Genomic DNA, 114,904 nt, shown 5'->3' with positions numbered 1-114,904 from the left:
TAAAACAAATACGAAGGGGGGATGCGTGGCTAGCGAAGCGAGCACGGCAATACCGGGAGCCGAGAGCGTCAATAAGGGTCGGCTATTCTGGCTCGGCGTATTGGCGCTATTTACCGCCGCCTCCAGCCTCGCGATCCGCGGCGCGATCGCCAGCGGCCTCAAAAGCGAATGGATCGATCCGATCAATGCGTTGCAGGCGGGCGAATTGCTTGCCGCTGCGCTGGGCGCTGCGTTTCTGAGCTTTGCGATCACCGTATTCGTCGCCAGCACCTTGCTCGACCAGATCGGCATGAAGCGCTGCCTGTTGCTGGCGGGCTGCTGCTTCGTGCTGGGGCCGCTCGCCATCGCCACCGCCGGCAATCTCGCCACCGGCATGACGGTCTACACGATCGTATGGTTCGGCATGTTGCTCAGCGGCATCGGCTGGGGCCTCACCGAAGCCGCGATCAACCCGCTCACCGCCCAGCTCTATCCCGAAGACACCACCCACCGCCTGAACGTGCTCCATGCCTGGTTCCCCGGCGGCATCATCGTCGGCGGGCTGGCGGGCTTTTTCCTGTCCGACATACTGCCCTGGCAGGGAATCATGGCGCTGGTGATCGTTCCCGCCATCGCCACCATCGTGATCGCCGCCACCACCACCTTCCCACCGCCGCTTCGCGCGCAAAGCGGCGTCGGCTTTGGCGAAATGCTGGGCGAGGTATTCCGCCGCCCAAGCTTCTTCATCTGGTTCGGCGCGATGTTCCTCACCGCCGCGTCCGAACTGGCGCCGGGCCAGTGGATCGACGTCGCGCTCACCAATCGCGTCGGGATGCGCGGCATCTTGCTGCTGGTCTATGTCAACGCGCTGATGTTCGTGTTTCGCCACTTCGCGGGGCGGCTGGCCAACACGATTTCCAATCCGGGGCTGTTGTGGGTGTCCAGCCTGCTGGCTGCGATCGGCCTGTTCATGCTGGCACAGGCACAGTCGCCGCTCGCCGCGATCATCGCCTCCACCGTCTGGGGACTTGGCGTTTGCGTGATGTGGCCGACGATGCTGGCATCGGTCGCCGAACGCTATCCGCGCGGCGGGTCCTGGGCGCTGGGGCTGGTCGGTTCGGCAGGTGCGATGGCCAGCTTTTTCGTGCTGCCGCAGCTTGGCGCGATGTTCGATCAGGCCAAGGTAGAGTTCGCCGGCGGTCCCGCCGCCTTTGCCGCGCTGACCGGCGATGCGCTGCTTGCCGTGGAGGACGCGGCCGCATCGGTATCGTTCCAGCGACTGGCGATCCTGCCGCTTATCCTGCTGGCGGTATTCGGCGTCATCTGGTTGCGCGAGCGCGGCAAATCGCGCGCGCATCTTGCGGGGGAGATCGCATGAAAGTATCGCGTCGATCGATGCTGGCGGCGGGAGCCGTCGGCGCCACCGCCATCGGCACCGCAACGCTGGCGGGCACCCCCGGCCAGAACCGCGCCACCTTCTCGCTGAAATTCGCACCGCATGAGGGCAGCTTCAAAAGCCGCGGCGACCGGCTGGAACAGATCGCCTACGCCGCCGATCAGGGCTTTACCGCCTGGGAAGACAATGAAGCCGCCGGCCGATCGGTCGCCGACCAGACCGCGATGGCAAAGGCGCTGCAACAGCGCGGCATGACGATGGGCGTCTTCGTCGCCAGCATGCCCAAATGGTCGGAGTTCCGCCCGCTGCTTGGCGGCAATGACGACGCCGATCGCGAAGGCTTTCTCGCCGACATCCGTGCCTCGGTCGAGGTCGCCAAGCGGCTGAATGCCAAGCACATGACCATCGTCACCGGCTTCATGGATCGCCGGTTGCCGGTGGAGATCCAGACCGCGCGAGTGATCGACGTGCTTCGCCGCGCCGCCGACATTTACGCGCCGCATGGACTGGTGATGGTGATGGAGCCGCTCAACACGCTGGTAAACCATCCCGGCGTCTTCATGTCGTCGATCCCGCAGGGCTTCGCGGTCGCGCGCGCGGTCGACAGCCCGGCGATGAAGGTGCTCGCCGACCTGTATCATGAACAGATTCAAGCCGGGAATTTGATCAACACGCTCGATCAATGCTGGAGCGAAATCGGCTATATCCAGTTCGGCGACAATCCCGGCCGCAAGGAGCCGGGCACCGGCGAAATCAACTATCAGAATGTCGTCCGCTGGCTCCGCGCCAAGCGCTTTGGCGGGGTGATCGGCATGGAACATGGCAATTCGGTAGAGGGCCGCGCGGGCGAGGATCGGCTGGTCGCCGCCTATCGCGCGATCGACGCGGTATGAAGGGAGTGCACATGCAGCGCATGTTGATGGCGATCGGCGCGGTGGTGTCGATCGGGGGTATCGCTATGGCACAGGACAAGCCGGGCTTTCGCGACACGCCGATGCTGCCCGACGGCAAATGGCGCGTCCATGATTCGGAACGCCCCCATCCGACGGTCGTCACCCCCGGCCCTGCCGCCGGCGCCGCGCCGTCCGACGCGATCATGCTGTTCGACGGGCGCTCGCTCGATGCCTGGACCGCGCAAGGGGCGGCTTGGCAAATCGCCGGCGGCGCCTTCACCGTTCCCCCGCGCGCCGGCGGCAAGGAAAGCGCGCTGGTCACCAAGCAGAGCTTCGGCGACGTCCAGCTCCACCTCGAATTCCGCAGCCCCAACCCGCCGACCAAAAGCTCGCAGGATCGCGGCAACAGCGGCATCTGGTTCATGCAGCGCTACGAGATCCAGATCCTCGACGGCTATCAAAACCCTACTTATGCCGACGGCACCGTCGGCGCGATCTATGCGTGGAAGCCGCCGCTGGTGAACCCATCGCGCAAGCCCGGCGAATGGCAAAGCTACGACATCGTCTTCGAACGCCCCCGCTTCGGCACCGACGGCGCGCTGCTTCGCCCAGCCTATATCACCGCCTTCCTCAACGGCGTGCTGGTGCAAAATCGTCAGCCCTGGCTCGGCACCACCGTCTGGCGGCAGGTGGCGAAATATGAACCGCATGGCGATGCCGCGCCGATCCAGCTGCAGGATCATGATTCGGCGGTGTCGTTCCGCAACATCTGGGTGCGCCCGCTGCCCGAGCCGGCGCTGAGCCATGATTTCCAAGGAGCCGTGAAATGATCGATCGCAGAAATGCACTTGCCGGCATGGCGGCGATGTTCGGCACCGCGCTGTTCGCTCCGATCGCGCGCGCGGCAGCGGGGCAGGTGGTGCCGATCAGCGATGGCGCAGCCTCGGTCGCGGTGTTCACCACCGAACAGCGCGCGCTGATGACCGCGCTCAGCGAACGGGTGATGCCCACCACCGACACCCCCGGAGCGATCGCCGCCGAAGTGCCGCAGTTCATCGAAAAATTGCTCGCCGACTGGGCGCTGCCCGAAGATCGCGTGCCGATCGTCGCTGGCCTCGATTCGATCGAGGCGCGATGCCGCGCCGATTATAAGGTCGCAGGCGCCAAGGCGAGCGCGGCGCAGCACGACGCACTGCTGACGCTGGCGATGAACGACCAGCTTCCTGGCGGCAAAGCGTTTTTCGAACGGTTCCGCCAGCTCGTCGTCACCGGCTATTTCACCTCCGAAATCGGCATCATGCAGGAACGCGAATATCTGCCGGTGCCCGGCAGCTATGACGGTGCCTTTCCCTATGCCAATGTGAACAAGGTATATTCGGCATGATGATCAATCGCCGCCAGTTGCTGGGCACCGGCGCTGCCCTCACCACGCTCGCCGCCGCCGGCCCTGCCTTCGCACAGGGGACCAGGCCGATCGGCCTGCAACTCTATACCGTGCGCGAATTGTTCACGCCCGATCCGATGGGTACGCTCGAAAAAGTGGCGCGGATCGGCTATCGCGAGGTCGAATATGGCGGTGGCGGCTACGACAAGATGGATCATGCCGCGCTCCGCCGGACGATGGACCGGCTGGGGCTGACATCGCCGTCGATCCATGTCGCCTATGAAACGCTGCTCGCCGATTTTGACGGCGTCGTGCGGATGGCCAAGACGCTGGGGGCAGACACCGTCGTGTTGCCCTACATGACCGATCCGTATCGCACCCTGCCCGCCTGGACCAAGGCAATCGCCGATTTCAGCCGGTTTGGCGAAGCCCTCAAAAAACTTGGCCTCGACTTCGCCTATCACAACCATGATTTCGAATTCACGCTGAAGCCCGAAGGGCGCAGCCTGTTCGACCGCCTGGTCACCGAAACCGATCCGGCGCTGGTGAAGATCGAACTCGACCTGTTCTGGACAGTGGTCGCGGGCGTCGATCCCAAGGCGCTGATCCGCAGCATGCCCGGTCGCATCTATGCCTATCACGTCAAGGACCGCACCACCGATGGCAAGATGACCAGCGTGGGCAAGGGCGTGATCGATTTCGCCGACATCTTCGCACTCAACGACCTTGCCGGCGTGCGGCATTTCTATGTCGAAAATGATCAGTCGCCGGCCCCCTATCTGCCCGACATCACCACCAGCTTCCAGACGCTCAGCCGCCTGCGCGCCTGACCCGCACTCGAGGACATTCACATGCAAGCGACCGACAAGTTCGACGCGATCGTCATCGGCTCCGGGGTGAGCGGCGGTTGGGCGGCCAAGGAACTGACCGAAAAGGGACTGCGCGTCCTGATGCTTGATCGCGGCGTCATGGTCGAACACGGCCAGGATTATGATTATGACGGCAAACCGGCCTTCGAAATCCCGGCACGCGATCAAATGCCGGCGGAACTGCTGAAAACCGATTATTTCATCGCCAGGCACGGCTATGTCGCGCCGAGCACCCAGAAATATTATAATAACGACCGGCTGAACCCCTATGCCTATGACGAAGGCGACAAGTTTTACTGGATTCGCCCGGCCGCGGTCGGGGGCAAATCGCTGATCTGGGGCCGCTGGTCGTTCCGCTGGGCACCCGAAGACTTCGAAGCCAATAAGCGCGAGAATGTCGCGATCGACTGGCCGATCCGCTATGAAGACGTCGCGCCGTGGTATGATTATGTCGAGAAATATATCGGCGTTTCGGGATCGCGCGAAAACCTGCCGCAATTGCCCGACAGCGTGTTCCAGCCGCCGATGCAGATGAACATCGCCGAGAAATGGCTGAAGCAACGGCTCGAGGAAACGTCGCCGGGGCGCAAGCTGATCAACACCCGCTTGTCGAACATGACCGAGGACAAAGAGGATCAGGGCCGCACCAAATGCCAATATCGCAACCAATGCGGTCGCGGCTGTTCTTTCGGTGCCTATTTCTCGACCCAGGCGGTGACGCTGCCGGCGGCCCGCGCCACCGGCAATCTCACCTTGCGCGCCAACATGCTGGTCACCAACCTGGAATATGACGCAAAGCGCAAGCGCGTCACCGGGGTTCGGGTGATCGACACCACGACCAACCAGGCCGAAATCATCCCGGCGGGCCTGGTTTTCCTGTGCGCTTCGGCGATGTCGTCGACCCAGATCATGATGAACACCCGCGCACCCGGCTCGACCAAAAGCGTGTTCGACAACAGCAATACGCTGGGTCGCTATGTCATGGACCATATCTTCCGAGTCGGCATCAGCGGCGAGATTCCGGGCATGACCGACTATATCGAATATGGCCGGCGTCCCGGCGGCGTCTATATTCCGCGCTTCCGCAATGTCGGCGGCGAAGAAGGCGTCGGCTTCAAGCGCGGCTATGGCTATCAGGGCGGCGCTCGCCGCGAGCCGATGCCCCCGGTCGGCTTTGGCGCTTCGATGAAACAGGCGATGCGCGGCTATGCCCCCTGGAGCTTCGGCATGACCGCGTTCGGCGAATGCCTGCCCTATGAAGATAATCGCGTCAGCCTGCACCCCGACAAGGTCGATCGCTTCGGCATGCCGCTGATGCGGTTCGACGTCACCTTCCGCGACAATGAACTCAAGATGATGACCGACGCGCGCGAACAGGGCGAGGAAATGCTCCGCAAGGCCGGCCTCGCCAACGTCACCAGCCGGCGCGGCGAACATGTGCCGGGTGATGCGATCCACGAAATGGGCGGCGCGCGCATGGGGGCCGATCCGCGCCAGTCGGTGGTCAACAAATGGGGACAGGCGCATGACGCGGCGAATCTGTTCGTCACCGATGGCGCGCAGATGACATCGGTCTCGTGCGTAAACCCCTCACTGACCTTCATGGCGCTCACCGCCCGCGCGGTCGATCACGCGGTGAAGCTGAAACAGGCCGGCACGATCTGATTGCTTCCCTCTCCTGCGGCGCGGGAGAGGGAAGCAACTTGTCAGCCGCGCGGCAACCTTCGCTCGACCACCAGCACCCCCACCGCCGCCGCGAACAGGCACGCGGCCAGGAACAGCATCGGTGCCAGGTCGCTCCCGGTTTCGTCGCGGATTCGCGGCACCACCGTCTGCGCGACGAACCCGCCCAGATTGCCCACCGAATTGATGATCGCCAACCCCGCCGCCGCCCCCGCCCCGCTCAGGAAGCGGGGCGGCAGCGTCCAGAACACCGGCTGGCCCGAAAAGATCGCGGGCGCGGCGATGCACAGCAATGCGAACTTCGCGACCGCGCCGGGCACCACCACGCTGCCGATCAGGCAGATGCCGCCAACGATCGCTGGCACCACGATATGCCAGCGCTGATCAGCGTAGCGCGCGGCGTGGCGCGGCACCGCCCACAGCGCCAGCCCCACCAGCACCCACGGAGTGATGTTGAGGAACCCGTTGACGGTGTTCGACACCCCGAACCCCTGGACGATCGTCGGCAGCCAATAGCTGAGGCCATAGGCCGCCAGCGGAAACCCGACATAGGCGGCGCTCAGCATCAGCACGCGGGGATCGAGCAGCGCGCGTAGCGGGTTGCCATGCGCCTCGCGCCCACCAGCGGTTCGCTCGGCCTCGAGCACTTCGGCAAGCCAGGTCTTTTGCGCCGGGGTCAGCCAGCGCGCCTCGTCCGGGCCGCTCGGCAGATAGCGCAGCACCACCGGCACCAGCAGCAAAGCGGGCGCGCCGGTCGCCAGGAACACCCATTGCCAGCCGCGCAAGCCCCCCAGCCCGTCAAGGTCGAGCAGCAACCCGCCCAGCGCCGCCCCCACCGCATTGGCGACCGCGCTCGCCAGCATGAACAACCCGATCGCACGCGCGCGATGCGCCTGCGGGAACCACAGGGTCAGCGCATAGAGCACGCCGGGAAAGAACCCCGCCTCGGCAACGCCCAGCAGGAAGCGGAGGATGTAGAACATCGTCGGGCTCTGGGTGAAGCCCAGCAGCAGCGTCACCACCCCCCAGCTCGCCATGATCCGCGCAAACCATCGCCGCGCGCCGACTCGCTCGAGGATCAGGTTGCTCGGCACTTCGAACAGGCAATAGCCGACGAAGAACAATCCCGCGCCCAAGCCATAGGCCGCCTCGCTGATGCCCAGGTCGCCGACCATTTGCAGCTTGGCATAGGACACGTTCTGCCGGTCGATATAGGCGACCATGTACAGCAGCCCGAGCAGCGGGATCAGCCGCCATGTCACCTGGTGCACCGTCGTGCGTCCCAGTTCGTCCATCGCTGCTCTCCTGCCCCCAAAGGTCATTGGTCCGGGAAAAGCCGCTCGCATGCAACCGGCGCTGATTCCTCCACCAAAATCTTTTTGGCCTGCCCATGCCACCCTATTGCTTTCGCGCGAGGCCAGCTTGGTCCATGCGTCGCGCCCGATCGATCGCGTCCGAACCACCCGCATTTCCGACGAAGCGCCGCCGGGTGGCGATTTACCCGCTTGCCCCCAAACGCTTTTAGGCACAATCTATGGTGGTAGCGAACGGGGGCGGACCCAAGCGCTGGTATCCGACGCACGATAGACCCATATCGTGGCACGGCTCGTTTCCGCTCCCCGGTGCAAAACGATCACTTTTTGTTCTCGCGCACCTCGCGGGATGGTAATTTCGGCATCTACCCGCGACTCGGGGTGCATGCCGCACGAATGAGAGACGGGGGCCAGTCATGGATTTCAGGGACGATCAGCACGTGAGCGATACCGCGACCGACACCATTATCGAGGCCGGCATCGAAGCCGCCACCAAAGCCGCAACCGAGGCTGCCGCGCCCAAGAAGCGCAACTCGCACACCGTCGATGTCCAGCTTTATGCGGTCGAGGTCGATCATTCGCGCGACGCGCTGCTGACCGATTTCGGCAAGGAAACACTCAAGGATCGGTATCTGCTGCCGGGTGAGAGCTATCAGGATCTCTTCGTCCGCGTCGCCTCGGCCTATGCCGATGACGCAACGCATGCGCAGCGGCTGTATGACTATATCTCGAAGCTGTGGTTCATGCCCGCAACGCCCATACTGTCGAACGGTGGCACCGGGCGAGGCCTGCCGATTAGCTGTTATCTCAATTCGGTTCCCGACAGCCTTGAGGGCATCGTCCAGACCTGGAACGAGAATGTCTGGCTCGCCTCGCGCGGCGGCGGCATCGGCACCTATTGGGGCAATGTCCGCGGCATCGGCGAGCCGGTCGGCCTCAACGGCAAGACCAGCGGCATCATTCCGTTCGTCCGCGTGATGGATTCGTTGACACTGGCGATCAGCCAGGGCTCGCTTCGCCGTGGTTCGGCTGCCTGCTATCTCGACGTCTCGCACCCTGAGATCGAAGAGTTCCTCGAAATCCGCAAGCCCAGCGGCGATTTCAACCGCAAGGCGCTCAACCTGCACCACGGCGTGCTGATCCCCGACGCCTTCATGGAAGCCGTCCGCGCAGGCGACGAATGGCAGCTCAAAAGCCCCAAGGACGGCAGCGTCCGCGCGACGGTCGATGCCCGCTCGCTGTTCCAGAAATTGGTCGAGACGCGGCTTGCGACCGGCGAGCCCTATATCGTCTTTAGCGATCACGTGAATTCGACGATGCCCAAGCATCATCGCGACCTGGGTCTGAAGGTTTCGACCTCGAACCTGTGCAGCGAGATCACTTTGCCCACCGGGCGCGATCACCTCGGCAACGACCGCACCGCAGTCTGCTGCCTCTCGTCGCTCAACATCGAAACCTGGGACGAGTGGAACGGCGACAAGCGCTTCATCGAGGACGTGATGCGCTTCCTCGACAATGTGCTGCAGGATTATATCGACCGCGCCGAACCCGGCATGGAGCGCGCCGCTTATTCGGCGATGCGCGAACGTTCGGTCGGCCTCGGCGTCATGGGCTTCCATTCGTTCCTGCAGGCGCGCTGCCTGCCGTTCGAGGGCGCGATGGCCAAGTCGTGGAACCTGCGAATCTTCCGCCACGTCTCGGCGCAAGTGAACGAAGCATCGATGCAACTCGCGATCGAGCGCGGCCCCTGCCCCGACGCCGCCGACATGGGCGTGATGGAGCGCTTCAGCTGCAAGATGGCGATCGCGCCCACCGCGTCGATCAGCATCATCTGCGGCGGCACCAGCGCCTGCATCGAGCCGATCCCGGGCAATATCTATACCCACAAGACGCTGTCGGGCAGCTTCGTGGTGCGTAACCCGCATCTGGAAAAGCTGCTGTCGGCCAAGTCGAAGAACTCCGACGCGATCTGGAACTCGATCCTGGAAAAGGGCGGCAGCGTCCAGCATCTCGATTTCCTGAACCAGGATGAAAAGGATGCGTTCAAGACCAGCTTCGAGATCGACCAGCGCTGGCTGCTCGAACTCGCGGGCGATCGCACCCCCTATATCGACCAGGCGCAGTCGCTGAACCTGTTCATCCCCGCCGATGTCGAGAAGTGGGATCTGCTGATGCTCCACTTCCGCGCGTGGGAATTGGGCATCAAATCGCTTTATTATCTCCGCTCGAAGTCGATGCAGCGCGCCGGTTTTGCCGGCAGCGGCGGGGTCGAGGCCGACAACACGATCGACAAGCCCACCTTCGATCTGGGCGAATCGACCGACTATGACGAGTGCCTCGCCTGCCAGTAAGCATCGCCTGACCCGTCGCTATCAACCCCGGCGTCTCACCCGAGACGCCGGGGTTTTCTGTGCCTTTCGACCCATCCCGCCTGCCCCCGATATTGACAAACCCCCACGCACGCCGCAGGAGATGCGAATTGTTTGCATTAGCGGCGCGAAAGTGAAAAGCGGTACATGAACTGGCCGATGACGATGAAGCGTAGCTAAGCCGCCATGCATCAAGCTACCACCAACCCCGTAGCCGCCACCACCAGCCCCGCACCGCCCCGCCGCAAATCGGGCCGCAAGGCATTCTGGCTGAAACAGACTTATTTGTGGCATTGGGTCAGCTCGGCGATCAGTCTGGTCGGCCTGTTGCTGTTCGCCATCACCGGCATCACGCTCAACCATGCGGGTGAGATCGAATCGACGCCGAGGGTGAACACCGCCGCCGCCGCGCTGCCCGCGCCACTGCTGGCGCAGCTATCGTCGAGCGATCAGACCGCGCGCCCGATCCCCACCCCGGTCGCGCGCTGGATCGAGGACGAGACCGGGCTTTCGCCGCGCGGCAATGCCGAATGGAGCGAGGGCGAAGTCTATGTCGCGCTGCCGCGTCCCGGCGGCGACGGCTGGGTCGCGATCGACAAGGCCAGCGGCGCGATCACCGCCGAAGTCACCGATCGCGGCTGGATTTCCTGGCTCAACGACCTGCACAAGGGCCGCAACACCGGCACCGCCTGGAAATGGTTTCTCGACATTTTTTCGGGCGCTTGTGTCATCTTCGCCCTCACCGGCTTCGTACTGCTCCAGATCCACGCCAAAAAGCGGCCAAGCACCTGGCCGCTGGTCGCGCTGGGCCTCGCCATTCCTACCATCATCACCCTTTTCTTCATCCATTGAGGACAATGACCATGCAGGTCCGCCACCAAATGCTGCTCACCGGCCTGCCGATGCTCGCGCTCGCCACGCCCGCCCTCGCCCAGACCGCGCAAATCGAACTCACGATCCCGCGCCTGAACGTCGCCGAATATAACCGGCCCTATGTCGCCATCTGGCTGGAAAAGCCCGGTGCCCCCGCGCGCACGCTTCAGGTCTGGTATGATTTCGACATGGCCAAGAACGAGGGCACCAAATGGCTGAGCGATGTGCGAAGCTGGTGGCGCGCCTCGGGCCGGACGATGCGCTTTCCCGCTGATGGCGTGACGGGTGCCACCCGCGCGCCGGGCAAGCATATGGTCCGCGTGCCGACCGGCCAGATGGCCCCCGGCCAATATGTGCTGGCGATCGAGGCAGCGCGCGAAGCAGGGGGCCGCGAGGTGATCCGCGTTCCCTTCAGCTGGCCGCCAAAGCCCGGCCAAAGCTTTACCGCATCGGGCAAATCCGAACTGGGCGCGGTCGCGCTCGCCTTCACGCGCTGATCAGGGGAATTTCGCCATGCTTCGCACCGCCACCGCCACCGCCATCGCCATCGCCGCCGTCGCCATCGCCGCAGTGCCTGCCAGCCTGCAGGCGCACCGGCTGTGGATGGCCCCCTCGACCACGATCATCTCGAGCGCCGATGGCTGGGTCACCTTCGACGCGGCGGCATCGACCGATGTATTCCACGCCGATCATCAGCCGATGCGCGTCGAGCCGAGCGCATTCGCCCCCGATGGCAGCGCCGCCAAGGTCGAGAATTTCAACACCGGGCGCTTCCGCAGCACCTTCGACCTGCATCTGACGCAGCCCGGGACCTGGAAGGTCGCGATGCAAAATGACGGCATCGGCGGCAGCTACAAGCTGAATGGCGAAGAAAAGCGCCTGCCGCGCGGCACCACTGCCGACAAATTGCCCGGCATCATCCCCGCCGGGGCGACCGACGTGGCGCTGACGCAGATGGAGAGCCGCTACGAGGTGTTCGTCACCTCGGGTGCGCCCACCGACACCGTGCTTCGTCCGACCGGCAAGGGACTCGAAATGGTGGCCGAAACCCATCCCAGCGATGTGGTGACCGGCGAAGACGCCGTGTTCGGCTTTATCGTGGATGGCAAGCCTGCAGCCGGGCTCGAGGTGCTGGTGGTGCGCGGCGGCAAACGCTATCGCGACGCGGTCGATGAACAGACGCTCAAGACCGATGCGGCGGGCAAGGTCCGCGTGTCGTTCAGCGAAGCGGGCATGTATTGGCTGAATGCCAGTGCAACTGGCAAGAGCGCGACCATCCCCGGAGCCGCGCGCCGCATGAGCTACACGACCACGCTGGAAGTGCTTGGCGCCTGACACGGCGATGCACGTCGCGATCCCGGCAATCGTCGCGCCCGAAGCGTTCGCCAGGCGCGACGCAGCGGCGCCGATTGCCCGGATCGGCGGCGACACGATGGGCACCAGCTGGTCGGCACTGGTAGTCGCGCCGCCGCCAGGGCTTGAGACCGCGCTTTGGCAAGCGATCGATTCGGTCATCATGTCGATGAGCCAATGGCGGCCCGATTCGGCGCTATCACGGTTCAATCGCTCGCCGATCGGCGAATGGCATGATTTGCCCGCCGATCTGGCCAAGGTGCTGGCCGCCGCGCTTGCGGTGAGCAGCACCAGTGACGGGGCCTTTGATCCTGCCTGCGGCGCGCTTGCCGATCTCTGGGGTTTCGGCCCACCGGGCGCGCGCGGCGATCTGCCCCGGCTACGCGAAGTCGCCGGTGCCCTTGCACGCAGCGGCGCGCATCAATTGGAACTATTTGGCCATCGCGCCCGCCGCCATGCCGGGGTCACGCTCGACCTGTCGGGCATTGCCAAGGGCTATGCGGTCGATCGGCTGGCCGCGACTTGTCGCGCGGCGGGGGTGCATGATTTTCTGGTCGAGATCGGCGGGGAGTTCGTCGGGGCCGGCATTCGCCCCGATGGCGAGCCCTGGTGGGTCGAGGTCGAAGCGCCGCCGGGCCTCCCTGCGTCGCTGCGAATCGCGCTGCACGATCTGGCGGTGGCAACGTCGGGCGATTATCGCCGCTTCATCGCCCGCAATGGCCGCCGCCTGGGCCACAGCATCGATCCGCGCACCGGCTGGCCGATCGAAAACGGCATCGTTTCGGCCACTGTCATCGCTGCCGATTGCATGACCGCCGATGCCTGGGCGACCGCGCTGACCGTGCTTGGCCCCGATGCGGCGATGGCGGCGGCGCAGCGCCATACCCTTGCCGCGCAGCTTCGCGCCGGCGATGGCCGCGAATGGATCACCCCCGCACTGGCGGCGATGCTCGCCTGACGCTTCCCCGTTCATGCCGAGCCTGCCCCGGCACGAACGGGGCAGAGATCACCCGACGAACGCCCGCTCGATCACAAAGTCCGCAGGGCGCGCATTCGAACCTTCTTCGAACCCGGCATCTTCGAGCAGCTTGGCGAAATCGGCGATCATCGCGGTGCTGCCGCACATCATCACCCGATCGGTTTCGCGATCGAACGCCGCCGGCCCTTCGATCGGCGCGGCAAACAACGTGCCGTCCTCGATCAAGCCCTGGATACGCTTGCTGGTATGGAACGGCTCGCGCGTCACGGTTGGGATATAGTGCAACTGGGTCTGCGCCTGCTCGCCCACCAGCGGATCATCGGCCAGCTTGCCCGACAATTCCTCATGGAACGCCAGGTCGCTCACGCGGCGCACCGAATGCACCAGCACGATCTGTTCAAACCGCTCATAGGTGTCGGGATCGCGAAGCAGGCTAAGGAACGGCGCAAGGCCGGTGCCGGTCGACAGCAGGAACAGGCGCTTGCCCGGCGTCAGCGCGTCGGTCACCAGCGTGCCGGTGGGCTTGCGCCCCATATACAGCTCATCGCCCGCGACGACGTTCTGCAACCGCGACGTCAGCGGGCCGTCCTCGACCTTGATCGACAGAAACTCGATCTCGTCATGATAGGCCGCGCTCGAAATCGAATAGGCGCGCATCAGCGGCTTATCGTCGCCCTGCAACCCCAGCATCACGAACTCGCCCGAACGGAAGCGAAAGCTTGGCGGGCGATCGACCGCCAGGCTGAACAGATGCTCATTCCAATGGCGCACCCATTTCACCTCGACAGTGTCAAAGGCGGCGTGCGGCGGCTGGGTAAGCTTCGTGCGGGGGGCGTGCAAAGGACAGTCTCCGGTAACGCAAAAGGCGCGGCTTGTCGGCGGTCGATACCGACCTGTGGCGAAACGATCAACGCCGACGCGCATTAGGGATGATGCAGCCGCCCTATCGTGGATCGCGGCCCGCGTCGTGCCAGCTATTCTATACCGCCTCCAAGCAGCCGTTGAAGCCAGCACCGCCGACGGCCTTGGTCTATCGATCGTTAAGCGTTACCCGCTACACCACGCGGCGATGGCCGGCCTGTACCTTACCCGCAACGCGAACCGCGCAGTGGCCGATACGCGGCTGGGCATGGCTCGCGCGCAATATGCCCGCCACGGCTTTGGCCCGCCCAGCGAACATGCGGTGGCCGGCTGGCATATCCTCCACTTCGACTATGTCCTGGGCGGCCCCGCCACGCTGCATGTCGAGGGGGCGGATTTCGTGGCGGTGGCGGGCACACTCACCTTCGATTCGGCGATCGGCGCACCCGCGCTTGCGACCTTGCTGGCCAGCTTCGATACCGCGCCCGATTGGCAGCGTATCGGTGGCCAATTCACCGCGCTGATCCACAAAAACGGGCGCAGCTTTGTCTTCACCGACTGGTTTGCCGCGCACCAGGTGCATCACGACAGCGATCGCAGCTTCTTTTCGACCTCGCTGCTTGCCGCCGCCCGCTCGATGCCGGTGCTTCGGTTCGACCGCCAGGGCGTGTATGAATTCGCGTTCAACGTCGTGCCGATCGGCGAAGATAGCGTGTTCGCCGGGCTAAAGACGCTCGGCCCGCGCGCCATGATCGAACTGACCCGCGATGGCACGATCACCCATCCGCTCGAAAAACGCCTGCCCGATACGGTCAGCGATATGGCGCTGCCCGACCGGATCGGGCGGCACCGCCAGCGGCTGGCGCAAGTGGTCGCGGCGCATGCGGGGTCGTTTGGCGACCGCATCTTTTGCCCGCTGTCGGGCGGGCTCGATTCGCGGCTGCTGCTGGCGGCGCTGCGCGAGGCGGGCCACGCCCCGCATGTCTATGTCTATGGCGACCGCGACGAGGATGATGTCGTTTTTGCCCAAGCGATCGGCGACGCGATGGGGTTCGCGGTCGAATGGGTCGACAAGGACGGCGCGCTATCGATCACCCCCGATGGCTTTGCCGAGCAGGTGGCGCGCAACTTTGACCAGTTCGACGCGCTGCCGACCTTCGGCAATATCTTCGACAATGGCGGCGCGGCCTGGGCGCGCGACAAGCGCCATGCCGGCGGCGCGCTGGCGGCATCGGGCGGCTGCGGCGAGATCTGGCGCGATTTCTTCTTCCTCGCCGATCGCCCCGCCTCGGCCCGCACCGTCGCCCGCACCTTCTTCGCCCGCTTCGACGCCCGCGACGCGACCGCGTTGTTCGATCCGCGCGCCTTCATCGGCGCGATCGAGCGCAAGATCGCTGACGCGCTGGGCGTTGGCAGCCCCACCGCGCTGCTGTCGCGCCAATGGATTGAGCAAGCCTATCCGCACGTGCGCTGCCGGTCGCTGTTCGGGCGCGAGATCAGCCTCGAATCGCGTTACGGCGCATACCTGATGCCGTTCCTCGATCACCGGCTGGTGGCCGAGGCGATGGCGCTGCCGATGGCGCTCAAACAAGCTGGCCGGTTCGAGGCGCAGTTGCTCGCCGCGATCGACCCCGCGCTGGCCGCCCAACCCTCGGCCTATGGCCACCGCTTCACCGAGCCGCCCGGGCGCCGCCACCGCTTCAGCGAATGGTCCTCGCGGATCCGCCCCACCTGGGTGCGCCAGCACAGCTATGCGCTGCAACGCCGGCTGCGGCCGATGGGCGACGAACATGGCGGGCTGCTGACCCCCGATTACATGGCACGGGTGATCGACCTCGCCTTCCCCGCGATGCGCGCCTTCTTCAACATCGACCGGGTGACCGACACCGCGCTATGGCGCAGGATCGCGGCGCTGGAATATCTGGCGGCAGCACTCGGGGTGGCGACCGACGCTGCCTAGTGGATTGATTTTGACATTCGCATCCCGCCTGCGGCACGCTCTCGCTGCGAATGTCAAAATCATAAAATCCACTAGAATCACATAATTGCTAGTGGTCCTGGAGATTCTGACATTTGCTCCTGACTGAGCCGAAGGGGGTAGCAAATGTCAGAATCGGACCACTAGCCGCCAGCCGGTCGCGCATGCGTGGCCAGAAAGCGAGTCACCGCCGCCCGCGCCGCAGGATCGCCCAGCGCTCTGCCATGCCCGCCGGGTACGCTGACAAAGGTCACATCGACCTTTTTTGCGCGCAGGTCTGTGGCAAAATCGCGCATGATCGGGGCGGCGACGATCCTGTCATCGGCGGACGAGACCAGCAGGATCGGCGCGCCACTTGCGATCGCATACTCGGCATATTCAAACCGGGCGAGGACGGGATCGACGCGCAGCAGCACAAAGGGCCGGACAAGTGCAGGCACGAAACCGCGACCGATGCGCGGAATGTCGGCTGCGCTCCCTTCGATGATCAGCCCGTCAAAGCCGCCATTGCGGACCATCGCCGCCGCCTGCGATCCGCCAAAGGACAGGCCATAGGCGAACAGCCCCGCACGCCCGATCCAGCCGCGTGCGCGCAGCGCCTCGAGCAACGCCGGACCGTTCGCCAGCGAAGCGTCGATCGTCGGCGGCACGGTGGTGCCGCCACGGCCGGGATAGTCATACAGGATGATGTCGGTCTTGGCCGCGTCGGCCAGCGCCGCCGCCATCTGGCTCTGCCCGGCCACGAAACTGCCATTGCCGCCGCTATAGATCAGCGTCGCCTCGCTCGCCGGGTTGTCCAGCCGGACGACATGCACCGCCCCCACCGATGGCAGGACGATCAACGCTTCTTCCATCGTATAGCCCGGCGGCGCGGTGAGCGCGGCAGCGGGGGCTGGCATGGTTTGCGGGAAGAAACTGTCCTGGTTGATCGCCACGGTACAGCCGCCCAGCGCGAACGACAGGGCAAACAGCGTTGGCGTGCGACCCCTCACTCGATTGCCCCCTTATTGCCGCGCATATTCGGTCATCCGACCGCTCAGCATATTACCGCGCAACACCAGCTTATCACTCGACCAGTTCCGCACCAGCACGGTATCGTTCCTGAATCCCGGCACCGTCGATGCGCGGTTATTCTCCACCACCAGACCCGCCGATACGTTCTCGGCCCCCTCGGGCGCGACGGTGATCATCGTCGTCCAATTGTCCTTGCCGTTCCCCTGGACGAAGCTGTTGTCGGCGATCCGCCCCACCGCGCCGTTCGACAGGTCGATCATATAATTGGTCGCCTGTCCCTTGCTGTCGTCGAAGCTGTTGTCGACGATCTCGACCCGCGGGGCGCGGTTCTTGACATAATGACCGCCGGTGCCCTGCTCGAAGCGCGATCGCGTCACCTTCAGCGCGCCATAGTCGCCGATATACAGCGCGTGCGCGCCCGATCCGTCGGGATGCTTGCCCAGCCGCGCGAAGGTCGATTTGTCGACGCTGATCGTCGATTGCGGATCGCTCGCCGACAGGATGCCGCACTGGCCATCGACGAACATCGAATTGACGACCTCGAGGTCACCCTTCTCGATCCGGATGCCAGCGCCATTGCCGTCGTTTACGAAGGTGCGGGTGAAGACGATCCCGTCCACCTTGCTGCCCCGCCCGCGCAGCACGAACGTCGCCTTGTCCTCGCAGATCGCCGAATCGAACACCACGCTGCCCGGCGTCGTCGCGACGAAGCTGATCCGCCCCGCCTCTTGCACCGCGCAGTCGCGATAGCGCCCCGGCGCGATCCGGATCGTCCCCGTGCCGTCGCCGATCGCCTGCACCGCATCATATAGATTGCCGAAGCTCCGGCCCTGTTCGACGACGGTGAACGGCCCCTCGCCCTGGGGAAAAGCAGGCGCGGCGAGCAGGCTGGTGGCGGCTAGGCATGCGAAAATGCGCATCATCGGCTCTTTCGTGAAATCGGATGCTCCGACCTGCCACGCGCGGAAAGCCGCCGCCATGCCTTACCTTGTCGGCGCTACGACCCAGATCGGGATTCGGCTCCCCGGCGCGGGGTGGTCCCCCGTCATGCCTCAGGCCGCCGCGCGAACCAGATGACGTGGCGCGCGCCCTTGCCGTTGCTGCGCGCGCGCACGACGACTTCGTCGACCGTCAGGTCACCCTCACGCAGCCGCCGCGCGAACGGGGCATCGGGCGCGGCTGACCACACCGCCAGCACCCCGCCGGGCTTCAGCGCCCGCCGCACCGCCGCCACCCCCCTCGACGAATAGAGCCGGTCATTGCCCAGCCGGGTCAGCCCGTCAGGGCCGTTGTCGACATCGAGCAGGATCGCGTCATATTCGCCCTTGGCCTTGTCGATCGAGGCCGCGACATCCTCGAACACCACCGAAACACGCGCGTCGTCCAGGCATCCGGCGGTCAGCGCCGCCATCGGTCCCTTCGCCCATGCGACGATCTCGGGCACCAGTTCGGCGACCACCAGTTCGGCATCGCCCGGCAGCACCGCAAGCGCCGCTCGCAGCGTGAACCCCATGCCATAGCCGCCGATCAGGATACGCAGCGCCTTGCGCTGCGCCAGCCGCTCGCAGGTCATCGTCGCCAGCGCTTCCTCAGACCCGCTCATTCGACTGTTCATCAGCTCGTTGCGTTGCAGGACGATCATGAAATCGTCGCCGCGCCGAAACAGCTTGAGTTCTTCGCCGTCGGGCACCTGCGCGGTGCCGATCAATTCGCGGGGGATCAAATCGGGGTCGCTTCCACTATTCGGGCTGGATCGCTTGGAGGCGCATAAGCCAAAAGCGCGTGGGGCGACAAGCCGAGCGTCACGGCTTGGGCAATGGTCGCCATTTCCCCTTGGTCCGGCTGGTCAGATGAAAAAGGTCACACCGATCGCAGCGATAGGGCAGCAACGGCAACCCGATCGCCACCGCATGATCGGCGGCCTCGCCCGCCGAACCGAACCGCCTTTTGCGCGCGCAGACGCTGGCTTTAGTTCGCATCGGCTATCGCTCGCTGGCGGGCGTTGGATAGGATCCTGAACAAGCGCGGAGAACCCGCTTTAGGCGCGGGGCAACAAAGCGTTTTGCTCACGACTGTAGTGCCACGCGGTGGCCTGCCCGTCTTCGCCAATTTTAACGAGCCTTCCGCTGTACGGCTGGGCATCGCCAGACGCGATGTTGCGCTCAATGGCTAGGATCGCTTGATCGACATCGGTGAAATCGGCCCCCTTGATCGCGGACAAGCCATAGTTCCACCATTGCAGCCCAAGTAGCGCGTCTATTACCTTCTGCTCGAATCGGAACCGGATGACCTTAGCGGGAGAACCGCCAACAATCGCATATGGCGCGACATCTTTGGTGACGACCGAACGCGCGGCAATTACCGCGCCATCGCCGATTTTAACGCCGCGTCGAATAAATGCGCCTTCGCCGATCCAGACATCATTGCCGATGCTGATCTTTTCAATCCGGTTCGACATCGAATTGCCGATCGCGGCGACTGCCTTGTCAACCATTAGACGGTTGTCACCATAAAACTGGCTTAAATCGCCGAACTCGTCGAAGCCGGTCAAAACCGGTGATGCGGACAGAAAGTCGGTCGGATGTTCGACTTGACCCGAAACGATGTTGCTTGCGATCGAACAAAATCGACCAATCGTCGAAACGTGACGAATGAACGTCTCGCGCCCACCTAGGTAGCTATAGGCACCGACGAAATCGACGTCGTAGATACCTTTGCGGATGCTCACCGGCGCTTCGAGCAGCGTTTCCTTGGGCTCCGGAAAACCGAAAACAACTTCAGCAGCGATCCGCACTTGGTGCGCTTGGCTAACGGCTTGAGCGGAGGGAGAGATTTGCGACACCATCTCCGCGCTGTACGCCACGACCTATCGCGCGCCTAGCGCCAGCTTTCCATTTATCGCCACCGGCTATCCTGTAGCCGGAGCCTTATAACCCAGCCTCAACCGCCACGCGCACCATTTCAGCGGTGCGGTGAATACCCAGTCGCTCCATCACGATCGCGCGGTGCATCTTCACCGTCTTTTCCGACAGCCCCAAAATGCCTGCAATCTGCTTGTTCAGCAGGCCCTTGGCGACCATTTCGAGCACCTGGCGCTGGCGTTCGGACAAAGCCTTCACCGTTTCGGCGGCCTTGATCCGGCGGCTGTTCGAAGGTCCGGTCGCTCCTTCGGGAATCTCAACTTGCGAGCCCAAGAAATACAACAGTTCGTCGGTTTCGTCATAGATCGGCGCGACCAGCACCGCGTTACGGAACGGTGTGCCGTCGGCTTTGTAGTTCAGGATCTCGACCAGCGTCGGGCGGTGTTCTCGAACGCCCGCACGAATTTCCTCGGTCAGCCAGGGTTCGGTGCCCGGCCCCGAGAGGAAGCGGCAATTGCGCCCGACCACTTGGTCGCGCGGATAGCCGGTAAGATGGCAAAACGCTTCGTTGCAAGCAACGATAGGGTTGTCTTGCAATCGCGGATTACTGATCACCGACGCGATCGGACTATTTTCGATCAAGCCTTCGAAAGTAGCTTCGAGCCGGGGAGCATTCGGAGAGATCGTAGCCATTACCAGCAATATAGTGCGTGGGATGGGCGTTATCCAGTCCAGCCGGCGTACCCGGTCCTCATTTTTGACATTGTTCCGATACCGCGCCGCAGCGTGTCGTTTGCATCACACTGGTTATGGGCTAGCAGGCAGCCATGTCCTTGATTGATCGCTTCCTGTCGCGTGCCATTCGTCGCGGCGAACTCACCGTAACCTTCCCCGGCGGCCGCACCGCCACCTACGGCACCGCCGATCCGGCGATGAAGCCGGTGGCGATCCGCTTCGCCGACAGCCGCGCGCTTCGGCAATTGCTTGCCGATCCGTCGCTGGGCTCGGCCGAGGCATTCATGGACGGGCGGTTGCTGATCGAACACGGCGACATTCGGGATTTCCTTGCGATCGCTACCGCCAATAATCGCTGGGAGGAGGGGCGCGGGACACTAGACGCCAGCGCGTTCCGCCGTCATTTCGACAATGTCCGCTTCCGGATCGATCGGGTGAACATGGCGCGGCGATCGAAGCGCAACGTCGCGCATCACTATGACCTCAGCGATCGTCTGTACGACCTGTTCCTCGATGCCGACCGGCAATATAGCTGCGCTTATTATACCGATCCCTCGAATACGCTCGAACAGGCGCAGGACGACAAAAAGGCGCATATCGCCGCCAAGCTCGCGATCGAACCCGGCATGCGCGTGCTCGACATCGGCTGCGGCTGGGGCGGCATGGCGCTGTATCTCAACGCCAAGACCGGGGCCGATGTGCTTGGCGTCACCCTGTCGGAGGAGCAGCTAAAGGTCGCGCGCCGCCGCGCCGAGGAAGCGGGCGTTTCGGCGCAGGTGAAGTTCGAGCTGATCGACTATCGCGACGTCACCGGCCAATTCGACCGGATCGTCTCGGTGGGCATGTTCGAACATGTCGGCCCGGCGCATTACGGTGCCTTCATGCGCAAGGTCCGCGAGCTGCTCACGCCGACCGGGGTGATGCTGCTCCACACCATCGGCCGCGCGGGCGGCCCCGGCGTCACCGATGCCTTCACCGCCAAATATATCTTCCCCGGCGGCTATATCCCTGCCTTGTCCGAAATCATCCGCGCCAATGAAGGGCTGCGGATGTTCGTCACCGATGTCGAGGTGCTGCGCCGCCATTATGGCTACACGCTGGCGCAATGGTATGATCGCGTCGTCGCCGCCAAGGATGCGATCGTCGCGCTCTATGACGAGCGGTTTTACCGGATGTGGACCTATTATCTTGCCGGCAGCCAGGTGAGTTTCGATCATGGCGGCCTGGTCAACTATCAGGTTCAGTTCGCGCGCGACCGCGATGCGCTGCCGCTTACCCGCGATTACATCAACGAGCGCGAACAGGCGCTGCGTTCCGGCGGCTGAGCGCGTCCGAAAGAAGCACCTGTGCGGATTGCCCTGCCCCGCCGCCGCCGCTAGGACATCGCGCTCCTAACGGCTTGGGAGCGAGCATGACACGGGCACCGTTGGTCGGCATTATCATGGGCAGCACCTCCGATTGGGAGACGATGCGCGCCGCCGCAGACATGCTCGATACGCTGGATGTCCCCTATGAAACGCGCGTCGTGTCGGCGCACCGCACGCCCCAGCGGCTGCACGATTATGCCGAAAGCGCCGCCACGCGCGGCCTGAAGATCGTCGTCGCGGGTGCTGGCGGCGCAGCGCATCTGCCTGGCATGGTCGCGGCGATGACTCATCTGCCGGTGCTCGGCGTACCGGTGCAGTCAAAGGCGCTGAGCGGCATGGATAGCCTGCTCTCGATCGTCCAGATGCCCGCCGGCGTTCCCGTCGGCACGCTCGCGATCGGTGCCGCCGGCGCGACCAATGCCGGCCTGATGGCCGCATCGATCCTCGCGCTGGAGGACGCCGAATTGCGCGACCGCCTCATCGACTGGCGCACCCAGCAAACGAACCGCGTTCCCGAGGTACCAGCATGAACGATACCCCCGCCGCCCTGGCTCCCGGCTCGACGATCGGCATCCTTGGCAGCGGCCAGCTCGGCCGAATGCTGGCGATCGCGGCGGCGCAGCTTGGCTATCGCTGCCACATCTATGCCCCGGTCACCGGCCCCGCCAACGACGTCGCCGCCGCCTTCACCCGCGGTGCCTATGACGATGCCGCCGCGCTGGGTGCATTCGCCAGCGTCGTCGATGTCGTCACCTATGAGTTCGAGAATGTCGCCGCCGAAGCGCTTGCCGACATGGCCGATCGCGTCGCGGTGCGTCCTTCGATCGCGGCGCTGGTGACCGCGCAGGACCGCGTCGCCGAAAAGCGCTTCGTCGAGCAGCTCGGCGGACGCGCCGCACCCTGGGTGCCGGTTGCCGACCGCGCAGCACTCGATGCCGCGATCGCGCAAATCGGCACACCAGCGGTGCTGAAAACCACGCGCTTTGGCTATGACGGCAAGGGGCAGGCCCGGATCGCCTCCCCCGAAGATGCCGACGCCGCCTGGGCAACGATCGGCGGCGGCCCGGCGGTGCTCGAAGCGTTCGTCGATTTCACCCATGAATTCTCGATCCTGCTGGTGCGCGGCCTGGACGGTGACACCACCAGCTATGCCCCGCCACACAATGTCCATCGTGACGGCATCCTCGCGACCTCGACGCTCCCCGCCCCGCCCGAAGTCGCCGCGCAATGGACCGAAGCCGCCGCGCTTGCCGGTCGCGTGGCCGAAGCGCTCGATCATGTCGGAGTGCTGGCGATCGAATTCTTCGTCGGTGCCGAGGGTCCGATCTTCAACGAAATGGCCCCGCGCGTCCACAATAGCGGCCATTGGACGATCGAAGGTGCCGAAACCTCGCAATTCGAAAACCATATCCGCGCCATCTGCGGGTCGCCCTTGGGGCCGACCAGCCTGACGGGCACCAGCGTCGAAATGCTCAACCTGATCGGCGACGACGCAGCAGGAGCCGCGCGATTCCTGTCGGTCCCCGGCGCGCATGTGCACCTCTATGGCAAGCATGAGAGCCGCCCCGGTCGCAAGATGGGGCATGTCACGCGAGTGATTCGCTAGATCAGCAGCCAGTCGCTCGCATCGCGGCGGCCCACCGACCCGCCTTCGCTTCGCCGCGCCAGTTCGGTCTCGGCGGTGAAGCGGACATCCTCGTCGCGGTCGCCCAGGAACTTCTGGAGCGATTCATCCTCGATCTCGGACCATTCCTTGCCGCGATCGGGGCCATAGCGCACGCGCGGCAACAATCCGGGCACGCGCGACCATTCGAGCAATTGCGCCAGCGACGACTCATTGAGCATGTCGCGCAGGTGGAACGCGGTGACATAAGCGTCTGGAAAGGCGCGGTGGATCGGCAGCCCGCGCGCATGATCGATCCCCTCGGGCCTGCGCCAATAGCGCAGCACCTGGTTCGAAAAGCTCGGCGAATCGGGCCATAGCCGCATCGCGCATTTCCAGGTGCAGATCCAATCGGCCGATCGGGTGAGCGGCGGGGTGCAATATTGCTCCTCGAAGCTCGCGCGATGCGCCGCCAGCGCCAGCCGGCGCGGCCACGGATCGAGCGCCTGGCGCGCGACGTCGTGCCAATAGGGCGCATCGGCGACCTGTTCGTCGAGGATGTGGTGGATCGCCTGCGTAATCGGCGGGATCGGTCGCCCTGGGTTCACCAGCGTCGATCCGCCCTCGCCATATAATTCCCAGCGGCCATCTTCGCCCAGCGCGACGTCCTGCCAGCCGATCTCGCACACCGCATGGGCGGGCGGGGCGTTGCCGGTGGTTTCTAGGTCGATAACTCGGATGATCTGGGGCTTGGGGGCGCGCATCGGCGATATGTGGGGGCAAGCCGGCGCGAAGGCCAGCCCCTTCGCACCCTGATGGCCTAGCCGCTGTTGCGCAGCGCCGTAGCGATCGCGTTGATCGACAGCAAAATGCCCTCGCCGATCCGGGGATCGTCCTCGCCGGCGCGATAGCGTTTGAGCAATTCGATCTGCAACAGGTTCAGCGGCTCGATATAGGGGGTCCGCAACCGGATCGAGGTTTCGAGCGCCGGATGCTTTTCGAGCAATCGCGTCTGGCGGGTGATCGTCAGCAACCCGTCATGCGTCGCCTGCCAGCCATCGCGGATCTGGCCGAAGATGCGATCGGCCATCGTCCGATCCTCGACCAAGGCAGCATAGCGCGCAGCGACCCCCATGTCGGACTTGGCCAGCACCATCTCCATATTCGCCAGCGTCGCGGCAAAGAACGGCCATCCCGCCGCCATTTCGCGCAGCAGCCCCTTGTCGGGGAACGCCTGCAACGCCGCGCCGACGCCATACCAGCCCGGCAGCATCACCCGCGCCTGCGACCAGCTAAACACCCAGGGGATCGCACGCAGATCCTCGATCGCGTCGGATTTCTTGCGCGACGCCGGGCGCGACCCGATTTTAAGGCCCGAGATTTCGGCGATCGGCGTCATCTGGCGGAAAAAGGTGCGAAACCCGTCGGTCTCGTACACCAGTCCGCGATACGCCTTGAACGCGGTCGCCGACAATTCGTCCATCGCGGCGCAAAACCGCTCCGAATCAGCCGCCGCCAGCCGCACCGGTTCGAGGCTGGCGCGCAAAGTCGCGGCAGTCATCGCTTCCAGGTTCACCATCGCGCTTGCCCGCGTGCCGTATTTCGCCGCGATCACCTCGCCCTGTTCGGTGATTCGGATACGCCCCTGCACCGTCCCCGGCGGCTGCGCCTGGATCGCCGCGAACGCAGACCCACCGCCCCGCCCCACCGCGCCGCCGCGCCCATGGAACAGCTGGATCGCGACCCCGGCCTTTTCAAACACCGGCGCCAGCGCGGTCGATCCGCGCGACAATTGCCAGGTCGAGGTGAGGTAACCCCCATCCTTGTTCGAATCCGAATAGCCGATCATCACTTCCTGATGCCCGCGCGCCCGCGCCACGGCAGCGACCTCGGGCAAGGCGAACCAATCAGCCATGATCGCGGGCGCCGCCTCGAGATCGGCGACGGTTTCGAACAGCGGCACCACCATGATATGCGCCTGCGGCTGCTCACCCGGCACGTAAAGCCCGGCTTCCTTGAGCATCAAATGGACTTCGAGCAGGTCCGACACCGACTGCGCCATCGAAATCACGTAGTTGCGGATGCACTCGCGGCCATAAGTCGCATGCGCGCTCGCCGCCGCATGCAGGATCGCCAGCTCGCCCGCAGTCTCTTCCGAATAATCGGCATAGGGGCTGGTGAGCGGGCGCGGGCTTTCAAGTTCGCGGCGAAGCAGCGCCACCCGCGCATCCTCGTCGAGCGACAGATAATCGGCCTCGACGCCCGCGCCTTTGAGCAATTCAGCGACCACGCGCTCATGCACCGCCGAATTTTGCCGCAGGTCGAGCGTCGCCAGGTGAAAGCCGAACACCTCGACCGCACGGATCAACCGCCCCAGTGCCCCGCCCGATGCCAGCGCCCCCGATCCATTGGCCGCCAGCGCACGCGCGATCGACGCCAGATCGTCGCGCAGCGCCTGCGGGGTATCATAAGCCTCGCCGGTCAGCGGGCCGGGTAAGGGCGGGCGCTTGCCCACCAATTTCTGGTGCGTCGCCGCCAGCCGCGCGTAAATCCCCGACAGCGCCCGGCGATACGGCTCGTCGGCGCGGCTCAGCGCATGATCGCCGCTCGACTCGGCCAGCCGCCCGACCTCGCCATTGACGTGCGAAATCTCGGTCGAGATCGACAGCTCGGCCCCCAGCGCGTTCACCGCATCAAGATAATGGCCGATCGCAGTCTCAGCCGCCCGGCGCAGCGCATGGCCGAGCGATTCGGCGGTGACGTAAGGATTGCCGTCGCGATCGCCGCCGATCCAGCTGCCGGGTTTCAGGAAACTCGGGCAACGCTCGCCCAGCGCCCGGTCCCAGCGCGCATACAAGGCAGGCAGCGTCGGCAGAAACACGTCGCGCAGATAGGCAAGCGCGGTCTCGACCTCGTCGGTGACGTAGAGCCGCTCGCGCCGCAGCACCCGCGTCTGCCACAGCAACGCGATCTGGCGCAGGATGGCTTCGTCGACCTGGTCGCCGTCCTCGGTCTCGTCAATCCCGCGATCCTTCAGCGCCATCAGCTCGGCGATCCGGTTGCGGTGATCGATCATCGATTTGCGCCGCACTTCGGTCGGGTGCGCGGTCAGTACGGGCGCGATCAGCGCGTTCTGCATCAGCGCCATCACTTGCGCGCGGTCGATGCCGTCCTCGGCCAGCCGGGTCAGCGTGTGCGCGACATCGGCACCCTCGTCGATCGTAATCCCCTGCCGATCCTCGGCCAGATTCGCCAGCATCGAAAACAGCATGAACCCGCGCACGAAATCGAGCGTTTCGTCCAGGCTCAACCGGTCGAGCCCCTGGTCGATCGCGTCGGCCCCCGCGACGCCGCGATGCCGGTCGACCGAAGTCGATCGGATATATTCGGTGCGCTTGAACAATTCCTCGCCGCCATAGGCACGAATGACGTCGCCGAGCAGGCGGCCCAGAAAGCGGATGTCGGGATTGTTGGTGATCGAAGGGAGACTGGCCATGGGTTCTTGCTGCATTGCGACAGCGGCCAGGTCAACCGTTGTTAAATTGCGCCGTCACAAGTCCAAACGCCACATTCGTACATTCCGGGCGCGTTACAATCCCAGCGCGCGCGCGCTCCAATAGGTGATCCCCGCCGCGACATAGGCAAGCGCAAACAGATAGCCGAGCATGAACATCGGCCATTTCCAGCCATTAGTCTCACGCCTGGTCACCGCGATCGTCGAAATACATTGCGGCGCGAACACGAACCAGGCGAGGAAAGCCAGCGCCGTCGGCAGGCTCCAGCGCGCCTGTAACTGCTCGCGGATCGTCGCCTGCCCGCTTTCGCCTTCCGAATCCTCGACGGCATAGACGGTGCCGATCGCCGCCACCGCGACTTCGCGTGCCGCCATCGCCGGGATCAGCGCCAAGGCGATGTCATGATTGAAGCCGATCGGCGCGACCACGACCTCGATCCCGCTCGCGATCCTGCCTGCTATCGAATATTCGACCTGGCTCTGCCCGGTGGGAGCCTGCGGAAAGGTCAGCAGCGCCCACAGCGCCACCGTGGTGAGCAGAATGATCGACCCTGCACGCTTCAGAAACGCCTCGGCGCGTTGCCATAACCCGATCGCGAAATCGCGCAGTTGCGGCATCTGGTAGCGCGGCATTTCGAGCATGAAGCCCGACGACGCACCCTTGGCCACCGTCCGGCGCAGCACCAGCGCGACCACGAACGCACCGACGATCCCCAGGATATAGAGCGCGAACAGCACCAGTCCCTGCAGCCCGATTCCCGGCCCCACCGCGCGATCGGGAATGAACGCGCCGATGATGATGGTGTACACCGGCAACCGCGCCGAACAGGTCATCAGCGGCGCGATCAGGATCGTGGTTAGCCGGTCCTTTTCATCATCGATCGTCCGAGTCGCCATGATGCCGGGAATCGCGCAGGCAAAGCTCGACAACAGCGGGATGAACGCGCGCCCCGACAGCCCGACGCTGGCCATCAGCCGGTCCATCAGGAACGCCGCGCGCACCATATAGCCCGATGCTTCGAGCAGCAGGATGAAGGCGAACAGGATCAAAATCTGCGGCAGGAACACGATCACCGCGCCGACACCGGCGATGATGCCATCGACGATCAGCGATTGGACGAAACCATCGGGCAGCACCGCCGCCACCGCGCCGCCCAGTGCCGCCATCCCGTCCTCGATCCAGCCGATCGGTGCTTCGGACCAGGCGAACACCGCCTGAAACATCGTGAACAACAATGCCAGCAGGATCGCGGTGCCCCAGATCGGATGCAGCACGATATGATCGATCCGATGGGTCCAGCGACGCACGCTGGTTTCGCTTACCGTCGCGATCCGCGCCAGCTCGCGCGCCTCGCGCTGCAAGGTATGCAGCTCGGGCACCGCACCCGCCACCGTCGCTGCCGGCGCACCGGCCAGCAACAGCGCCGACAACGCCTCGCGCAACTCAGGCAACCCGCGCCGCCGCACCGCGACGGTCGCGATCACCGGCAGGTCGATCGCCTTGGCCAGCGCCTGCGGATCGAGCACCAGCCCATCGCGCTCGGCCAGGTCGACCATGTTGAGCGCAAGCACGATCGGCAGCCCGAGCGTCTTGAGCTGCAAGACAAAACGCAGATGATTATCGAGATTGCTGGCATCGACCACCACCACCAGCGCGTCCGGCCGGCGTTCGCCCGCCAACGCCCCGGTCACCACATCGCGAGTCACCCGCTCGTCGGGGCTTTCGGGGTCGAGGCTGTAGGTGCCGGGCAAGTCGAGCAGCTCGACCGGCCGTCCATCGCCAAGCGCCATCCGCCCCGAATGCCGCTCGACGGTAACGCCGGGATAATTGCCCACTTTTTGCCGCGCACCGGTGAGCGCGTTGAACAGCGCGCTTTTGCCGGCATTGGGATTGCCGACCAGCGCGACCATAGGAGGTTGATTCATGACCGGGGCAATGCCTTGTTCAGGCTGCCTCAACCTGCGGGAACGACATGGATCGTCTGCGCGACATGGCGGCGAAGCGCCACGGTCATCCGCCCGATCCGGCACGCCAGCGGGCCGCCGCCGATCGTCGCGCGATGCACCATCTCGACCGACACGCCCTCGTCCAGGCCCAATTCGCGCAGCCGCTTGGCTTCAGGCGCGGAGAGCCGCGACCAATCGACCGATTCGACCACGGCACGAAAAGCGTGCGGCAGTTGGGCGAGACTCATGACCGGCGAAAGCATTGCGAGCGATTATCAATAACTCACAGTAAACGCCAGCGATTTCTGTTGTCTTTTGCGCCCGCGTCAAACCACCGGATAGCGAAGCCGACCGATAAAGCGCGTCAGGCTCAGCCGGTGCGTCTTTGGGGTCAGCAACTTGGCCTTGGCCTTTTCGAAACGCATGATCCCCTCGATCCGCCGCGCCAGGAAGTCGCGCGTTTCGACATGGCCTTCGCTTTCGTCGTTCAGGAACACGCTGATCGTCGCGGCATAGACGCTGCCCAGGATCGCGCGCTTGGTATAGTGATTATAATCGGTCGCGGTATCGCCCGCGAGCCGCCACATCAGGTCGGCCGATCGCCAGCCCAGCCGCGCCGCGCGCGCCAGATGCTGCGGCATCGCCAGGATCGCCACCGCGCGGCGAAGCGCCTCGCGATCAGGGGCCAGCGCATCGAGCCGCGCCTCGACCAACGCTGCGATCTTCTCGCGGATTTTCATTGCCGCCAGCCGCTCTGCCGGCACCGCCTCGATCATCACGCGGTCGATCTGTGCGAACCAGGCGTCGATCATGTCGACCTGGCCGTTGCGAAACGCCAGCCGGGCGATGTCGGGGTCGACACCGATCTGCGCCGCCGTCGCATCGACCGCTGCCTGCGTCCAGCCGTCGAAGGCGGCATTGGGGGCGATTCGCGCGGCAAGCGCTGCACGGATTTCCTCAAGCGTCGCATCTTCGGGCAGGTCGGCCACGGGCATTCTCCAATCCATTATGATCTAGGGTCCGCCGCCGCCACCGGCAACGGCTCTTTCGTCACCTCCCCCTCGGGCGATGCTTTGGGTGCCCCCCGCCGCACCAGCACCAATGCTGCCCCGACCAGCAGCGCGCCGACCAAGTCGAGCGTCCCCAGCCGCTCGCCATACATCGCCCAGCCGATCGTTCCCGCCACCACCGGCTGCAACAACAGCGCCAGCCCCACCACCAACGGCGAGAGATGCCCCAGCGCATAGATCATCAGCCCCTGGCCGATCACCTGGCTGATCAGCGCGAGCAGGATAAGCGGTGTCCATTGGCTCGGCATGATCTGTTCGCCCAGCAACACCGTGAAAAGCAGCAGCGGCACGATCGACGCGACCGACGACAGCGCCAATGCCGACACCGGCAGCATCCTCGTCCGCGCCCGCGCCATCAGGATGAAATAAAGGGCATAGAGCACGCCCGCGAGCAGACAGAACATATCGCCCGCCAGGTTGCGCGGCGACAATTCGGCCGATCGCCCGAGCAACAGCACCGCGCCCAGCCCTGCCAGCAGCAACGCCACCGCCTGCATCCGCGTCGGCCACATCCGCGCGATCAGAAAGCCATAGATCGGATAGATGAACGTCGCCGAATTGCCGAACAGCGTCGAATTGGCGAGCGTCGTGCGCATGATCCCGAAATGCCAGCTCGCCAGATCTGCGGCAAAGGCGACGCCGGAGAACAGCAGCAACCCCCACAACCCCCGCGCCGAAGCGATCGGCCGCTCCTTCAGCGCAAAGGCAGCGATCAGCAGCACCGGCACCGCCAGCGCGATTCGCCAAAAGGCAGCCGCGACCGGCCCGGTATCGGCCATCCGCACGAACAATGGGCCAAAGGCGAGCGCGATATTGGCGGCGATCACCGCAAGGATCGGGCCGATCCCCGGAGCCGGGCTTGGGTCGACCGTAGTTTTGGTTGTGGACTTGGTGGGGTGCATAGCGCCCCCTAGCGCCCCATTTGCGTTTCGTCCTGAAACTTTCAAAGGAGCCCCTTATGGCTGGTTTGTTCGATCCGATTACCCTTGGCGCAGTGCAAGCGCCCAACCGAGTGCTGATGGCCCCGCTGACCCGCGGTCGCGCGACGCAAGACAGCGTGCCAACGGCGATCATGGGCGACTATTACGCGCAGCGCGCCTCTGCAGGCCTAATCATCAGCGAAGCCACCGGCATCAGCCGCGAAGGGCTTGGCTGGGCCTATGCCCCGGGCCTGTGGACCGACGAACAAGTCGAAGGTTGGAAGCCGGTGCTCGAACAGGTTCACAAGGCCGGCGGCCGGATCGTCGCCCAGCTTTGGCACATGGGCCGGCTGGTCCACCCCGATTTCCTCGGCGGCGACGCGCCCCTGTCGTCCTCGGCGACGCAGGCACCCGGCTCGGTCCGCACCTATTTATCGAGCGGCGAAAAGCGCGGCTATGGCATGGCGCGCGCAGCGACGCTCGACGACATCCAGCGCGTGCTCGACGATTACGCCCGCGCGACGCAAAACGCGCTCGATGCCGGCTTTGACGGGGTGCAGCTGCATGCAGCCAATGGCTATCTGATCGACCAGTTCCTGCGCGACAACACTAACCTGCGCGAAGACGAATATGGCGGCAGCCCCGAAAATCGCGCGCGCCTGCTGCGCGAGGCGATCGACCGGATCGTCGATGTCGCCGGCGGCGATCGCACCTCGGTACGCTTCTCGCCCAATGGCGACACCCAGGGGGTGATCGACAGCAATCCCGAGGCGTTGTTCCTGCCGATCGCGCACTATCTGTCGGGCAAGAAGCTGGCCTTTGTCGAACTGCGCGAACCCGGCCCCGACGGCACGTTCGGCTCGACCACCCAGCCGCCGATCTCGCCCGCCTTCCGCAAGGCCTATGACGGCGTGCTCGTGCTCAACCAGGATTTCGACGGCACACGCGCCCGCGACGTCGTCGAATCGGGTGCTGCGGACGCGGTCGCTTTCGGTCGCCCGTTCCTCGCCAATCCCGACCTGCCGGCGCGGCTGGAACAGGACGCGCCATTGACCAAGGATGACGTCCCCACTTGGTATTCGCGTGGCCCCGAGGGCTATACCGATTATCCGACGCTGGAAACCGAAGCGGCATAAGCCGCCAACGCCTCCCGCCGTTCCGCCAGCAAGCGGGCGGCGGGGGAGCGACGAAGCGTTATTTGCCCTCCCCGCTGCTTCGGCTAAAGCCGGGCCATGCACCGCCCCGCGCTTTCGATCGTCATTCCCTGTTTCAACGAGGCTGCTTGCCTCGACACGCTGCATGCGCGGGTGTCGGCTGCGGCGATCGATGCGGTCGGCAACGACCATGAGATCGTCCTGGTCAATGACGGATCGCGCGACGAAAGCTGGCCGGTGATGCAGCGGCTTGCCGCCGCCGACCCCCGGCTGGTGGCGATCAATCTGTCGCGCAACCACGGCCACCAATTGGCGCTCACCGCCGGCCTCGATCTATGCTCGGGCGAGCAGATCCTGATCCTCGACGCCGATCTACAGGATCCGCCCGAATTGCTGCCGCAGATGCGCGCGGTGATGGCCGCCGAATCGGCTGACGTCGTCTATGCCGTGCGCCGCCGACGCGAAGGCGAAACTTTTTTCAAAAAGCTGACCGCCGCTGTGTTTTACCGCGTGCTCGATCGCGTCACCGACACGCCGATCCCGCTCGACACCGGCGACTTCCGCCTGATGAGCCGCCGCGCGCTCGATGCCTTGCTGTCGATGCCCGAACAGGCGCGTTTCATTCGCGGGATGGTGGCGTGGGTCGGGTTCCGCCAAGTGCCCTTCGCCTATGACCGTGCCGAGCGTCATGCCGGCGAGACCAAATATCCGCTGTCGAAAATGCTCAGCTTCGCCTTCGACGCGGTCACCGGCTTCTCGACCGCGCCGCTTCGCTTCGCCAGCCATATCGGCATGTGGCTGTTCGCGCTGTCGTTCCTGCTGCTGATCTATATCGGCATCGGCTTCTTCACCGGCAGCGCGGTGCAGGGGTGGACGTCGATGATGCTGGTGACGGTGTTCCTGGGCGCGGTGCAAATGTTCGTGCTGGGGATGATCGGCGAATATCTGGGGCGGCTATACGTCGAATCGAAACGCCGCCCGCTCTATCTGGTCGCCGATGTCGCCGGGCCGGTGCAGGGGGTGGCGACGCTTGGCTATCGCGCCGGCGACGGGCAGATGGGCGAGGCGGTCACCCCGGCTCCTCCTTCGTCACCCCGGACTTGATCCGGGGTCCAGCTGCACGATCCACCACAAGCGATAAGCTGGTGGCAAACTCCGTCCTGGATGCCGGGTCTAGCCCGGCAAGACGATCTAGCCTTTCCGCGCGATCGTGATGATCGACAGCCCCGGCGGCAACGGCACCCGCCCGATCAAATGCCGCTCGAACCCGAACACCGTCTCGAACAGCGCATTGACCGGCCCCGGCGGCGGTGAATCGTCGCTGTCGTCCTTGCCGGTCAGCTTCCCGAACGCACGCGCGCCCACCGCCAGCGGAAACAGCAGCGAGTTGAAATAGCGAAGGCCATTATGCGTCAGCCCTGCCTCCGTCAGCGCTGCGCCCAGCGTCGCCTTGGAATAGCGGCGGTGATGATGGTTCACCACATCATGCGCCGACCACATCCAGGGGTGCGCGGGCACGGTAATGAGAACACAGCCGCCGGGCTTGAGCGTATCGGCGATCCCGCGCAGCGCGCCGACATCGTCCTCGATATGCTCGACCACATCCAGCACCGCGACCATGTCATAACTGCCGCGCGCCACCCCGGTGAGCTGCGGCAGCGGCGCGGTGCCGACCGGCTTGCCCAGCCGTGCGCTGGCGAATTCGGCAGCGGCTGGATCAATCTCGATCGCATCGACCTCGCCGAAGCGCGCCAGCATCGGCAGATTATGCCCGGTGCCGCAGCCAATCTCGAGGATCCGCGCATCGGCGGGCAATCCACCCTCGCGCGCGACATAATCCGCCAGAATGTCGCGCCGCGCGCGATACCACCAATGGGTAGTGTCGTGCGCCGCCATCCGGTCATAGACGATACGATCCATCAGCTATGTCCCATCAGCGAAAAACCCATTGGCGGTTGAGGAAGAAAGTGACGATCGGCACCAGGATGACGCCGGGGATCAATGGCACCCAGGGAGGCTGGTTGAGCAAATCGGTCGCGACCCAGGTGATCGCAGCGTGCATCGCCAGGCCGCTTGCCTGAACCCCGACGAACTTGGCCTGCTGCCCCGCGCCGGTGCGCTCACCATGCCCGCGAAAACTCCAGCGGCTGTGCAGCCAAAAGCCTGCGGTGACCGCGACCAGAAAGGCGGGCGGCACCGCGAACACCGCCTGGTCGCGCGCGAACACCCAGGTGGCGAGCGGCAGATAGACCGCGGTGTACAACGCGGTGGTGATGCCGCCTGCGAACAGGAAGCGCACCAGCTGGCCGACCATAGGATGCCCGCGCATTGCCCGTATCTGTCGAATCACCGCCGCCACGCCATCCTTGCCCTTTGCGCCCGCTGAGATAGGGAGTGCCCGTCTCCCCTCGTGCCGACCCTGTCGAAACGCTGTCCCTTACCCCAAAGCAAAGGACGGCGCTTCGACAAGCGCAGGACGATCGGGAAGGGATGTGCCCTAGTCTTGTCGCTACGTTGAGGGAAGCCGATTTGATCATGCCAAAGGGCTTCGACCTTGCCCGCGACCTCGACCGCCACTGGCTGCGCTGGACGCTGCTGGCATGGGTCGCGGTGGTTGTCTTCTTTATCCAGCAACGCTGGGGTCCGATCCATTGGCTGGCGCTGGCCGACACCGACGATAATCTGCGGCTGGCGCAAGTGCGCGCATGGATGGACGGCCAGGGCTGGTATGATCTGCGCCAATATCGGATGGACCCGCCGCGCGGCATCGACATCCACTGGTCGCGGATCGTCGACTTGCCGATCGCTGCACTAATCTGGTTCTTCGGCTGGTTCACCACCCCCGCCTGGGCCGAGCGGCTGGCGGTGGGCTTTGCGCCGTTGCTGCCGCTGTCGATCACGATGGCTGGGATCGCGCTGGTGGCACGGCGGCTGATCGCGCCGCTCGCCTGGCCGCTGGCGATCGTGTTCCTGCTGGGCTGCGGGGTGACCATGCGCATGTTCTGGCCGCTGCGGATCGATCATCATGGCTGGCAATTGGCGGCTTTGGCGGTGACAGTGGCCGGCCTCGCCGATCCGCGCCGCGCGCGCGGCGGCGCGGTGGTGGGCCTTGCGAGTGCGTTTTCGCTCAGCATCGGGCTCGAGATGCTGCCCTATTGCGCCAGCGCGGGCGCGGTAATCGCGCTGCGATGGGTGTGGGATCGGGGCGAAGCCCGGCGGATGGCGGCCTATGCCGTAACGCTGGGCGGCGGCTGCGCGATCGGCTTTGCCGCCTTTGCCTCGACCGCCAACTACGCGATGCGATGTGATGCGCTGACGCCGGTGTGGCTGTCGGTGATGGTCGTGGCGGGTGCGCTGCTGCTCGCGCTGGCGGCGGCGAACCCTGTGAACCGCGCCGCGCGGCTGATCGCGTCGGTGGTCGCAGGCGGGGTAATCGTCGGCGGCTTCGCGCTGTTGTTCCCGCAATGCCTGGGCCGCCCGGAGGGGGTTTCGGAGGAACTCGCCCGCACCTGGCTGAGCAATGTGCGCGAGGCCAAGCCGATCTACCGCCACCCGTTCGACACCGCCTTTCCGATCGCGGTGATGCCGGTCATCGGCCTGATCGGCGCGATCATCGCCAGCTGGCGCGCGCGCGGCAGCGAACGCTTCGTCGGCTGGGTGGCGGTGGCGCTGTTCACCGCCTTTGCCGGGGCGATGCTGTTGTGGCAGGTCCGCGCGGCCCCGGCGGCGCAGTTGCTGGCGGTGCCCGGCGCGACCGCCTTGGGCTGGCTGCTCTTCCCCTGGCTGTTGTCGCGCCGATCGGTGCTGGTGCGCGTGCTCGGCACCGCTGCCGCCTTCCTGCTGGTATCGGGTCTGTTTTCAGGGCTGGTCGTGCGCTGGATGCCGGTCGATCGGCCCGATGCACGGGCCAAGATGATCAACCGCGCCGGCGCTCGCTGCACCAGCCTGCCGGCGCTGGCCACGCTCAACCGGGTGCCGCCGGCAACCTTCTTCACCCATGTCGATCTCGCCCCGCGCCTGATCGTCGGCACGCGGCACAGCGGCATCACCGGGCCATATCATCGCAATGGCGACGCGATCCTCGATGTCCACCACGCCTTTCAGGGATCGGCGGCGCAGTTCCGGCAGATCGCCCGATCGCATGGCGCGACCTATCTGCTGATCTGTCCCAACATGGCCGAAACGACCAATTATCGCGCGCGGTCGCCGAAGGGCTTCTATGCCCAGATCGTGCGCGGCCAGGTGCCGGCATTCCTCGAGAGCGTGCCGCTGCCGCGCAATTCGCCCTATCGCCTGTGGCGGATACGATAGCCTGAACCGCTGCCGTTCGTTTCGAGCGAAGTCGAAAAACGAACGGTTCGCTACAATACCGTCGCCGCCAGCCCATCGAGCACGAACTGCGTCGCCAGCGCGGCCAGCAGCACGCCCAGCAACCGCGTGATCACCGCTTCGATCTTCACCCCCATCACCCGCATCATCGGCCCGGCGGCGATCAGCGCCAGCATCGTCACGACCAGTACCAGCAACAGCGCCCCCAGCACCGTCAGCGCCGCCGGCAGCCCGCTATTCTGGCTCATCATCAGCATCACCGAAGCGATCGATCCAGGGCCGGCGATCATCGGCATCGCCATCGGGAAGGCGGCGACGTCGTCGACCTCGGGGGTATCCATGATCTGTTGCGCGCGGTCCTCGCGGCGCTGAGTGCGCTTTTCGAACACCATTTCGAGCGCGATCAGGAACAGCATGATGCCGCCCGCGATCTTGAACGCATCAAGGCTGATATGCAGCACCCGCAGCAAATCTTCGCCGAACAGCGCAAAGCCGAACAGGATGCCGCCTGCGATCATCGTCGCGCGCACCGCCATCGAACGCCGCTGTGCCGGCGACGCGCCCGAAGTGAGCCCGGCATAGATCGGCGCGCAGCCCGGCGGATCGATGATCACGAAAAAGGTAATGAACGAGGAAACGAACAGCTCGAGCACGTCAGATCGCCTCGGCGTCGAGCACGATCCCTGCGCGACGATGCGCCGCGACCAGCGTGTTGCGAAGCAGGCAGGCGATCGTCATCGGCCCGACGCCGCCGGGCACCGGGGTGATCGCGCTGGCGACCGAAGCCGCCCCCTCGAAATCGACATCGCCGACCAGACCGTCTTCGGTGCGGTTGATGCCGACATCGATCACCGTCGCCCCCGGCTTGATCCATTCACCCTTCACGAATTTCGCGCGTCCGACCGCGGCCACGACAATATCGGCATGCGCCAGATGTCCAGCCAGATTGCGGGTCCGCGAATGGGCGATCGTCACCGTGCAATCGGCGGCGGTCAGCAACGCCGCCATCGGCTTGCCGACGATATTCGACCGACCGATCACCACCGCGTTCAGCCCCGACAAATTCCCCAGTTGCTCGCGCAGCAGCAACAGGCAGCCATAGGGCGTGCAGGGGACAAAGCCGTTCAGCCCGGTTGCCAGCCGCCCGGCATTGACCGGGTGGAAGCCGTCGACATCCTTGTCGGGGTCGATCCGGGTCAGCACCGCCTGCGAATCGAGATGATCGGGCAAGGGCAATTGCACCAGGATGCCATCCACCTTGTCGTCATGGTTCAGCGAATCGACCAGCGCGATCAGCGCCGCCTGCGACGTGTCGGCGGGCAGGCGATGCTCATAGCTTTCCATGCCGGCGCCGATCGTCGCCTTGCCCTTGTTGCGGACATAGACCGAGGAGGCGGGATCCTCCCCCACCAGCACCACCGCCAGCCCGGGCTTTCGCCCCGCATCGGCGGCAAAGGCTTCGGCGAGGACGCCGATACGGGCGCGAAGGGCGGCGGCGGCGGCTTTGCCGTCAATGATCATAGCGGTCATGGATCGGCGGCATACAGCCAAGCCGCGCGCACCGCCAGCGCCAGCGAACCGGCCCTGTAACGATTACAGTGGCGCGGCTCCGCCGGTGGCGATGTTGAGCGCAAGCCGGTTGACGATAATGTCGATGATCGAGAGCCCGATCAGCACCACCATCGGCGACAGGTCGAGCGATCCGAAATCGGGCAATACCCGCCGGATCGGTCGATACACCGGCTCGGTCAGCCCATCGAGCCCGTTCCAGACCGACCGGACGAAATCGCTGCCGGTGTTGACGACGTTGAACGCGATAAGCAGCGACAGCACGATGTGGATGATGATGATCCACCGCGCGATGGTCAGCAGCATCTGGATGATTTCGAGCAGGATCAACAAGCTTGGCTCTCCGCAGTGCAACGTAGGTCGTCATATCGGGTTTCGACGGCGCGGGGCAAGGTGTCGCTGAAATCCGCCCCCCGGCAACAGCGCTGGCCGCTAACGCCGCACCAACGTGCCCGCGCCACCGCGCGTGAAGATTTCGAGCAGCATCGCATGCGGCACGCGCCCGTCGAGGATCACCGCCGCATCGACGCCCGCCGCCACCGCATTCACGCAGGTTTCGACCTTGGGAATCATGCCGCCCGAAATCGTCCCGTCGGCGGTCAGATCGGCGATCTGCTGCGGGTTGAGGTCGGTCAGCAGGTTACGATCCTTGTCGAGCACCCCGGCAACATCGGTCAGCAGGAAAAACCGCTTGGCCCCCATCGCGCCCGCGATCGCGCCCGCCATCGTGTCGGCGTTGATATTATAGGTCTCGCCATCGGCACCCAATGCCACCGGCGCGATCACCGGGATCACATTCTGCGCCGCCAGCATCTGCAGGATCGAAGGATCGACCGCGACCGGTTCACCGACGAAACCCAGGTCGACATGCCGCTCGATCCCCGAATTGCGATCGGGTTCGGTGCGCTTGACCTTTTCGGCGATCACCAGCCCGGCGTCCTTGCCCGAAATGCCGACCGCGCGTCCCCCGGCGGCGGCGATCCAGCCGACGATTTCCTTGTTGATGCTGCCCGCCAGCACCATTTCGGCGATCTCGGCGGTTGCCTTGTCGGTGACGCGCAGGCCGTTGACGAAGCGCGATTCGACCCCCAACCGCTTGAGCATCGCGCCGATCTGCGGCCCGCCGCCATGCACGACGATCGGGTTGATCCCCACCGCCTTGAGCAGCACCACATCCTCGGCGAAATCGCGCGCCAGTTCGGGGTCACCCATCGCGTGCCCGCCATATTTCACGACAAAAGTCGCGCCGGCATAGCGCTGGAGATAGGGCAAGGCTTCGGTGAGCGTTTCGGCCTTGGCGAGCATTGCTGGGTCTGGAGCGTGGTCGGTCATGCGATGCGCCTTAATCCGACACGCGCTTTTCCCCAACCCCGTTCGTCAGCACCAAGCGATCAGGCGGTGGCTGCCGCCCGCGTCGCATCCAGCCGCCGCCCCAGCCCGACAAACAGATAGATCAGCGGCGGCACCATCACGATCGACAGCACCACCTTGGTCAGCAATTGCCCCACCAGCAATTCGCCGATCGGGAACAGGCCATAAAAGGCGACCGAGATGAAGATCAGCGTATCGACGATCTGCGACAGCACGCTCGCTGCCGCTGCGCGAAGCCACAACAATCCACCCCAGCCCGCTGTTTTCGGCCCGCGCCGCATCGCATCGAACAAGGTGACGTTCAGCGTCTGCGACACGCCATAAGCAATGATCCCGGCGATCCAGATCCGCCAGGTCGCGCGCATCATCAGCTCGAACGCCGCCAGCCGCTCGGGCTCCATGCTCGCCGAGGCGGGCACCTGCAGCACCAGCAGCACCAGCAAGATCGAAAAGATCAGCGGGATAAACCCGAACCACACCAAATGCTTGGCGATCGTCGCGCCGTGCAGCTCGGCGATCGCGCTCGATACGACGACCAGCAGCAGAAACGCGAAAATCCCCGCCTCGACCGCCAGCGGCCCCAGCGCCACCTGTTTGTTGCCCAGTACGCCCGCGATGCAGACCATGCCGCCGTAAAAGATCGAAAACAGGAACAGCGAACGCGGGATCGCGGGTTGGGTCGGGTGCATCACCGCGACGTAGAGGAAAAGGCGGGGCAAGCAAATCCTCTCCCGGCGCGCGGCCGGGCGATCCTCACATCGCGCTTCCATCCCCCGGCGTCCTGTGCCACCTGCGACCTTTCACCTTCGCCGCTTCGCGCGGCGCGCTTGGGGAAGCGACAGGGTTTTGTTCACACGGTTTCTGATCGGCCTGGCCGGTATCGCGGTCATTCTGGGGCTCGCCGTCCTGCTGTCGACCAATCGCCGCGCGATCCGGCTTCGCGTGGTGGGGGCGGCGTTTGCGTTGCAGGCGGGGATCGCCTTTCTCGTGCTCTATGTCCCCGCCGGGCGCGCGATGATCGGTACGATGGCGGCGGGCGTCACCGCCTTGCTCGGCTATGCCCAGGCGGGCACCGATTTCATCTTCGGCCCGCTGGCGCGCCCCGACATGGGCGGCGCGAGCTTTGCGATCTCGGCGCTGCCGGTGATCATCTTCTTCGCCAGCCTCGTCTCGGTGCTGTATCACCTGCGCATCATGCAGTTCGTGATCCGCTATGTCGGCGGCGCGATCGAGAAGGTGACCGGCGTGTCGAAGGTCGAATCGCTATGTTCGGCGGCGAACATCTTCGTCGGCCAGAGCGAATCGCCGCTGGTCATCAAGCCCTATCTGGCCGCGCTCACCCCCAGCCAGTTGTTCGCGGTGATGTCGGTCGGCATGGCGGGCGTCGCGGGGACGATCCTTGCCGCCTATGCCTCGTTCCTCGGGCCGGCGGCATTGCCCTATCTGCTCGCCGCCAGCTTCATGGCAGCGCCTGGCGGCCTGCTGATGGCCAAGATCATCATGCCCGACGATCCGGTCGAGCCCGAATTGCCGCTGGCGGGTGAGCCCGACGACGCGGTGGTCGCGGTCGGCGAAAAGGTCGAGGAGGACGAACGCGCCGCCAATGTCATCATGGCAGCGGCGATGGGGGCGCAGATCGGCGTCAAGATCGCGGTCGCGGTCGGCGCGATGGTGCTGGCGTTCGTCGCGCTGGTGGCGATGGCCAATGGCTTGCTCGGTGCGGTCGGCGGCTGGTTCGGCTATCCCGCGCTCAGCTTCCAGGCGGTGATCGGCAGCTTCTTCAAACCGATCATGTTCCTGCTCAACATCCCCTGGGACGAAGCGGGCCGCGCGGGCGGGTTGTTCGGCACCAAGCTGGTGCTCAACGAATTCGTCGCGTTCATCGATCTCGGCCGGATGGGCGGCGAATTGAGTACGCGCACCACCGCGATCGTCACCTTCGCGCTATGCGGCTTCGCCAATTTCAGCTCGATCGCGATTCAGATGGCAGCGACGGGCAGCCTTGCCCCCAACCAGCGCCCGGTGATCGCACGGCTAGGCATCCGCGCACTGCTCGCGGGCAGTTTGGCGAACCTGATGTCGGCGGCGCTGGCAGGGCTGATCCTACCATAAATCCCCCTCCCGCAAGCGGGAGGGGAGCAGAAGGAACACCCATGCCCTTCGCACGCACCATCATCGCTACTATCGGAGCCCTGACCATGACCGCCACCCCCGCCGCCGCGCAAGACAATCCCGGCTGGACCCTGGTCATCCATGGCGGCGCTGGCGTGATCGAACGGGCGCGGATGACCCCCGATCGCGAAGCCGCCGCGCGCGCCGGGCTGAACGCCGCGCTCGATGCCGGGACCAAGGTGCTGGCGGCGGGCGGCAGCGCGCTCGACGCGGTCGAGGCGGCGGTGCGCGTGCTCGAGGATGATCCCAGCTTCAACGCCGGGCGCGGCGCGGTGTTCACCTATGAAGGCACCAACGAACTCGACGCCGCGATCATGGAGGGCACCACGCGCAAGGCGGGTGCGGTCGCCGGGATCAACGCGACCAAGAACCCGATCGGCCTCGCCCGCGCGGTAATGGAAAACAGCCCGCACGTGATGCTCGCGGGCGAAGGCGCGAACCGCTTTTCGCGCGAGCAGAACCTCGAACAGGCCGGCCCCGAATGGTTCGCCACCGACGAGCGCCGCCGCCAGCTCGACGAGCTCAAGTCACAGGGTGCCAGCGCCTACGACATCGACATGAAATACGGGACGGTCGGCGCGGTCGCGCGCGATGCCAAGGGGCATGTCGCCGCCGCCACCTCGACCGGCGGCGTCACCGGCAAGCGCTGGGGCCGGATCGGCGATTCACCGCTGATCGGGGCTGGCACTTATGCCGACGATCGCGCCTGCGCGATCTCCGCCACCGGCGCGGGCGAATTCTTCATCCGAGAAGGCGTGGCGCATGAAATCTGCGCGCGGGTGCGCTTCAAGGGCGAGACGCTGAAGGCCGCCGCCGACGTGGTGATGGCCGAAACGCTGGCGCTGGGCGGCACCGGCGGGGTGATCGTCACCGGGCCGAGCGGTGAAATGGCATATAGCTTCAACACCCCGGGCATGTATCGCGGCATGGCAAGCGCGGCGGGCAAGCGCAGCGTCGCGATTTACGGCGACGAATAAGGCTGCCCTCGCGCGCGCAACCGCACGAGGCGGGTATTCCCTTCGTCACATTCGGCAGCTAGCGCAGGGGCATGCTCCGCACCCTCGCCCTGATCGCCGCGCTGTTCGCGCTTGGCTTCCACACGCCGGCGCAGGCCTATGGCCGCTACGCGCACGGCGCGGTCGCGCGGATTGCGCTTGCCAACGCGACCCCCGCGACCCGCGCCCGAGTAGCGGCGATGCTACGGCAAACCGCGCTGTTGCAGACCCCCAGCTGCCGCGCCGCGACTCCCGAGGATGCCAGCGTCTGGCCCGATTGCATCCGCGCGATGGGCGATCGGTTCAGCTACACCGGCCCCTGGCACTATCAGAATGTCGATATCTGCAAGCCCTTCGACCTGGGCAGCGCCTGCGCCAACGGCAATTGCGTGTCGGCGCAAATCGATCGCCAGGTGAAGCTGCTGCAGAACACGACGATCCCAGCCAGCGAGAAAGTGGCCGCGCTCGCCTATCTCATCCACTTCGTCGGCGATTTGCATATGCCGCTGCACGCCGGCGACCGCGCCGATCGCGGCGGCAACGACGTCAAATCGAGCTATGGCGACTATGTCAGCGAACGGCTCAACCTGCATTCGGTGTGGGACGGCGAACTCGCCGAGCGCGCGTTGACGACGCCCCCCTCGCTCGAGCGGGTCTATTCGGCGCAGGAACGCGCAAGCATCGCCGGTGGCACGACCGAGGATTGGAGCCGCGAAGCCTGGGGCGTCAGCCGTGACGTCGCCTATGCGCTGGCGCTGGGCGGCGATCCTTGCGGCCCCAAGCCGCAGGGGCGGGTGACGCTGACCAACGCCGCGATCGAACAGGCGATCGCCCCCGCGCGGTTGCAGGTCGAGCGCGCCGGGCTGCGACTGGCGCGGCTGCTCGACGAAGCGCTCGATCCGGCAAAGGCGTTCACGCCCGAGCGGCGGCGATAGGGCATGATGACGGGATTCTGATGCATTTTCTTCGTCATTCCCGCGAAGGCGGGAATCCATACGCCAGTGCGGTGGTTATGGATTGCCGCCTTCGCGGGAATGACGAAGGGAAGGTAGAACAGCCCCCTCCCGCCAGCGGGAGGGGGACTGCACTCAGCTCACCACCACGGTGACCGCGCGACGATCGAGCGCCCAGGCGTCTTCGCCCGAACCGCCCAGCGGGCGTTCCTTGCCATAGCTGATCGTCGTGATCCGATCGGCCGAAATACCGCGCGCGACCAGATAGTTCTTGGCCGAATTGGCGCGCCGATCGCCCAGCGCAAGGTTATATTCGCGCGTGCCGCGCTCGTCGCAATGCCCTTCGATCGTGATCCGGGCATTGGGATATTGCGCCAGCCACGTCGACTGCCCATCCAGAATCGAACGCGCGCGCGGATCGATGTCATAGCTGTCGAGGTCGAAATTGACCGTATCGCTCTGAACCGAGCGGCGGAAATCTTCGGCCGATCCGGGCACTGTGCCGGTGCCGACATTGCCGTCGTTCATGCCGGTGCCCGGCGTCACCGGCGCAACGGTCTCGCCCGGGGCAGGCGGCAGCACTTCAGGACGCTTCTTGGCGCAACCGGCTGTCGCCAACAGCGCCGCACCCAGGATGAGAACGCTCGTCTTATTCGTCGCCATGTCATCGTCTCCTCTTAAAAGTTCAAATCGTTACGGGGCCGTATGGTTCCGGCGTCAAGGCCGGACCGGCCCCCAGCTGGGGTCCGATCCGTCGAGCGGGGTGGGGATACGGCGTGCGTTGACGCCGGTCAGGTCGACCGACCACACTTGCGCCCCCGATCCCCGGCCCGAGCGCAGATAGGTGATGACGCGGCCATTGGGTGCCCAGCTCGGCCCTTCGTCGCCCCAGGCATCGGTGAGGATTTTCTCGCCGCCGCCCGATGGGTTCATGATGCCGATCTTGAACCCGCCCGCGATCCGCGTGAACGCGATCAGGTCACCGCGCGGGCTCCAGGCGGGGGTGCCATAGCGCCCGTTGCCGAAGCTGATCCGCCGCTGATTCGATCCATCGGCATCCATCACATAGAGCTGCTGGGTGCCGCCGCGATCGCTTTCGAAGACGATGCGGCTCCCGTCGGGGGAATAGCTGCCGCCGGTGTCGATGCCCGGCGAATTGGTCAGCCGCTGCGGCGTGCCGCCCGATGCCGACACGCGATACAGATCGGTATTGCCGTTCTGCGCCATCGAAAACAGGATGTTGCGGCCATCGGGCGAAAAGCGCGGCGCAAAGGCCAGGCTGGCCCCCGAAACCACGCGCCGCTGACGACCACTGCCCAGATCATAGACATAGATGGTCGGCTTATCGTCGGCATAACTCATATACACGATCGACTGCTGGTTGGGCGCAAAGCGCGGCGTCAGCACGATCGACTGGCCGTTGGTGAGGAAGCGGTGGTTCGCGCCATCCTGGTCCATGATCGCCAGCCGCTTGATCCGGCGGTTCTTGGGGCCGGTTTCGGAGACATAGACCACGCGGGTATCGAAATACGGCCCCTCGCCGGTCAGCCGCGTATAGACGGTGTCGGCACATTTATGCGCCGCGCGCCGCCAATCAGCCGGCGGCACGACAAAACCCTGCCGCGACAGCTCGGCGCGGCTGAGCGCGTCGTACAGATAGCAGCCCACCGTCAGCGTCCCATCATTATTGGCACGGATAAACCCCTGCACCAGCGCCTGCGCGCCGGTGCCGTTCCAATAATCATAGGCGGGCGCGGTGACTTCGGGAAACGCGACGGTGCGAAGCTGCGCGGGCGCGACCGGCGTGAACAGGCCCGAATTGCGAAGATCGGTGGCGATGATCTCAGCCAATTGCCGCCCGAGCGAATCGGTCGATCCCGCAGCGGTGCTGGTGACTGCCGGCGTCGGAAAAAACGGGATCGCGATCGGCATCGGCGCGGAGATACCGCCGGTCACGTCGACGACGAGTTCCTCGCCTTGCTGCGCAGCGGCGGGCGGCGGGGCGATCTCCTGCGCCGCGGCGGGGAGTGCGATGGTCAGCGCGATCGCCCCCATCACCGTTCGTGCTGATTCCAAACGCATAACTTTTCTCCTCAACCGGGCAGCTTGTAGCGCAGCTTGAAATCGCGCCAGCCGCCGGGTGCAGCATAAAGATCGGCGGGCAAGCCGCGAAGCGGCGCGCACCCGACAAAGGTGGCAATCGCCAGATCGTCGACCCGGTCGACATAACGGCGGTTACCATCGTCCACGCCGTCACGATCGGTGACGGTAGGGCGTGCGCGAAGCGACCCGTCCTGGGCAAGCTGAAGCCGGATCGTGACCCGAATTCGCTCGGCTCCCGGCCCCGGCGTCACCTGGCGGTTCGCGCAGGGCTGAACCTGACGCAGGATCGCCGAGGCGATGTTGGCGACCTGCGCCGCGCCGATGCGCTGTGCCGGCGCTGCGTTGCTCGCCTTGCGCGGCGTATCATCGGCGCTCAGCCCTTTGAGGAAATCATCCCCCAGCCGTGACCCACGCGGACGCGCCGTCTTGGCCGCAGCATCGCTGCCGCTTCCCTTGGCCGCAGCCTTGGGTGCAGGCTTTGCCGCAGCGGTTTTGGGCGCAGCCTTGGGCGTTGCCTTGGCCGCCGGTTGCGGCGCTGGCTTGGCCTTGGTCGGCCGCACTTGCGCTGGCGTGGGCGGCTTGGGCGCAGCTTTGGGAGCAGGCTTGGCGGCAGGCTTGGGGCGCGGTGCAGCGGCGGGTTCAGGGGGTGCCGGTTGTGGCGCGGGCGCCGGTTCAGGCTCGGCCTCGGCGGGCGCGGGCGGTGCCGCGTCCTCGGGTGGCCCCTCCTCGGGCGCGACCGAAGGCGACGGCGCTTCGATCGTCGGCGATTCGGCGACCAGCCCCACCTCGTCGACCAGGCTCACCTCAACCGGGGTCGACACCAGGCTTTCGGGATTGGGGGTCGCCAGGAAGCCGACCGACAACAGCCCGAACAGCACGACATGGCCGACAGCGGCAACGCCCAGCCCGGCTTTTTCAGCACGATCCATCAGGCGCGGCCCCGGCTCAACGTGCCTCTGACCCCACGGTCACCAGTGCAACGCGGTTGAGCCCGGCGCGGTTGAGTTCGCCCATCACCCGCATGACTTCGCCGTAATCGAGCGCGCGATCGGCGCGCAGAAACACCTGGCGCGGATTCTCAGCCTCGCCCGCCGCCGCGATCTCGGCCAGCACGTCGGGCAGGATCGATTCGCTGACCTCATTGTCGTTGACGAAGATCTTGCCCTCGCCATCGAGCGAGATCTGCACCGGCTCCTGTTCCTGATCGAGTGCCTTGGCGCGGCTATCGGGCAGGTTCACCGGCACCCCGGTGGTGAGCAGCGGCGCGGTGACCATGAAGATGATCAGCAGCACCAGCATCACGTCAACCAGCGGCGTGACGTTGATGTCGGCCATCGGCGCGCGCCGACCCTTGCCGCGCGACGAAGGGAGATTCATCGCCATTACTTCTTCCCCCCTCCCGCTTGCGGGAGGGGGCGGGGGAGGGCTTGTCCAGGACAGGGCGACAGCCCCTCCCGCGAGCGGGAGGAGGACAGAAAGTCGCCGCTCACGCCCCAAGCTCCAACTGCCGGCTCAGCGTTGCGTGGAAGCCATCCGCGAAACGGTTCAGCCGCGCCTCGATCTTGTTGATGCCGTGGCTGAAGCGATTGTACGCGATCACCGCGGGGATCGCCGCGAACAGGCCGATCGCGGTCGCGAACAATGCCTCAGCGATGCCCGGCGCGACCACCGCCAGCGACGAATTCTGCGCCTGCGCGATCGCGGTGAAGCTTCGCATGATCCCCCACACGGTGCCGAACAGCCCGACGAACGGCGCGACCGATCCGATCGTCGCCAGCACGTTCAGCCTGTCGGACATGCGGTCGATCTCGCTCGCCACCGCAGCGCCCATCGCGGTTCCCAGTCGCTCACGCGTCCCCTCGCGGTCAATCGCCTTGCCGGCGGTCGATCGCCGCCATTCGGCGACCCCGGCGGAAAATACGCGCGCGATCGCCATGTCGCTTTCGGCATGGCTGCGATGAAACGCATCGACATCCTCGGCGCGGCGATAATCACCTTCAAACTGGTCGATCGCCTTGCGCGCGCGGCCGATCTTACGGCGGAAGCTGATGATGATCGCCCAGGTCCAGATGCTGGCCAGCAACAGCCCAAGCATCACGCCCTTCACCACCCAGTCGGCGGTAAGGAACAGCGCCAGCGGGGACAGGGTCGCAGCGTCGGCGTTCACGATTGCTTCCATCTAGCTCGGCTTTCCCTTTTGCAACACGGTGTCGAACGCCTCTAGCCACTTCGCCGGCTGGCGTCTCGCACGCCCTGATGGCGCGACGAATGCCGCCTCTACCTGCGCATCGGCCAACAGCAGCCCATCGCGCATGACTCGTTGATGAATATCGACCGATGCGGCGCGAATTCGTTCGATCGTGGTGATCACCAACAACGCATCGTCGAGCCGCGCGGGCGCAACATAGCGAATCCGCAGGTCACGCACCGCATACGCCCCTTCGCTGGCTTCATGCGCCGCGCGCTGGTCGATCCCAGCGACGCGCAGCATGTCCGATCGCGCGCGTTCCATATAGCGCAGATAATTGGCGTGATAGACGACCCCCGACAGGTCGGTATCCTCGAAATACACCCGCACCGCAAAGCGATGCTCACCGCTCACGAAGCGGCCCGATTGCGGGGTATCCGGCATCATATGCGCGCATTAACCAAGGCTTGAGGACGGGTCAAAGCTTGTGCGGCGCATGGGGCGGCAAGGGAAGCCGCAATGTGCGAGCGGCCATGGCCTCGTCGCGTTAGCGCAACCACTGGTCGCGAGCGCTCCCCCTGGCGCGCGCGGCTAGTCGAACAGGCTAGAAACTGATGCTTCCTCGGCGATCCGCTTGACCGCTTCGGCCAGTAGCGGCGCAATGGTCAGATGGCGGATTCGGCGGGCGTCCTGGATCACTTCGTGGTTGCCGATCGAATCGGTGATGACCAGTTCCTCGAGCGCCGAATTCTCGACCCGCGCCACCGCGCCGCCCGACAATACGCCATGGGTGCAATAGGCAACGACGCCCTCGGCCCCTGCCGCCTTCAGCGCAGCCGCCGCGTTGCACAAGGTACCCGCCGAATCGACGATATCGTCGATCAGGATGCAAAAGCGCCCCTCGACATCGCCAATGATGTTCATCACTTCGGATTCGCCGGGGCGCTCGCGGCGCTTGTCGACGATCGACAGCGGCGCATTGTCCAGCCGCTTGGCGAGCGCCCGCGCGCGCACCACGCCGCCGACATCGGGCGATACCACCATCAGGTTGCGGTCGCCGAAGCGAGTCTTGATGTCGGCCGACATCACCGGCGCGCCATAAAGATTGTCGGTGGGAATATCGAAAAAACCCTGGATCTGCCCGGCATGAAGATCGACCGACAGCACGCGATCGGCGCCCGCTTTGGTGATGAGATTGGCGACCAATTTGGCCGAGATCGGCGTGCGCGGGCCGGGCTTCCGGTCCTGGCGGGCATAGCCGAAATAGGGGACGACGGCGGTGATCCGCTTGGCCGATGCGCGCTTGAGCGCATCGATCATGATCAACATTTCCATCAGATTGTCGTTGACCGGGAACGACGTCGACTGGAGCACGAACACGTCCTCGCCGCGCACATTCTCCATGATCTCGACAAAGATTTCCTCGTCGGCAAAGCGCCGCACCATCGCCTCGGTCAGCGGGGTTTCGAGATAGGCGGCGATCGCCTTTGCCAAGGGAAGGTTCGAATTTCCCGCCAGTAACTTCACCAGATCGTCTCCCTTGCGCTCGGTGGCCGTCCTAGTCGCAAGCATCACAGGTGAAAAGGGGCGCGCGGCGCCGGGCTTCATTCGGCCCGCCGATCGGACTAGGACGGCACGCATGAGCGCACCCATCCCCGCATCGGCCATCACCGTCACCCGCTTTGCCCCCAGCCCGACCGGCAATCTGCATGTCGGCAATCTGCGTACCGCGATCCTGTGCTGGCTGTGGGCGCGGCGGCAAGGGGGGCGCTTCCTGCTGCGGATCGACGACACCGATCCCGCGCGATCGGAGGAGCGCTTTGTCGAGGCGATTCGCGCCGATCTTAGCTGGCTGGGGCTGGCGCCCGATGGTGAAGCACGGCAATCGGCGCATTTGGCAGCGTATGAGGCGCGGTTCGAGGCGCTGCGTGCCAGCGGACGGGTATATGCCTGCTACGAAACCCCCGCCGAACTCGATCTGCGGCGCAAGGTGCTGCTGGGGCGCGGCCTGCCCCCGGTATATGACCGCGCCGCGCTGAAGCTGACACAGGCCGATCACGACCGTTTTGCCGAGCAGGGCGTCGCCCCGCACTGGCGCTTCCGCCTCGATCACGGCGCGGCGATCGAATGGGACGACCGGATTCGCGGACACCAGCGCTTCGATCCGGCGACGATGAGCGATCCGGTGGTGCGCCGCGCCGATGGCAGTTGGCTATATCTGCTGCCCAGCGTCATCGACGACATCGACATGGGCGTCACCGATGTGGTGCGCGGTGAGGATCATGTGTCGAACACTGCGGTCCAGGTGCAGATGTTCGAGGCGCTGGGCGCAGCGCCGCCCACCTTCGCCCATGCCGCGCTGCTCACCGGGGCAGAGGGCAAATTGTCGAAGCGGCTCGGATCGCTTGGCGTCGAGCATTTCCGGGAAGCGGGGATCGAGCCGCAGACGATCGTCGCGCTGCTCGCGCGGATCGGCACCAGCGATCCGGTCGAGCCTTTCGTCGATCCCGCGCCGCTGGTCGAGGCGTTCGACTTCAGCCGCTTCGGGCGCGCGCCGGCGCGATTCGACGAAGAGGAACTGGCGGGGCTCAACGCCAAGATCGTCCACCAGCTCGATTATGAAGCAGTGCGCGAACGCCTGCCCCAGGGCATGGCACAGCCTGCGTGGCAGGCGGTTCGGCCCAATCTGACCAAAGTGACCCACGCCGCCGATTGGTGGCAGGTGATCGAGGGGCCGATCGCGGCGGCTTCGATTGCGGATGAGGATCGCGGCTATCTGCGCGAGGCGGCAACGCTGGCGGCGGGCATCGATTGGACCAGCGATCCCTGGCACGCGCTGACCGGCGCGCTGAAGGATGCCACCGCGCGCAAGGGCCGCGCCCTGTTCCTCCCGCTTCGGCTCGCGCTGACCGGCCAGCCACACGGCCCCGACATGGCAACGCTGTTGCCGCTGATCGCCCGCGACGAGGCGATTCGACGGCTAGAGGCTGCCGGTGGGTAGCAGAATGAAATGATTCGATCACGCGCGAAAGATATGATGTAACATCTTATACCGGCCATTGCGGCGGGTAGGAGAAAGCCATGTACGCACAACGCTATGACAGCGGCGGCAAGGGAAAATCGGTCGGCTTGGGCGCGGCGGTCGCGGTCAATGCCGGGCTGCTTGCGCTGTTAATGACCACCGGCGTGGTTCCGACGACCATTCGGCCCGACGGCCCTTTGACGATCATACACATCCCGCTCGATCCGCCACCGCCCCCCGAACCGATCGAGCAGCCGCGCGTCGATCGGGTGCAGCCCGCACCGGCACCGCTGCCGTTCAAACCGACGCCGATCGTCAATTTGCCGGTGCCTAACTCTAACTTCGGGTCGACGACGATCCTGCAGCCGATACAGCCGCTAGCGCTGCCACCGGGCGGGGCAGTTACGGGCAGCGGCAGCGGATCGGTGCCAGCTGAACCCGCGCCCCCCGCACTGATCGGGGCCGAGATCGACCCGCGCTTCGCCAACGCCTTCCAGCCCGAATATCCCGCCGCCGAACGCCGCGCCGAGCGCGAAGGCCGCGTGGTGGTGCGCGTGCTGATCGGCATCGACGGGCGAGTCCAGGCGGTCGAACAGGTCAGCGCGGTCTCACCGGGGCTGTTCGATGCAACCCGGCGGCACGCATTGGCGCGCTGGCGGTTCAAACCGGCGACACGCGGCGGGGTGCCGGTGGAAAGCTGGAAGACGATGAGCCTGCGTTTCGAGCTGTCAGGCGGCTGAGCGCCAAGAGCCGATTGCCGGGCCGATTGCCGGGGTGGTCTGGCGCGCCGGACCACCCTATGTTGCGTTGCGTGAACTATCTCCGCCGCTTTTCGCCATTTCGGGCGCTGCGTGACCTGCGCCTGTTTCTGTCGCACCGGCAGCCCTATGAATTATGGTTCCTGCTGCTGTCGATCATGATCACGACCACGCTGATGCTGGTCTTCATGAAGGATTCGAAGTTCGACCGACCGATCAAGCGCGAGATCATCTATTTCGAGAGTTGGGCGCAGTCGCGCACCGACGCCGAAATCATCGCACAGCAACAGATCGACCAGGTGATCCGCGACAAGAAGCGCGCCGATTACCAAGCGCGCGTCGAAAAGCGCCGCGCCGAATTCAAGAAGGTCGATGACGCGATGGAGCGCTGGGGCCTCTGACCGACGATTCACGCTGGATGGCGGCAGCTTTGGTGCTCGCCGGGCGCGGGCGCGGGCTCAGCGCCCCCAACCCCAATGTCGGCTGCGTGATCGTGCGCGACGGACGGGTGGTCGGGCGCGGCTGGACCCAGCCCGGCGGCCGCCCGCATGCCGAGGCGATGGCGCTGGAACAGGCGGGCGCGGCGGCGGGGGGGGCGACGCTGTACACCACGCTCGAGCCCTGCGCGCATGTGTCGGCGCGCGGGCCTGCGTGCAGCGATCTGGTGGTCGCGGCGGGCATCGCCCGCGTGGTGACCGCGCTGCGCGATCCCGATCCGCGCACCGATGGCGCCGGCCATGCCCGGCTTGCCGCCGCCGGAATCGCGGTGACCGATGACGTCATGCCGCACGAGGCGCGGCGCGCGATGGCGGGCTTCCTCACCCGGCGGGCGCTCGGTCGGCCACAAGTGACGCTCAAGCTGGCGATGTCGCTCGACGGCTGCATCGCGCTGCATTCGGGGGCCAGCAAATGGATCACCGGGCCGGCAGCGCGCGCGCACGGTCATATCGAACGCACCCGGCACGAAGCGATCCTGGTCGGGCGCGCCACCTACGATGCCGATCAACCTCGCCTCGACGTGCGGCTGGCGGGGCTTGAGGGCCGCAGCCCGCGCCGGCTGCTGATGACGCGGATGGACGCCCCCAAGGGCTGGGAAGCGGTGCGCGGCCCGGCGGCGATCCGCGAGATCGAGGGCGTCGATCACCTGCTGGTCGAGGGCGGCGCGCAGACCGCGGCGGCGTTCCTGCGCGACGATCTGGTCGATCGGCTGCTTTTGTATCGCGCGCCGATCCTGCTTGGCGGCAGGCAGGCGGTGGGCGACCTGTTTTTGAACATCGTCGATCCGGCGCATCGCCGCTGGCGACTGCTGGACCAACGGCCGCTTGGCAGCGACCGGCTCGAAGTCTACGAGCGCGCGAGGAGCTGATATGTTCACCGGAATTATTACCGACGTCGGGCGGATCGAAGAAGTGGCCGATCGCGGCGACCGGCGCGTTCGCGTCGCCACCACTTATGACACCGCCGCGATCGACATGGGCGCGTCGGTTGCCTGTTCGGGCGTTTGCCTCACGGTCGTCGACAAGGGGGTTCACGAATCGGGCAGCGGCTGGCTGGCGTTCGACGTGTCGGGCGAGACGGTATCGCGCACCGCCGCCGCGATGTGGCAGGCGGGCCGCCGGCTGAACCTCGAACGCGCGCTGCGGCTTGGCGATGAACTGGGCGGGCATATCGTCACCGGCCATGTCGATGGGCTGGGCGAAGTCGTGTCGGTGGTGCCCGAGGGCGGATCGCACCGCGTGACGATCCACGCCGGCACCGAAATCGCGCCCTATGTCGCGGCCAAGGGATCGATCACCGTCGACGGCGTGTCGCTCACGGTCAATTCGGTCGAGGATGTCGCAGGCGGCGTCCGCTTCGGCCTCAACATCATTCCGCATACCTGGGGCGTCACCACCTTCGCCGATCTGGCGCAGGGACAGTCGGTCAATCTCGAGATCGACGTGCTCGCCCGTTATCTGCAACGCATGGAGCAAGTACGTGGCAAGGCCTGAACTGGCGCAACTGCGCCACGCATTCCTCTCGACCCCCGAAGAGATCATCGACGAAGCGCGCAACGGCCGGATGTTCATCCTGGTCGATGACGAGGATCGCGAAAATGAGGGCGATCTGGTGATCCCCGCGCAGATGGCGACCCCCGACGCGATCAACTTCATGGCGCGCTATGGTCGCGGGCTGATCTGCCTGGCGATGACCAAGGAGCGGACCCAGCAATTGGGCCTCGACCTGATGGCGCGCAACAACGGCACGCGCCATGAAACCGCCTTCACCGTGTCTATCGAGGCGCGCGACGGCGTGACCACCGGCATTTCGGCGGCCGATCGCGCGCGAACGATCGCGGTCGCGGTCGATGCGTCAAAGGGGCGCGACGAGATCGTGACGCCGGGGCATGTCTTCCCGCTGGTCGCGCGCGACGGCGGCGTGCTGGTGCGCGCAGGGCATACCGAAGCGGCGGTCGATGTCGCGCGGCTGGCCGGGCTCAATCCATCGGGCGTGATCTGCGAGATCATGAAGGACGATGGCGAAATGGCGCGGATGGACGACCTCGTCACCTTCGCGCAGTTCCACAACCTCAAGATCGGCACGATCCGCGACCTGATCGCCTATCGCCGCCGTTATGACCATCTGGTCGAAAAGCGTGCCGAGGCGCGCTTCGCCAGCGCATGGGGCGGCGACTGGACGGTCATGACCTTCTGGAACAAGGCGGCGGGCACCGAACAGGTCGCACTGGTGAAGGGCGAGATCGACCCGGCCAAGCCGGTGCTGGTGCGGATGCACGCGCTCACCCCGTTCGGCGACATTTTCGGCGAGGCGGGGCCGCGCGGCAAATTGCTGCAGCGGTCGATGGAAATCATCGGCGAAGAGGGCGCTGGCGTCGTCGTGGTGATCAATCCCACCCGGCTCGACGCCTATACGATGGCGCTGCAGGCGCGCACCGGCACGCTCGCGCCCAAGGACATGGACGAACTGCGCGATTATGGCGTCGGCGCGACGATCCTCACTGAATTGGGAGTGCGCGACATGGTGCTGCTCACCAACACTCACCACACCTTGGTCGGACTCGACGGCTATGGCCTGTCGATCGTCGGCGAACGCGCAATCGACGTGAACGGAGAAATTTGATGGCCAAGGTTTTGATCGTCGAGGCGCGATTTTACGCGCAGTTGAACGACATGCTGCTCAAGGGCGCACGCGCCGCGATCGAGGCGGCGGGTCACACCCACGAAACCGTCACCGTCCCCGGCGCGCTCGAAATTCCCGGCGCGCTGGCACTGGCCGACCAGAGCAATTTATACGATGCCTTCGTTGCCCTGGGCGTCGTGATCCGCGGTGAAACCTATCATTTCGAGATCGTCGCTGGCGAAAGCGCGCGCGGGCTGATGGCGCTGGCAATGGATGGCCTCGCGATCGGCAATGGCATCCTGACCGTCGAGAACGAAGCGCAGGCGCTGGTCCGCGCCGATCCTAAGCAAAAGGACCAGGGCGGCGAAGCGGCAAAGGCGGCGCTGGCGATGCTGGCGCTGAAGGAACGCTTCGGCTGAGCCGGCGCGCGGTTTCTCTGGGCGGCGATCGCTGCGGGTATCGATCCGGTGGCAGCATCGCGCCGTGATCCGGTCGCTCTATTTCGCTGCGGGCATCCTTTCGCTGGTGCTGGGTTTTATCGGTGCATTTCTGCCGATCCTGCCGACGGTGCCGTTCGTGATCCTGGCCGCCTTTTGTTTTTCGCGCGGCAGTCCGCGATTTGAAACATGGCTGCTCGATCATCCCCAGCTCGGGCCGCCGATCCATGCCTGGCGCCGAAGCGGTGCGATCCCGCGCAAGGGCAAATGGGCGGCGGCGATCGGGCTGACGGGCAGCGGCATCCTGGGGCTGGCCTTCCTGCCCTGGCCCTGGAATATCGTGCCGATGTCGATCGCGGTGGTCAGCGGTGCCTGGATATGGAGTCGGCCCGACGGCTGAGCATTGCCAGCCGCCGGGCGATTCCCTGGATCAATCGGCGAACAGCAACACCGGCGTTTCGAGCAGCTTCTTCACCGCCTGGACATAGCTTGCCGCGTCGAAGCCATCGACGACGCGATGATCGCAACTGATCGACAGGTTCATCAGCTTGGCGCGAACGATGTCATCGCCCCGGAACATCGGCCGCTCGACGATCTTGTTCGGCCCGATGATCGCCACTTCGGGGCGATTGATCACCGGCGTCGTCGCGATCCCGCCCAGCGGCCCGAGCGAGGTGATGGTCAGCGTCGATCCCGACAATTCCTCGGACTTCGCCTTGCCGGTGCGCGCGGCGTCGGCCAGCCGGCCGATCTCGCTCGCTAATTGCCAGACATTCTTGTCCTGCGCGTCGCGGATCACCGGCACCATCAGCCCGGCATCGGTCTGCGTCGCCATCCCCAGATGCACGCTGCCATGCCGAGTCACGACGCCAGCCTCATCGTCATAACGCGCGTTGAGCATCGGGAAATCGGGGATCGAGCGACAAATCGCGACGATCAACAGCGGGAGCATCGTCAGCTTGGGCCGCCCGCCGCGATTGGCGTTGAGATCGGCGCGCATCTCTTCGAGCGCGGTGACGTCGATCTCGTCGACATAGGTGAAATGCGGGATCGCACGCTTCGATGCAGCCATATTCTCGGCGATCCGCCGCCGCATCCCGATCACCTTGACCGGCACGTCAGCGCGCGCGCGGCTGGCCCCCGGCGCATGATAACCCTCGCCACCGCCATAGCGCAGATACGCATCGAGATCGGCGTGGCGGACGTGATTGCCGTCGGACTTCACCGAAGCGAGGTCGACGCCAAGCGCCTTGGCGCGAGCACGCACCGCCGGCGAAGCCAGCACCTGCTGCTGCGGATCCTCCCCGGCACGGGGAGGGGGACCATCCGCAGGATGGTGGAGGGGGGCTTCCGCTAGCGGCACCGCCTGCGGCGATCCCCCTCCACCACCGGCTTCGCCGGCGGTCCCCCTCCCCGTTTCGGGGAGGATCGGCGCAAGCCCCGCGTCCTTCGCCTCAGCACGAATCCGCGCATCCTCCTCGGGCGTGGGGTACACCGCTTGCGCATCGACGGCCTCCTCGACCCCAGGGTTCTCCGCGACCATCGTGTCGCTCTCGGTCACCGCATCGGTTTCGATCACCACCAGCGTCGCGCCGATCGCGACCTGGTCGCCGACCTCGCCCGCCAGTTCGACGACGATCCCCGACACCGGCGATTCCATCTCGACCGTCGCCTTGTCGGTCATCATGTCGGCGATCTGCTGGTCTTCCTCGACCCGGTCGCCGACCGCGATATGCCATTGGACGATCTCGGCCTCGGCAATGCCTTCGCCGATATCGGGCAGGCGGAAAGAGAAGCGCGCCATCGTCAGTCCTTCATGATTTTCTTGAGCGCCTGTCCGATGCGGACCGGCCCCGGGAAATACGCCCATTCCAGGCTGTGCGGATACGGCGTGTCGAACCCCGTCACCCGCTCGACCGGCGCTTCGAGGTGGTAGAAGCAGCGCTCCTGCACCAATGCCGCCAACTCGGCACCGAAGCCGCCAGTGCGCGTCGCCTCGTGCACCACCATGCAGCGCCCGGTCTTCTTCACCGATGCCTCGATCGTCTCGATGTCGAGCGGCACCAGCGTGCGAAGGTCGATCACCTCGGCATCGACGCCGGCTTCCTCGACCGTTGCGATCGCGACATGCACCATCGTGCCATAGGCCAGGATCGTCAGGTCGTTGCCCGCCCTAGCGATTGCCGCCTTGCCCAGCGGAATCTTGTAATAGCCCGTTGGCACTTCGCCCGCAGGATGCGCCGACCAGTTTTTGGCGGGGCGGTCCCAATAGCCGTCGAACGGGCCGTTATAGATGCGCTTGGGCTCGAAAAAGAGCACCGGGTCGTTATCCTCGATCGCCGAGATCAGCAGCCCCTTGGCATCATAGGGGGTTGCCGGAATGACGGTTTTGATCCCCGAGACATGGGTGAAGATGCCCTCGGGCGACTGCGAATGCGTCTGCCCGCCGAAGATGCCGCCGCCGAAGGGCGAGCGCACCGTGATCGGCGAAATGAATTCGCCCGCCGAACGATAGCGCAACCGCGCGGCTTCGGAGACCAACTGGTCGAGCGCGGGATAGATATAATCGGCGAATTGGATTTCGGGCACCGGGCGCAGGCCATAGGCACCCATTCCCACCGCGACGCCGATGATGCCGCATTCGGTGATCGGCGTGTCGAACACCCGGGTCTTGCCATATTTCGCCTGCAATCCGGCGGTCGCGCGGAAGACGCCGCCGAAATAGCCGACATCCTCGCCCATCACGATGACATCGGGATCGCGCGCCATCACGACGTCCATCGCCGAGTTGATCGCCTGGATCATGTTCATGCGGGTGGTAGGTTCGTTCATCGTCTCGCTCATATTCCCTCTCCCGCTGGCGGGAGAGGGTTGCGCAGACTTGGTCGCGCTTCTTCAGCGCGGCCTAGTCGGAGCTGGGTGAGGGTGGTGCGGTCGCACTTGCGACCGCGCGAAGCTCCGCTTCGCTCGCCCCCTCTCCAACCTTCGCTAGGCCGCTTCGCGACCAAGCTGCGGTATCCTCTCCCCTGTCCAGGGGAGAGGGGAGAAGGAAGAGGGGCGGCGCTGCTCATCATTTCAGTGCCCATGGCCGCCCGCTCGCTTCTTCCTCGGCGAGCATCTGCGCGCGCTGTTCCTTCAGATGCCAGGGCATTTCCTCGAACACCCCTTCGAACAGCGTGTCGAGCGGCTGGTGCAGGCCATGCCCCAATATGCCATTGGCCTCGGCCTCTTTCTGACAACGCTTCACCAGTTCGGCCAGCTCAAGGTCTTGCGCCGCGTGCCGCGCATCGTCCCATTCGCCCAAAGCCACCAAATGATCCTTCAGCCGCGCGATCGGATCGCCCAGCGGCCAATCGCTGGCTTCATTGGCCGATCGGTATTGCGAGGGATCGTCCGACGTCGAATGCCCCTCGGCGCGATAGGTGAAATGCTCGATCAGCGTCGGTCCCTGGTTGGTCCGCGCGCGCTCGGCTGCCCATTCGGTCGCGGCATAGACCGCCAGCGCGTCGTTGCCGTCGATGCGCAGGCCGGCAATGCCATAGCCCAGCGCACGCGCGGCAAAGGTCGTCGCCTCGGCGCCCGCAAACCCCGAAAAGCTCGAAATCGCCCATTGGTTGTTGACGACGTTCAGGATCACCGGCGCGCGATAGACACTGGCGAAGGTGCAGGCCGAATGGAAATCGCCCTCGGCGGTCGATCCCTCGCCGCACCAGGTGGCGGCGATCCGCGTATCGCCCTTGGCCGCGCTCGCCATCGCCCAGCCCACCGCCTGCGGATATTGCGTCGCCAGATTGCCGGAGATCGAGAAGAATGCCCCCTCGCGCGTCGAATACATGATCGGCAATTGCTTGCCCTGCAGCCGGTCGCCCTTGTTCGAATAAATCTGGTTCATCATGTCGACCAGCGACCAATCGCGCGCGATCAGGATGCCCTGCTGGCGATAGCTGGGAAAGGTCATGTCGTCGCGCTGCAACGCCATCGTCGCGGCGACGGCGACCGCCTCTTCGCCGGTACATTTCATGTAGAAGCTGGTCTTGCCCTGCCGCTGCGCGCGGAACATGCGTTCATCGAACGCGCGCACCAGCGCCATGTAGCGCAGCATCCGCCGCAGCGTGTCGGGGGTCAGCCGCGGTGCCCACGGTCCCACCGCATTGCCCTCATCGTCGAGCACACGCACCAGCCCATAGGCCAGCTCGTGAAACTGCGCCGCCGGCTCGGCGGGGTCGGGGCGACGTCCGCTGCCCGCCGGCGGCACGATGACGTCGCTGAACTCGGCCTTGTCGCCCGGTCGAAACTTGGGTTCGGGCACATGCAGCGACAGCGGGGGCAGGTTGGCGCGGGGTTCGCCGGTCAAGTCACTCTCCAGATACATCCGCCCGGCGCCCGATGACGCTTCGAAGCCGGATCGGCTGCCCTGTTATAAAGTTTCAAAAGACATTACCAGCCCGTCCGATGGCCCAGCATGTTTTGAAGCTGAATCTGCCCGCTCAAAGCGCGCGGGTCATCCAGCGTGCTTCGGGTCCATAGCCCGCGACCTTCGCCGCCAACGCCGCCGAAACCGCGCTTTCGCAAAAGCCGAGCGCCCGCCAATAGCCCGCCGCTCCCGCCACCGCGATCAGCTCGGCCGCCGCCAAGCCGTCCTCCGCCGCCAACGCCAGCGCCTGCACGACCAGCTTTCGCCCGATGCCGGTGCCGCGCCCGGCCTTGGCGACCGCCAGGTCGTGGAGGAACAGCACCTCGCTCGCGCCATCGGTCAGCACCGCACCGATCGCGGCTGGCGATTCGCGCGGCCAGCCATGCGCGAGCAGATAGGCGATCACCACCCCGTCGCGCGCCGCCACCAGGCAATAGGAGGCAGCCAGCATCAATCGGCTGGCAAAAGCATCAGCCGGCTCGACCAGAAACGCAGGATACGCCGCCGATTGGATTGCCAGCGCCGTGCCCAGGTCGTCCGGCGCGAACCGGCGAAGGGCGATGGCCGGCGGCGATTCCATCGCCGCGGTTCAGGCGGCGACCACCGTCTGTTCGATCGTGCCGAAAATCGCGTGATGGCGATCATCCTCGGCCCAGATGCGCACCGTGTCGCCAGCTTTGAGGAACGGCGTCACCGGCTTGCCGCCCTCGATCGTCTCGATCATCCGCACTTCGGCGATGCACGAATAGCCGACGCCCCCCGCCGCCACCGGCTTACCCGGGCCGCCATCGGCATCGCGATTCGAAACCGTGCCCGACCCGATGATCGTCCCCGCCCCCAGCGCGCGTGTCTTGGCGGCATGCGCGATCAGCGTGCCGAAATCGAAGGTCATGTCCTCGCCCGCCTGCGCCCGGCCAAAGGGCTGGCCGTTCAGGTCGACGTTCAGCGCGCGATGCAATTTGCCGTCCTGCCACATCTCGCCCAGCGAATCGGGGGTGACGAACACCGGCGAAAACGCGCTGGCGGGCTTCGACTGGAAAAAGCCGAATCCCTTGGCCAGTTCGCCGGGGATCAGGTTGCGCAAGCTGACGTCGTTGGTCAGCCCCACCAGCCGCACCGCCGCCAGTGCTTCATCGCGGCTGGCACCCATCGGCAGGTCGCCGGTCACCACCACCACTTCGGCCTCCAGGTCACAGCCCCAGACTTCATCGGCCAGCGGAATGGCATCGCGCGGCCCCAGAAACCCGTCCGATCCGCCCTGATACATCAGCGGATCGTGCCAGAAGCTGTCGGGCAGCTCGGCCCCGCGCGCCTGCCGTACCAGCGCGACATGATTCACATAGGCCGACCCATCGGCCCATTGATACGCGCGCGGCAACGGTGCCGCCGCCTGCCGCTCGTGAAAGCGCATCATCGGGATCGCTTCGTGGTTCAGGTCGGTCGCCAGGTTGCGAAGCGCCGCTTCCACCCGGTCCCAGTCATCGAGCGCAGCCTGCAGCGTCGGCGCGATATGCCCGGCATCGGCGCACCAGGCCAGGTCGTCCGACACCACCACCAACCGTCCGTCACGGCCCTGTTTCAGGCTTGCCAGTTTCATCACGCTCTCCGATGTTTTTTGTGACGGTTTTTCGCGCTCCTGCATAACCGCTGGTGCGGCGAAGTCGAGCGGTTCGCGGCGGTTGACACACCCCCTTGCGTTCCGCATCGCAGGTGGATGCAGCGCGGCTTGGGCTTCCTCGATCACTCCGGCGAGATGGCCGACCGAATCCGCGCCATGGATTGGTCGCGGCATCCGTTTGGGCCGCCTGAAACCTGGCCACAGGCGCTTCGCTTCATCCTCGATCTGATCCTGTCGTCCAGCTTCCCGATGGCGATCTATTGGGGGCGCGACTATCATCTGCTGTATAACGATGCCTGGTCGGCAATCGCCGCCGATCGCCACCCCTGGGCACTCGGTCGCCCCGGCGCAGAGGTGTGGTCCGACATCTGGGGCGTGGTCGGCCCCGATTTCGATCGGGTGCGCGATCAGGGCGTTGCGTTCGCAAGCTACGACCAGTTGCTGATGATGGAACGCGGCGGCGTGCCGCATGAAACCTACTGGAATTACAGCGGCACCCCGATCCGCGATGAACACGGCAAGGTTGCCGGCGTCCTCAACCAGGGCAATGAAACCACCCGGTTCGTGCTGGCCGAGCGCGCCCGCCATGCCGAAGTGCTGCGGCTGCACGAATTGTTTCAGCAGTCGCCCGGCGCAGTGGCATTGCTGCACGGCCCCGATTTCCGCTTCGATCTGGCCAACGACGCCTATCAGGAACTGGTCGGTCGCCGCGAATTGCTGGGCAAACGCCTGGTCGATGCAATACCCGAAGTCGCCGATCAGGGCTTTGTCGCCTTGCTCGACAATGTCTTCACCACCGGCAAGACGTATCGCGCCTGGGGCACGCCGTTGCGGCTGGCGCGCTCGACCGATGGCACGCTCGATGAACGGATCGTCGATTTCGTCTATCAGCCGATCCGCGACGCCGGCGGCACGGTTACTGACATCTTCGTGCAGGCGACCGACGTCACCGATCGCGCACTTGCCGAGGCGGCGCTGCGCGAAAGCCAGGCGCGGTTGCAACTGGCGCTCAATGTTTCGCATGGGGTCGGTACCTGGGACTGGGACGTCGTCAACGATCGCGTGACCGCCGATCCCGGCTTTGCCCGGATGTACGGCGTCGAGACCGAAACCGCGAACCTTGGTGCGCCGCTGGTCGATTTCTTTTCGGCGATCCATCCCGACGATGCCGAGCGTGTCCGTGCCTCGGTCGATTCGACCCTGCTCACCGGGGCGGCGTTTGCCGAGGAATATCGCCTGATCCAGCCCGGCGGCGAAGTCCGCTGGGTCGCCGCACAGGGCCGCGCATTGCGCAGCGACGGCGGCGAAATGGTGCGCTTCCCCGGCATCACCTTCGACATCACCTCGCGCAAGGCCGCCGAGGAATCGGCGCGCTCGACCGCCGAAGAACTTCGCGTCGCGACCGAGGGGCAGGCATTTCTCTATTCGATGGCCGAACGCCAGCGCGCGCTCGAAACGCCGCAAGCGATCATGCGCTTCACCGCCGCCGCGCTCGGCCGCCGACTGAAGCTCAACCGGGCGGGGTTTTACCGGGTCAGCGATAACGGCCTGATCGATTTCGGCCCCTGCTGGACCGACGGATCGATGCCGGTGCTGCGCGGTACATTATCCGCCGACGAGCTGGGTACCGTTCAGCGCAGCCAATATGAATCGGGCCGCACGATCGTCGCCGCCGATGCGCCCAGCGATCAGGCCTTTCAGGGGTCGGCGATCAGCCGGTTGACGGTCGCGGCGATCGGCGTGCCGTTGCTTCGGCATGGCCGCTGGGTCGCCAGCATGTACGGCAATTGCGCCGCCCCGCGCGACTGGTCGGCAGAAGACGTCGCGTTCATCGAAGCCGTCGCCGAAATCACCTGGGACGCGGTCGAGCGCGTGGGGGCTGTCGCCGCGCTCAAGGAAAGCGAGGGCAAGTTTCGCGCGATCGCCAACTCGATCGATCACATGGTCTGGTCGTCGCTGCCCGATGGCCGCACCGATTATTTCAACGACCGCTGGTATGAATTTACCGGCACCGGCGATCGCTGGGTCGATGGCTCGCATTGGGCCGCAATGGTGCATCCCGATGACCGCGAAGCCGCGCTCGAACGCTGGCGGCAGTCGCTTGCCAGCGGCCAGCCCTTTCATCTCGAGACGCGGCTTCGCCATGCCGCGTCGGATAGCTGGCGCTGGGTGCTCGCCCGCGCCAGCGCGGTGCGCGACGACAGCGGCGTGATCACCCGCTGGTTCGGCACCTGCACCGATGTACAGGACATCATGGACGCGCGCGAAGTGCTGTCGCGCTCACGCGAAGAGCTCGAGCTTGCGGTGAACGAGCGCACGCGCCAGTTGATCAGCGCCGAAGACCAGCTGCGCCAGGCGCAGAAGATGGAGGCGGTGGGCCAGCTAACCGGCGGCATCGCGCATGATTTCAATAACATGCTGGCCGTGGTGATCGGCGCACTCGATTTGCTCGAGCGGCGCCTGGCGCAAGGATCGACCGATGTGTCGCGCTATGTGATGGCGGCGCGTGACGGGGCCACCCGCGCGGCAGGGCTTACCCAGCGACTGCTCGCCTTTGCCCGCCAGACGCCGCTGGCGGCGCGGCCGATCGACGTCAACCAGATGGTGCGCGGCATGCTCGAATTGCTGATCCGCACGATCGGCGACGATGTGCAGGTCGAAACCCGGCTCGCTGATCTCGATGGCAATGCGATCGCCGATCCCAACCAGCTCGAAAACGTCATCCTCAACCTGGCGGTCAACGCCCGCGACGCGATGCCGCGCGGCGGCACGCTGACGATCCAGACCGGACAAACTCGAATCGGCGAGGGCGATGCGCGAAGCTACAGCGTCGCCCCCGGCGATTTCATCACCATCGCGGTGGCGGATACCGGCACCGGCATGACGCCCGAGACGGCGGCACGCGCATTCGAGCCGTTTTTCACCACCAAGGGAGTGGGCAAGGGTACCGGGCTCGGCCTCAGCCAAGTGTTCGGCTTTGTCCGCCAATCGGCGGGGCATGTGCGGATCGAGAGCGAACCGGGGCGCGGCACCACCGTTCGTGTCTATCTTCCCGCCACCGATTCGCCGCCGGTCGCCGATCGACCGGCATCGGCCGCCGCGCTGCCGCAGGGCAGCGAATCGGTGCTGGTGGTCGAGGATGAAGAGCGAGTCCGCAATCATTCGGTCGAGGCGCTGCTCGAACTTGGCTATGACGTCACCCACGCCACCGGCGGGGCCGAGGCGCTGGCGCTGCTCGATGCCGGTCGTCGCCCCGTCCTGCTCTTTACCGACGTGGTGATGCCCAACATGACCGGCCCCGAACTTGCCAGGGCGGCCCGTGATCGGCTGCCCGGCCTGCGCGTGCTCTACACCAGCGGCTATACCGGCGATGCGGCGGGCGACGAAGGGCTCGATGCCCCGATCCTGCCCAAACCGTTCGACCTTGCCCAGCTCGCGCAAAGCGTGCGCCAGGTGCTCGACGCCTGACGGCGCGCCTGCGGGCTGGGAACGGGTTCCAATGAACCTTGGTATGACTCGTGCGGGCGGTGGACGCCGCCGCCGCCGCGCGATAGGGCTGCCTGGTTTCCCGACCATCTACGAAGGACGAAAGCGCTTTGGCGAACGTGGCAGTAATCGGCGCGCAATGGGGCGACGAGGGCAAGGGCAAGATCGTCGACTGGCTGGCCGAGCGGGCCGATGTCGTCGTCCGATTCCAGGGCGGGCATAATGCCGGCCATACCCTGGTCGTCGGCGACAAGGTATATAAGCTCTCGCTGCTGCCATCGGGCATCGTGCGCGGCACCCCCAGCGTGATCGGCAACGGCGTCGTGCTCGACCCCTGGGCGCTGCGCGACGAGGTTGGGCGGCTGCGTGGCCAGGGGGTCACCGTCTCGCCCGACACGCTGATGATCGCCGACACCTGCGCGCTGATCCTCCCCTTCCACCGCGACCTTGACGGGCTGCGCGAGGACGCATCGGGCGCGGGCAAGATCGGCACCACCCGGCGCGGCATCGGCCCCGCTTATGAAGACAAGGTCGGCCGCCGGGCGCTTCGCGTCTGCGATCTGGCGCATCTCGACGATCTCGATGCCCAGCTCGATCGCGTCGCCGCGCATCACGACGCCCTTCGCGCTGGCTTTGGCGAACCGCCGATCGATCGCGCTGCGCTGATCGAGCAGTTGCGCGAGATCGCCGATTTCGTGCTGCAATATGCCCAGCCGGTCTGGCGCTCGCTGAACGAAGCGCGCTCGCGCGGTCGCCGCATCCTGTTCGAAGGCGCGCAGGGCGTGCTGCTCGACATTGATCACGGCACCTATCCGTTCGTCACCTCATCGAACACGATCGCTGGCACGGCGGCGGGTGGCTCGGGGCTTGGGCCGGCAGCGGTCGGCTTCGTGCTCGGCATCGCCAAGGCCTATACCACGCGCGTCGGGTCCGGCCCCTTCCCCACCGAGCTAGAGGACGAGACCGGCGAACGGCTGGGCGTGCGCGGCCATGAATTCGGCACGGTCACTGGGCGCAAGCGCCGCTGCGGCTGGTTCGACGCAGTGCTGGTGCGCCAATCGGCGGCAGTGTCAGGGATAACCGGCATCGCACTGACCAAGCTCGACGTGCTCGACGGGTTCGAAACGATCAACATCTGCACCGGCTATCGGCTGGGCGATGCCACGCTCGACCATTTCCCCGCGCATGCCGCCGATCAGGCGCGCGTGGTGCCGATCTATGAAACGATGGAAGGTTGGTCCGAAACCACCGCCGGCGCGCGAAGCTGGGCCGAACTGCCCGCACAGGCGATCAAATATATCCGCCGGATCGAGGAGCTGATCCGCTGCCCTGTGGCATTGGTGTCGACCAGCCCCGAGCGCGAGGACACGATCCTCGTCCGCGATCCCTTTTCGGACTGACGCCCGACCATAACCGGGACGGGGGCCGCCGATGCCAGGCGCGCGGCCCCCTCCCGCTGCGCCATCAGAATTGCTAGGGGCGGGGATCGCAACAAAGGATCCCCCATGCACCTTCGCCGCATCGACGACAGCATTTCGGTCTCGCCGCAAATCGCACCCCAGGATATGGCTGCGCTGGCGGCGCAGGGCTTTGTCGCGGTGATCAACAATCGCCCCGACGACGAAGAGCCCGGCCAGCCCGGCAGCGCCGAGATGCACGCCGCCGCCACCGCCGCCGGGCTTGGCTATACCGCCATCCCGATCACCCATGCCGGCTTCAGCCATCCGCAGATCGACGCGATGGCACAGGCGCTTGCCGCCGCCGACGGGCCGGTGCTGGCCTATTGCCGCTCGGGCACGCGATCGTGCAATTTATGGGCGCTGGCGGCGGCCAAGGGCGGCGGCGATCCAGCCGAGCTTACCGCCAAGGGAGAGGCTGCAGGCTATGACCTGTCGGGCCTTCGCCCCCTGCTCGACGCGCTGTCGGGTCGCGGCTGAACCAAGGGTGCCGGGGTCTGGCGCAACCCCGCCGGTCGCGGACAAAAAAAGGCCGGTACGTTACCGCACCGGCCAAGTCGTCCGCAGGAGGAACCTAGTGGCGGGATCGGCGAAATAAGGTGCCGATCCCGAAGCTCATGAAAACTCAGTAATTATAAGCGCGCTCGCCATGCTCGTTGATGTCGAGACCCTCGACTTCGACTTCGGCGGAAGGGCGCAAGCCCATGGTGAATTTCAGCCCGAGGAACAGCACCGCCGAAACGACGCCCGTCCAAAGCACGGTGGTGCCCACCGCCCAAAGCTGCGTTATCACCTGCGCGCTCATGACATATTCGCCGGCCTTGGCGACGGGCGCGGTATAGTCGATCCAGCCCTGGCCCCCCAGCGCAGGGTCGGCGACGATGCCGGTGCCGATCGCGCCGATGATGCCACCGACACAATGGATGCCGAACACGTCGAGCGTGTCGTCATAGTTGAGCGCGTTCTTCACCTTGGTAACGAACAGGAAGCACACCCCCGACGCGACCGCACCCAGGATGATCGCGGTGCCCGGATGGGCGAAGCCCGCCGCCGGGGTGATCGCCACAAGCCCGGCGACGACACCCGATGCCGCACCCAGCAACGATGGCTTCTTGTGCACGATCTGGTCGATCACTGCCCAGGTCACGCCCGCCGCCGCCGTCGCGGTGAAGGTGTTGATGAACGCCAGCGCGCCGAACGCATTGGCTTCCAGCCCCGATCCAGCGTTGAACCCGAACCAACCGATCCACAGCAGCGACGCACCGATCATGGTCATCACCAGGCTGTGCGGCGGCATCGGCTCGCTCTTGAAGCCGATCCGCGGCCCCATCACCAGACAACCGACCAGACCGGCGATGCCTGCATTGATGTGCACCACGGTGCCACCGGCAAAGTCGAGCGCCCCCCAGCCCCAAAGCAGCCCCGAATCATCGGGTGCGGCGTGCAGGAAGTCTGGGCCGGCGAAGTACCAGACCATGTGCGCGATCGGGAAATAGGCGAGCGTCAGCCACAACACCGTGAAGATGATCAGCGGGGTGAACTTCACCCGTTCGGCAAAAGCGCCGACGATCAGCGCCGGGGTGATGCAAGCGAACGTCATCTGGAAGATCACGAACACATATTCGGGCAAATAGACGCCGTTGGAAAAGGTAGCGGCGAAGGTCGAGGGCGACACGCCCGCCAGAAACGCCTTGTCCAACCCGCCAAACAGCTTGGGAAAGGGCGTGCCGGTCGAGGTGAAGGCGATCGAATAGCCCCAGCAAAACCATACGAGCGCCGCGACGCAGACGATCGTCAGCACCTGCATCAGCACCGACAGCATGTTCTTGGTGCGCACCAGGCCGCCATAGAACAGCGCAAGCGCGGGCACCGACATCATCAGCACCAGCGCCGAGGAGATCAGCATCCAGGCGACGTCGCCCTTGTTGACCATGTCGGCGGTCGGCACGAACGCGGCGGGTGCCGCCTCGGCTGCGTCCTGCGCCCATACGGGCATCGCTGCAAACATGCTTGCCCCGGCAGCCGCCAGCGGCATCATCAATCGCTTCATCCTATCCCCCATCACAGCCCCCTCACAGTGCAGTCACATCGGTTTCGCCGGTGCGGATCCGCACCGCCTGGCCGACATCGAGCACGAAGATCTTGCCGTCGCCGATCGCGCCGGTGTTCGCTGCGGCCTGCACCGCCTCGACCACGCGCGGGGCCAGCCCCGAGTCGCACACGACCTCGATCTTGATCTTGGGCACCATGTTCGTGCTGTATTCGGCTCCGCGATAGATTTCGGTCTGGCCCTTTTGCCGCCCGAAACCCTTGACCTCGCTGACCGTCATTCCCGTGACACCGACTTCGGTCAGCGCTTCGCGGACCTCGTCGAGCTTGAACGGTTTAATGATGGCGATGATTAGCTTCATGTCGCCCCCTCGGCTGTTTCCCGAGGGTGGCGTTGCAAAGGCTGTGCCAATCTCGGAACGCCGCCAAAGCGCGCGGTTCCTTGGCCGCAATCGTTACGGACAGGTAAATATTTGTGCAGTTGCGAACGACTGCTGCTTTTTAAGGCAGATCAGCGCCGTTTGGGCGATCCTTCCAGCGCGCAGCGCGCCCAGACCATGATCGGGCGGTCGACAACACCGCCGGGACTGCCGCCATATGCGACATCTTTGGCAAGGATCGCGGCAAATGCGGCGAGCGTGTCGCGATCGGGCACGGTCGCATCGCGGACGCACGCGACCAGGATCGGATGAACGATGGTACGCATTTTCTTTTATACTCCGGGGGCCTCTCCACCCGGCGGTATAAACGCGCAACATGAAGCTCATGTTGCATGCGCCCCGTCGCAAAGCCGATTCAGTCGTAGCTCGCCTGCGCCGCCGCGACGATCGCGCGCGCCTCGGCCAGATCACCCTCATCGACCATCACCCGCACCGGGATCAGCAATGCGCTTCCCTCGCCCAGGCTCATTTCACCATCGAAGCTGATCGCAGCGATACCCTCCGATTCGAGCCGCCCGATCAAGATATGCGCTTCGATCCGATTGAACCGGCCGACTTCGGCAAGTGCCATGGTGATTTCCTAAGATTGACCACGACAAGAGATGCACATACTTTATGCGCATGGCAACGAACATGCGCACCGACCGCCCCCGCCGGGCGACTAATGTCTCGCTACCCGCAGACGCTGTGGCGGAAGCCAAGACGCTCGGCCTTAACGTTTCGCAGGCTTGCGAGGAGGGGCTACTCAATCGACTCAAGCATGCCCGCAAGGAGCAATGGACGAAGGACAACTGGGAGGCGATCCAGGCCAACAATGCCTGGGTAGAAGAACACGGTCTGCCGCTCGCCAAATACCGGATGTTCTGATGGCGCGTTTCGACCTCTATCGCTCGCGCGACGGGACGATGCTGCTCGATTGCCAGAACGACCTTTTATCGTATCTCAACACCCGGATCGTCGTACCGCTCGCATCGCCCGATGACGCCATTCAGGTCGAGGCCCGATTGAACCCGCTGCTCGATATCGACGGCGACGAGATGGTTATGCTTACCCATTTCGCGGCTGCAGTGCCGATCAGCATGCTGGGCAAGCGGACCGGCTCGGCAATCGCCAATGAGCGAGCGATCGCAGGCGCGCTCGATCTGCTGCTGTCAGGCTATTAAGCGCCTAAATCAGAAGCCGCTTCAAACCGCAGTTCCGCCCACCGTCAGCGCGTCGATCAGCAGCGACGGCTGCCCTACGCCCGCCGGCACGCTCTGCCCGCCCTTGCCGCACATGCCGACGCCCTCGTCGAGCGCGAAGTCATTGCCGATCCCGCTCACCCGCGTCAGCACGCTCGGGCCATCGCCGATCAGCGTCGCGCCCTTGATCGGCGCGCCCAGCTTGCCGTCCTCGATCATATACGCCTCGGTGCAGCTGAACACGAACTTGCCCGACACGATGTCGACCTGCCCGCCGCCGAAGCTCTTGGCATAGATACCGCGCTTCACCCGCGTCATCATCTCGGCAGGATCATCGCGCCCGCCGCGCATGAAAGTGTTGGTCATTCGCGGCATCGGCGCGTGCGCGAAGCTTTCGCGGCGGCCATTGCCCGTCGGCGCGACCCCCATCAGCCGCGCGTTCAGCCGGTCGTGGATATAGCCCTTCAGGATGCCGTCCTCGATCAGGATATTCTCCTGCGTCGGCGTGCCCTCGTCGTCGATCGACAGCGAACCGCGCCGCTCGCCCAGCGATCCGTCGTCGGCCACGGTTACGCCGGGTGCCGCGACTCGCTCGCCGATCCGCCCCGAAAACGCCGAGGTGCCCTTGCGGTTGAAATCGCCCTCCAGCCCGTGGCCGATCGCTTCGTGCAGCAGGATGCCGCACCAGCCCGGCCCCAGCAGCACCGGCATCTCGCCCGCCGGCGCCGCGATCGATTCGAGGTTCACCAGCGCCTGTGCCAGCGCGCTGTCGATCGCGCGGTTCCAGGTGTCGGGGTGCATCACCCGGTCGTACAGCTCGCGCCCGCCGATGCCGAAGCTGCCGGTCTCACGCCGCCCGTTCTTCTCGACCACCACCGATACGTTCAGCCGCACCAGCGGCCGCACATCGGTCGCGACAAAGCCGTCGGGGCGAACGATCTCGACCACGCTCCACGATCCCAACAGGCTGACCGATGCCTGGACGATCCGCGGATCACGCGCGCGCGCCGCAGCGTCGATCGCCTGGCACAGCGCTACCTTGTCGGCAAAGGGCACCGCGTCGAGCGGATCGGCGGCGGTATAGAGGTGGCGGTTGTTGCCACGCGGCGGCGGTGCCTTGGCCTGGGTGGCCGGATCGATCAGCGCCATCGTCTGCGCGGCGCGGCGGATCGCATCGACCGACAGGCTGTTGCCTTGCGCGAACGCCGTCGCCTCACCCGCCACCGCGCGCAACCCGAAGCCACCATCGGTGCTGTAAGACGCGGTCTTCAGCCGCCCGTCATCGAAACCGAACGCCTCGTTCTTGCGATATTGCAGGTACAGCTCGCCATCCTCGGCGGCGGACAGCGCCTCGCGCGTCAGGGTGAGCGCCATGTCGGGGTCGAGCGCATCGCCATACAGGAACGCGCGGGGATCGGTCATATCGGTCATGAGACCGAATATAGGTGCCTCAGCGGCCCGCACCATCCCCATGGTCGCGAAGCTGGCTCTGGTCGGCGCCATCGGCTGGCCCGCCGGTCAGCACGAAACGGCGGTCGCAATAACCGCAATCGACATAGCCGGTGTCGTCGATCTGCAACCACACACGCGGGTGGCCAAGCGCTGGCGCAATCTCGCCCGCACCATCGCAGGCGACGCGCGGGGTGGAGACGCGGATGATTTCGGACGGCGGGATCATGGCTGCGCGGTTAGCAGGGGGCGAGAACGACTGCAATCGGCCAGATACGCTCGAAACGAACGGTTCACCTTGCCGCACCCCCGGCACCCGCCTATCCCCCCTGCATGACCGAAGCCGCCATCGCGATCGAGCACCTCTCCAAAACCTATGCCGGGGGCAAGCAGGCGCTAGACGACGTCTCGTTCGTCGTGCCGCGCGGCCAGATTTTCGGGCTGCTCGGCCCCAATGGCGCGGGCAAGTCTACGTTGATCAACATCCTGGCTGGCCTGGTCAACAAGACCGCTGGCACCGCCTCGATCTGGGGCTTCGACATCGACGCGCACCCGCGCAATGCAAAGGCGTCGATCGGCATCGTCAATCAGGAGATCACTTTCGATCCCTTTTTCAGCCCCGCCGAAACGCTCGACATCGCCGCCGGCCTCTATGGCGTGAAGAAGGCCGATCGCCGGACGATGGAATTGCTGCGCGCGATGGCGCTAGAGGACAAGGCGAATGCCTATGCCCGCACGCTCTCGGGCGGCATGAAGCGGCGGCTGATGGTGGCCAAGGCGATGGTGCATTCGCCCCCCGTGCTGGTGCTCGACGAACCCACCGCCGGCGTGGACATCGAACTTCGTCAGCAGCTCTGGGCCTATGTCCGCCACCTCAACGACCAGGGCGTCACCGTGGTGCTGACGACGCATTATCTCGAGGAAGCCGAACAGCTTTGCGATCGGATCGCGATCATCAATCACGGCCGGCTGATCGCCAATGAACCCACCCGCGCGCTGGTGGGCATGGCGCAGGAGAAACAGGTGATCGTGACGGTCGATCGCGACGTCGCCGCCGCGCCGAGCGCCGCTTGTTTCCAGAAGATCGAACTGATCGGCGACCGGGTGCTGGCGATCACCTATCGCAAGGATCAGGTGAACGCCGGCGAAGTGCTCGCCGCGATCGCCAGCGACGGGCTGGGCGTGGTCGACGTCTCGACCAAGGAAGCCGATCTTGAAGACGTATTCCTCAACCTCACCCGCGCCGCCAACGCCTGATCGCTGGCACCGCGAGGCATCGGTACCGCCTGTGTGCCCCCTGTCCCACCGCCCCTCTTTTGTGCCAGACGATCGGGCATGACCCTTTGCCCACCCGCCACCGCTGCGATTACGTCCCGCAACCGTAACGACATGGCATGGCAAAACGCCGCACCTGTCTACTTCAGAGCGTATTGATGACCAGCCATACCACCGACGTCCTCGTCATCGGCTCGGGTGCCGCCGGCCTCACCGCCGCGCTCAACCTGGCGGATCGTTTCCGCGTCACCGTGCTGGCCAAGGGCGCGCTCGATGAAGGATCGACCGCCTGGGCACAGGGCGGCATCGCCGCCGTGCTCGAACCCGGCGACACGTTCGAAAACCATGTCGAGGACACGATGGTCGCAGGCGCAGGCCTGAACGACCGCGCCACCGTCGAGTTCGTCGTCGAAGGCGCGCCAGCCGCCATCACCCGGCTCGCGGAATTGGGCGTACCGTTCAACGTCGCATCCGACGGGGCCGATGGCTGGCACCTGACTCGCGAGGGCGGGCATAGCCACCGCCGGATCGTCCATGTCGACGACGCCACCGGCTGGGCGGTGCAAGAGGCGCTGATCCGCGCCGCTCGCGCAAACCAAAACATCACCCTGCTGCCCGACATGGTCGCGGTCGACCTGGCGACAAGCCGGCATGAGGAGCGCTATTCGGGCGCGGGCAATGTCTGGGGCGTTTATGCGATGAACCGGCATTCGGGCCGGGTCGAGCCTTACACCGCACGCGCAACCGTCCTCGCCACCGGCGGCGCTGGCCGCACCTATCAATTCTCGACCGCGCCGCGCGGCGCGACCGGCGACGGCATCGCGATGGCGTGGCGCGCGGGCTGCCGCGTGTCGAACATGGAGTTCATGCAGTTCCACCCGACCTGCCTGTTCCACCTCGACGTCAAGAATTTCCTGATCACCGAAGCGGTGCGCGGCGAAGGCGGGCATTTGATCAACCCCACCACCGGCAAGCGCTTCATGCCCTATTATGATGCTGAACGGCTGGAGTTGGCCCCGCGCGACATCGTCGCCCGCGCGATCGACGCCGAGATCAAGCGCTTCGGCCTTGATTTCGTCCATCTCGACATCAGCCATCGCGGGCCTGATTTCGTGCGCGCGCATTTCCCGACCATCTACGCCAAGCTGCTGACGCTGGGCATCGACATGACCAAGGGGCCGATCCCGGTGGTGCCGGCGCAGCATTACACCTGCGGCGGGGTGATCGTCGATCGCGATGGCCGCACCGACCTGCCCAATCTTTATGCGGCGGGCGAAGTCACCCAGTCGGGGCTGCATGGTGCCAACCGGCTCGCGTCGAATTCGCTGCTCGAATGCTTCGTCTATGGCGAGGCGGCGGCGCGCCATATCGCCGCGCATTGGAACGAGCTCGCGCCGCCGCCCGCGATCCGCCCCTGGGACGAAAGCCGGGTCACCGACAGCGACGAAGAAGTCATCATCAAGCAGAACTGGACCGAAATCCGCCGCTTCATGTGGAATTATGTCGGTATCGTCCGCACCACCAAGCGGCTCGAACGCGCGCAGCACCGAATCCGCATGCTGTCGGAGGAAGTGAACGACTATTATGGCCATTTTCGCGTCACGCCCGACCTGATCGAGCTGCGAAACCTGCTCCAGTCGGCCGAGCTGATCGTCCGCAGCGCGCTCTCTCGCAAAGAAAGCCGCGGCCTGCATTATACCCTCGATCACCCCGATATGGACGACACGCCCCGCGATACCATCCTGTTGCCTTGACGGCGGCTACCCTGAAGTTCCCCCGATTATCGGCAAGATAAGCCGATACGGACCATTCGTCGCTAAGATGATAGTATTCACCGCAGGCGGGGCACCACCGGGTTGCCGGTCCACCTGCGCGCGCCGCATGGTCCGGGTTACAACAGGGCACAATAGAACGATGCAAATCGAACGATTTTCCATGACAGAGCGCGCATTGACGCTTTGCGGGCTGGCGCCACTGGCGCTGATAGGCTGTGTCGGGGCAGCCTCCGCCGAACGCACCGCCAGCTTGCCCGCCCCCACCTATCGGGTCGTGGCACCAGTGCCGCCACTGCCCCCACGGCCACCGGCCCGCACCTTTGCCCCTACCCCGCTGGTCACCGCGATTGATACCATGGTCGAGAATTTTGGCGGCAAGGTCGGCGTCGCGGTCAAGAGCATCGACGACGACTGGATGATCTCGAAAAACGGCGACGTGCCGATGCCGCAGCAAAGCGTCAGCAAATTGTGGGTCGCGATGACCGCGCTCGACTTGGTCGACCAGGGCAAATTGCGCCTCGACGAACAACTCACCATCACCCGCGCCGACCTTACCTTGTTCCATCAGCCGATCGCCGGGCTGCTCAAGAATGGCAGCTACACCGCCACCGCGGGCGAATTGATGCGCCGCGCGATGACGATGAGCGACAATACCGCCAACGACCGGCTGTTGCGCCGCGTCGGTGGCCCCGATGCGGTCAACGCCTTCATCAAGCGCAAGTCTTTGGGCGCGATCAAGTTCGGCCCCGGTGAGCGCCTGCTGCAAAGCCGTACCGCCGGCCTCAACTGGAAACAGGACATGGCGATGGGCCGCGCCTTTCAGGCCGCGCGCGCCAAGCTGCCCCAGGGGGTGCGCCGCGCGGCGTTCAACAATTATGTCGCCGATCCGATCGACGGTGCCGCCGCCGCTGCGATCGCCAATGCGCTGGCGCGGCTGAAACAGGGCGATTTGTTCTCTCGCGCCTCCACAGCGCATCTGGTGACGCTGATGGAAAGCTCGCGCACCGGTGCCGCCCGGCTGCGCGCAAAGGTTCCCCCCGGCTGGCGGCTCGGCCACAAAACCGGCACCGGCCAGGATTTTTCAGGCCGCACCGCCGGCTTCAACGATGTCGGCTTCCTCACCGCCCCCAATGGCCGCAGCTACACGATCGCGATCCTGATCGGTGACACCTCGCGCCCGGTGCCCGAACGTCAGCAACTGATGCAGAAGGTGGTCGAAAGCGTGGTGGCGAACCATAGGGGGTAATCCCTCTTTGCGTGCACCGAGATAAGCAGTCTCGCCCCGGCCCGCGCACGCTGCTATCCCGCCCCGATGCCTCATCTCTATCTCGTCGACGGCTCCGGCTATATCTTCCGCGCCTATCACCGGCTGCCGCCGCTCACCAATGTGCATGGCGAGCCGGTCGGGGCGGTCTATGGCTATACCACGATGCTGTGGAAGCTGGCCGACGAGCTGCACAAGGCCGACGGCCCCACCCACATGGCGGTGATCCTCGACAAATCGTCGAAGACCTTCCGCAACGACCTGTACGACCAGTATAAGGCACAGCGCCCACCGCCGCCTGAGGATCTGGTCCCGCAATTCCCGATGATCCGCGACGCCACCCGCGCCTTTTCGCTGCCCTGCATCGAGGAGGAAGGCTGGGAGGCCGATGACCTGATCGCAAGCTATGCCAAGGCAGCGCTAGCCCAGGGCTGGGAAGTCACGGTCGTCAGCTCGGACAAGGATCTAATGCAGTTGATCGAGCCAGGACTCGACCTGTACGATACGATGAACAATCGCCGCCTGTCCGACGAGCATGTCGTCGAGAAATTCGGCGTGCCGCCCAAGCTGCTTGGCGACGTGCTGGCGCTGATGGGCGACAGCGTCGACAATGTCCCCGGCGTCCCCGGCGTCGGCCTCAAGACCGCCGCCAAGCTGATCCACGAACATGGCTCGCTCGAAGCCGTGCTCGCCGCCGCACCCGAGATGAAAAAGGGCAAGCTGCGCGACAATCTGATCGAGCACGCGCCGATGGCGCGGCTGTCGCGCGAACTGGTGCAGCTTGCCTGCGACGTGCCGCTGCCCGACCCGCTCGATTCGCTCGAACTTCAGGGCATCCCCGACGCCCCGCTGCGCGCGTTCCTCGAGCATCACGGCTTCCGCTCGCTGCTCAACAAGCTGTCGGCGGTCGCCGATGCGCCCGTCGCCGAAGCCGCCGCTCCCGTCGCCGCGCAGGACGATCCGCCCTGTAACCATGACGGCTATGAAACCGTCGTCACCGAAGATGCGCTCGAACGCTGGATGGTCGCCGCGCGCCACCAGGGCTGGGTCGCGGTGGATACCGAAACGACCGGGCTCGATGCGATGCAGGCCGATCTGGTCGGGGTCAGCCTGGCGCTGCACCCCAATCTCGCCTGCTACATTCCGATCGCGCATGGCGGCAGCGACATGTTCGCCGAAAAGCCGATCCAGCTCGATCGCGCGCTGGTGATCGCGCAGCTCAAGGCGCTGCTTGAAGACCCCAGCGTCCTCAAGATCGGTCATAACCTCAAATACGACATGATCATGCTCCAGCGCGCGGGCATCACGCTTGCGCCCTATGACGATACGATCGTGATGTCGTTCGATCTCGACGCCGGGCTGCACGGTCATGGCATGGACGAGCTTGCCACGGCGCATCTGTCGCATCGCTGCATCGCCTATAAGGACGTCGTCGGCACCGGCAAGAAGCAGCTCAGCTTCGCCGAAATCGACCTCAAGGCCGCGACCCGCTACGCCGCCGAAGACGCCGACGTCACGCTTCGCCTGTGGCGGCGGCTGAAGCCGCGGCTTGCCTATGAAGGCGCGACGCGGGTGTATGAGATGGTCGATCGCGCGCTGGTGCGAGTCATCGCCGACATGGAGATTGCCGGGGTCAAGGTCGACGCCGCGCGCCTTGCGCAACTGTCGGAGGAGTTTTCGGGGCGAATCGCCGCGCTCGAAACCGAGATCCACGGCCTGGTCGGCACCAAATTCACGATCGGCAGCCCCAAGCAACTGGGCGACATCCTGTTCGAGCAATTGAAGATCAAGGGCGGGCGCAAGGGCAAGTCGGGGGTTTATTCGACCGACGTCAACGAGCTTGAGCGGATCGCCGCCGACAAGGATTCACCAGGAGCCGCGATCGCCGCCAAGGTGCTAGACTGGCGCCAGCTCTCGAAGCTCAAATCAACCTATACCGACGCGCTGCAGGCACAGATCAATCCCGCAACGGGCCGCGTTCACACCAGCTATTCGCTCACCGGCGCGCAGACGGGGCGGCTGTCGTCGACCGATCCCAACCTCCAGAACATCCCGATCCGCACCGAAGTGGGCCGCCAGATCCGCGACGCCTTTGTCGCCGAGCCGGGCAATGTCATCCTCGCCGCCGATTATTCGCAGATCGAGCTGCGGCTGGCGGCGCACATTGCCGAGGTGCCGCAGCTTCGCGAGGCGTTCGAGCGCGGCGACGACATCCATTCGATGACCGCCAATGAATTGTTCGGCGAGGTCAATCGCGACACGCGCGGGCGGGCCAAAACGATCAACTTCGCGATCCTCTACGGCATCTCGCGCTGGGGGCTGGCGGGCCGGCTCGACGTCACCGCCGACGAAGCACAGGCGATGATCGACCGCTATTTCGAACGCTTCCCCGGCATCAACCGCTACATCGCCGAAACCACGCAAAGCGTGCGGGACAAGGGCTTCACGACGACGCTGTTCGGCCGCAAAACCCACTTCCCGCGAATCCGCAGCAAGGTGCAGCACGAGCGCCAGGGGGCCGAGCGCGCAGCGATCAACGCGCCGATCCAGGGCACCAGCGCCGACATCATCAAGCGCGCGATGGCACGGATGGGACCGGCGCTCGCCGAGGCGGGGCTGCCGAACGTGCGGATGCTGATGCAGGTCCATGACGAACTCGTCTTCGAACTGCCCGAAGGCGATGTCGAAGCCGCACGCCCGGTGATCGAGCGCGTGATGGCAACCGCCGCCGAACCGGCGGTGACGCTCAGTGTACCCTTGGGGGTAGAGATCGGCGTCGGCAAAAGCTGGGGCGCTGCGCATTGATCGATCGACGCACGGCGACCGCCTTGGTGGTGGGACGCACATGATCACCACGTCGTCCTCGGACAATGAAGACATCGCGGCGCTGGCGAAGGGGGGACGTACCAACATCCTCGGCTTCGTCCTGCGCCTTGCCGCGCGGCTGCCGTTCCTGTTCATCGCTGGCCGTGTCTATGGGCCGGAGATTGTCGGCCGCTTCGCGATCGCGGTGCTGGTGGTCGAACTGGCGGCCTTGCTGGCCACGCTCGGACTGAAGCGCGGGCTGGCGCAGGCATTGTCGTCGACCGATCGACCGCATGTGCATGTCGTGTGGGACGCGCTGGTGGTGGCGCTGATCGCGTCGATGATCGGATCGGCAGTGCTGATCGCCTTCCCGCAGGTGATGTATCCCAACAGCACGGTCATCGGTTTCGAACGGCTGCTGCCCTTTGTCGTCGTCGCGATCGCCTGGTCCGACGTGATGCTGGCGGCACTCGCCTATCGCCACAACATAAAGGCATCGGTAACGGCGCGCGCAGTGGTCGAGCCGTGGACGATCAGTATCGCCGCCTGGGTGCTGTCCTATGTGTCGTCGCGTGACGGATTGATCCTCGCCTATGTCCTGTCGATGGCAGCGGCGCTGGCAGCATCGATGGTGCCCTTTCTCAAAAGCTATGGCCTGCCCGAAGGGTGGCAGCCGCGTCTGCGCCCGATGTTCGCGCTGGCGCGCCGCAATGCGCCGCTCGCCGGTGCCGACGCGATCGAATGGGGATCGCGCAATGTCGATCGCTTCATCCTGGGGCTGCTATTCGCCCCCAGCGTCGTCGGCATCTATTATATGGCGCAGCAAGTCGCGTCGCTGCCGCAAAAGCTAAAGACCAGCTTCGATCCCATTCTCGGCCCGGTCATCACCCATTCGCTCGCGATCGGCGACAAGGAAGCGGTGGCGCGCCAGATTCGCCAGGTCGGCTTCTGGATCATGGCGGCGCAGGCGGCACTGGCGCTGGTCGGCGGCATTCCCGCCGCAGGGGTGATGGGAGTCGTCGGCCCGCAATTCGTCGCCGGCGCGGGGGCCTTGTGCTTCCTGCTCGTCGCCGAAGTGCTCGCGGCCAATGGATCGGTGTCCGAAGCGGGCCTGGTCTATATCGCCCGTCACCGCAATTTGATGATTTCGGGCGCTTTGCTGGGGTTCCAGGTGGCGCTCAGCTTCGCGCTGATTTTCGTGGCGCGCGACCTTGGCCTTGCTGAAATCTACCAGGCCGCCTGCCCCGCCCTTGCGCTGGCGCTGGCGCTTGGGCTTGGGTCGATCGTCAAGTCGCGGTTGCTCGGGCGGCTGCTCGACGCGAAGGTATCCGCGTGGCGCTGGCCGTTCATCTGGGCGGTGCTGGCGACCGCGCTGGTGGGATGGGCATTCCTCCAGCTCCCCGACCGGCTCGAATGGGCCGAACTGCTGATCGGCATCCCGGCGATGCTGCTGGTCTATTGCTTCGTTATCTGGCGCTGGGCGTTCGGCCCCGAAGACCGCCGCCTGTTCCAGAAAGCACCGCCGCCGGCAGCGCCCCTCTAGTGGATTGATTTTGACATTCGCATCCCGCCTGCGGCACGCTCTCGCTGCGAATGTCAAAATCATAAAATCCACTAGAACCACATAATTGCTAGTGGTCCTGGAGATCCTGACATTTGCTCCTGACTGAGCCGAAGGGGGTAGCAAATGTCAGAATCGGACCACTAGCTCCCACCGGTTCGTCCTGAGTAGCCACGCAGCCGCGTATTGCGGCGGGTGTTCGATACGCGCTCTCGCTAGGGCTTCGCCGCTACTCGGCACGAACGGACGGGGAAGGCACCACTCAGTGCCGAAAATGCCGCATCCCGGTGAACACCATTGCCAGCCCGGCTTCGTCGGCGGCAGCGATCACCTCGTCGTCGCGGATCGAACCACCCGGCTGAATCACCGCAGTAGCGCCTGCCTCGACCGCCGCCAGCAAGCCATCGGCGAACGGGAAGAACGCATCCGACGCCACCGCCGAGCCGATCGTCCGCGCCTGTGCCCAGCCCGCCTTCTCGGCGGCGTCGCGTGCCTTCCACGCCGCGATCCGCGCGCTTTCCAGCCGGTTCATCTGCCCGGCACCGATCCCGGCGGTCGCGCCGCCACTGGCGTAGACGATCGCGTTCGACTTCACATGCTTGGCCACTGTCCAGGCAAAGCGGCAATCGATCAACTCCTGCGCCGTCGGCTGGCGCTTGGTCACCACCTGCAATTCGCCCAACCTGCCGCCGTCGCGCGACTGCACCAGCAGCCCGCCCGCGATCGATTTGATCGCCAGCCCGGCCCGCGCCGGATCGGGCAGCTCGCCGGTCAGCAACAGCCGCAAATTCTTCTTGGCGGCAAAGATCGCGCGCGCTTCGTCATCGGCATCGGGCGCGGCGACGACTTCGGTGAAGATGCCCGCAATCGCGCGCGCGGTCGCGCCGTCGAGCGGGCGGTTGACCGCAACGATGCCGCCGAACGCCGACACCGTGTCGCAGGCAAACGCCGCTTCATAGGCTTCGAGCAGCGTATCGGCGCTCGCGACGCCGCACGGATTGGCGTGCTTGACGATCACTACCGTCGGCGGGCCATCGCGAAATTCGCTGACCAGTTCGAGCGCGGCATCGGCGTCGTTATAGTTGTTGTAGCTCAGCGCCTTGCCCTGCAACTGGCTCGCCTGAGCGATGCCGCGCGCGCCAGGCCCCTTGGGCAGATACAACGCCGCCAACTGATGCGGATTCTCGCCGTAGCGAAGTTCGTCGGCGAGCGTGAAAGCGAGCGGCAGCGTGGCCGGAAACGTCTCACCCTGATCGGCAAAGGCAAACCATTGCGCGATCGCCGAATCATAGGCGGCGGTCGCGGCGAACGCCTTGGCCGCCAGCATCCGCCGCTGGTCGAGCGTCGTGCTGCCCTGGGCAAGCAGCGCGTAATCGGCGGGATCGGTGACGATCGCGACATGCGCGTGGTTCTTGGCTGCCGACCGCACCATGCTCGGGCCGCCAATGTCGATATTCTCGATCACCTCGTCGCGCTCGGCCCCCCGCGCGACCGTCGCCTCGAACGGATAAAGATTGACCACCACCAGGTCGATCGCGCCGATGCCATGCTCGGTCATCGCCGCGACATGCTCAGGGTCGTCGCGCACCGCGAGCAGCCCGCCATGCACCATCGGGTGCAGCGTCTTGACGCGGCCGTCCATCATCTCGGGAAAGCCGGTCAGTTCGGACACGTCGCGCACCGCAAGGCCCGCATCGCGCAATGCCTTGGCGGTGCCGCCGGTCGAAACCAGTTCGACCCCGCGTTCTGCCAGCGTGCGGGCGAGATCGACGATGCCAGTCTTGTCGGATACCGACAAAAGGGCGCGGGTAATGGCGATGCTGTTCATGCGCGCGGCTATTTCAGCAGAATGGCCGCCCGCGCAACCTCATTCTCCCGCATTGTTCAGAGCAGAGCGACTAGTGGTCGGCTTCTGACATTTGCTACCCCCTTCGGCTCAGTCAGGAGCAAATGTCAGAATCTCCAGGACCACTAGCAATTATGTGATTCTAGTGGATTTTATGATTTTGACATTCGCAGCGAGAGCGTGTCGCAGGCGGGATGCGAATGTCAAAATCAATCCACTAGCGCGCCTTGTGCAGCAGCCAGCTCACCGTTGCGCCACCGGGCGCTGCCTCGCCCGACAGCACGATCTGTTCGGTCGATACCGGGCGGCCATGCGGGTTGACCCAGACGCTGTCCTCGATGCTCAAGGCTGCGCCGCGCGCGCGAAACTGCCACATCGCGCCGCCGGGCAAGCGCAGGATCGCCGCCTGCCCATCGCTGGTCGCGGCGATCTCGACATCGGGGGCAAGGTGGAAGCGCACCGCGAACGGCGTCGCATCGCGCTGGCGGCGCTTGCCCGCAGGCAGCAGCATGTCTTCGCCGCGCAGATCGCGACCGTCGTTCGACAGCGCCAGCAACCGGCGATGCAGAAAGCCGAAGCGCCGGGCATAGCCGTCATGGCTCGCCTCGATCCGGCTGGCATTATCGGCCTCCTGCCGGGTCAGTTCGACCTCGGTCACCCCCTTGCCCAACGTTCCGTCGGCCAGGATCGCGGTCGAATTGCTGTCGCCCACCACCAGCGTCGAATGCGCAGCAGTAGTGCGAAGCCCCTCGGCCAGCGCGGTGGGCACTGCGGCCATCGACGCGCGCGCGCCGCCGCAATTGACGATGATCCGGTTCGGCCCGTCGGACATTTCGAACGCCAATGTCGAAGCGCAGCCCCCTTCAGCGATCCGCGCGATCGGCGGCGGTGCGGCATCGACGATCAGCACCGATGCTTGCGCGCTCATCCGCTGATAGCCCCATTCGCGCGCCTGGCGCAGCGGGCGGGTGCGAACCCCCGTCGCCTCGATCACTTGCGCCATCACATCGGGATGCACCGGGGCCCCGCCCTGCCAGCTCGACAGCGCGCGATCGCCATGGCTGACACCCAGCAGCGCGCTCACCATGCGCGGCAGCGCGGCGGTCGCCGCCTCGGGCATTTCCATCCGCCGCGCGGCATAGGTCGAACGCAACATCGTCAGCAGCATGATCGCATCGAGCAGCCCCAGCGGCGAGCGCCCCACGGTGCCGCCATCACTGAACACCGATTGCTCGATCGCGCGCGCCAGCCCCGCCTCGCCGAACACCCGGCGTGGATCGCCCCCCGGGATCATCAGCCCAGCCGCCAGCACGCCGCACCAGGCAGCGATCCGCGGCACGCCCAAAGGCACCTTGTCGGCAGTGCGATCGAGGTGCCGTGCGCCCCGCGCCAGTGCGTGGAGCACGTTCGATCGATACACCAGATCGCCGCTCGACAGGATCAGCGGCGCATGCGCGACCCAGAACAACAGCCGCCGGCCCCACATATCGGCGCGCCACGCGGGATCGGAGACGACATCGCCATGCGCGGCGATCCATTCACGCATCAGCGCTTCGGCGATCGGCGCACCTCGCGTGCGCGTCGTCACCGTCGACAAGTCGCGCAGCCAGGCGAAGCTGTGCAGATATTCGCCGAAGGGTTTGGAAAAGGTCGGCCGCGACAGCGCGAGCTCGTGCAGGTTTCTGGTTTCGCCGCGGAATGCCAGCATCCCGTCGAGCAATGCCTGCCCGCGATCGGGGTCGCCCAGAAACGGATCATCGGCGACGGTGAGCAGCTTCAGTGGATGTCGGCCTTTTAGCCGCATGGTGTGGAGTGGGGTGCGCCAGGTCAGCCGGGTCAATTGGTCGGCGATGCGTTCGGACAGCGACAATCCCTTGTCGCCGCCCTGGCGGATTAGCCTTTTGCCCTGCTCGATCCCGTCGGCACCGGGATCGTTCGGTTGAAGATCGTTCACCCGCCCCTCAATGCACGGATATTGTCGGCATAAGCGCTAGGCCCGCCCTTGAAGGTCGCAGTACCCGCGACCAGCGCGTCGGCACCGGCGGCGATCACCTCGCGGCAGTTCGACTGGTCTACGCCGCCATCGACTTGCAGGTCGATCGGCTTGCCCAATTTGTCGATCGAATTGCGGATCGCGGCGATCTTGCGAAGCTGGCTGGGGATGAAGCTCTGGCCGCCAAAGCCGGGGTTCACGCTCATCACCAGCACCAGATCGACGTCCTCGAGCACATAATCGAGCATCTTGGCAGGCGTCGCGGGATTAAGCACCACACCCGCGCGCAGCCCCAGTCCCTTGATCCGCTGGATCGTGCGATGCAGATGCGGCCCGCCTTCGGGATGCACGGTGATCGTATCGGCCCCCGCCTCGGCAAAGGCGTCGAGATAGGCGTCGATCGGCGAGATCATCAGATGCACGTCGAATGGCTTGGCGGTGTGCGGGCGAAGCGCCTTCACCACTGCCGGGCCGATCGTGATGTTGGGCACGAAATGCCCGTCCATCACATCGACATGGATCCAATCGGCCCCCGCCGCATCGATCGCGCGTACCTCCTCGCCCAGCCGGGCAAAGTCGGCGGAAAGGATCGATGGCGCGATACGGACGGGCTGCTGCATGGCAACCATGTAGCAGCAACAACCCCCTCGGCAAGCCGCCAAAAGTCAAGCCGTTCGGATCATCCGGGCAATGAAGAAGCCATCCAGCCCGCCCTGTTCGGCGAGCATCCCCGGCAGCGTGCGGACGGTGCCGTCGGGGTTGGGCGCGACGCCGGCGGGGAGTTCGTCCTGGGTGACCGGGTCGATCGCGAAATGGCGATGCCGCTTCAGGAAATCGGCGATCTGCTCCTCCCCCTCGGGCCGTTCGAGCGAACACACCGCATAGACCAGCCGCCCGCCGACGCGCACCCATTCGGCGGCACGACCCAGCAATTCGCGCTGCAATCCGGCGGTTTCGGCGATCAGGCTGGGGCGCACCCGGTGCAGCACATCGGGATGGCGACGAAAAATGCCGGTCGCGCTGCATGGCGCATCGAGCAGGACCGCATCGGCAAGCGCGGCTGGCTTCCATTCGCGCAGATCGGCGCAGACAATTTCGGCCTCCAGCCGCGTCCGCCCCAGATTATCGCGAAGTCGCGCCAGACGACTTTCGCTCATATCGACCGCAATGGTGCGCCAGCCGCTGCTGGCGAGCTGCAACATCTTGCCGCCGGGCGCGGCGCACAGATCGAGCGCGGTGCCCTCGCCCTGCCCCAAAAGTCGTGCCGGCAGCGATGCCGCCAGATCCTGCACCCACCATGCCCCCGCATCGAATCCGGGCAATGCGGTGATCTGCTTGCCCGCCGGCAGCCGGACATGGCCGGGAAACAGGCTGACACCTTCCAGCTTGGCGACCCATTCGTCGGTCGCCGCCGGATCGGCTAGCGTCAGGTCGGTCGCCGGCGGCTGCGCGATCGCCGCCATCGCCGCTTCGACCATCGCGGTGCCGTGCTGCGCTTCCCAGCGAAGCGCCGCCGCATCGGGCAGCGCGGGCGTATCGGGCAAGCTTACCCCCTGCCGCATCAGCGCGCCGAACACGCCATGCACCAGCTTGCGCGGACCGCCATCGACCAACGGCAACACCGTCGAGATCGCGGCATGCGGCGGAGTGCCCAGCCGAAGCACCTGCGCCAGCGCGATCCGCAGCGCGAACCGCGCCTTGGCATCGTCAGGGATACGGTTGCGCGTCGCCGAATCGATCAGCGAGTCGAGATCAGAGAGGAAGCGCAGCACTTCGGCGGCGATCGCATGTGCAAGGCCGCGATCATTGGCGGGCAGGTTCGCCGCCGCGCGATCGAGCGCGGCCTCGAGCGCCTTGCCCTGCCGCAACACCGCGTCGAGCAGCTTGAGCGCGGCGCGGCGTGCGGGAACGCCGGGGGCATCGGCGGGAAGTTCGAGTTGGGGACGCGCCATGTATTTCCAGTCGGATGGGGATGCGAACGCCTATAGGAAAGAACCCCGTTTCGACAAGCGCACCCCGCCTTACCGCCCGCGCTACCGCCCGTCCTACCGTTTGTTGTGCGGGTTCAGCGCACTTGCCCGCGATCGCGCGCGGGTCGGCGGCACCGACGCCGCGCGGCGCGCCGCCGGCACTTGAAAAGCCGGCGGCGGACCGAACTCGTCCGCCATCGCCTGCAACGCGGCGATCCGCTTGCCGGTGTCGGGATGGGTCGAGAACATCTCGCGCGCGATCGGGGGGACGATATAGAGCTGCGCCGCCGCCGGGTTCTGCTCGCTCACCCGGTTGCGCGTGCGCGCCGCGCCGCCCGCCAGCTTCGCCAGCGCCGAGGCAAGCGCCTGCGGATTGCCCGAAATCTCCGCCCCGCCGCGATCGGCACCATATTCGCGCGTCCGGCTGATCGCCATCTGGACGATCATTGCAGCAAACGGCGCGACGATGACCGCCGCAATCGTCGCAATGAACGACGATCGCTGGTCGCCCGATCGGAAGAACAGCCCGAAATTGGCGAGCATCGAAATCGCACCCGCAATCGTCGCGACCATCGTCATGATCAGCGTGTCGCGATTCTTCACATGCGCCAGTTCGTGCGCCATCACCCCGGCAATCTCGTCGCGGCTGAGCAGCGACAACAGCCCGCTGGTGGCGGCAACGGCGGCATTGTCGGGATTCCGCCCGGTGGCAAAGGCATTGGGGTGCGCGTCATCGACGATATAGACGCGCGGCATCGGCAGCTTGGCCCGCACCGCCAATTCGCGAACCAGCCCGACAAATTCGGGCGCGCTGCGATCATCGACTTCGCGCGCATTGTGCATCCGCAACACGATCTTGTCGGCATTCCAATAGGTGAAAAAATTCATGCCCGCCGTCACCAGCAGCGCGATCATCGCGCCGCCGCGCCCGCCCAGGATGAACCCCAGCGCCATGAACAGGGCGGTCATCGCCGCCAGCAACATACCCGTCTTCACATGGTTCACTTGAACCGTCTCCTTCGGGATACGATGTGGGGATGGAACCTGATTCCTTCAATTATCGGAGAGCCGCGATGGGCACCCGCCCCGCACATGTGAAGCCGCCAGCCTATCTGTCGAAGAGTCCGCCGGTGCCACAGCCCGAAACCGTCGCGCCGCCGCAGGACGACCCGATGGGAAAGAACCCGGTGCGCTATGGCGACTGGGAGCTCAAAGGCATCGCGATCGACTTTTAGGGCGAATAGGGCGAAGAACTGGATCTGATCCCGGCCCTCCCCTGGCCGGAGGCCTTGCCGCCTCAGGCCCGAATGGGCCTCACGCCTCGACCTTCAACGGCCGCGCGAGCAATTGCTCGACGATCGCCGCCACATGCGCGCCTTCCAGCAACGCGCACACCGCCTCGGTCACCGGCATGTCGACGCCAGCCGCCGTCGCTGCGGCGCGAAGCACCGGCGCGGTGAAGGCACCCTCGGCCACCGTCCGCCGGTCGGCGAGCAGATCGGCGGCGCTTCGCCCCGATCCGATCCCGACGCCGAGCGAAAAGTTGCGCGAATTGGTCGACGAGCAGGTCAGCACCAGATCGCCCAGCCCCGACAGCCCAGCCAGTGTCTCGGCCCGCCCGCCGCGCGCCAGCCCGAAGCGGGTCATTTCGGCAAAGCCGCGCGCGATCAGCGCCGCGCGCGCGTTCAGCCCAAGCCCCGCGCCTTCGACCACGCCGCACGCGATCGCCAGCACATTCTTCACCGCGCCGCCGATCTCGGCCCCGATCACGTCATCCGACAGATAAGGCCGAAGCGCCGGCCCCGACAGCCGATCGGCCAGCGCCTCGCGCAACGCCTTGTCGCCGCACGCCAGCGTCACCGCCGTGGGCTTTCCCGCCGCCACTTCGTGCGCGAAGGTGGGGCCGGACAGCACTGCGATCGGCGAATCGGGGCAGGTATCGGCGGCGATCTCGCTCACCAGCCGCTGCGTCCCCGCCTCGATCCCCTTGGCGCACAGTACCAAAGGTCGCCCGGCGACGTCGATCTGCGCCAGCACCCCGGCAACATGCTGAGTCGGCACGACCACGAGCAATGCCTCGCATGCCCCCAGGTCGCTTAAGTTCCCGGTCGCCCGAATCGCCTCCGACAGCCGCACCCGATCGAGGAACATCGCGTTCACGCGGTCAGCATTGATGCTGTCCACCACCTGTGGCTCGCGCGCCCATAGCAGCACCGGCGCGCCGCCCTGCGCCGCCACCTGGGCCAGCGCGGTGCCCCATGCACCCGCTCCGATAACGCCGATCTTCATGCCTTTACCCCTGCGCCGCGTACCGGTTCAGCCATCGGATCCAGCGGCCAGCGCGGGCGCGCCGCCACGTCGAGCGGATCGGTCAGCCCCGCGGCAAAGCGTTCCGCCCCTGCCCAGGCGATCATCGCCGCATTGTCGGTACACAGCCACAAGGGCGGCGCGACGAACCGCATGCCATGCTCCCCCGCCAATTGCTCGAGCGCGGCGCGCACCCCGCGATTCGCCGCGACCCCGCCCGCGACCACCAAAGCGGTCGCATCGTCGGCCAGCGCCAGTGCGCGTCGGGTGCGGTCGATCAGGCAATCGATCACTGCCTGGCTGAACGATGCGGCGATGTCCTCGACCTGATACTGCCCCGAATCCGCCGCGCGCGCGACCGCGCTTTTCAGGCCGGCGAACGAAAAATGCGGCTCGGCCGATCCCAGCAGCGGGCGCGGCAACGGCACCGCGCGTGCATCGCCCAGCGCCGCCGCGCGCTCCACCGCCGGCCCACCGGGAAAGCCCAGCCCCAGCAGCTTGGCAGTCTTGTCAAACGCTTCGCCCGCCGCGTCGTCGATCGTCGTCGCCAGTCGCGCGTAGCTGCCGACCCCCTTGACCAGCAGCAACTGGCAATGCCCGCCCGACACCAGCAACAGCAGATAGGGAAAGGCCAGATCGGCATCGATCAGCCGGGGGCTCAGCGCATGCCCTTCGAGATGATTCACCGCGATCAGCGGCTTGCCCGCCGCCAGCGCCAGCGCCTTGCCGGTCACCAGCCCGACCATCACCCCGCCGATCAGCCCCGGCCCCGCAGTCGCGGCGATCGCGTCGACATCGCGCAAGCCCACCCCCGCCTGCGCCAGCGCCGCCTCGATCAGCGGCGGCAGCACATCGGCGTGCGCGCGCGCGGCGATTTCGGGAACGACGCCGCCATAGGGGGCATGCGCCGCCTCCTGGCCCGCCAATTGATGCGAGAGGATCGTGCGGTCGCTCGAAACCAGCGCAACCGCAGTCTCGTCGCAACTCGATTCGATGCCGAGGATGAGCGCCATGCTCTTTCCTCTAGTCGCGCGGGCGGCTAGCACAAGCGACATGAAGACGCCCTTTCGCATCGGTACGCGCGGTTCGCCGCTGGCACTCACCCAGGCAAACATGGTTCGCGCGCTGCTCGCCGCCGCGCATGACCGTGATCCATTGGACTTCGAGATCGTCCCGATCCGCACCACCGGCGACCGGGTGCAGGACCGCCCGCTCGCCGAAATCGGCGGCAAGGCGCTGTGGACCAAGGAATTGGATCGCGCACTGCTGGGTGGCGACATCGACTGCGCGGTGCATTCGCTCAAGGATGTCGAGACGATCCGCCCCGATGCGATCGCGCTTCGGGCCATCCTGCCGCGCGCCGATGTCCGCGACCGGCTGGTGGGGGCGGCCTCGATCGACGATCTGCCCCGTGGCGCGCGGATCGGCACCAGCAGCCCGCGCCGCGCGGCACAGATGCGGAAACTGCGCCCCGACCTGCTGATCGTGCCGTTTCGCGGCAATGTCGACACCCGCATCGGCAAGCTTGCCGCCGACGAAGCCGATGCGACGCTGCTTGCGGCCGCCGGGCTTGAACGGCTGGGCCGCGACGATGTCGGCGTAGCGATCCCGCTCGATCAGATGCTGCCTGCCCCGAGCCAGGGCGCAATCGGCATCGAAGTTCGCGCCGCCGATGACGCCGCGATCGCGACCGTCGCGGCGATCGACGATGCCGAAACCCATGCCTGCGTCATGGTCGAACGCGCGCTGCTGGCGGCGCTTCAGGCCGATTGCCACTCGCCGGTCGCCGCGCTCGCCCGGATCGAGGGCGGGCGGATCACCCTGTCGGCGGAGCTATTGTCGGAGGATGGCGGCGCGCATGTCGCCGGGCGGATCGAGGGCACCGGCCCCGACATGGCCGCCGATCTTGCGCGCGACCTGCTGGCGCGCGCGCCCGATGCGGTCCGCCAGCGGTTCGGCGGATAGGGATCACACCGGCGGTGCGGATCGTCGTGCTGCGTCCCGAACCCGGCAATAGCGCGACCTGCGCGCGGATTGCCCAAGGCGGCGGCACGGCGATAGCGATGCCGCTGTTCGAGGTTGCGCCGCTATACTGGGACACGCCCGATCCAGCACGATTCGATTCGCTGTTGCTGACCAGCGCCAATGCGGTTCGCCATGCAGGGGCCAGGTTGCAGTCGATCGCGGCGCTGCCGACGGTTGTCGTCGGGCAAGCAACCGCAGCGGCGGCAAGCGCAGCGGGGCTCCCCATCGTGGGCATAGGCGATTCAGACGCCGATGCCGCCGTCGCCGCGCTCGATCGGCTGGGCTTTGCCCGCGCGCTGCACCTGTGCGGGCGCGATCATCTGCTCAGGCCCGGCGGCCCGATCGCGGCGGTCATCGCGGTCTATGCCAGCATTGAAAGCGCCTTGTGCCCCGCGCTGTTGCCCGGCGACACCGTGCTGGTGCATTCGCCGCGCGCCGCGCGTCGGCTGGCCGCGCTGACCACCGATCGCGCCGCCATCGCTATCTGCGCCATCAGCGCGCGCGCGGCCGAAGCGGCGGGCACCGGCTGGCGGCGCATATCGGTCGCCCCTGTCCCTGAGGATTCGGCGCTGATCGCCACCGCCCTCACGGCGCATTGACCCTGACAGCGGCGCACGGGATAAGACGCGCTATGAACCATGACGAAGTGTCGTTCGATATTCCGCCCCGCGGGCGTAATCGCCTGCAATGGGGGGTGCTGATCGGGTTGCTGGCGTTCGTCGCCGGGATCGCGGCAACCTATTGGTACGTCGCACCGATGCTCCATCGGCTCGGCTATTCATCGGGCGCTGCCACACCGCAGCCCATCGTCGTCCAGCCGCAGGTGGTGGCGCCGCAGCCCACCCCGCCGGGCACCGACCTTGCCTCGCTATATGCGCGCGAAATCATGCTGGCTGGCCGTATCCAGGGGCTAGAGGCGCGGCTGGCCAATATCGATAATGATTCGCGCGTCGCATCCTCCTTCGCCACCCGCGCCGAGGCATTGTTGGCGGCATTCGCCTCGCGCCGCGCGCTCGATCGCGGGCTGCCGCTCGGCTATCTTGAGGGGCAGTTGCGTCAGCGTTTCAGCGCCAGCGAACCGCGCGCGACCAATTACGTGATCGAAGCCGCACGCGCCCCCGTCACCCTCGAAGATCTGCGGCTAGCGCTCGATACGCTTGCCCCTGAACTGGTCTCGGGCAGCGATGGCGCAAGCTGGTGGCAAGGCGTTCGCCGTGAATTCAGCGGACTGGTGGTGCTGCGCGAAGACGGTACGCCAAGCGCGCGGCCCAATGACCGGTTGATCCGCGCCCGGCGGATGCTCGATGCCGGCCATGTCGAAGGCGCGGTGGCCGAAATCGCCCGGATGCCCGGCGCAGCGCAGGCCAGCAGTTGGATCGAAGCCGCGCGTCGCTATATCACTGCCAGGCGTGCGCTCGACATTATCGAAGCGGCGGCGCTCGAAGGGGTAGAACCCCCTGCCCCGCCACTCGGCGCGATCCCGGCACCTACCCCGCCGCCGATGGTCGTACCCGATGGCTCGGCAGTGACAACGATGTAGGAAGGATGACGCGATGGCCGAAATGGGCAGGTTCGATTGGCAGGACCCCTTCCAGCTCGAAGCACAGTTGACCGACGACGAACGCATGGTGCGCGACACCGCGCATGAATATTCGCGCGAAAAGCTGTTGCCCCGCGTCACCCGCGCCTTTCTCGACGAACATTTCCACCGCGAGATCATGGACGAGATGGGCCAATTGGGCCTGCTCGGGCCGACCATCCCCGAAACCTATGGCGGCGCTGGCCTGGGCTATGTCTCCTACGGCCTGGTCGCGCGCGAGGTCGAGGCGATCGACAGCGGCTATCGCTCGGCGATGAGCGTCCAGTCGAGCCTGGTGATGCACCCGATCAACGCCTACGGCTCTGAAGCGCAGAAGCGCAAATATCTGCCCAAGCTGGCAAGCGGCGAATGGATCGGCTGTTTCGGCCTGACCGAACCCGATGCCGGGTCTGACCCATCGGGCATGCGCACCCGCGCCGAGGCAATCGACGGCGGCGGCTATCGCCTGACGGGCTCGAAGATGTGGATCACCAATTCGCCGATCGCCGACGTCTTCGTCGTCTGGGCGAAATCGGACGCGCATGGCGGCGCGATTCGCGGCTTCGTGCTCGAAAAGGGGATGAAGGGGCTGACCGCACCCAAGATCGAGGGCAAGTTGAGCCTGCGCGCGTCGATCACCGGCGAAATCGTGATGGAGGGGGTCGAAGTCGGCGAAGACGCGCTGCTGCCCGACGTCCAGGGGCTGAAGGGGCCATTCGGCTGCCTCAACCGCGCGCGCTACGGCATCGCCTGGGGCACGATGGGTGCCGCCGAATTCTGCCTCGACGCCGCACGGCAATATACGCTCGACCGCCAGCAATTCGGCCGCCCGCTCGCCGCGACGCAATTGGTGCAGATCAAGCTCGCTGACATGCTGACAGAGATTTCGCTGGGGCTCAACGCCTGCCTTCGCGCAGGCCGGATGTTCGACGCGCACGAGCTTGCCCCCGATGCGATCTCGATCCTCAAGCGCAACAATTGCGGCAAGGCACTCGCCATCGCCCGCGTTGCGCGCGACATGCACGGTGGCAATGGCATCTCGGCCGATTTCCATGTGATGCGCCACGCGATCAACCTCGAAACGGTCAACACCTATGAGGGCACGCACGACGTCCACGGGCTGATCCTGGGCCGCGCAATCACCGGGATCGCGGCGTTCTGATGACGGGACGCGGCGGTACTGCCAGACCAGCCTGACATGACGCCGGATCGGCAGCCGACGCTTGAAGGCGAGCGCGTCGTTATTCGCCCGCTACGCGCGGACGATTGGGAGGCGGTGTACGCGGTCGCATCCGACCCGCTGATCTGGGAACTGCACCCGGTGCCCGACCGCTGGCGCGAAACGGTGTTCCACACTTTTTTCGACGAGGCGCTGGCCTGCGGCGGCGGGCTTGTGATCATCGACAAGGCGACAGGCATGATCATCGGCTCGAGCCGCTACGACGCATATGATCAAGCCAATGACGAGCTCGAGATCGGCTGGACCTTCATCGCGCGCAGGCATTGGGGCGGCAGCTATAATCGCGAGATCAAGCGGCTGATGCTCGACCACATCCATTATTATGTCGGCCGCGTCGTCTTCCTGGTCGGACAGCACAACCTGCGCTCGCGCCGGGCGATGGAGAAGATCGGCGGGACGCTGATCCCCGGTCGCCACCATCGCGGTAACGGCGATATGTTTCCCGACCATGTCGTCTATGCGATCGACCGCGCATGAAGCCGCTCGAAGGCGTCCGCGTCATCGAGCTGGCGCGAATCCTGGCCGGCCCCTGGTGCGGCCAGTTGCTCGCCGATCTGGGTGCCGACGTCATCAAGATCGAGCGCCCCGGCGCGGGTGACGACACCCGCCATTGGGGGCCGCCCTTCCTCCACGCGCCCGACGGCACCAATCTCGACGCCGCCTATTTCCACTCGACCAATCGCGGCAAGACGTCTCGCGCGATCGACATCGCCACGCCTAAGGGTCAGGCCGAGGTCCGCGCGCTGATCGCCGATGCCGATGTCGTGATCGAGAATTACAAGGTCGGCGGGCTGGTCAAATACGGCCTCGACCACGCCAGCTTGAGCGCGCTCAACCCGCGCCTCATCACCTGTTCGATCACCGGCTTCGGCCAGACCGGGCCGTATGCGCCGCGCGCGGGCTATGACTTCATCATCCAGGCGATGGGCGGGCTGATGTCGCTCACCGGCGAGCCCGACGGCCCGCCGCAAAAGGCAGGGATTGCCTATGCGGACATCTTCACCGGCGTCTATTCGGCGGTCGCGATCCTCGCCGCGCTACGCCAGCGCGATATGACCGGGCCAGAGGGGGGGCGGGGCGCGCATATCGACATGGCGCTGCTCGACACCCAGATCGCGGTGCTCGCGAACCAGGCGCTCAACTGGATGGCATCGGGCAAGGTGCCGCACCGGATGGGCAATGGCCACGCCAACCTGGCACCCTATCAGGCGTTTGAGACGCAGGACGACCCGCTGGTGATCGCGGTCGGCAATGACGGCCAGTTCGCCAGGCTCTGCGCGGTCTTGGGCCTCGACATCGCCGCCGACCCACGCTTTGTGACCAACCCCGCCCGCGTCGCGAACCGCGCCGCGCTGATCCCCCTGATCGAAGCCGCCACCCGCACCCGGCCACGCGACCAGCTCGCCGCCGCGCTCGAAGCCGCCGGTGTCCCGGCCGGCCCGATCAACACCGTCGACCAGGTCTTCGCTGACCCGCAGGTGATGGCGCGCGGCATGCGGATCGCACCCGGCGGGCTGCCGGGCGTGGCGAGTCCGATCGTGATCGACGGCAAACGCATGGTGTCGGCGACCCCCAGCCCGAGGCGCGCGGCCAACGACGCCTGATCCATAGCGATCCGCCCCCGCAAACTGACGTTCGGCCAGCGATCTGCCACCCCCTACACACAGGGCGGCCCGAACACCGACCATCCCGTCCGATGTGCCAGCATCTCGAGCGCGCGCACGCCGAGCATCGAATTGCCATGCTGATCGAGGTTGGGCGACCATATCGCGACCGAGGCAATCTCGGGCACCACCGCCAGTATCCCGCCGCCGACCCCGCTCTTGGCGGGCAGGCCCACGCGCAGCGCGAAGTCGCCCGATCCGTCATAATGGCCGCACGTCATCATCAGCGCGAGCACTTTGCGCATCCGCTGCGCCTTGGCATCGGCCTTTTCGTCGTCGCGCGAGCGGCGGGTGTGCGCCAGGAACCGCCCCGCGCGCGCCAGCCCCGCGCAATCGATCATGAACGCGCATTGCTTCACATAGGCTTCCATCACCTCGTCGATCGGCGAGTGGAAATTGCCGTGATGCCGCATGAAGCTCATGATCGCGCGGTTGAGGTCGCCGCCCTCATGCTCCGATGCCATCACCTCGTCATTGAGTTCGACGCTATCGAGCCCCGCCTGGCGACGCACGAATTCGACGACGGCGTCGGACTGTTTCTCCGCCGTAAGCTCCTCGACCAGAATATCGACCACCGCCAGCGCGCCGGCGTTGACGAACGGATTGCGCGGCAGCCCCGAGGTTTTTTCGAGATCGATGATCGAGTTGAACGGATCGCCCGAAGGTTCGCGCCCGACGCGCTCGAACACCTTGTCGCCCAGCGCGCACAGCGCCAGTTCGAGCGCGAACACCTTAGAGATGCTCTGCAACGGGAACTGAGTCGCGGCCTCGCCCGCCAATACGACCTCGCCCTCGATCGTCGCCACCGCGATGCCGAACCCACCGGGGGCCTCACCCTCGACCTTGGCATCGGCCGCGCTTTCGATCTCGGCGGCCTTGTCGGCGATTTCCTCGGCTATTTCGGCGACAATCTGTTGCAGCATAGCGATCGCATGTCTCCTGCTATTCGGAGCCGTAACAACCGCCGATGCCGCCAAAGGGTCCGGCTGCCTATCCGTTCAGCCGATCCAGCAACGCCATCGCCGCGGCAGGCGCGCGCTCCTTGGCACCGTTGATCATGAAGACGAAGGTGTCGCGCGGTTGCTTCGGCGCCACCACATCGCCGGCATAAGGCAACCCATCGGGCTGCGCGCCCGCCGCCCATTCGCGCGCCACCTTGGCCCAGCGATCGAGCGCACTTGGCGCATAGCCAGCCACGAACTGCGCCTCGGCATTTTCGAGCCGCGCATAGACGAAATCGCCGGTCACATCGGCGATCGCCGGATACTCCGCCGAATCGGCATAGACGATCGCCACCCCCGCCGCGCGCGCCATCGCGACGAATTCGGGGACGTGGAAGCTCTCATGCCGCACCTGCACCGCATGGCGCAGCGCCACCCCGTCCTGCGCGGCAGGCAGCAGCTTGAGGAACGCACCGAAATCATCGGCATCGAACTTCTTGGTCGCCATGAATTGCCACAGGATCGGCCCCAGCCGATCGCCAAGCTCGGTCAGCCCCTGCCCCAGGAACTTGGCGATCGATTCGCCCGCCTCGGCCAGCACCTTGCGATTGGTGGTGTAGCGCGACGCCTTCACCGCAAAGACGAAGCCGTCGGGCACCGCCTTGGCCCAGCCCGCGAACGAGGCGGGCTTGAAGCTCGAATAATAGGTGCCGTTGATCTCGATCGCGGTCAGCTTCGACGCGGCATATTCGAGCTCGCGTTTCTGGACGAGCCCCTCGGGATAGAACACCCCGCCGCGCCAGGGTTCATAGGTCCAGCCGCCGATGCCGGCGCGAATCAGGGCGTTGGTCATGGCGCAGCGTTAGCATGACCCAGGAGCCGAACGACCCGAAGATTGCGCCCGAAGCTCAGGCCGCGATCGACTTGAGCGGCACCCCGGCATCGGCCAGCTGCTCGCGCGGCGGGCGCATCTGCTCGACCACCAATTTGCGCCCCTGGACATAATCGCGCACCGCATTGACGCAATCGAGCGCGATCACCCGCCCTTCGCGCAGATACACCACCGAAAAGCTGCGGCTCGCGGGATCGCCGCGCAGGATCGCTTCGTCATGCCCCGCCGAAAGCCCGACCGTCTGTAATTTCAGGTCATATTGGTTCGACCAGAACCACGGCACCGAATCATAGGCGGCGGGCACCCCCAGGATCGTCCGCGCGACCACCGTCGCCTGATCATTGGCGTTCTGTACCGATTCGATCCGGACATCGCCGCCAGCAAAGCCATTATGATGCAGCGCGCAATCGCCCAGCGCGAAAATGTCGGGCAGCGAGGCCCGCCCCTGCGCATCGACCGCCACTCCATTCCCGCCCGCCGCACCGGCGGCCAGCAGCGGCTCGACCGCAGGTACGATGCCGATGCCCACCACGACCATATCGGCGGGCAGCACATCGCCATCGGCCAGCCGCACCCCGGTGACGCGGTCATCGCCGATGATACAATCGACCGCGCTGCTCAGCCGGATGTCGACGCCATGCGCGCGATGCTCGGCCTCGAAGAAGCGCGACAACGGCTCGCCCGCCACCCGCGCCAGCACGCGGTCCAGCGCCTCGACCAGCACCACCTGCTTGCCCGCCTTGGCGAGCACCGCGGCGGCCTCGAGCCCGATATAGCCGCCACCGACGACGACCGCGCGCGTCACCTGCGGCAATTCGGTCATCATCCGATCGGCATCGGCGCGCGTGCGTACCGTGTGGACGCCGCCCAGATCGCCGCCCACACAGCTCAGCCGGCGCGGCGTGCCGCCGGTCGCCCAGATCAAATGCCGATAGCCGATCGTCTCGCCCGCCTGCGTCCGCAAGCAATGCGCCCCGGCATCGACCGAGACAACTCGCGACGACAACCGAAAGCCGACGCCGCGTTCCTCCCAAAAGGCCGCCGGGCGTATCAGCAACCGCTCGAACGCGCGCTCGCCGCTCAGATAATCCTTCGACAAGGGCGGGCGCTCGTAGGGAAGCTCGGGCTCGTCGCCCACCATCAGGATCGACCCCGCAAAGCCCCCCTGTCGCAACGCGATCGCACAAGCCGCACCACCATGGCCGGTGCCCACAATCACCACGTCCGCCGTTTCGCCTTCGAGTCGCATCGGTCCTCCTTAAGAGGGAGGACGTCTAAAGCGCTTGGCGGTGAAGCGATAGAGCACAGCATGCAAAGCTTCGTTGCCGGCTATTCACTTGGTCATGATAGTTGAGAAACCGGCCTATCCCGGCGGCGATCGTCTCCCGACGGTCGGCAGCGACTTTAATCGATGCCCCGATAAAGTCGCTGGGGCCGACGGCCATTGGCGTGAGCGACAACATGATGTTTCCTGTCCATGCTACCCCTTAGACACGCTCAGGACATGCCTTGGGGTAGCCGCTCCGCCGACCAAAATTTCCTTACAACGCCCTCATCAATGAGTCTCAGCCCTTGCCGCCATGCTCTGGATTTGTCGGGAACGCCATCGGGCGCTAGATCGCCCAGCATGATCGACATCAACAGCATCCGCGACGCCGCTCTCGTTTCCAAGGCCTGGCCCTATGAAGAGGCGCGCAAGCTTCTGAAGCGCTATCCCGATGGCAAGCCCGGCGGCGCGCCGGTGCTGTTCGAAACCGGCTATGGCCCGTCGGGCCTGCCGCATATCGGCACCTTCAACGAAGTGCTGCGAACGACGATGGTGCGGCGCGCCTTTGCCGAACTCAGCGACCAGCCGACGCGGCTGCTGGCGTTCAGCGACGATATGGACGGGCTTCGCAAGGTGCCCGACAATGTACCCAACCGCGCGATGCTGACCGAGCATCTGGGCAAGCCGCTGACGCAGGTGCCCGACCCGTTCGAGAAGTTCGAAAGCTTCGCGCACCACAACAATGCGATGCTGCGCTCGTTCCTCGACGGCTTCGGCTTCGAATATGAATTCGCCTCGTCGACAGACTATTATCGCGGCGGGCAGTTTGACGACGCGCTGCGCGGGGTGCTGCGCCATTATGCCGCGATCATGGACGTGATGCTGCCGACGCTGGGGGCCGAGCGGCGCGCGACCTATTCGCCGATCCTGCCGATCAGCCCGACCAGCGGCGTGGTGCTGCAGGTGCCGGTCGAGGTGGTCGATGCCGAGGCGGGAATCGTCGCGTTCGAGGATGAAGGCCAGCGGATCGAGCAATCGGTGCTGGGCGGCGGGGCCAAGCTGCAGTGGAAGGTCGATTGGGCGATGCGCTGGGTCGCGCTGGGCGTCGATTACGAAATGTCGGGCAAGGATCTGATCGATTCGGTGGTGCAAAGCTCGAAGATCGCGCGGGTGCTGGGCGCGCGGCCGCCCGAGGGGTTTAATTACGAGATGTTCCTCGACGAACTGGGGCAGAAGATTTCGAAGTCGAAGGGCAATGGCCTGAGCCTCGATCAATGGCTGAGCTATGGCCCGCCCGAGAGCCTGGCCTTCTATGCCTATCGCGAGCCGAAAAAGGCCAAGCAGTTGCACCTTGGCGTCATCCCGCGTGCGATCGACGAATATTGGCAATTCCGCGCCGCTTATGCCGACCAGCCGGTCGAGCAGCGGCTGGGCAATCCGGTGCACCACATCCATGGCGGCCCGCCGCCTGCCGAGACGCTGCCGGTCACTTTCGGCCTGCTGCTCAACCTGGTTGGGGTGATGGGGGAGACGACCAAGGACCAAGTGTGGGGCTATCTCGCCAATTATGTCCCCGATGCATCGGCTGCGCGCTATCCCGCGCTCGACCGGCTGATCGACCATGCGATCGCGTATACGCGCGACGTGGCCGAGAAGCCGGTGCGGCGCGCGCCCGAGGGCGTCGAGGTCGCGGCGCTCGAGCGGCTCGATGCCGAACTGGCGGCGTTGCCCGCCGGAGCTTCGGCCGAGGACATTCAGAACATCGTCTATGAGATCGGCAAGACAGGCGGCTTCGACAATCTGCGCGACTGGTTCAAGGCGCTGTACGAGACGCTGCTGGGGACCAGTCAGGGGCCGCGCATGGGGAGCTTCGTTGCGTTGTACGGGGTTGCGAATACGCGGGGGTTGATTGCGGAGGCGTTGGGGCGTTCGGGGTAGATGGGGAACGTGTAAACGACCGGTCCCGGGACCTCGGAAAGCTACAAAAGCTACACTACGTCCCCCCTGGATTCGCCTCTTCCGCGGCACGAGACGCGATGCGGGCGGAGGGGGAGAGGAGCGTGTTCATGCGGCGTGCGTATCAAAGCGGGGGCTTGTAGGACAGCGGTTCGGTTGGCGGTGTCGGGGCCGCGCCGGTGTGGTGGACGGGATTGCGGGGATTGGGCGACTGGCGTCTTTCGCGATAGCGATAGCCGTGAGCTGCCATTCCGAGTCCGCCGGTCTTTCCCCAAAGGGATCGAGTTTCGGGAATGGCGGGGCCTGGTGGATTGCTGCCGTTAGCTGAGCCGACCGCGGAACTTCCCATCAGGCTTTTTCGGTTGGTCTGGTACGTCGCTCCAGCGAAGCCGTGAGGCATCAACAGCGTCCCCGCCCATATGCTCAATGAACGCGGTGCGAATTGCCGCCTTCTGCCGGCTCCATCGTTCCGGGTCTGTGTTCGGGTTCATGTCGTCTGCGAGGAAGACCCACTCGACGAATTGATCTGCTCTGACCAACCCTTCGGATGGTATAAGCTGATCCACGTGCAGCTGCTGCTTGTGCTTTATGCAACCGCAAAAACCCCACTCGACGCACACTACATGCATGAGCTGGTCGTATCCATGCTTCGACATATCACATTTATGCCGCAGCCGAGTGACGACCGCAATTGGGCGTTTTCGGTAGATCCCTGTCTCGATCGGGATCAAGTTTTGAGAAAGCGAAGCCTGCGATGCGTATGCTGGCGAGGTGTCCGCCGTTAGACTATAAAGCGGCTTGGGCACTATGGGGGCGGCGGTGAGCTACACACTGGTCATTGGCAACAAAAATTACTCATCATGGTCGATGCGGGCTTGGTTGTTGATGCGTTTGGCCGAGGTGGACTTCGCCGAAACAGTTGTGCCGTTGTACGAGAGCGGATCACGGAAGGCCGTTGAAGATTTGGGAGGAGAGACCGGACTCGTTCCCGTCCTGATCGATGATGGCATTCCCATCTGGGATACGCTGGCGATCACGGAAACGCTGCAAGAGGCAAACCCGGTCATCTGGCCTTGCGACCCCGATCGACGTGCGAGAGCGCGCAGCTACGCCGGAGAGGTCCATTCCAGCTTGAACCCGCTGAGAAATGCGATGCCGGTCAATACGCGAGGCCGCAACCGCCTGCCAGCGATCGATGATGATGTACGGGCTGACATTGCCCGCGTCTGCGCGATCTGGGCGACGGCAGGAAGTTATGCCGATGGGCCGTGGCTATTCGGGCAATTCTGCGCTGCCGACATCATGTTCGCTCCGGTAGCGGCTCGTTTCCAGACATATGCGATCGAGCCTACGCCCGAGGCATCCTCCTATTACCAGATGCTTCTGGCCCATCCGTGGGTGGTGGAATGGTTCGCAGCCGGCCAAGCCGAAGAAAGTGTGATCCCGATTTTCGAGCTGCCCGAACGGGGCTGACGACAGCGATAAGCTGTCAGCCGGCGTTCCCGAAAACGAACGTCTGGTGACCAAAACCGGCCGCTCGCGCGCAAAAGCAGCGAAGCCCATAAAACGACCATGCCCGTTTTCTCAAAACCCGTTCCCAATTGTGCTTTCCCAAAACAGGCGGTTAGAGATGGAGTTATGGAATGCCGAGGTAGCGCTCGGACGGCCGGCTTCGGGACGACGACGGGGGCGACGGAACGACCGAGATTGGGGCGGAAGCCGACAGGCCGCTTGCTGCGGTTGACGACCTAGCTTCGTCACCCCGGCGAAGGTTGGGGTCTGTTGCGATCGCGAGGCCACCGTTTGCTGCACTGGACCCCAGCTTTTGCTGGGGTGACGGTGGTAGGGTAGGGTGACGGCTTTAGGATGGCCAAGGGATTTCGGTTGAGCGTGCCGCGCCGCGTGGCATAGTGGGATAATGCACCTGGCTCCCGTTACGCTGACCCCGCTCGAACCTGGCCAGCGCCGGGTGATGCACCTGCATGCGATCGTGCCTGGATTGGCGCTGCTGATTGCCAGCGGCGGCATCGGCACCGCGCTGTTCGTGCAACTGGACTGGCCCGGCTGGGTGTTGCCGCTGGTCGCCTTGCCGCTGGTCGCCTGGATCGTCGCGATTGCGCCGGCGCGGCGATTTGCTGCCTGGGGGTGGGCGCTGGCGGAGGACGAGTTGCACGTCGCCTGGGGCGTGTGGACGCAAATGCATACGATCGTGCCGCTCAGCCGCGTCCAGCATCTCGACGTCGCGCAGGGGCCAATCGAGCGCGCCTGCGGGGTCGCGCGGCTGATCGTGCATACCGCGGGTACCGCGCACGCCACGGTCGAATTGCCGGGCATCACCCGCGCCACCGCCGAGCAACTGCGCGACACGATTCGCGAGCATATTCGCGCCGAACCCTGGTGAGCGGGGTGCTGACCCCAGACGCGCCGCGGCGGCTGCATCCCGGGACGGTGTTGCTGGGCATGTTGCGCCAGGCACCGTCGACCTTGCTCGGTCTGCCAGCGATCCTGGCGGTGACGTCGGAATTTCCCTGGGGTTATGTCGTCGGCATGGCGCTGGCCGCGACGTTGGTCACCGGCCTGTTCAAATGGCTGGCGTGGCGGCGTTTCACCTACACGCTGACCGGCGATTCGGTGGTGATCGAAAGCGGGCTGCTCAGCCGCAATCGGCGCACCATTCCGTTCGAGCGCGTGCTTGACGTCGATATTGAGCGCAACTTGCTGGCGCGGGTGTTCGGGCTGGCCAAGGTGAAGCTCGAAACCGGCGGATCGGGCGAGGACGAAGGCGAGCTCGACAGCGTGTCGCTGGGCGAGGCGCATCGGTTGCGCGAAGTGATCCGGCGGCGCGGGGTGGCGGTCGATCCGACGCCGGTCGTGAGCGCCGAGGCTTCGCCGATCGTCTTCGCGATGGGGGTGCCGCGCGTCTTGCTGTGGGGGTTGTTCAACTTCTCGCTGGTGTGGCTGGGCGTGATGTTCGGCGCGTTGCAATATTTCGACGATTGGCTGGGGTTCGATTACACCAAGGGATCATTTTGGCGGCAGATGTTCTCGCGCGCGGGAATGACTGCTGGATGGACCCCAAGCGCCTGGATTGCGGCGGCGGGCGTGATCCTGCCGCTTGGGGTGATCGCCGGGCTGATACGCACGGGGCTGCGCGATTTCGGCTTTACCGTGCGTGACGAGGATGGGCGCTATCGCCGATCGCGCGGGCTGCTGACGCATAGCGAAGTCGTGATCGCGCTTCGCCGGGTGCAATTGGCGGTGATCGACACCGGCTGGGTGCGGCGGCGGCTGGGCTGGTCGCGGCTGAAATTGCAGACGATGGGGGGCGAGGGCGAGGCGGGTACGCCCGAAGTCGCGCCGTTTGCCCGCGATGCCGAGGTCGATCGGCTGCTTGAACCGCTGGGCATGGTGCGCGCCGATCCCGCCGAATTGACGCGAGTGTCGCGCGGGCATGTGTGGCGCGCGGCGCTTCGCCATGTCGGGCTGCCGGCGGTGGCGATCGGCATCGGCGGGTTCGTTGCTTTGCCGGTGCTGGCGGCGATGCCGCTGTTGGTGCCGGTGCTGGCGGTAGCATTGCTGCGCCGCCGCTATCATCGCTATGGCCTGTCGGGCGACACGCTGTTCGTGCAGCGCGGGGTGCTGGCGCGCAAGCAATGGATCGTGCCGGTGCATAACGTGCAGGTCGTGACGATCAGCCGTAGCTGGCTGCAACGGCGGCTGGGGGTGGCGACGCTGAATCCCGATAGCGCGGGCGGCGCGATTCTCGACGGGCCATCGGTGCGCGATATTCGGGTGGCGGATGCATGGGCGCTGGCGGCGGCTTTGCGTGAGCGGCGGGGTTCTGCTCCTGCCCTCCCTGGTTAAGCGCTCGTTTCAGCGCGGGCGAGTCCATAGCGCCGGATCGCGCGGGGTTTCGGGACAGGCGTGGCGGCTGCGCGCCTGCTGGAAACTGCGGGCGATCCAGCCGAGCTTTTCGCGGCCCGAAGTCGTGACCCGGTTGTCCCATGCCTGTTCGCCGCGCTGCGCCACGCGGCGCGCAATGTCGCCATAGATGCCAGCCGCCGCCAGCACCGCCCAGGCCGAGCGGAAGGACAGCGCCTTGGTGCCGACCCGCGCGCTTGCCTCATGGAGTTCAGCGCGTTCGGCCAGGCGGCGCGACAGCACTGCCAGCCGCTGGCGAAAATGCGGCTTCATGTGCTGGCCCGGCGGGATGTCCATTTCGACCAGCCATTCGACCGGCAGATAGCAGCGGCCGACGCGGTCATCCTCCTCGATATCGCGGGCGATGTTGGCCAGTTGGAACGCCAGGCCGAGGTCGCAGGCGCGGTCGAGCGTGGCGTCGTCGGCGGGATCGACCCCCATCACCACCGCCATCATGCAGCCGACGACGCCGGCGACATGGTAACAATAGCGATAGAGATCGGCTTCGCTGCGCGGACGCCAGTCATCGGCATCGAGCTGGAAACCCGCCACGACGTCATCGGCGAAGCGTTTGGGCATGCCGGTTTCGCCAGCGACGATTCGCAGCGCGTCGAAGGCTGGGTCGCCCACCCATTGCCCGGCAAAGGCGGCATCGGTCTTGGCGCGGATTTCGGCGAGTCGCGCCTGCGGGTCGGCGACGATCTGCATGCCGTGGCCGTGATCCTGCCCGTCGGCCAGGTCGTCGCACGCGCGGCACCAGGCATAGAGCAGCCAGGCGCGCTCGCGGGTGGGGCGATCGAATAATCGCGACGCGGCGGCGAAGCTTTTCGATCCGCGCGCGATCGATTGCTGCGCGGTGGCGACGATCGCGGCGCGCGCGGGCAGGGGGTGGGTCACTGGCCTAAATTCCGTTCGCACTGAGCTTGTCGAAGTGCCGGAATAAAGAAGAACGGTGCTTCGACAAGCTCAGCACGAACGGATCGGGGTCAAAGCTGTTCGCGCGACATCCGGAAGATCGGGGTATGCGGCGCATAGGCCGCCATCTTGTCGAGCAGCCGCGAGAGGTCGTCCTCGACGATCAGGATGTCGCGGTGCTGCGGGCGCAGGAATCCGGTGGCTGCCATCTGATCGACGAACGCGATCAGATGGTCGTAATAGCCCGCCGCGTTGAGCAGCCCGACCGGGTCCGAATGATAGCCAAGCTGCGACCAGCTCATCGCTTCCCATAATTCGTCCATTGTGCCGGTGCCGCCGGGGATGGTGACGAAGCCGTCGGCCAATTCGGTGAAGCGCGCCTTTCGCTCGTGCATCGTCGTCACGGTTTCGAGCGCGGTGAGGCCGCGATGCGCGACCTCGGCATTGACCAATGCCTCGGGGATTACCCCGATCACTTCGCCGCCGGCTTCGAGCGCGGCATCGGCGACCGCACCCATCAGCCCCAGGCGACCGCCGCCATAGACCACGCCGATGCCGCGTTCGGCGAGGGTGTGGCCGACATGTCGCGCGCATTCGATATAGACCGGGTCGGCCGGGGTGGCCGACCCGCAATAAATGGCAAGTCGTTTCACCCGCGATCGTCCAGCATCAGCTTGGCCGTTGCCTTGGCGCTGCCGATCACGCCGGGGATGCCCGCGCCCGGATGCGTGCCTGCCCCGACGAAATACATGTTGGGAATGTTGTCGTCGCGATTATGCGCGCGGAAATAGGCGCTTTGGGTCAGCAGCGGTTCGAGCGAGAAGGCGCTGCCCAGGTGCGCGTTCAGATCGTCGCTGAAATCCTTTGGCGTGTAGCTGAACTTGGTGACGATCCGCTCATGGATGTCGGGAATCAGCCGCCGACCGATTTCATCGAGAATCCGCTTTTCGAGGATCGGCGCGATCTCGTCCCAATCGGCGGGGAATTTGCCGCGATGCGGGACCGGGGCGAGCGCGTAGAAGGTCGAATGCCCCTCGGGTGCCATCGACGGATCGGTGACGGTCGGGTGGTGCAGATAGAGCGAGAAATCCTCCGACAGCACGCCATGATCGTAAATGTCGGCGAGCAGTTCCTTATAGCGCGGCCCGAACAGGATCATGTGGTGCGGAATGCCCGGCCACGTGCCCTTGATGCCGAAATGCACCACGAACAGCGAGGGCGAGTATTTCTTTTTCTCCAGCTTCTGCGCGGTGCGCTGCGCGCTGCGCGAACCTTTCAGTAATTCGCGATAGCTGTGAATGATGTCGCCGTTCGACGCACAGGCATCGACGTCGAGGTGATAGCCCTTTTGCGTCGTCACGCCGGTGACCCTGTCGCCCAGCGTGTCGATGCTCGCCACCGGATCGTCGAGCCGCACTTCGCCGCCGAGCCGCTCGAAATGGCGGACCATGCCCCCGATCAGCTTGTTGGTGCCGCCCATCGCGAACCAGACGCCGCCGTCGCGCTCGAGCTTGTGGATCAGCGCATAGATGCTCGATGTCTTGGTGGGGTCGCCGCCGACCAGCAGCGTGTGGAACGACAGCGCCTGGCGCAGCTTCTCGTTCTTCACAAAGCCCGAAACGATCGAATAGACCGAGCGCCAGGCCTGATATTTGGCAAGCGCGGGCGCAGCCTTCAGCATCGAGGCGAAATCGAGGAACGCGGTCGAGCCGAGCTTCACATAGCCCTCTTCATACACGCCCGCCGAATATTCGAGGAACTTGGCGTAGCCCGCGATGTCGGCGGGATCGAGCTTGGCGATCTCTGCCTTCAGCACCGCATCGTCATTGGTGTAATCGAAATTGGTGCCATCGACCCAGTTGAGCCGATAAAAGGGCAGCACCGGCGCCAGCGTGACGTCATCGGCCATGTTGTGGCCCGACAGCGCCCACAGCTCCTGCAACGCTTCAGGCGCGGTGATGACGGTTGGGCCGCCGTCGAAGACGAAGCCGTCCTTTTCCCAATAATAGGCACGGCCGCCGGGCTTGTCGCGGCCTTCGAAAATGGTCGTCTGGACGCCGGCCGCCTGGAGGCGGATGGCGAGAGCGAGGCCACCAAAGCCTGCGCCGATCACCGCTGCGGTCTTCACTAATTCGTCTCCCGGATGGCGGCGATCGCGCGGCCGATGGGCACCGGCGGCTTGCCGGTTAATACCCTCAGCTTGTCGAATGCCGTGGAATGGCCCGCGTAGAAGCGGCTGACCAGCCGCGCGTCGAGGCGGTAAAAGCGTTCGAGGACGCGATAGCGTTCCTCGGGTTCGGCGGCCTTGAACAGCATCGCCGACAACATGCGGTAAAAGCGGCGGCTGCCCCAGGTCGAGGCGGCGATGCCGTGCAGCGCTTCGTGCAGCGCGATGCCCGAATAATCGGTCAGCCGCGCGACGGCGGCGGCGGTACGGACCGCATCGGGCAGCGAATAGCCGGTGAGCGGGTGGAACTGGCCCGCGCGCATTCCCGCCTTGGCCACTTTCTTGCCGCCCGAATTCCAATAGCCTTCGAAATCGCCACCGAACGCCACCGGCAATGCGCCGCTTTCCTGGCGAACGATCCGATCGACTTGCCAGCCGCGCGTGGCGGCATAATCGGCGATTCGCGATGTATTGTCGGTGACGGCGATTTCGGGGGTGTCGCTGTAATAAGTGTCCTCGACGAACATCCGGTCGGGGCCGAAGGGCAGGCAATAGACGAATCGATAGCCATCGACCTGCTCGACGGTGGCGTCCATCACCATCGGGCGCGGCGATTCGTGCGGGGCTGCAAGCTGGAGTTCCTCGCCGACGAATTTCTGCCAGCCCATGTCGAGGTGCGACAGATCGCCGGCGCCGCGACAATCAATGACGCCATCGGCCTCGATCCGGTCACCATCGGCAAGCACGACGGCGGTGGGACTGACCGCCAGCACCTTGCGGCGAAGCATCAGCGCCTGGGGTGGCAGCTTTTGCCGCACCAGCTTGTCGAGCCGTTCGGATTCGATGCTGAAATAAGGTTCGTTGATCGTGCGGCCATGCGCTGGAAACGCAATGTCGTAGCGATCCCAACTATAGGTGATCAGCGGCGCGACGATCCAGCGATGTTCGGGTGCGACATCGGAGGCGAAGAACGACCAGACATGGTTGCCGCCGATCACGCCCGCCGCATCGATCAGCCGGACATCGCAATCAGGGCGCAGCTCGCGCAGTGCCAGCGCGATCAGGCCGCCAGCTAATCCTGCCCCGACAATGGCGACGTTGCAGCGGATGATCGACGACATGACACTGAACTAGCCGGGATCGCGGCGGGGCGAAAGGGGACGAAAGGTGGTGGGGGGTGAGGCGGCTGCCCTTACCTGTTCCCGTCCCTCCTTCTGCTCCCCTCCCTGATCAAGGGAGGGGCTGGGGGTGGGTCGGCCTGTTAGGGATCGGTGCGCCAGGCAACTGGCCTACCCGCCCCCAACCCCTCCCTTCCAGGGAGGGGAGCAGGTCGCTTCTTCGGGGAGCTAGGTTACCCGCGCGGCGGGCGACCGCCGCCGCCGCTGCCGCGATGCGGGGTTGCCTTGTGGCGCGTTACCGGGCGCGCGCTCAGGCGGTTGCGCGGCGGGCCGCCGCGTTCGCGGCCGCCGGGCGAAGGCGGGCCGTCGATCGCCTGGATGCCGATGCCGCTCGAATCCTCGGCCTCGCTGCGCTGGACCGCGACGTTGAACTTCTGCGCGATCGCACGCGGGATTTCGAACAAGGTTTCGTTATCGGCGATGCGGATCGCGCCGACTTCGTTCTTGGTGATGTGACCCCGGCGGCACAGCAGCGGCAACAGCCAGCGCGGATCGGCGTTCTGGCGGCGGCCAATGTCCATGCGATACCAGACGGTATCCTCGAATCCGGCGCGGGGACCGCGATCGCGCTCCTGGCGGTCGTTCGATCCGCCCTGGCTCTGGTCGAGCATTTCCTCAGGCCGCGGCATCGTCGCGCGATGCGCGCGGACCAGCCGTGCGGCGATATCCTCGGGCGTCGATTGTTCGAGCAGCCGTGCGCCCAGCGCGCGATCCTCTTCATCGATCTCGATCGGGCCGGTCAGCGCGATCAGCAGGCGTTCGCGGTCCTGCTTTTGAATGTCCTCGAGCGTCGGCGCTTCGATCCATTCGGCGTTGATCTTGGCACCGCGCAGCACGCCTTCGACTCGCTTGCGGCGCGGATAGGGGACGATCAGGATCGCGGTGCCCTTGCGCCCGGCGCGACCGGTGCGGCCCGAGCGATGCTGCAGCGTTTCGGCGTCGCGCGGCAGCTCGACATGAACGACCAGGCTGAGCGTGGGCAGATCGATGCCGCGCGCGGCGACGTCGGTGGCGACGCAGACGCGGGCGCGCTGGTCACGCAGCGCCTGGAGCGCATGGTTGCGCTCGTTCTGGCTATGCTCGCCCGACAGCGCGACCGCAGCAAAACCGCGCTCGACCAGGCTGGCGTGCAGCCGGCGCACCGCATCGCGGGTGGCGCAAAACAGCATCGCGGTTTCGGCTTCGTGCAGGCGAAGCAGGTTCACCACCACCGCTTCGATATCGGCAGGCGCGACCGCGACCGCCTGATAGACGATGTCGCCATGACCGCGATCTTCGCCGACGGTCGAGATACGCAGCGCGTCGCGCTGATAGCGCTTGGCCAGCGCGACGATCGGCTTGGGCATCGTCGCCGAGAACAGCAACGTGCGGCGCTCATTGGGAGTCGCGTCGAGAATTTCCTCGAGATCTTCGCGAAAGCCCATGTCGAGCATCTCATCGGCTTCGTCGAGCACCGCGACTCGCAGCGCCGACAGGTCGAGCGCGCCGCGTTCGAGATGGTCGCGCAACCGGCCCGGCGTGCCGACGACGATATGCGTGCCGTGGCTTAGCATGCGGCGCTCTTTCGATGCGTCCATGCCGCCGACGCAGGTGGCGATCCGCGCATGGGCGCCCGCGAACAGCCATTCGAGCTCGCGGCTGACCTGCAACGCCAATTCGCGCGTCGGGGCGATGATCAGCGCGAGCGGCGCGCGCGGCTGGGGCAATTGGCCCTCTTCCATCAGTTGGTCGGCCATCGCCAGGCCAAAGGCGACGGTCTTGCCCGATCCGGTCTGCGCCGAGACGACCATGTCGCGGCCAAGCGCTTCGGGCTCGATCACCGAAGCCTGGACGGGGGTGAGCGCGGTATAGCCACGCGCTGCGAGCGCTTCACCAAGAAGCGGCGGAATGTTCTGGAAAGTCATGCAATGTCCGAATGTTGGGGCGCATCATGCACCCATCAAGCCATGGTTTGGGGGCTCAGAGGGATTGGCCCGCAGCAACGCCGCTGGCCCATGCCCACTGAAAATTATAGCCGCCCAGCCACCCGGTGACGTCCACGGCCTCACCGACCCCATACAGACCTTGGACCCGTTTGGCTTGCATTGTTTGCGATGAAAGCTCGGCGGTGGCGATTCCGCCCGCGGTAACCTCGGCCTTGGCATAGCCTTCGGTGCCGTTCGGGGTGAAGGACCAGGCCGAAAGCGCGCGTTCGGCTTCGTCGAGGCGGCGGTCGGTCAGCGCCGAAAGTTCGGCCGCATGGCCCAGCCGTTCGGCGAGTGTCACCGCCAGGCGTTCGGGCAATGCCTCGGCAAGTTGCCGCCGCAGGGTCGATCGCGGTTGCGCGCGCTTGGCCTCGCGCAACCAGCCCTGCGCGCGACCGGGCAGGAAATCGATGCCGACGGGGGTGCCGTGCTGCCAATAGGACGAGATCTGCAGGATCGCGGGGCCGGAGAGGCCGCGATGGGTGAACAGCGCCGCCTCGCGAAACGCGGTCTTGCCGGTGCGCGCAACGACATCGGCGGCAACGCCCGACAGTTCGCGAAACAACACGTCATCGCCGCCGAGTGTAAGCGGCACCAGCGCCGGGCGCGGCTCGACCACCTTGAGGCCGAAGCGGCGGGCAAGGTCATAGGCGAAGCCGGTCGCGCCCATTTTGGGGATCGAAGGGCCGCCGGTGGCGATCACCAAAGCGGGCGCGTCGTGGACTATGCCATTGAGCGTGACGCGGAATCGGCCATCGGCATGATCGACCGCGCTCGCCGCATGGCCCAGGTGCAGTTCGACGCCGCCGCGCTCGCATTCGCCGAGCAGCATCTCGACAATCGCCTTGGCCGAGCCATCGCAAAAGAGTTGGCCGAGCGTCTTTTCATGCCAGCCGATGCCGTGGCGCTCGACCAGCCCAAGAAAATCCTGCGGGCTGTAGCGCGCGAGCGCCGATTTGGCGAAATGCGGGTTGGCCGACAGGAAACGATCGGGCGCGGTGTGCAAATTGGTGAAATTGCAGCGCCCACCGCCCGAAATCAGGATTTTCTTGCCCGGACGATCGGCGTGATCGACCAGCAACACGCGCTTACCGCGCTGGCCGGCAACGGCGGCGCACATGAGGCCGGCGGCACCGGCACCGAGGATGATCGCGTCATGGGAGGGCATGGGGGCGTTACGCTAATTCGAGGGGGCTGCACTTACTTAACCCCTCCCGCAAGCGGGAGGGGGGAAGAAAGGCTATTTTGGTGCGATCACCCGCGCTTCGTCGACCAGCATTACCGGCACGCCGTCACGAATCGGGTATGCAAGCCCCGCCGCCTCCGACACCAGCTCGCCCGCCTCCTCGTCATAGCGCAGCGGCGCGCGCGTGGCCGGGCAGACCAGCACCGACAGCAGCCAAGGGTCCAAACTCACTGACCAAGCCTCACTGGCCCAGCCTCACTGGCCAAACTCACTGTAACGTGCCCGCGCCATCATCGCCCGCGCGACCGAAAAACTGCATCAACTGCACGATCAGCTCGGCGCGATCGTCGAGCCGGTCGCTCTCTAGCAATGCCTGTTTCGACGCGACGTCGAACGGCGCGATCTGGGCAATGCCGTTGACCAGGCTTTCATCGTCGAGGCGGCTGACGGCTTCCCAATCGACTGCATAGCCCTGGACCTCGGCGAAGCGGCGTGCTTCCATCTCGATCGATGCCCGGCTGCCCAGCGACAAGGTTTCGCCGGTGACGGCGGTTTCGATCTCTGCCTCGACCTGGCGAAACATGGTGGTGACGTCGAGTTCGCGGATGATCCGGAACCGCGCCACCCCTTCGAGCACCACGTCGTAGCGGCCATCTTCGAGCGCTTCGACATCGATGATCCGCCCGACACAGCCGACTTCGAACAAGGGCGGGCGCTCGCCGGGGCCGCGCGGCTGGACCATGCCGATCCGCCGGTCACGCGCCAGCGAATCGCTGATCATCGCGCGATACCGCGGCTCGAAGATATGCAGCGGCAAATGCATGCGCGGGAACAGCAACGCGCCGCCGAGCGGAAAGACAGACAGGCGGCTGCTCATCCGAATAATATCGCCGACAGGCGGCGGCGCTGCGACGATACCCAGGGGTCTTCGAGCCCGACGACTTCGAATAACTTGAGCAATCGCTGGCGCGCCGCGCCCTCGTTCCATTCGCGATCGACAGCGACGATATGGAGCAGGTGATCGGCAGCGGCATCGCGCTCGCCCGCCGCCATCTGCCCGCCTGCCAGCTCGTAGCGAAGCGCGTGATCATCGGGATTGGCCGCGACTTGCGCCTCCAGCCCCGAAAGATCGTCGACCGGGGTTGCTTCACGCGCCAGCGCGAGTGCCGCCTTGGCGCGTTCGATCGCCGGAGCCTTGGCGGCTTCCTCGGGCAGCGCGGCGATCGCCGCTTCAGCCTCGTCATGGCGGCCCGCCGCTACCAGCGCGCGGACCTGGCCCGATGCCACGGCGGGATGATCGGGCACCATCTGCGCCAATTGTTCGAAGATCGACAGCGCGCGATCGGTGTCGCCGGCGGCCAGCGCTTCCTCACCCATCGCGATCAGCGGCTCGAGCTCGGCTTGGGCATCGGCGGCTTCGGCCTGAATCGGCAATTGCGCGAGCAACTGATCGAGCATCGCCTTCAGTTGCGATTCGGTGCGCGCCGGGGTCAGGTCGGCGATCGGCTGGCCCTGGAACATCGCATAGACCGTCGGCACCGAGCGCACCTGGAACTGGGCGGCGATGAATTTATTGTCGTCGACGTCGAGCTTGGCGAGCGCCACGCCCTTGTCGGCATAGGCCGCCGATACCTTGTCGATCACCGGCCCCAGCGCCTTGCACGGGCCGCACCATGACGCGGTGAAATACACGATCACCAGCGCGGTCATCGAGGGTTCGACGACGTCGCGGCGAAAGGTTTCGACGGCTTCCTTGTCGGCGGCGGTCATTCCAAGCGTGGCCAAGTCGGGGCTTCCTTGCGGATGTTTCGGGTCTGCCTCCCATGTGGGCTTTTTGCAGCGATAGGCCAACCCCCGTCGAAAAGCCGCAGGCGGGGGGTTGCCGCCTTTGAAATGTGATGCTAGTGGCCGCCGCCTTGACCAGGCACGTGGCACCGCCGCTGTCAGGTCGAAACGCCAGAGCGGGCGTAGCTCAGGGGTAGAGCACAACCTTGCCAAGGTTGGGGTCGAGGGTTCGAATCCCTTCGCCCGCTCCAGTTTCTTTAGGGAACTCAACAGCTTAGCCTGATCGCGACGGGCGAGTTCACGATCCTGCAGGCGCTGCGGGTCCACGACGGGTCCACCACACATCTCGTTCAGGCGTAGCTGATCGTAGTGGATCGTATCGTGTCATTTCAAATTGCGGGAAGCTCCGCCCAAGTGCGACGACGTGCGAAGGACGATGGCGTCGCTCAGCCGCGATGATTCGATTACTTCCGGCTGGCGAGCGCGTCGGCCATGCGCTCCTGCTCCGACGTCAAATCAAGCTCTCGGCCTGTGCGGTCACGGGCTTGCGCTTGACCCAGAGGTCGTCGGTTCGGTTCATCTCGATCAAATCATCGGGAAAACAGCGGTTCTGGAATGCCACCGCATCGTCGAAGCTTCCACGAAGCCAGCGATCATAGTCGTCGACATGGAGCAGCACGGGCATTCGGTCATGTACAGGCCGGATTGCCTCGTTGCAGTCGGTCATCACGCCCGAATAGACCGGTCCCCATTCATCACTGACGCGCCAGAGACCCGCCCATGCGAAGACGGGCTGATCCTTCACGTTGAACCAGGTTCGCGTCTTCGCGCCTTTCGGTCCTTCCGCCTCGGCAAATGCGGTCACGGGGATGAGGCACCGCCACTGCGGCTTGGCGGCGAGGCCCTTCCACATCGGCTTGTTGAGGTCGGCGATATTGTTGACCGGCTTCGGCTTAGCGGTAGGGGACATGCCCTTCAGCCGGAGGGGAAAGCCCCAGGCCATCGAGTGCATGATGCGCGTCCCAGCCTCTTCCCGCACGACCATGCCGGGCGTTCCGGGATAGACTTCGTCCGGGGCGTTGGACTGGGTGGGATCGCTCACGCCAAAGTGAGCCGCGACCTCGGCTGCGCTCTTCCGCACGGTGTAGAGATTGCACATGACGTTACTTTATCAGCAAATCGCGCCGGCGCATCCGTTCAGAGTAGCGCCAGCTGCGGTTGCATGCTCGCGGGAAGCTTGCCGCTGCGCCAGAGATCGTCGGTGTGCAGAACCTTCGTTCGCTCGGCTGCCAGCGGTGCGCGAAACTGGAACCCGATCACGTCCTGAATCGGCCCGTGCAGCCAGCGGTCATACTCGTGCGGATCGAGCAGGACCGGCATGCGGTCGTTATAGGGTTCGACCACCGCGTTCGCCGTCATCGTCATGCCGGCGTACACCGGACCATAGTCGGGAACATTGCGGCAGAACCCGGCCCAGGCAACCAGCGGCTGCCTGTCGACCGAAAACCACGTCCGTGTCTTCTCCCCGGGGTCGCCATTGGGATTAGCGAAATGACTGAGCGGGATCAGGCAGCGATACCGTGGATCGACCACTAGCTGGTCCCAGAGCGGATTGGTCAGGTCGGCGACGAGACCGATCCGGCCGGGCGGGGCGCCCCGCTCGCGCATCTCGCGCGTCAGGCGGGGAAATCCCCAGTCCATGAGGCGCAGATGGCGTTGGCCATTTCTCACGAACACGACAAGTCCGGGAAGCGCCTCGACTGTTTCGGAAGGAATCTTGATATCCGCGGGTGCTTCCGCCGCGAAGCTGCCCGATCGCACACCCCTGAAACTGACGATCTCCGTTCTGCCGGAACTGCATCAGGCGCTCGCCGATTACGCCGCGCTCTATGCCGAAACCTATGGGCAGAAAGAAGCGATCGCCGAGCTGATTCCGGCAATGCTCTCGGGATTTCTGGAGAGCGATCGTGCGTTCCAGAAGAGGGGAGTGCGCAAAGGTGCCTGATCACCGCGATCTGCCTCACCTGCCACCAAGAACGTCACCATTTCTGTCGAACGAGGAAGCAGCATCGTTCTTGAACCTGTCACCACGAACGCTCGAAAAAATGCGTGTCGTTGGAGGCGGGCCACCATTCTGTAAATTCGGCCGCCGGGTCGCCTACGCTGCTAGAGATCTAGCAGGCTGCTGAAAAATCCCACGGT

Annotated in this window: 111 protein-coding genes and 1 tRNA gene; 52 read left to right on the top strand and 60 right to left on the bottom strand. The window is 65.5% G+C overall.

The window, feature by feature from the left end; translation table 11 throughout:
- Window positions 1-25 precede the first annotated feature (25 nt).
- From QU44_RS00550 to QU44_RS00525, 6 genes are read left to right on the top strand one after another with little or no spacing between them, the layout of a single operon-like run.
- Window positions 26-1,357 (top strand): MFS transporter, encoded by a 1,332-nt coding sequence (locus QU44_RS00550; protein WP_231621555.1) that lies wholly within the window; start codon window positions 26-28, stop codon window positions 1,355-1,357.
- Entirely contained in the window at window positions 1,354-2,268 is a 915-nt protein-coding gene (locus QU44_RS00545) for a hydroxypyruvate isomerase family protein (RefSeq protein ID WP_033919426.1), read from the top strand. The genes QU44_RS00550 and QU44_RS00545 overlap by 4 nt, the downstream gene beginning before the upstream one ends.
- Before the next feature lie 11 nt (window positions 2,269-2,279).
- On the top strand, window positions 2,280-3,098 hold the full coding sequence (locus QU44_RS00540) for a 3-keto-disaccharide hydrolase (RefSeq protein WP_231621554.1): 819 nt from the start codon (window positions 2,280-2,282) through the stop codon (window positions 3,096-3,098).
- Entirely contained in the window at window positions 3,095-3,652 is a 558-nt protein-coding gene (locus tag QU44_RS00535; protein WP_033919424.1) for a gluconate 2-dehydrogenase subunit 3 family protein, read from the top strand. Before QU44_RS00540 ends, QU44_RS00535 begins: the two co-directional genes overlap by 4 nt.
- Window positions 3,649-4,482, top strand: coding sequence for a sugar phosphate isomerase/epimerase family protein (locus tag QU44_RS00530; RefSeq protein WP_033919423.1), 834 nt, complete (start codon window positions 3,649-3,651; stop codon window positions 4,480-4,482). Before QU44_RS00535 ends, QU44_RS00530 begins: the two co-directional genes overlap by 4 nt.
- 21 nt (window positions 4,483-4,503) lie before the next feature.
- On the top strand, window positions 4,504-6,186 hold the full coding sequence (locus QU44_RS00525; RefSeq protein ID WP_033919421.1) for a GMC family oxidoreductase: 1,683 nt from the start codon (window positions 4,504-4,506) through the stop codon (window positions 6,184-6,186).
- Between the two features lie 41 nt (window positions 6,187-6,227).
- On the opposite strand, the gene QU44_RS00520 is transcribed toward QU44_RS00525, so the two are convergent.
- The gene (locus tag QU44_RS00520) at window positions 6,228-7,499 is read right to left on the bottom strand and encodes an MFS transporter (RefSeq protein ID WP_052134184.1); all 1,272 of its coding nucleotides are present in this window, start codon (window positions 7,497-7,499) and stop codon (window positions 6,228-6,230) included.
- A 434-nt stretch (window positions 7,500-7,933) separates the two neighbouring features.
- On the opposite strand from QU44_RS00520, the gene QU44_RS00515 reads away from it, so the two are divergent.
- The 5 genes from QU44_RS00515 (at window position 7,934) to QU44_RS00495 (ending at window position 13,070) form a co-directional block, all read left to right on the top strand.
- Window positions 7,934-9,868: a ribonucleoside-diphosphate reductase subunit alpha gene (locus tag QU44_RS00515; RefSeq protein ID WP_033919420.1), complete on the top strand. Its 1,935-nt coding sequence runs from the start codon at window positions 7,934-7,936 to the stop codon at window positions 9,866-9,868.
- Between the two features lie 204 nt (window positions 9,869-10,072).
- On the top strand, window positions 10,073-10,738 hold the full coding sequence (locus QU44_RS00510) for a PepSY-associated TM helix domain-containing protein (protein WP_052134183.1): 666 nt from the start codon (window positions 10,073-10,075) through the stop codon (window positions 10,736-10,738).
- Between the two features lie 11 nt (window positions 10,739-10,749).
- Window positions 10,750-11,256 (top strand): DUF2271 domain-containing protein, encoded by a 507-nt coding sequence (locus tag QU44_RS00505; RefSeq protein WP_033919574.1) that lies wholly within the window; start codon window positions 10,750-10,752, stop codon window positions 11,254-11,256.
- Between the two features lie 16 nt (window positions 11,257-11,272).
- Window positions 11,273-12,094: a DUF4198 domain-containing protein gene (locus QU44_RS00500; protein ID WP_052134182.1), complete on the top strand. Its 822-nt coding sequence runs from the start codon at window positions 11,273-11,275 to the stop codon at window positions 12,092-12,094.
- Window positions 12,084-13,070: an FAD:protein FMN transferase gene (locus QU44_RS00495; RefSeq protein WP_231621553.1), complete on the top strand. Its 987-nt coding sequence runs from the start codon at window positions 12,084-12,086 to the stop codon at window positions 13,068-13,070. The genes QU44_RS00500 and QU44_RS00495 overlap by 11 nt, the downstream gene beginning before the upstream one ends.
- 48 nt (window positions 13,071-13,118) lie before the next feature.
- Here QU44_RS00495 and QU44_RS00490 read toward each other — a convergent pair whose 3' ends face one another.
- The gene (locus QU44_RS00490; protein ID WP_033919418.1) at window positions 13,119-13,931 is read right to left on the bottom strand and encodes a ferredoxin--NADP reductase; all 813 of its coding nucleotides are present in this window, start codon (window positions 13,929-13,931) and stop codon (window positions 13,119-13,121) included.
- Window positions 13,932-14,160: 229 nt separating this feature from the next.
- Between QU44_RS00490 and QU44_RS00485 the strand changes: the two genes are divergently transcribed.
- On the top strand, window positions 14,161-15,912 hold the full coding sequence (locus QU44_RS00485) for a hypothetical protein (protein ID WP_033919417.1): 1,752 nt from the start codon (window positions 14,161-14,163) through the stop codon (window positions 15,910-15,912).
- A 161-nt stretch (window positions 15,913-16,073) separates the two neighbouring features.
- Here QU44_RS00485 and QU44_RS00480 read toward each other — a convergent pair whose 3' ends face one another.
- The 6 genes from QU44_RS00480 to QU44_RS00460 form a co-directional block, all read right to left on the bottom strand.
- On the bottom strand, window positions 16,074-16,922 hold the full coding sequence (locus QU44_RS00480) for an alpha/beta hydrolase family protein (protein ID WP_156140837.1): 849 nt from the start codon (window positions 16,920-16,922) through the stop codon (window positions 16,074-16,076).
- 12 nt (window positions 16,923-16,934) lie between these two features.
- Complete coding sequence (locus tag QU44_RS00475) at window positions 16,935-17,864, bottom strand: hypothetical protein (RefSeq protein ID WP_033919571.1); 930 nt, start codon at window positions 17,862-17,864, stop codon at window positions 16,935-16,937.
- A gap of 125 nt (window positions 17,865-17,989) precedes the next feature.
- Window positions 17,990-18,667, bottom strand: a complete 678-nt coding sequence (locus QU44_RS00470; RefSeq protein WP_033919413.1) for a spermidine synthase — start codon at window positions 18,665-18,667, stop codon at window positions 17,990-17,992.
- 79 nt (window positions 18,668-18,746) lie between these two features.
- Window positions 18,747-18,923: a hypothetical protein gene (locus QU44_RS18435; RefSeq protein WP_197054198.1), complete on the bottom strand. Its 177-nt coding sequence runs from the start codon at window positions 18,921-18,923 to the stop codon at window positions 18,747-18,749.
- Window positions 18,924-18,982: 59 nt separating this feature from the next.
- Entirely contained in the window at window positions 18,983-19,807 is an 825-nt protein-coding gene (locus QU44_RS18825; protein WP_269429151.1) for a CatB-related O-acetyltransferase, read from the bottom strand.
- A gap of 64 nt (window positions 19,808-19,871) precedes the next feature.
- On the bottom strand, window positions 19,872-20,498 hold the full coding sequence (locus QU44_RS00460) for a LuxR C-terminal-related transcriptional regulator (protein ID WP_081987768.1): 627 nt from the start codon (window positions 20,496-20,498) through the stop codon (window positions 19,872-19,874).
- Window positions 20,499-20,632: 134 nt separating this feature from the next.
- On the opposite strand from QU44_RS00460, the gene QU44_RS00455 reads away from it, so the two are divergent.
- The 3 genes from QU44_RS00455 (at window position 20,633) to QU44_RS00445 (ending at window position 23,513) form a co-directional block, all read left to right on the top strand.
- On the top strand, window positions 20,633-21,865 hold the full coding sequence (locus QU44_RS00455; protein ID WP_033919411.1) for an SAM-dependent methyltransferase: 1,233 nt from the start codon (window positions 20,633-20,635) through the stop codon (window positions 21,863-21,865).
- 86 nt (window positions 21,866-21,951) lie between these two features.
- Entirely contained in the window at window positions 21,952-22,437 is a 486-nt protein-coding gene (gene purE, locus QU44_RS00450) for a 5-(carboxyamino)imidazole ribonucleotide mutase (protein ID WP_033919410.1), read from the top strand.
- Window positions 22,434-23,513, top strand: a complete 1,080-nt coding sequence (locus QU44_RS00445; protein ID WP_033919409.1) for a 5-(carboxyamino)imidazole ribonucleotide synthase — start codon at window positions 22,434-22,436, stop codon at window positions 23,511-23,513. Before purE ends, QU44_RS00445 begins: the two co-directional genes overlap by 4 nt.
- Here the strand turns inward: QU44_RS00445 and QU44_RS00440 are convergent.
- From QU44_RS00440 to QU44_RS00415, 6 genes are all read right to left on the bottom strand, one after another.
- The gene (locus QU44_RS00440; protein ID WP_033919408.1) at window positions 23,510-24,274 is read right to left on the bottom strand and encodes an exonuclease domain-containing protein; all 765 of its coding nucleotides are present in this window, start codon (window positions 24,272-24,274) and stop codon (window positions 23,510-23,512) included. The genes QU44_RS00445 and QU44_RS00440 overlap by 4 nt on opposite strands.
- A gap of 56 nt (window positions 24,275-24,330) precedes the next feature.
- Window positions 24,331-27,006 carry a phosphoenolpyruvate carboxylase gene (gene ppc, locus QU44_RS00435; RefSeq protein WP_033919568.1) on the bottom strand — a complete coding sequence of 892 codons (2,676 nt, stop codon included), beginning with the start codon at window positions 27,004-27,006 and terminating at the stop codon, window positions 24,331-24,333.
- 93 nt (window positions 27,007-27,099) lie between these two features.
- Entirely contained in the window at window positions 27,100-28,950 is a 1,851-nt protein-coding gene (gene feoB / locus QU44_RS00430; RefSeq protein ID WP_033919406.1) for a ferrous iron transporter B, read from the bottom strand.
- A 29-nt stretch (window positions 28,951-28,979) separates the two neighbouring features.
- Entirely contained in the window at window positions 28,980-29,219 is a 240-nt protein-coding gene (locus tag QU44_RS00425) for a FeoA family protein (protein ID WP_231621552.1), read from the bottom strand.
- A gap of 78 nt (window positions 29,220-29,297) precedes the next feature.
- Window positions 29,298-29,966, bottom strand: coding sequence for a COQ9 family protein (locus tag QU44_RS00420; RefSeq protein ID WP_033919402.1), 669 nt, complete (start codon window positions 29,964-29,966; stop codon window positions 29,298-29,300).
- A gap of 11 nt (window positions 29,967-29,977) precedes the next feature.
- Window positions 29,978-30,943 carry a DMT family transporter gene (locus tag QU44_RS00415; protein ID WP_081987767.1) on the bottom strand — a complete coding sequence of 322 codons (966 nt, stop codon included), beginning with the start codon at window positions 30,941-30,943 and terminating at the stop codon, window positions 29,978-29,980.
- A gap of 56 nt (window positions 30,944-30,999) precedes the next feature.
- Between QU44_RS00415 and QU44_RS00410 the strand changes: the two genes are divergently transcribed.
- Window positions 31,000-32,097, top strand: a complete 1,098-nt coding sequence (locus tag QU44_RS00410; protein ID WP_033919400.1) for an alkene reductase — start codon at window positions 31,000-31,002, stop codon at window positions 32,095-32,097.
- 96 nt (window positions 32,098-32,193) lie between these two features.
- Entirely contained in the window at window positions 32,194-33,219 is a 1,026-nt protein-coding gene (locus tag QU44_RS00405) for a glycosyltransferase family 2 protein (protein WP_052134180.1), read from the top strand.
- An 87-nt stretch (window positions 33,220-33,306) separates the two neighbouring features.
- Here the strand turns inward: QU44_RS00405 and QU44_RS00400 are convergent, their stop codons facing one another.
- Together QU44_RS00400 and QU44_RS00395 are read right to left on the bottom strand one after the other, a co-directional pair.
- The gene (locus QU44_RS00400) at window positions 33,307-34,035 is read right to left on the bottom strand and encodes a class I SAM-dependent methyltransferase (RefSeq protein ID WP_033919398.1); all 729 of its coding nucleotides are present in this window, start codon (window positions 34,033-34,035) and stop codon (window positions 33,307-33,309) included.
- Between the two features lie 13 nt (window positions 34,036-34,048).
- The gene (locus QU44_RS00395) at window positions 34,049-34,444 is read right to left on the bottom strand and encodes a GtrA family protein (RefSeq protein ID WP_231621551.1); all 396 of its coding nucleotides are present in this window, start codon (window positions 34,442-34,444) and stop codon (window positions 34,049-34,051) included.
- Between the two features lie 206 nt (window positions 34,445-34,650).
- Here QU44_RS00395 and QU44_RS00390 point away from each other — a divergent pair, with 206 nt between their 5' ends.
- Window positions 34,651-36,426 carry a hypothetical protein gene (locus QU44_RS00390; RefSeq protein WP_033919395.1) on the top strand — a complete coding sequence of 592 codons (1,776 nt, stop codon included), beginning with the start codon at window positions 34,651-34,653 and terminating at the stop codon, window positions 36,424-36,426.
- Between the two features lie 50 nt (window positions 36,427-36,476).
- Here the strand turns inward: QU44_RS00390 and QU44_RS00385 are convergent, their stop codons facing one another.
- The 5 genes from QU44_RS00385 to QU44_RS00365 all read right to left on the bottom strand — a co-directional run bounded on the left by QU44_RS00385 (window position 36,477) and on the right by QU44_RS00365 (window position 40,073).
- Window positions 36,477-37,097 (bottom strand): MarC family protein, encoded by a 621-nt coding sequence (locus tag QU44_RS00385; protein WP_033919394.1) that lies wholly within the window; start codon window positions 37,095-37,097, stop codon window positions 36,477-36,479.
- Window position 37,098: 1 nt separating this feature from the next.
- Window positions 37,099-37,974: a bifunctional methylenetetrahydrofolate dehydrogenase/methenyltetrahydrofolate cyclohydrolase FolD gene (gene folD, locus QU44_RS00380; protein ID WP_033919393.1), complete on the bottom strand. Its 876-nt coding sequence runs from the start codon at window positions 37,972-37,974 to the stop codon at window positions 37,099-37,101.
- 63 nt (window positions 37,975-38,037) lie between these two features.
- Complete coding sequence (locus QU44_RS00375; protein ID WP_331377401.1) at window positions 38,038-38,343, bottom strand: YggT family protein; 306 nt, start codon at window positions 38,341-38,343, stop codon at window positions 38,038-38,040.
- 102 nt (window positions 38,344-38,445) lie between these two features.
- Entirely contained in the window at window positions 38,446-39,345 is a 900-nt protein-coding gene (gene argB / locus QU44_RS00370; RefSeq protein WP_033919392.1) for an acetylglutamate kinase, read from the bottom strand.
- 59 nt (window positions 39,346-39,404) lie between these two features.
- Window positions 39,405-40,073, bottom strand: coding sequence for a queuosine precursor transporter (locus QU44_RS00365; protein WP_033919391.1), 669 nt, complete (start codon window positions 40,071-40,073; stop codon window positions 39,405-39,407).
- 157 nt (window positions 40,074-40,230) lie between these two features.
- On the opposite strand from QU44_RS00365, the gene QU44_RS00360 reads away from it, so the two are divergent.
- The 3 genes from QU44_RS00360 (at window position 40,231) to QU44_RS00350 (ending at window position 43,486) form a co-directional block, all read left to right on the top strand.
- The gene (locus QU44_RS00360; RefSeq protein ID WP_033919390.1) at window positions 40,231-41,496 is read left to right on the top strand and encodes a NupC/NupG family nucleoside CNT transporter; all 1,266 of its coding nucleotides are present in this window, start codon (window positions 40,231-40,233) and stop codon (window positions 41,494-41,496) included.
- 86 nt (window positions 41,497-41,582) lie between these two features.
- Window positions 41,583-42,533 carry an isoaspartyl peptidase/L-asparaginase family protein gene (locus tag QU44_RS00355; RefSeq protein WP_052134179.1) on the top strand — a complete coding sequence of 317 codons (951 nt, stop codon included), beginning with the start codon at window positions 41,583-41,585 and terminating at the stop codon, window positions 42,531-42,533.
- 71 nt (window positions 42,534-42,604) lie between these two features.
- The gene (locus tag QU44_RS00350) at window positions 42,605-43,486 is read left to right on the top strand and encodes a S1/P1 nuclease (RefSeq protein ID WP_052134178.1); all 882 of its coding nucleotides are present in this window, start codon (window positions 42,605-42,607) and stop codon (window positions 43,484-43,486) included.
- A 153-nt stretch (window positions 43,487-43,639) separates the two neighbouring features.
- Here QU44_RS00350 and pal read toward each other — a convergent pair whose 3' ends face one another.
- The 7 genes from pal to QU44_RS00315 form a co-directional block, all read right to left on the bottom strand.
- The gene (pal, locus tag QU44_RS00345) at window positions 43,640-44,167 is read right to left on the bottom strand and encodes a peptidoglycan-associated lipoprotein Pal (RefSeq protein ID WP_033919389.1); all 528 of its coding nucleotides are present in this window, start codon (window positions 44,165-44,167) and stop codon (window positions 43,640-43,642) included.
- Between the two features lie 54 nt (window positions 44,168-44,221).
- On the bottom strand, window positions 44,222-45,559 hold the full coding sequence (gene tolB, locus QU44_RS00340; protein WP_052134177.1) for a Tol-Pal system beta propeller repeat protein TolB: 1,338 nt from the start codon (window positions 45,557-45,559) through the stop codon (window positions 44,222-44,224).
- 38 nt (window positions 45,560-45,597) lie between these two features.
- A complete protein-coding gene (locus tag QU44_RS00335; RefSeq protein ID WP_033919387.1) occupies window positions 45,598-46,536 on the bottom strand; it encodes a hypothetical protein in 939 nt (312 codons plus the stop codon).
- Window positions 46,537-46,552: 16 nt separating this feature from the next.
- Window positions 46,553-46,990: a protein TolR gene (tolR, locus tag QU44_RS00330; protein WP_033919386.1), complete on the bottom strand. Its 438-nt coding sequence runs from the start codon at window positions 46,988-46,990 to the stop codon at window positions 46,553-46,555.
- 103 nt (window positions 46,991-47,093) lie between these two features.
- Entirely contained in the window at window positions 47,094-47,786 is a 693-nt protein-coding gene (gene tolQ / locus QU44_RS00325; protein WP_033919385.1) for a protein TolQ, read from the bottom strand.
- Entirely contained in the window at window positions 47,787-48,242 is a 456-nt protein-coding gene (gene ybgC, locus QU44_RS00320; protein ID WP_033919384.1) for a tol-pal system-associated acyl-CoA thioesterase, read from the bottom strand.
- 144 nt (window positions 48,243-48,386) lie between these two features.
- The gene (locus QU44_RS00315; protein ID WP_033919562.1) at window positions 48,387-49,322 is read right to left on the bottom strand and encodes a ribose-phosphate pyrophosphokinase; all 936 of its coding nucleotides are present in this window, start codon (window positions 49,320-49,322) and stop codon (window positions 48,387-48,389) included.
- A 112-nt stretch (window positions 49,323-49,434) separates the two neighbouring features.
- Here QU44_RS00315 and gltX point away from each other — a divergent pair, with 112 nt between their 5' ends.
- The 8 genes from gltX (at window position 49,435) to QU44_RS00275 (ending at window position 55,532) form a co-directional block, all read left to right on the top strand.
- On the top strand, window positions 49,435-50,796 hold the full coding sequence (gltX, locus tag QU44_RS00310; protein WP_231621549.1) for a glutamate--tRNA ligase: 1,362 nt from the start codon (window positions 49,435-49,437) through the stop codon (window positions 50,794-50,796).
- Between the two features lie 80 nt (window positions 50,797-50,876).
- A complete protein-coding gene (locus tag QU44_RS00305; protein WP_033919383.1) occupies window positions 50,877-51,557 on the top strand; it encodes an energy transducer TonB in 681 nt (226 codons plus the stop codon).
- A 71-nt stretch (window positions 51,558-51,628) separates the two neighbouring features.
- A complete protein-coding gene (locus tag QU44_RS00300) occupies window positions 51,629-51,976 on the top strand; it encodes a hypothetical protein (protein WP_033919560.1) in 348 nt (115 codons plus the stop codon).
- Between the two features lie 17 nt (window positions 51,977-51,993).
- Window positions 51,994-52,941: a bifunctional diaminohydroxyphosphoribosylaminopyrimidine deaminase/5-amino-6-(5-phosphoribosylamino)uracil reductase RibD gene (gene ribD / locus QU44_RS00295; RefSeq protein ID WP_033919382.1), complete on the top strand. Its 948-nt coding sequence runs from the start codon at window positions 51,994-51,996 to the stop codon at window positions 52,939-52,941.
- Window position 52,942: 1 nt separating this feature from the next.
- The gene (locus QU44_RS00290; RefSeq protein WP_033919380.1) at window positions 52,943-53,566 is read left to right on the top strand and encodes a riboflavin synthase; all 624 of its coding nucleotides are present in this window, start codon (window positions 52,943-52,945) and stop codon (window positions 53,564-53,566) included.
- Window positions 53,553-54,695: a 3,4-dihydroxy-2-butanone-4-phosphate synthase gene (gene ribB / locus QU44_RS00285; protein WP_033919378.1), complete on the top strand. Its 1,143-nt coding sequence runs from the start codon at window positions 53,553-53,555 to the stop codon at window positions 54,693-54,695. Before QU44_RS00290 ends, ribB begins: the two co-directional genes overlap by 14 nt.
- Complete coding sequence (gene ribH, locus QU44_RS00280) at window positions 54,695-55,114, top strand: 6,7-dimethyl-8-ribityllumazine synthase (protein ID WP_033919377.1); 420 nt, start codon at window positions 54,695-54,697, stop codon at window positions 55,112-55,114. Before ribB ends, ribH begins: the two co-directional genes overlap by 1 nt.
- Before the next feature lie 64 nt (window positions 55,115-55,178).
- Entirely contained in the window at window positions 55,179-55,532 is a 354-nt protein-coding gene (locus QU44_RS00275; protein ID WP_033919376.1) for a YbaN family protein, read from the top strand.
- A gap of 30 nt (window positions 55,533-55,562) precedes the next feature.
- Here QU44_RS00275 and QU44_RS00270 read toward each other — a convergent pair whose 3' ends face one another.
- The 5 genes from QU44_RS00270 to QU44_RS00250 all read right to left on the bottom strand — a co-directional run bounded on the left by QU44_RS00270 (window position 55,563) and on the right by QU44_RS00250 (window position 61,143).
- Window positions 55,563-56,936 (bottom strand): dihydrolipoamide acetyltransferase family protein, encoded by a 1,374-nt coding sequence (locus tag QU44_RS00270; protein ID WP_033919375.1) that lies wholly within the window; start codon window positions 56,934-56,936, stop codon window positions 55,563-55,565.
- Between the two features lie 2 nt (window positions 56,937-56,938).
- Window positions 56,939-57,943 (bottom strand): alpha-ketoacid dehydrogenase subunit beta, encoded by a 1,005-nt coding sequence (locus QU44_RS00265; protein WP_033919559.1) that lies wholly within the window; start codon window positions 57,941-57,943, stop codon window positions 56,939-56,941.
- 259 nt (window positions 57,944-58,202) lie between these two features.
- Window positions 58,203-59,504, bottom strand: a complete 1,302-nt coding sequence (locus tag QU44_RS00260) for a 3-methyl-2-oxobutanoate dehydrogenase (2-methylpropanoyl-transferring) subunit alpha (RefSeq protein WP_197054197.1) — start codon at window positions 59,502-59,504, stop codon at window positions 58,203-58,205.
- 115 nt (window positions 59,505-59,619) lie between these two features.
- Complete coding sequence (locus QU44_RS00255) at window positions 59,620-60,126, bottom strand: GNAT family N-acetyltransferase (protein ID WP_033919373.1); 507 nt, start codon at window positions 60,124-60,126, stop codon at window positions 59,620-59,622.
- 9 nt (window positions 60,127-60,135) lie between these two features.
- Window positions 60,136-61,143 (bottom strand): fumarylacetoacetate hydrolase family protein, encoded by a 1,008-nt coding sequence (locus tag QU44_RS00250; protein WP_033919372.1) that lies wholly within the window; start codon window positions 61,141-61,143, stop codon window positions 60,136-60,138.
- Window positions 61,144-61,260: 117 nt separating this feature from the next.
- On the opposite strand from QU44_RS00250, the gene QU44_RS00245 reads away from it, so the two are divergent.
- The 3 genes from QU44_RS00245 to QU44_RS00235 all read left to right on the top strand — a co-directional run bounded on the left by QU44_RS00245 (window position 61,261) and on the right by QU44_RS00235 (window position 66,587).
- Window positions 61,261-64,632 (top strand): PAS domain-containing protein, encoded by a 3,372-nt coding sequence (locus QU44_RS00245; protein WP_231621548.1) that lies wholly within the window; start codon window positions 61,261-61,263, stop codon window positions 64,630-64,632.
- A gap of 128 nt (window positions 64,633-64,760) precedes the next feature.
- The gene (locus QU44_RS00240) at window positions 64,761-66,050 is read left to right on the top strand and encodes an adenylosuccinate synthase (protein ID WP_033919371.1); all 1,290 of its coding nucleotides are present in this window, start codon (window positions 64,761-64,763) and stop codon (window positions 66,048-66,050) included.
- A 105-nt stretch (window positions 66,051-66,155) separates the two neighbouring features.
- Entirely contained in the window at window positions 66,156-66,587 is a 432-nt protein-coding gene (locus QU44_RS00235) for a TIGR01244 family sulfur transferase (protein ID WP_033919369.1), read from the top strand.
- A gap of 145 nt (window positions 66,588-66,732) precedes the next feature.
- Here the strand turns inward: QU44_RS00235 and QU44_RS00230 are convergent, their stop codons facing one another.
- The 4 genes from QU44_RS00230 to QU44_RS00215 form a co-directional block, all read right to left on the bottom strand.
- Window positions 66,733-68,157, bottom strand: a complete 1,425-nt coding sequence (locus QU44_RS00230; protein WP_033919368.1) for an ammonium transporter — start codon at window positions 68,155-68,157, stop codon at window positions 66,733-66,735.
- 22 nt (window positions 68,158-68,179) lie between these two features.
- Window positions 68,180-68,518, bottom strand: a complete 339-nt coding sequence (locus QU44_RS00225; protein ID WP_033919367.1) for a P-II family nitrogen regulator — start codon at window positions 68,516-68,518, stop codon at window positions 68,180-68,182.
- Window positions 68,519-68,667: 149 nt separating this feature from the next.
- Window positions 68,668-68,862 (bottom strand): hypothetical protein, encoded by a 195-nt coding sequence (locus tag QU44_RS00220; RefSeq protein WP_033919366.1) that lies wholly within the window; start codon window positions 68,860-68,862, stop codon window positions 68,668-68,670.
- Between the two features lie 89 nt (window positions 68,863-68,951).
- Window positions 68,952-69,167, bottom strand: coding sequence for a putative signal transducing protein (locus QU44_RS00215; protein WP_033919365.1), 216 nt, complete (start codon window positions 69,165-69,167; stop codon window positions 68,952-68,954).
- A 62-nt stretch (window positions 69,168-69,229) separates the two neighbouring features.
- Here QU44_RS00215 and QU44_RS00210 point away from each other — a divergent pair, with 62 nt between their 5' ends.
- Window positions 69,230-69,463, top strand: a complete 234-nt coding sequence (locus QU44_RS00210) for a type II toxin-antitoxin system CcdA family antitoxin (protein WP_052134198.1) — start codon at window positions 69,230-69,232, stop codon at window positions 69,461-69,463.
- Window positions 69,463-69,759 (top strand): CcdB family protein, encoded by a 297-nt coding sequence (locus tag QU44_RS00205; RefSeq protein WP_033919363.1) that lies wholly within the window; start codon window positions 69,463-69,465, stop codon window positions 69,757-69,759. The genes QU44_RS00210 and QU44_RS00205 overlap by 1 nt, the downstream gene beginning before the upstream one ends.
- Window positions 69,760-69,780: 21 nt before the next feature.
- Here QU44_RS00205 and tldD read toward each other — a convergent pair whose 3' ends face one another.
- Window positions 69,781-71,208 (bottom strand): metalloprotease TldD, encoded by a 1,428-nt coding sequence (tldD, locus tag QU44_RS00200; protein WP_033919361.1) that lies wholly within the window; start codon window positions 71,206-71,208, stop codon window positions 69,781-69,783.
- Between the two features lie 19 nt (window positions 71,209-71,227).
- Entirely contained in the window at window positions 71,228-71,455 is a 228-nt protein-coding gene (locus QU44_RS00195) for a zinc-finger domain-containing protein (RefSeq protein WP_033919360.1), read from the bottom strand.
- A 104-nt stretch (window positions 71,456-71,559) separates the two neighbouring features.
- Here QU44_RS00195 and QU44_RS00190 point away from each other — a divergent pair, with 104 nt between their 5' ends.
- From QU44_RS00190 to QU44_RS00170, 5 genes are all read left to right on the top strand, one after another.
- A complete protein-coding gene (locus QU44_RS00190; protein WP_033919359.1) occupies window positions 71,560-72,483 on the top strand; it encodes an ABC transporter ATP-binding protein in 924 nt (307 codons plus the stop codon).
- A 176-nt stretch (window positions 72,484-72,659) separates the two neighbouring features.
- Window positions 72,660-74,255, top strand: a complete 1,596-nt coding sequence (gene nadB / locus QU44_RS00185) for an L-aspartate oxidase (RefSeq protein WP_033919358.1) — start codon at window positions 72,660-72,662, stop codon at window positions 74,253-74,255.
- Window positions 74,256-74,436: 181 nt separating this feature from the next.
- Entirely contained in the window at window positions 74,437-75,522 is a 1,086-nt protein-coding gene (locus tag QU44_RS00180; RefSeq protein WP_081987763.1) for a serine hydrolase, read from the top strand.
- A gap of 66 nt (window positions 75,523-75,588) precedes the next feature.
- Entirely contained in the window at window positions 75,589-78,345 is a 2,757-nt protein-coding gene (gene polA, locus QU44_RS00175) for a DNA polymerase I (protein WP_033919356.1), read from the top strand.
- Window positions 78,346-78,385: 40 nt separating this feature from the next.
- The gene (locus QU44_RS00170; RefSeq protein WP_033919354.1) at window positions 78,386-79,888 is read left to right on the top strand and encodes a lipopolysaccharide biosynthesis protein; all 1,503 of its coding nucleotides are present in this window, start codon (window positions 78,386-78,388) and stop codon (window positions 79,886-79,888) included.
- Window positions 79,889-80,168: 280 nt separating this feature from the next.
- Here QU44_RS00170 and purH read toward each other — a convergent pair whose 3' ends face one another.
- The 5 genes from purH to htpX form a co-directional block, all read right to left on the bottom strand.
- On the bottom strand, window positions 80,169-81,734 hold the full coding sequence (purH, locus tag QU44_RS00165; protein WP_033919353.1) for a bifunctional phosphoribosylaminoimidazolecarboxamide formyltransferase/IMP cyclohydrolase: 1,566 nt from the start codon (window positions 81,732-81,734) through the stop codon (window positions 80,169-80,171).
- 235 nt (window positions 81,735-81,969) lie between these two features.
- Complete coding sequence (locus QU44_RS00160) at window positions 81,970-83,706, bottom strand: heparinase II/III family protein (protein ID WP_081987762.1); 1,737 nt, start codon at window positions 83,704-83,706, stop codon at window positions 81,970-81,972.
- Complete coding sequence (gene rpe, locus QU44_RS00155) at window positions 83,703-84,365, bottom strand: ribulose-phosphate 3-epimerase (RefSeq protein ID WP_033919351.1); 663 nt, start codon at window positions 84,363-84,365, stop codon at window positions 83,703-83,705. The genes QU44_RS00160 and rpe overlap by 4 nt, the downstream gene beginning before the upstream one ends.
- 45 nt (window positions 84,366-84,410) lie before the next feature.
- On the bottom strand, window positions 84,411-85,697 hold the full coding sequence (locus tag QU44_RS00150) for an RsmB/NOP family class I SAM-dependent RNA methyltransferase (protein ID WP_033919350.1): 1,287 nt from the start codon (window positions 85,695-85,697) through the stop codon (window positions 84,411-84,413).
- A 93-nt stretch (window positions 85,698-85,790) separates the two neighbouring features.
- On the bottom strand, window positions 85,791-86,720 hold the full coding sequence (gene htpX / locus QU44_RS00145) for a zinc metalloprotease HtpX (RefSeq protein WP_033919349.1): 930 nt from the start codon (window positions 86,718-86,720) through the stop codon (window positions 85,791-85,793).
- 68 nt (window positions 86,721-86,788) lie between these two features.
- Between htpX and QU44_RS17600 the strand changes: the two genes are divergently transcribed.
- On the top strand, window positions 86,789-86,950 hold the full coding sequence (locus QU44_RS17600) for a DUF1674 domain-containing protein (RefSeq protein WP_081987761.1): 162 nt from the start codon (window positions 86,789-86,791) through the stop codon (window positions 86,948-86,950).
- Window positions 86,951-87,029: 79 nt separating this feature from the next.
- Here the strand turns inward: QU44_RS17600 and QU44_RS00140 are convergent, their stop codons facing one another.
- Window positions 87,030-88,004 carry an NAD(P)H-dependent glycerol-3-phosphate dehydrogenase gene (locus QU44_RS00140; RefSeq protein WP_033919348.1) on the bottom strand — a complete coding sequence of 325 codons (975 nt, stop codon included), beginning with the start codon at window positions 88,002-88,004 and terminating at the stop codon, window positions 87,030-87,032.
- Window positions 88,001-89,035, bottom strand: a complete 1,035-nt coding sequence (gene tsaD / locus QU44_RS00135; RefSeq protein ID WP_033919347.1) for a tRNA (adenosine(37)-N6)-threonylcarbamoyltransferase complex transferase subunit TsaD — start codon at window positions 89,033-89,035, stop codon at window positions 88,001-88,003. The genes QU44_RS00140 and tsaD overlap by 4 nt, the downstream gene beginning before the upstream one ends.
- Window positions 89,036-89,075: 40 nt before the next feature.
- On the opposite strand from tsaD, the gene hemC reads away from it, so the two are divergent.
- The 6 genes from hemC to QU44_RS00105 are packed head-to-tail and all read left to right on the top strand — an operon-like array spanning window position 89,076 to window position 94,470.
- The gene (hemC, locus tag QU44_RS00130) at window positions 89,076-89,987 is read left to right on the top strand and encodes a hydroxymethylbilane synthase (protein ID WP_033919346.1); all 912 of its coding nucleotides are present in this window, start codon (window positions 89,076-89,078) and stop codon (window positions 89,985-89,987) included.
- Between the two features lie 14 nt (window positions 89,988-90,001).
- Complete coding sequence (locus QU44_RS00125) at window positions 90,002-90,646, top strand: uroporphyrinogen-III synthase (protein WP_052134176.1); 645 nt, start codon at window positions 90,002-90,004, stop codon at window positions 90,644-90,646.
- Window positions 90,647-90,678: 32 nt separating this feature from the next.
- Window positions 90,679-91,587 carry a hypothetical protein gene (locus tag QU44_RS00120; RefSeq protein ID WP_052134175.1) on the top strand — a complete coding sequence of 303 codons (909 nt, stop codon included), beginning with the start codon at window positions 90,679-90,681 and terminating at the stop codon, window positions 91,585-91,587.
- 13 nt (window positions 91,588-91,600) lie between these two features.
- Entirely contained in the window at window positions 91,601-92,788 is a 1,188-nt protein-coding gene (locus QU44_RS00115) for an acyl-CoA dehydrogenase (protein WP_033919344.1), read from the top strand.
- 36 nt (window positions 92,789-92,824) lie between these two features.
- Window positions 92,825-93,343, top strand: a complete 519-nt coding sequence (locus tag QU44_RS00110) for a GNAT family N-acetyltransferase (RefSeq protein ID WP_033919343.1) — start codon at window positions 92,825-92,827, stop codon at window positions 93,341-93,343.
- Window positions 93,340-94,470, top strand: a complete 1,131-nt coding sequence (locus QU44_RS00105) for a CaiB/BaiF CoA transferase family protein (RefSeq protein WP_033919341.1) — start codon at window positions 93,340-93,342, stop codon at window positions 94,468-94,470. The genes QU44_RS00110 and QU44_RS00105 overlap by 4 nt, the downstream gene beginning before the upstream one ends.
- Before the next feature lie 53 nt (window positions 94,471-94,523).
- On the opposite strand, the gene glsA is transcribed toward QU44_RS00105, so the two are convergent.
- From glsA to QU44_RS00090, 3 genes are all read right to left on the bottom strand, one after another.
- On the bottom strand, window positions 94,524-95,453 hold the full coding sequence (gene glsA / locus QU44_RS00100; RefSeq protein ID WP_033919339.1) for a glutaminase A: 930 nt from the start codon (window positions 95,451-95,453) through the stop codon (window positions 94,524-94,526).
- Between the two features lie 67 nt (window positions 95,454-95,520).
- Window positions 95,521-96,324 carry a DUF72 domain-containing protein gene (locus QU44_RS00095; protein ID WP_033919338.1) on the bottom strand — a complete coding sequence of 268 codons (804 nt, stop codon included), beginning with the start codon at window positions 96,322-96,324 and terminating at the stop codon, window positions 95,521-95,523.
- A gap of 55 nt (window positions 96,325-96,379) precedes the next feature.
- The gene (locus tag QU44_RS00090; protein ID WP_033919336.1) at window positions 96,380-97,612 is read right to left on the bottom strand and encodes an NAD(P)/FAD-dependent oxidoreductase; all 1,233 of its coding nucleotides are present in this window, start codon (window positions 97,610-97,612) and stop codon (window positions 96,380-96,382) included.
- A 378-nt stretch (window positions 97,613-97,990) separates the two neighbouring features.
- Here QU44_RS00090 and QU44_RS00085 point away from each other — a divergent pair, with 378 nt between their 5' ends.
- From QU44_RS00085 to QU44_RS00065, 4 genes are all read left to right on the top strand, one after another.
- Entirely contained in the window at window positions 97,991-99,568 is a 1,578-nt protein-coding gene (locus QU44_RS00085; protein WP_033919335.1) for a lysine--tRNA ligase, read from the top strand.
- An 837-nt stretch (window positions 99,569-100,405) separates the two neighbouring features.
- Complete coding sequence (locus QU44_RS00075; RefSeq protein ID WP_197054195.1) at window positions 100,406-101,059, top strand: glutathione S-transferase family protein; 654 nt, start codon at window positions 100,406-100,408, stop codon at window positions 101,057-101,059.
- Between the two features lie 445 nt (window positions 101,060-101,504).
- The gene (locus QU44_RS00070) at window positions 101,505-101,987 is read left to right on the top strand and encodes a PH domain-containing protein (RefSeq protein WP_033919330.1); all 483 of its coding nucleotides are present in this window, start codon (window positions 101,505-101,507) and stop codon (window positions 101,985-101,987) included.
- Window positions 101,984-103,450, top strand: coding sequence for a PH domain-containing protein (locus QU44_RS00065; protein ID WP_033919328.1), 1,467 nt, complete (start codon window positions 101,984-101,986; stop codon window positions 103,448-103,450). Before QU44_RS00070 ends, QU44_RS00065 begins: the two co-directional genes overlap by 4 nt.
- Window positions 103,451-103,459: 9 nt before the next feature.
- Here QU44_RS00065 and QU44_RS00060 read toward each other — a convergent pair whose 3' ends face one another.
- The 9 genes from QU44_RS00060 to QU44_RS00025 all read right to left on the bottom strand — a co-directional run bounded on the left by QU44_RS00060 (window position 103,460) and on the right by QU44_RS00025 (window position 112,687).
- A complete protein-coding gene (locus QU44_RS00060) occupies window positions 103,460-104,404 on the bottom strand; it encodes a phytoene/squalene synthase family protein (protein WP_033919327.1) in 945 nt (314 codons plus the stop codon).
- An 89-nt stretch (window positions 104,405-104,493) separates the two neighbouring features.
- The gene (locus QU44_RS00055) at window positions 104,494-105,075 is read right to left on the bottom strand and encodes a TIGR00730 family Rossman fold protein (protein WP_033919326.1); all 582 of its coding nucleotides are present in this window, start codon (window positions 105,073-105,075) and stop codon (window positions 104,494-104,496) included.
- Window positions 105,072-106,550, bottom strand: a complete 1,479-nt coding sequence (locus tag QU44_RS00050; RefSeq protein ID WP_033919324.1) for a phytoene desaturase — start codon at window positions 106,548-106,550, stop codon at window positions 105,072-105,074. Before QU44_RS00050 ends, QU44_RS00055 begins: the two co-directional genes overlap by 4 nt.
- Window positions 106,550-107,710 (bottom strand): lycopene beta-cyclase CrtY, encoded by a 1,161-nt coding sequence (gene crtY, locus QU44_RS00045; RefSeq protein ID WP_033919323.1) that lies wholly within the window; start codon window positions 107,708-107,710, stop codon window positions 106,550-106,552. The genes QU44_RS00050 and crtY overlap by 1 nt, the downstream gene beginning before the upstream one ends.
- A 230-nt stretch (window positions 107,711-107,940) precedes the next feature.
- Complete coding sequence (locus QU44_RS00040; RefSeq protein WP_033919322.1) at window positions 107,941-109,671, bottom strand: DEAD/DEAH box helicase; 1,731 nt, start codon at window positions 109,669-109,671, stop codon at window positions 107,941-107,943.
- A gap of 55 nt (window positions 109,672-109,726) precedes the next feature.
- Window positions 109,727-110,899 (bottom strand): NAD(P)/FAD-dependent oxidoreductase, encoded by a 1,173-nt coding sequence (locus tag QU44_RS00035; protein WP_033919321.1) that lies wholly within the window; start codon window positions 110,897-110,899, stop codon window positions 109,727-109,729.
- Window positions 110,900-110,971: 72 nt separating this feature from the next.
- Window positions 110,972-111,148, bottom strand: a complete 177-nt coding sequence (locus tag QU44_RS17595) for a Trm112 family protein (RefSeq protein WP_081987760.1) — start codon at window positions 111,146-111,148, stop codon at window positions 110,972-110,974.
- 37 nt (window positions 111,149-111,185) lie between these two features.
- Window positions 111,186-111,794, bottom strand: a complete 609-nt coding sequence (locus QU44_RS00030) for an LON peptidase substrate-binding domain-containing protein (protein ID WP_033919320.1) — start codon at window positions 111,792-111,794, stop codon at window positions 111,186-111,188.
- The gene (locus QU44_RS00025; protein ID WP_033919319.1) at window positions 111,791-112,687 is read right to left on the bottom strand and encodes a tetratricopeptide repeat protein; all 897 of its coding nucleotides are present in this window, start codon (window positions 112,685-112,687) and stop codon (window positions 111,791-111,793) included. The genes QU44_RS00030 and QU44_RS00025 overlap by 4 nt, the downstream gene beginning before the upstream one ends.
- A gap of 191 nt (window positions 112,688-112,878) precedes the next feature.
- Between QU44_RS00025 and QU44_RS00020 the strand changes: the two genes are divergently transcribed.
- Window positions 112,879-112,953, top strand: a tRNA-Gly gene (locus QU44_RS00020).
- 260 nt (window positions 112,954-113,213) lie between these two features.
- On the opposite strand, the gene QU44_RS00015 is transcribed toward QU44_RS00020, so the two are convergent.
- Both QU44_RS00015 and QU44_RS00010 read right to left on the bottom strand, forming a co-directional pair.
- Window positions 113,214-113,861 carry an SOS response-associated peptidase gene (locus QU44_RS00015; protein WP_052134173.1) on the bottom strand — a complete coding sequence of 216 codons (648 nt, stop codon included), beginning with the start codon at window positions 113,859-113,861 and terminating at the stop codon, window positions 113,214-113,216.
- A 38-nt stretch (window positions 113,862-113,899) separates the two neighbouring features.
- Window positions 113,900-114,433, bottom strand: coding sequence for an SOS response-associated peptidase family protein (locus QU44_RS00010; protein WP_269429154.1), 534 nt, complete (start codon window positions 114,431-114,433; stop codon window positions 113,900-113,902).
- A gap of 46 nt (window positions 114,434-114,479) precedes the next feature.
- On the opposite strand from QU44_RS00010, the gene QU44_RS00005 reads away from it, so the two are divergent.
- Complete coding sequence (locus QU44_RS00005) at window positions 114,480-114,707, top strand: DUF2274 domain-containing protein (RefSeq protein WP_231621546.1); 228 nt, start codon at window positions 114,480-114,482, stop codon at window positions 114,705-114,707.
- Window positions 114,708-114,904 lie beyond the last annotated feature (197 nt).

Origin of the sequence: Sphingomonas sp. 37zxx (assembly GCF_000786205.1) — a bacterium.
GTDB lineage: Bacteria > Pseudomonadota > Alphaproteobacteria > Sphingomonadales > Sphingomonadaceae > Sphingomonas.
This window is presented reverse-complemented; position numbering and strand designations above follow the sequence as displayed.

Coding starts and splice junctions, on each gene's coding strand:
- QU44_RS00545 (WP_033919426.1), top strand. CDS start 1,354: ATGAAAGTATCGCGTCGATCGATGCTGGCGGCGGGAGCCGTCGGCGCC.
- QU44_RS00540 (WP_231621554.1), top strand. CDS start 2,280: ATGCAGCGCATGTTGATGGCGATCGGCGCGGTGGTGTCGATCGGGGGT.
- QU44_RS00535 (WP_033919424.1), top strand. CDS start 3,095: ATGATCGATCGCAGAAATGCACTTGCCGGCATGGCGGCGATGTTCGGC.
- QU44_RS00530 (WP_033919423.1), top strand. CDS start 3,649: ATGATGATCAATCGCCGCCAGTTGCTGGGCACCGGCGCTGCCCTCACC.
- QU44_RS00525 (WP_033919421.1), top strand. CDS start 4,504: ATGCAAGCGACCGACAAGTTCGACGCGATCGTCATCGGCTCCGGGGTG.
- QU44_RS00520 (WP_052134184.1), bottom strand. CDS start 7,499: ATGGACGAACTGGGACGCACGACGGTGCACCAGGTGACATGGCGGCTG.
- QU44_RS00515 (WP_033919420.1), top strand. CDS start 7,934: ATGGATTTCAGGGACGATCAGCACGTGAGCGATACCGCGACCGACACC.
- QU44_RS00510 (WP_052134183.1), top strand. CDS start 10,073: ATGCATCAAGCTACCACCAACCCCGTAGCCGCCACCACCAGCCCCGCA.
- QU44_RS00505 (WP_033919574.1), top strand. CDS start 10,750: ATGCAGGTCCGCCACCAAATGCTGCTCACCGGCCTGCCGATGCTCGCG.
- QU44_RS00500 (WP_052134182.1), top strand. CDS start 11,273: ATGCTTCGCACCGCCACCGCCACCGCCATCGCCATCGCCGCCGTCGCC.
- QU44_RS00485 (WP_033919417.1), top strand. CDS start 14,161: ATGGCCGGCCTGTACCTTACCCGCAACGCGAACCGCGCAGTGGCCGAT.
- QU44_RS00475 (WP_033919571.1), bottom strand. CDS start 17,864: ATGCGCATTTTCGCATGCCTAGCCGCCACCAGCCTGCTCGCCGCGCCT.
- QU44_RS18435 (WP_197054198.1), bottom strand. CDS start 18,923: ATGCGAACTAAAGCCAGCGTCTGCGCGCGCAAAAGGCGGTTCGGTTCG.
- QU44_RS00460 (WP_081987768.1), bottom strand. CDS start 20,498: ATGGCTACGATCTCTCCGAATGCTCCCCGGCTCGAAGCTACTTTCGAA.
- QU44_RS00455 (WP_033919411.1), top strand. CDS start 20,633: ATGTCCTTGATTGATCGCTTCCTGTCGCGTGCCATTCGTCGCGGCGAA.
- purE (WP_033919410.1), top strand. CDS start 21,952: ATGACACGGGCACCGTTGGTCGGCATTATCATGGGCAGCACCTCCGAT.
- QU44_RS00445 (WP_033919409.1), top strand. CDS start 22,434: ATGAACGATACCCCCGCCGCCCTGGCTCCCGGCTCGACGATCGGCATC.
- QU44_RS00440 (WP_033919408.1), bottom strand. CDS start 24,274: ATGCGCGCCCCCAAGCCCCAGATCATCCGAGTTATCGACCTAGAAACC.
- ppc (WP_033919568.1), bottom strand. CDS start 27,006: ATGGCCAGTCTCCCTTCGATCACCAACAATCCCGACATCCGCTTTCTG.
- feoB (WP_033919406.1), bottom strand. CDS start 28,950: ATGAATCAACCTCCTATGGTCGCGCTGGTCGGCAATCCCAATGCCGGC.
- QU44_RS00425 (WP_231621552.1), bottom strand. CDS start 29,219: ATGAGTCTCGCCCAACTGCCGCACGCTTTTCGTGCCGTGGTCGAATCG.
- QU44_RS00420 (WP_033919402.1), bottom strand. CDS start 29,966: ATGCCCGTGGCCGACCTGCCCGAAGATGCGACGCTTGAGGAAATCCGT.
- QU44_RS00415 (WP_081987767.1), bottom strand. CDS start 30,943: ATGCACCCCACCAAGTCCACAACCAAAACTACGGTCGACCCAAGCCCG.
- QU44_RS00410 (WP_033919400.1), top strand. CDS start 31,000: ATGGCTGGTTTGTTCGATCCGATTACCCTTGGCGCAGTGCAAGCGCCC.
- QU44_RS00405 (WP_052134180.1), top strand. CDS start 32,194: ATGCACCGCCCCGCGCTTTCGATCGTCATTCCCTGTTTCAACGAGGCT.
- QU44_RS00400 (WP_033919398.1), bottom strand. CDS start 34,035: ATGGATCGTATCGTCTATGACCGGATGGCGGCGCACGACACTACCCAT.
- QU44_RS00395 (WP_231621551.1), bottom strand. CDS start 34,444: ATGCGCGGGCATCCTATGGTCGGCCAGCTGGTGCGCTTCCTGTTCGCA.
- QU44_RS00390 (WP_033919395.1), top strand. CDS start 34,651: ATGCCAAAGGGCTTCGACCTTGCCCGCGACCTCGACCGCCACTGGCTG.
- folD (WP_033919393.1), bottom strand. CDS start 37,974: ATGACCGCTATGATCATTGACGGCAAAGCCGCCGCCGCCGCCCTTCGC.
- argB (WP_033919392.1), bottom strand. CDS start 39,345: ATGACCGACCACGCTCCAGACCCAGCAATGCTCGCCAAGGCCGAAACG.
- QU44_RS00365 (WP_033919391.1), bottom strand. CDS start 40,073: ATGCACCCGACCCAACCCGCGATCCCGCGTTCGCTGTTCCTGTTTTCG.
- QU44_RS00355 (WP_052134179.1), top strand. CDS start 41,583: ATGACCGCCACCCCCGCCGCCGCGCAAGACAATCCCGGCTGGACCCTG.
- QU44_RS00350 (WP_052134178.1), top strand. CDS start 42,605: ATGCTCCGCACCCTCGCCCTGATCGCCGCGCTGTTCGCGCTTGGCTTC.
- pal (WP_033919389.1), bottom strand. CDS start 44,167: ATGGCGACGAATAAGACGAGCGTTCTCATCCTGGGTGCGGCGCTGTTG.
- tolB (WP_052134177.1), bottom strand. CDS start 45,559: ATGGGGGCGATCGCGCTGACCATCGCACTCCCCGCCGCGGCGCAGGAG.
- QU44_RS00335 (WP_033919387.1), bottom strand. CDS start 46,536: ATGGATCGTGCTGAAAAAGCCGGGCTGGGCGTTGCCGCTGTCGGCCAT.
- tolR (WP_033919386.1), bottom strand. CDS start 46,990: ATGGCGATGAATCTCCCTTCGTCGCGCGGCAAGGGTCGGCGCGCGCCG.
- tolQ (WP_033919385.1), bottom strand. CDS start 47,786: ATGGAAGCAATCGTGAACGCCGACGCTGCGACCCTGTCCCCGCTGGCG.
- ybgC (WP_033919384.1), bottom strand. CDS start 48,242: ATGATGCCGGATACCCCGCAATCGGGCCGCTTCGTGAGCGGTGAGCAT.
- gltX (WP_231621549.1), top strand. CDS start 49,435: ATGAGCGCACCCATCCCCGCATCGGCCATCACCGTCACCCGCTTTGCC.
- QU44_RS00305 (WP_033919383.1), top strand. CDS start 50,877: ATGTACGCACAACGCTATGACAGCGGCGGCAAGGGAAAATCGGTCGGC.
- ribD (WP_033919382.1), top strand. CDS start 51,994: ATGGCGGCAGCTTTGGTGCTCGCCGGGCGCGGGCGCGGGCTCAGCGCC.
- QU44_RS00290 (WP_033919380.1), top strand. CDS start 52,943: ATGTTCACCGGAATTATTACCGACGTCGGGCGGATCGAAGAAGTGGCC.
- ribH (WP_033919377.1), top strand. CDS start 54,695: ATGGCCAAGGTTTTGATCGTCGAGGCGCGATTTTACGCGCAGTTGAAC.
- QU44_RS00270 (WP_033919375.1), bottom strand. CDS start 56,936: ATGGCGCGCTTCTCTTTCCGCCTGCCCGATATCGGCGAAGGCATTGCC.
- QU44_RS00265 (WP_033919559.1), bottom strand. CDS start 57,943: ATGAACATGATCCAGGCGATCAACTCGGCGATGGACGTCGTGATGGCG.
- QU44_RS00260 (WP_197054197.1), bottom strand. CDS start 59,504: ATGTATCTGGAGAGTGACTTGACCGGCGAACCCCGCGCCAACCTGCCC.
- QU44_RS00255 (WP_033919373.1), bottom strand. CDS start 60,126: ATGGAATCGCCGCCGGCCATCGCCCTTCGCCGGTTCGCGCCGGACGAC.
- QU44_RS00250 (WP_033919372.1), bottom strand. CDS start 61,143: ATGAAACTGGCAAGCCTGAAACAGGGCCGTGACGGACGGTTGGTGGTG.
- QU44_RS00245 (WP_231621548.1), top strand. CDS start 61,261: ATGCAGCGCGGCTTGGGCTTCCTCGATCACTCCGGCGAGATGGCCGAC.
- QU44_RS00235 (WP_033919369.1), top strand. CDS start 66,156: ATGCACCTTCGCCGCATCGACGACAGCATTTCGGTCTCGCCGCAAATC.
- QU44_RS00230 (WP_033919368.1), bottom strand. CDS start 68,157: ATGAAGCGATTGATGATGCCGCTGGCGGCTGCCGGGGCAAGCATGTTT.
- QU44_RS00225 (WP_033919367.1), bottom strand. CDS start 68,518: ATGAAGCTAATCATCGCCATCATTAAACCGTTCAAGCTCGACGAGGTC.
- QU44_RS00220 (WP_033919366.1), bottom strand. CDS start 68,862: ATGCGTACCATCGTTCATCCGATCCTGGTCGCGTGCGTCCGCGATGCG.
- QU44_RS00215 (WP_033919365.1), bottom strand. CDS start 69,167: ATGGCACTTGCCGAAGTCGGCCGGTTCAATCGGATCGAAGCGCATATC.
- QU44_RS00210 (WP_052134198.1), top strand. CDS start 69,230: ATGCGCACCGACCGCCCCCGCCGGGCGACTAATGTCTCGCTACCCGCA.
- QU44_RS00205 (WP_033919363.1), top strand. CDS start 69,463: ATGGCGCGTTTCGACCTCTATCGCTCGCGCGACGGGACGATGCTGCTC.
- tldD (WP_033919361.1), bottom strand. CDS start 71,208: ATGACCGATATGACCGATCCCCGCGCGTTCCTGTATGGCGATGCGCTC.
- QU44_RS00195 (WP_033919360.1), bottom strand. CDS start 71,455: ATGATCCCGCCGTCCGAAATCATCCGCGTCTCCACCCCGCGCGTCGCC.
- QU44_RS00190 (WP_033919359.1), top strand. CDS start 71,560: ATGACCGAAGCCGCCATCGCGATCGAGCACCTCTCCAAAACCTATGCC.
- nadB (WP_033919358.1), top strand. CDS start 72,660: ATGACCAGCCATACCACCGACGTCCTCGTCATCGGCTCGGGTGCCGCC.
- QU44_RS00180 (WP_081987763.1), top strand. CDS start 74,437: ATGACAGAGCGCGCATTGACGCTTTGCGGGCTGGCGCCACTGGCGCTG.
- polA (WP_033919356.1), top strand. CDS start 75,589: ATGCCTCATCTCTATCTCGTCGACGGCTCCGGCTATATCTTCCGCGCC.
- QU44_RS00170 (WP_033919354.1), top strand. CDS start 78,386: ATGATCACCACGTCGTCCTCGGACAATGAAGACATCGCGGCGCTGGCG.
- purH (WP_033919353.1), bottom strand. CDS start 81,734: ATGAACAGCATCGCCATTACCCGCGCCCTTTTGTCGGTATCCGACAAG.
- rpe (WP_033919351.1), bottom strand. CDS start 84,365: ATGCAGCAGCCCGTCCGTATCGCGCCATCGATCCTTTCCGCCGACTTT.
- QU44_RS00150 (WP_033919350.1), bottom strand. CDS start 85,697: ATGGCGCGTCCCCAACTCGAACTTCCCGCCGATGCCCCCGGCGTTCCC.
- QU44_RS17600 (WP_081987761.1), top strand. CDS start 86,789: ATGGGCACCCGCCCCGCACATGTGAAGCCGCCAGCCTATCTGTCGAAG.
- QU44_RS00140 (WP_033919348.1), bottom strand. CDS start 88,004: ATGAAGATCGGCGTTATCGGAGCGGGTGCATGGGGCACCGCGCTGGCC.
- tsaD (WP_033919347.1), bottom strand. CDS start 89,035: ATGGCGCTCATCCTCGGCATCGAATCGAGTTGCGACGAGACTGCGGTT.
- hemC (WP_033919346.1), top strand. CDS start 89,076: ATGAAGACGCCCTTTCGCATCGGTACGCGCGGTTCGCCGCTGGCACTC.
- QU44_RS00120 (WP_052134175.1), top strand. CDS start 90,679: ATGAACCATGACGAAGTGTCGTTCGATATTCCGCCCCGCGGGCGTAAT.
- QU44_RS00115 (WP_033919344.1), top strand. CDS start 91,601: ATGGCCGAAATGGGCAGGTTCGATTGGCAGGACCCCTTCCAGCTCGAA.
- QU44_RS00110 (WP_033919343.1), top strand. CDS start 92,825: ATGACGCCGGATCGGCAGCCGACGCTTGAAGGCGAGCGCGTCGTTATT.
- QU44_RS00105 (WP_033919341.1), top strand. CDS start 93,340: ATGAAGCCGCTCGAAGGCGTCCGCGTCATCGAGCTGGCGCGAATCCTG.
- glsA (WP_033919339.1), bottom strand. CDS start 95,453: ATGCTGCAACAGATTGTCGCCGAAATAGCCGAGGAAATCGCCGACAAG.
- QU44_RS00095 (WP_033919338.1), bottom strand. CDS start 96,324: ATGACCAACGCCCTGATTCGCGCCGGCATCGGCGGCTGGACCTATGAA.
- QU44_RS00090 (WP_033919336.1), bottom strand. CDS start 97,612: ATGCGACTCGAAGGCGAAACGGCGGACGTGGTGATTGTGGGCACCGGC.
- QU44_RS00085 (WP_033919335.1), top strand. CDS start 97,991: ATGATCGACATCAACAGCATCCGCGACGCCGCTCTCGTTTCCAAGGCC.
- QU44_RS00070 (WP_033919330.1), top strand. CDS start 101,505: ATGCACCTGGCTCCCGTTACGCTGACCCCGCTCGAACCTGGCCAGCGC.
- crtY (WP_033919323.1), bottom strand. CDS start 107,710: ATGTCGTCGATCATCCGCTGCAACGTCGCCATTGTCGGGGCAGGATTA.
- QU44_RS00040 (WP_033919322.1), bottom strand. CDS start 109,671: ATGACTTTCCAGAACATTCCGCCGCTTCTTGGTGAAGCGCTCGCAGCG.
- QU44_RS00035 (WP_033919321.1), bottom strand. CDS start 110,899: ATGCCCTCCCATGACGCGATCATCCTCGGTGCCGGTGCCGCCGGCCTC.
- QU44_RS00030 (WP_033919320.1), bottom strand. CDS start 111,794: ATGAGCAGCCGCCTGTCTGTCTTTCCGCTCGGCGGCGCGTTGCTGTTC.
- QU44_RS00025 (WP_033919319.1), bottom strand. CDS start 112,687: ATGACCGCCGCCGACAAGGAAGCCGTCGAAACCTTTCGCCGCGACGTC.
- QU44_RS00015 (WP_052134173.1), bottom strand. CDS start 113,861: ATGTGCAATCTCTACACCGTGCGGAAGAGCGCAGCCGAGGTCGCGGCT.